This window comes from Nostoc sp. NMS2, from assembly GCF_017115105.1.
Classification (GTDB): domain Bacteria; phylum Cyanobacteriota; class Cyanobacteriia; order Cyanobacteriales; family Nostocaceae; genus Nostoc.
The window spans coordinates 1-82,424 of sequence record NZ_JABXKH010000173.1 but is presented as its reverse complement, the minus strand read 5'-3'; the positions used below and the strand labels follow the sequence as shown (position 1 = coordinate 82,424).

53 protein-coding genes are annotated in these 82,424 nt (G+C 40.8%); 16 read left to right on the top strand and 37 right to left on the bottom strand.

Translation table 11 applies throughout. The annotated features are described in order from the left end of the window. Window positions 1–115: 115 nt before the first annotated feature. Window positions 116–1,396 (bottom strand): type IV pilus twitching motility protein PilT, encoded by a 1,281-nt coding sequence (locus HWQ36_RS32150; protein ID WP_292710509.1) that lies wholly within the window; start codon window positions 1,394–1,396, stop codon window positions 116–118. Window positions 1,397–2,129: 733 nt separating this feature from the next. On the opposite strand from HWQ36_RS32150, the gene HWQ36_RS32145 reads away from it, so the two are divergent. Next, window positions 2,130–2,504: a hypothetical protein gene (locus HWQ36_RS32145; protein ID WP_292710506.1), complete on the top strand. Its 375-nt coding sequence runs from the start codon at window positions 2,130–2,132 to the stop codon at window positions 2,502–2,504. Between the two features lie 317 nt (window positions 2,505–2,821). Next, window positions 2,822–3,952 carry a UDP-N-acetylglucosamine 2-epimerase (non-hydrolyzing) gene (gene wecB / locus HWQ36_RS32140; protein WP_292710503.1) on the top strand — a complete coding sequence of 377 codons (1,131 nt, stop codon included), beginning with the start codon at window positions 2,822–2,824 and terminating at the stop codon, window positions 3,950–3,952. A gap of 267 nt (window positions 3,953–4,219) precedes the next feature. On the opposite strand, the gene HWQ36_RS32135 is transcribed toward wecB, so the two are convergent. Next, window positions 4,220–4,888 (bottom strand): peptidoglycan-binding protein, encoded by a 669-nt coding sequence (locus HWQ36_RS32135; protein WP_292710500.1) that lies wholly within the window; start codon window positions 4,886–4,888, stop codon window positions 4,220–4,222. Between the two features lie 827 nt (window positions 4,889–5,715). Here HWQ36_RS32135 and HWQ36_RS32130 point away from each other — a divergent pair. The 3 genes from HWQ36_RS32130 to HWQ36_RS32120 all read left to right on the top strand — a co-directional run bounded on the left by HWQ36_RS32130 (window position 5,716) and on the right by HWQ36_RS32120 (window position 8,812). Continuing rightward, entirely contained in the window at window positions 5,716–6,753 is a 1,038-nt protein-coding gene (locus HWQ36_RS32130) for an NADP(H)-dependent aldo-keto reductase (protein ID WP_292710497.1), read from the top strand. An 18-nt stretch (window positions 6,754–6,771) separates the two neighbouring features. After that, window positions 6,772–7,899, top strand: a complete 1,128-nt coding sequence (locus tag HWQ36_RS32125) for an aryl-sulfate sulfotransferase (protein WP_292710494.1) — start codon at window positions 6,772–6,774, stop codon at window positions 7,897–7,899. Between the two features lie 241 nt (window positions 7,900–8,140). Further along, on the top strand, window positions 8,141–8,812 hold the full coding sequence (locus HWQ36_RS32120; protein WP_292710492.1) for a glutathione S-transferase family protein: 672 nt from the start codon (window positions 8,141–8,143) through the stop codon (window positions 8,810–8,812). Between the two features lie 77 nt (window positions 8,813–8,889). On the opposite strand, the gene HWQ36_RS32115 is transcribed toward HWQ36_RS32120, so the two are convergent. Together HWQ36_RS32115 and nrdJ are read right to left on the bottom strand one after the other, a co-directional pair. Continuing rightward, window positions 8,890–9,903, bottom strand: coding sequence for an NAD(P)-dependent alcohol dehydrogenase (locus HWQ36_RS32115; RefSeq protein ID WP_292710489.1), 1,014 nt, complete (start codon window positions 9,901–9,903; stop codon window positions 8,890–8,892). Between the two features lie 147 nt (window positions 9,904–10,050). Next, window positions 10,051–13,320, bottom strand: a complete 3,270-nt coding sequence (nrdJ, locus tag HWQ36_RS32110) for a ribonucleoside-triphosphate reductase, adenosylcobalamin-dependent (protein WP_292710487.1) — start codon at window positions 13,318–13,320, stop codon at window positions 10,051–10,053. A 257-nt stretch (window positions 13,321–13,577) separates the two neighbouring features. On the opposite strand from nrdJ, the gene HWQ36_RS32105 reads away from it, so the two are divergent. Next, window positions 13,578–13,811, top strand: coding sequence for a hypothetical protein (locus HWQ36_RS32105; protein WP_292710484.1), 234 nt, complete (start codon window positions 13,578–13,580; stop codon window positions 13,809–13,811). Between the two features lie 542 nt (window positions 13,812–14,353). Here the strand turns inward: HWQ36_RS32105 and aroF are convergent. The 18 genes from aroF to scyA all read right to left on the bottom strand — a co-directional run bounded on the left by aroF (window position 14,354) and on the right by scyA (window position 37,389). Further along, window positions 14,354–15,454: a 3-deoxy-7-phosphoheptulonate synthase gene (gene aroF, locus HWQ36_RS32100; protein WP_292710481.1), complete on the bottom strand. Its 1,101-nt coding sequence runs from the start codon at window positions 15,452–15,454 to the stop codon at window positions 14,354–14,356. Between the two features lie 174 nt (window positions 15,455–15,628). Beyond that, window positions 15,629–16,720 carry an anthranilate phosphoribosyltransferase gene (gene trpD, locus HWQ36_RS32095; RefSeq protein WP_292710478.1) on the bottom strand — a complete coding sequence of 364 codons (1,092 nt, stop codon included), beginning with the start codon at window positions 16,718–16,720 and terminating at the stop codon, window positions 15,629–15,631. Between the two features lie 142 nt (window positions 16,721–16,862). After that, a complete protein-coding gene (trpB, locus tag HWQ36_RS32090; RefSeq protein WP_292710475.1) occupies window positions 16,863–18,092 on the bottom strand; it encodes a tryptophan synthase subunit beta in 1,230 nt (409 codons plus the stop codon). Between the two features lie 74 nt (window positions 18,093–18,166). Then, window positions 18,167–19,390, bottom strand: a complete 1,224-nt coding sequence (locus HWQ36_RS32085) for a tyrosinase family protein (RefSeq protein WP_292710472.1) — start codon at window positions 19,388–19,390, stop codon at window positions 18,167–18,169. A 208-nt stretch (window positions 19,391–19,598) separates the two neighbouring features. Further along, window positions 19,599–20,426 (bottom strand): tryptophan synthase subunit alpha, encoded by an 828-nt coding sequence (trpA, locus tag HWQ36_RS32080; RefSeq protein WP_292710469.1) that lies wholly within the window; start codon window positions 20,424–20,426, stop codon window positions 19,599–19,601. 206 nt (window positions 20,427–20,632) lie between these two features. Then, window positions 20,633–21,460, bottom strand: coding sequence for an indole-3-glycerol phosphate synthase TrpC (gene trpC / locus HWQ36_RS32075; RefSeq protein WP_292710466.1), 828 nt, complete (start codon window positions 21,458–21,460; stop codon window positions 20,633–20,635). Continuing rightward, window positions 21,457–21,603: a hypothetical protein gene (locus tag HWQ36_RS32070; RefSeq protein WP_292710463.1), complete on the bottom strand. Its 147-nt coding sequence runs from the start codon at window positions 21,601–21,603 to the stop codon at window positions 21,457–21,459. The genes trpC and HWQ36_RS32070 overlap by 4 nt, the downstream gene beginning before the upstream one ends. A 69-nt stretch (window positions 21,604–21,672) precedes the next feature. Next, window positions 21,673–23,883, bottom strand: coding sequence for an anthranilate synthase (locus HWQ36_RS32065; protein ID WP_292710461.1), 2,211 nt, complete (start codon window positions 23,881–23,883; stop codon window positions 21,673–21,675). 368 nt (window positions 23,884–24,251) lie between these two features. After that, window positions 24,252–25,436, bottom strand: coding sequence for a 3-dehydroquinate synthase (locus tag HWQ36_RS32060; RefSeq protein WP_292710459.1), 1,185 nt, complete (start codon window positions 25,434–25,436; stop codon window positions 24,252–24,254). After that, complete coding sequence (locus HWQ36_RS32055) at window positions 25,433–26,086, bottom strand: DsbA family oxidoreductase (protein ID WP_292710456.1); 654 nt, start codon at window positions 26,084–26,086, stop codon at window positions 25,433–25,435. The genes HWQ36_RS32060 and HWQ36_RS32055 overlap by 4 nt, the downstream gene beginning before the upstream one ends. A 107-nt stretch (window positions 26,087–26,193) precedes the next feature. Continuing rightward, the gene (tyrA, locus tag HWQ36_RS32050; RefSeq protein WP_292710455.1) at window positions 26,194–27,270 is read right to left on the bottom strand and encodes a bifunctional chorismate mutase/prephenate dehydrogenase; all 1,077 of its coding nucleotides are present in this window, start codon (window positions 27,268–27,270) and stop codon (window positions 26,194–26,196) included. Between the two features lie 18 nt (window positions 27,271–27,288). Further along, complete coding sequence (locus HWQ36_RS32045; RefSeq protein WP_292710452.1) at window positions 27,289–28,578, bottom strand: glycosyltransferase family 4 protein; 1,290 nt, start codon at window positions 28,576–28,578, stop codon at window positions 27,289–27,291. A gap of 341 nt (window positions 28,579–28,919) precedes the next feature. Next, on the bottom strand, window positions 28,920–30,116 hold the full coding sequence (scyF, locus tag HWQ36_RS32040; protein WP_292710450.1) for a scytonemin biosynthesis PEP-CTERM protein ScyF: 1,197 nt from the start codon (window positions 30,114–30,116) through the stop codon (window positions 28,920–28,922). A gap of 171 nt (window positions 30,117–30,287) precedes the next feature. Next, on the bottom strand, window positions 30,288–31,664 hold the full coding sequence (locus HWQ36_RS32035) for a ScyD/ScyE family protein (protein ID WP_292710447.1): 1,377 nt from the start codon (window positions 31,662–31,664) through the stop codon (window positions 30,288–30,290). 45 nt (window positions 31,665–31,709) lie between these two features. Continuing rightward, a complete protein-coding gene (locus HWQ36_RS32030; RefSeq protein ID WP_292710444.1) occupies window positions 31,710–33,032 on the bottom strand; it encodes a ScyD/ScyE family protein in 1,323 nt (440 codons plus the stop codon). Window positions 33,033–33,106: 74 nt separating this feature from the next. Continuing rightward, window positions 33,107–34,075: a scytonemin biosynthesis cyclase/decarboxylase ScyC gene (scyC, locus tag HWQ36_RS32025; protein WP_292710441.1), complete on the bottom strand. Its 969-nt coding sequence runs from the start codon at window positions 34,073–34,075 to the stop codon at window positions 33,107–33,109. Between the two features lie 25 nt (window positions 34,076–34,100). After that, window positions 34,101–35,162: a tryptophan dehydrogenase ScyB gene (scyB, locus tag HWQ36_RS32020; protein ID WP_292710438.1), complete on the bottom strand. Its 1,062-nt coding sequence runs from the start codon at window positions 35,160–35,162 to the stop codon at window positions 34,101–34,103. A gap of 358 nt (window positions 35,163–35,520) precedes the next feature. Further along, complete coding sequence (scyA, locus tag HWQ36_RS32015) at window positions 35,521–37,389, bottom strand: scytonemin biosynthesis protein ScyA (RefSeq protein ID WP_292710435.1); 1,869 nt, start codon at window positions 37,387–37,389, stop codon at window positions 35,521–35,523. A gap of 2,326 nt (window positions 37,390–39,715) precedes the next feature. On the opposite strand from scyA, the gene HWQ36_RS32010 reads away from it, so the two are divergent. Both HWQ36_RS32010 and HWQ36_RS32005 read left to right on the top strand, forming a co-directional pair. Next, complete coding sequence (locus tag HWQ36_RS32010) at window positions 39,716–41,674, top strand: scytonemin biosynthesis sensor histidine kinase (protein WP_292710432.1); 1,959 nt, start codon at window positions 39,716–39,718, stop codon at window positions 41,672–41,674. Window positions 41,675–42,173: 499 nt separating this feature from the next. Next, window positions 42,174–43,043 carry a response regulator gene (locus HWQ36_RS32005; RefSeq protein ID WP_292710429.1) on the top strand — a complete coding sequence of 290 codons (870 nt, stop codon included), beginning with the start codon at window positions 42,174–42,176 and terminating at the stop codon, window positions 43,041–43,043. A gap of 259 nt (window positions 43,044–43,302) precedes the next feature. Here the strand turns inward: HWQ36_RS32005 and HWQ36_RS32000 are convergent, their stop codons facing one another. From HWQ36_RS32000 to HWQ36_RS31950, 11 genes are all read right to left on the bottom strand, one after another. Beyond that, the gene (locus tag HWQ36_RS32000; RefSeq protein WP_292710426.1) at window positions 43,303–44,505 is read right to left on the bottom strand and encodes an AAA family ATPase; all 1,203 of its coding nucleotides are present in this window, start codon (window positions 44,503–44,505) and stop codon (window positions 43,303–43,305) included. Window positions 44,506–45,376: 871 nt separating this feature from the next. Beyond that, window positions 45,377–46,540, bottom strand: coding sequence for a bifunctional glutamate N-acetyltransferase/amino-acid acetyltransferase ArgJ (gene argJ, locus HWQ36_RS31995; RefSeq protein WP_292710423.1), 1,164 nt, complete (start codon window positions 46,538–46,540; stop codon window positions 45,377–45,379). Between the two features lie 1,054 nt (window positions 46,541–47,594). Further along, on the bottom strand, window positions 47,595–49,472 hold the full coding sequence (locus HWQ36_RS31990) for a hypothetical protein (RefSeq protein ID WP_292710420.1): 1,878 nt from the start codon (window positions 49,470–49,472) through the stop codon (window positions 47,595–47,597). A gap of 68 nt (window positions 49,473–49,540) precedes the next feature. Then, complete coding sequence (locus HWQ36_RS31985; protein WP_292710418.1) at window positions 49,541–50,875, bottom strand: condensation domain-containing protein; 1,335 nt, start codon at window positions 50,873–50,875, stop codon at window positions 49,541–49,543. Between the two features lie 167 nt (window positions 50,876–51,042). Then, on the bottom strand, window positions 51,043–51,348 hold the full coding sequence (locus HWQ36_RS31980) for an acyl carrier protein (RefSeq protein ID WP_292710415.1): 306 nt from the start codon (window positions 51,346–51,348) through the stop codon (window positions 51,043–51,045). A 299-nt stretch (window positions 51,349–51,647) separates the two neighbouring features. Then, a complete protein-coding gene (locus tag HWQ36_RS31975; RefSeq protein ID WP_292710411.1) occupies window positions 51,648–51,935 on the bottom strand; it encodes a 2Fe-2S iron-sulfur cluster-binding protein in 288 nt (95 codons plus the stop codon). A gap of 46 nt (window positions 51,936–51,981) precedes the next feature. Then, the gene (locus tag HWQ36_RS31970; protein WP_292710409.1) at window positions 51,982–53,283 is read right to left on the bottom strand and encodes a hypothetical protein; all 1,302 of its coding nucleotides are present in this window, start codon (window positions 53,281–53,283) and stop codon (window positions 51,982–51,984) included. A gap of 14 nt (window positions 53,284–53,297) precedes the next feature. Continuing rightward, the gene (locus HWQ36_RS31965; RefSeq protein ID WP_292710406.1) at window positions 53,298–54,959 is read right to left on the bottom strand and encodes a PfaD family polyunsaturated fatty acid/polyketide biosynthesis protein; all 1,662 of its coding nucleotides are present in this window, start codon (window positions 54,957–54,959) and stop codon (window positions 53,298–53,300) included. A gap of 284 nt (window positions 54,960–55,243) precedes the next feature. Further along, entirely contained in the window at window positions 55,244–58,525 is a 3,282-nt protein-coding gene (locus HWQ36_RS31960) for a type I polyketide synthase (RefSeq protein WP_292710403.1), read from the bottom strand. 509 nt (window positions 58,526–59,034) lie between these two features. Then, entirely contained in the window at window positions 59,035–66,165 is a 7,131-nt protein-coding gene (locus HWQ36_RS31955) for a type I polyketide synthase (RefSeq protein ID WP_292710400.1), read from the bottom strand. Between the two features lie 702 nt (window positions 66,166–66,867). Further along, window positions 66,868–67,134: a hypothetical protein gene (locus tag HWQ36_RS31950; RefSeq protein ID WP_292710518.1), complete on the bottom strand. Its 267-nt coding sequence runs from the start codon at window positions 67,132–67,134 to the stop codon at window positions 66,868–66,870. Between the two features lie 844 nt (window positions 67,135–67,978). Here HWQ36_RS31950 and HWQ36_RS31945 point away from each other — a divergent pair. The 5 genes from HWQ36_RS31945 (at window position 67,979) to HWQ36_RS31925 (ending at window position 74,082) form a co-directional block, all read left to right on the top strand. Beyond that, entirely contained in the window at window positions 67,979–68,302 is a 324-nt protein-coding gene (locus HWQ36_RS31945) for a hypothetical protein (protein WP_292710397.1), read from the top strand. 459 nt (window positions 68,303–68,761) lie between these two features. After that, window positions 68,762–69,967: an ABC exporter membrane fusion protein gene (locus HWQ36_RS31940; RefSeq protein ID WP_292710394.1), complete on the top strand. Its 1,206-nt coding sequence runs from the start codon at window positions 68,762–68,764 to the stop codon at window positions 69,965–69,967. Between the two features lie 139 nt (window positions 69,968–70,106). Continuing rightward, window positions 70,107–71,279, top strand: coding sequence for an ABC transporter permease DevC (gene devC / locus HWQ36_RS31935; protein ID WP_292710391.1), 1,173 nt, complete (start codon window positions 70,107–70,109; stop codon window positions 71,277–71,279). Between the two features lie 266 nt (window positions 71,280–71,545). Next, entirely contained in the window at window positions 71,546–72,238 is a 693-nt protein-coding gene (locus tag HWQ36_RS31930) for a DevA family ABC transporter ATP-binding protein (RefSeq protein WP_292710515.1), read from the top strand. Between the two features lie 1,121 nt (window positions 72,239–73,359). Then, window positions 73,360–74,082, top strand: coding sequence for a WGxxGxxG-CTERM domain-containing protein (locus tag HWQ36_RS31925; RefSeq protein WP_292710389.1), 723 nt, complete (start codon window positions 73,360–73,362; stop codon window positions 74,080–74,082). A gap of 316 nt (window positions 74,083–74,398) precedes the next feature. Here HWQ36_RS31925 and HWQ36_RS31920 read toward each other — a convergent pair whose 3' ends face one another. After that, a complete protein-coding gene (locus tag HWQ36_RS31920) occupies window positions 74,399–76,477 on the bottom strand; it encodes a TrkA family potassium uptake protein (RefSeq protein WP_292710387.1) in 2,079 nt (692 codons plus the stop codon). 469 nt (window positions 76,478–76,946) lie between these two features. Continuing rightward, complete coding sequence (locus tag HWQ36_RS31915) at window positions 76,947–77,720, bottom strand: glucosamine-6-phosphate deaminase (RefSeq protein ID WP_292710385.1); 774 nt, start codon at window positions 77,718–77,720, stop codon at window positions 76,947–76,949. Window positions 77,721–77,915: 195 nt separating this feature from the next. Between HWQ36_RS31915 and HWQ36_RS31910 the strand changes: the two genes are divergently transcribed. Further along, entirely contained in the window at window positions 77,916–78,602 is a 687-nt protein-coding gene (locus HWQ36_RS31910; RefSeq protein ID WP_292710382.1) for an HAD-IA family hydrolase, read from the top strand. 52 nt (window positions 78,603–78,654) lie between these two features. Here HWQ36_RS31910 and HWQ36_RS31905 read toward each other — a convergent pair whose 3' ends face one another. Both HWQ36_RS31905 and HWQ36_RS31900 read right to left on the bottom strand, forming a co-directional pair. After that, window positions 78,655–79,281: a PadR family transcriptional regulator gene (locus HWQ36_RS31905; RefSeq protein WP_292710379.1), complete on the bottom strand. Its 627-nt coding sequence runs from the start codon at window positions 79,279–79,281 to the stop codon at window positions 78,655–78,657. Between the two features lie 118 nt (window positions 79,282–79,399). Continuing rightward, a complete protein-coding gene (locus tag HWQ36_RS31900) occupies window positions 79,400–80,335 on the bottom strand; it encodes an AraC family transcriptional regulator (RefSeq protein ID WP_292710512.1) in 936 nt (311 codons plus the stop codon). 162 nt (window positions 80,336–80,497) lie between these two features. On the opposite strand from HWQ36_RS31900, the gene HWQ36_RS31895 reads away from it, so the two are divergent. Together HWQ36_RS31895 and HWQ36_RS31890 are read left to right on the top strand one after the other, a co-directional pair. Beyond that, on the top strand, window positions 80,498–81,232 hold the full coding sequence (locus HWQ36_RS31895; protein WP_292710376.1) for an SDR family oxidoreductase: 735 nt from the start codon (window positions 80,498–80,500) through the stop codon (window positions 81,230–81,232). Window positions 81,233–81,860: 628 nt separating this feature from the next. Continuing rightward, a complete protein-coding gene (locus HWQ36_RS31890; RefSeq protein ID WP_292710373.1) occupies window positions 81,861–82,319 on the top strand; it encodes a helix-turn-helix domain-containing protein in 459 nt (152 codons plus the stop codon). Window positions 82,320–82,424: the final 105 nt, after the last annotated feature.

Here is an 82,424-nt window from a genome sequence, read left to right as displayed (position 1 = left end):
TCTCCCTTGTCTCCCCCCTCTTCCTTGTCTCCCTTGTCTCTTTTCCATGCCCAATACTTCGGCTTCGCTCAGTACAAGTGCCCCATGCCCAATTCCCAATTCCCAATTCCCAATCTTAAACTCGACCTCGGAGAAACTGTGCCATTTCGTTAGGAGTTGGTGACATTTCCAAAGCCGTCTCTTCAGTGATGCGACCGTCTTGATAGAGATTGAGCAATGACTGATTCATCGTAATCATGCCGTCAAAGCCTGCTTGTTTCATCAACTCGCCAATTTCATCATATTTTCCGTCTTTGATCCATTCTTTAATAGCCTCAGTATTGATCAGCACATCGTGGAAAGCAGCCCGTTTCCCGTCAGTTGTGCGGCACAAACCTTGAGCAATTACCGCCACTAAAGACTCAGAAATTGCCACCCGCATTGCATCTTGTTCGTCACCAGAGTAGAGGTTGAGAATCCGTTCAATGGTTTTAACCGCGCTATTAGTGTGCAGAGTTCCCATAACTAAGTGACCAGTCTGAGCAGCTTTTAGGGCGGTGTTAACTGTTTCCTTATCTCGCATTTCCCCTACTAGAATCAAATCTGGATCTTCCCGCAAAGCTGCTTTCAAAGCGTTGTCAAATTTTCGGGTGTGCATTCCCACTTCTCTCTGTTTGACTAAAGACTTGCGGCTTTGATGGATAAATTCGATCGGGTCTTCAATGGTAATGATGTGCTTGGCCATTTCCTTATTGATGTAGTCTACCATCGCTGCCATTGTGGTGGACTTTCCAGAACCAGTGGGCCCAGTCACTAAAATTAAACCTTTGTGATTATGGCAAATATCCCGAAAAACTGGGGGTAATCTCAACTGTTCCATAGTTAAGATTTTCAGAGGAATCAACCGCAACACCATCGCAGGCCCTCTAAGGGTACCAAAAATATTAATCCGCACGCGAGCAAAGTCATATTGAGTTGCTCCGTCAAATTCTAAGTGTTCTTCAAAGCGCTGAATTTCCGCCTCACTCATCACCTCCCGCAACCAATTCATAAAAGCTTCTTTATCTGTTTCTGGATAATCCCATGATTGAATTTCCCCTCGGCTGCGGAAGCGGGGTACTTCACCTACACCCAAGTGCAAGTCAGAATATCCCTGATCGTAAGCTTCTTTGATTAACTTCTCTAAAGTGAGTCCCGTACTGCTGGTTTTAGAGGAAACTGAACTAGGTATTGGCGGTGGACTAACCGGACGATGACCTGCAACAGGCGTGTTGGTACTCCTATCCATTGACATATCCAATGTTTGTGTCATCTGCCTCTGCGTGCTAAAGGTTGGCGTTGGAGGTGGTGGTGGCATTGGAGGCAAGTTACGTTCGGTAACAGAGCTAGAATTTGATGGAGACTGTGATTCTGTCATATATATTCACATTTGGCAGTTAAAAAGTTGAATTAGTGAGAAGTTAAGTCACTTACTTCGATGACTTTTGGAGAATGCTGGCGTGCAAGCCCTAGTGGTGATGAGAGGTGATTGAAAATCTAGAACCACGGTCGATCCATTTCATCCACCTAAACTGGTATCTTTTTTTCCGAAAATTCCGCTAATCAGAATATTTAGAAAAATTATTTAACTTATCTATCATGGTTTAACACACCTAATAGCTCAGAACGCCTCAGCAAAAATCCATAGATTCTCTAGTGCTTTACAATACTATTGACGAAATATAAATATTCTCAGCCCTTAGATGAGAAATTTATCCCAGGTATGAATACAAATTGCCAGCAATTAACAGCACAAATACTAGCTATTCATTTATTCAGCCCATCTATCAATTATGAGAACAGCCATCAATTTTTATAAGAAATGTTAAGTTAAGTCGGAGCAATATCTGGGGATCAACGTTAAAAGCGCATACCTTTTAGGTTATATATCTGAAGATAGATGCGGAAAACAAGTTATTCTAATAGATAGAAACTTGATTTTATATCCACAATTACAAAAAACTAACTGTAAACTTTAGTAAATAAATGCTCATTTTCTCGATTAGTTTTTATATACTGAATTTCACTGAGAAACAAATTTCAGTTAACTCGCCAAAAGCGAGATATGACTGAGATTAAAATTTGCTGTTGTATTTTTGGGAGGAAAAGTCATGGTTTCTGCTCAAAGCTCTAATCTAGGAAAGACCTACTCCTTGTTGATGATTAAAAGCTTTTTAATATGGACTTTTACATTAGCAGTATGCTTGTTGGTTGTCGGTTTTCCATTAGTTGTCTTAATGGCTACGGTTGGATGTCTGTTATCGATCATCTTGCAATCTGTGATGCCTGTTAGTGCTGTTTTGCTTGTAGCAGGCGCTTTAATCATGTTTAATGTCATGGCAGTTGTATTGGCTGCGGGTGTGCTAACTATTAAAGGAGTTCATCCCAGTGAAGTTAAATGGTTAAGCTGGCTGCATGGAGAGGCAGACCAAATGCAGACTACTGTTTATGCTGCTTGCCCTTTAACTTGTGAGATTAAAATGTAGTCATCACAAGTAAATACGACAAACAGTGTGTCTGCCCGGTTAAGCCGGGTTTTTTCATGCTTTCTAACGATCGATTACAGTTGAATTCAATAAACAGTTCATCTACCCGATTAAGCCGGGTTTTTTCATGCTTTTTATATGGGCTAGGTAACGCAAGGAAGCTAGTTTAAGCGATATCGCTGAACCAAGAATCCCCGTCGATTTATGGCGGGGAGTGTCAAACTTATGATTTGTGTAATGATTGACTGTCAGCTATTGACTATTTGCCATAGACCATTGACTATAACCATTGGCAAATCACAGATGACTAATGACTAATGACTAATAAAAAACGGGTTTGCATTATCTTGGGTACTCGTCCCGAAGCGATTAAACTCGCTCCAGTGATTCAGGTTTTCCAGAAGTCTTCAGCTTTTGAGTCGCAAGTCATTTTAACTGGACAACATCGGGAGATGGTTGAGCAAGTTATGCGGCTGTTCAACATCAAGGCAGATTATGACTTGGAAATTATGCAGGTTCAGCAATCTTTAAGTGATATTACCTGCCGCAGTTTAAAAGGACTAGAAGCGTTATTTAAAGAGAGAAAGCCAGATTTAGTGGTGGTGCAGGGAGACACTACAACGGCTTTTGCCGCAGCTTTGGCAGCTTTTTATCAAAAAATCCCTATTGGTCATGTTGAAGCAGGTTTAAGAACTGATGATATCTTCAATCCTTACCCAGAAGAAGCTAATCGGCGGTTGATTTCTCAAATTAGTCAGTTGCACTTTGCGCCGACTCCTTGGGCTGTGGAAAATTTGCACCGTTCTGGTGTTTTGGGTGAAATTCACATGACGGGTAACACGGTAATTGATGCGCTGTTGAATGTAGCTGCGACCCAATCTGTTTGTCATGTACCAGGCTTAGACTGGGATTCATATCGCGTTCTGCTAGCAACAGTTCATCGGCGGGAGAATTGGGGAGAACCACTGCAAGCGATCGCAGAGGGGTTTTTACAAATCTTAGACAAGTTTCCTGATACAGCAATGCTCTTACCATTACACCGCAATCCCACAGTGCGAGTCCCGTTGCAAGAGCTTTTAGGGAATCATCCCCGAATTTTCTTGACTGAACCTCTAGATTATGGCGAACTAGTGGGAGCAATTGAGCGATCGCATCTTTTGCTCACTGACTCTGGTGGTTTGCAAGAAGAAGCCCCCAGTTTGGGGAAACCAGTACTAGTTTTGAGAGATACCACCGAAAGACCAGAGGCTATTGCAGCCGGTACGGCCAAACTTGTAGGCACGACGAGTGAGAATATTTTTGCAGATGCTGCTGAGTTACTGAGCAATCCAGATGCCTATGAAGCAATGGCAAATGCAATTAATCCCTTTGGAGATGGTCATGCAGCAGAGCGGATTTTGCAGATTGTGCAAAATTACTTGGGTGTTTCATCAGAAATATCAACTTAGATTAAACAAAATCCAAAATTTCTGTTTTTCAGGGTGTATAAAATCGACTTTTCTTATTTGCATTCAACACAGTTTCAATTTTGTGAGGTAAGCATCTCGCCCGCCTTAAGACGGGCGAGACGTTCCGTTCGCGCAGCGTCTCTGATAAGAGAAGTTTTAATCTAAGACTTCCTTAGTTTAGATTTCTCTCCATCCCACAAGAAAACAGATATAACCTGCAAATGATATTTTTCAAAAGTGGCTTGTTGATGAAATTGTCTCTAACTTTTAAATACCCAAAGCTGCTCTAGTTTCGGGCCCCACCGTACCATCTACAAGTAGACCTTTACTTGCCTGAAAGGTTCGCACTTGGTTAACAGTTTCTTGACCGTAAATTCCATCAACTCTGATATTACCTAAAGCTGTCTGAACGTCTCTTACAAGCTGACCTTTAGAACCACGGGAAAGAATAACTGAACCACCAACACCACCAGGTCTAGTCACTGAAGAATTGTTAGGTTTATCGCCAACCCATCGGGCAAAAACATATCTACCCGTAGAAAGCCGAGCAAAACCGTTTTCATACCTTTCAATCGCTGGAAGGGTTGCACCATTTGATACACAATCAATATAAGAGTAGTTGGTGCTTGGGCCTGTACGGATACGCAAACAACTGCCGTTAGTCTTTACATAAGCAGCCGAACTCATTTGAATTTGGGCAGCAGCAATAAGTAATACACCAACACCAGCTAAAGCTAACCAAGCTGAAGATTTAAGTAGTTTTTTCCAATTGAACTTAGATTTGCTGTTTGTAGATGCCTGTTTTTCAGCAATAACTATGTTGGAAGATTTAAGAGGTTCTTTGCCATTTAATTGAGATTTAGGAAGATTATGTTTGGTGTTTGCAGATGCCTCTTCTTGAGCAATAAACATGTGAGAATAAGCAAGATATTCCATAATGCACCTCTTTATATGAAAAAACGAGTATTCACAGAGAATTACTTTTTTCTCTGTATTTATTCTTAGTATATTTTATATCACTGACTTTTAAAAAGGTTTTTACTGGTAGTAGAATTAAGAAAAAATGAAGTTAGTCAAAAGATTCCTGAGAAAATGCGCTGTCTACGACGGTCTACACCTTGGCGCTGATTTAGTTAAAGCCTTCTTGCTTACTGGCTTCTCCCTTGTGCATCCAAATACATTGCTATAAATATGAGCATTGCTGGAAGCGATCGCAGTAAAAATATCCTAGTTATAGAAATCATTAAAATCCTAAGTTTTTGTAATTGCTACCAGGCTTATAAACTATTTCAGGTAAATTTGGTATATTTTGATTGCCATGAAGACAAGATACTTAGAGCTAGATACATTAATATTAAGATTTGTTAAGACTTAATTCTAGAATAATCTTAAGATTCTTAAATTTAGTACTGTAAATCTACCGTTTTACCGTAGTATATATTCAGGCTATTCTAGCCCACCTCACAAAAGCTCAAAAAAAGCAAGTATTTTCTACTACAATTTTAGATTTTTCTCTAAATTAGCTTACCGATCTGCTTCATCTATGAAATAATAAACAATTGCGCCCATAAAATACGGTTTGTCGATCCACTTTTAGTATTTTGGCAGAATACTAATTTTCTGATAACAAATTTATACTGGTTTTGCACCCAAGTAAGTGTTGTTTGAAGCTAATTTAATTAAAAATAATAGCGCCCTTGACAAAATGCAAAATATCCAACAAAAATATCACTGTTAAATCAACTGAATAACAACGCGGAAATATGAAGTATAACCAACTTGGTAAAAGTGACTTAAAAGTTTCCGAAATTTGTCTTGGCACTATGACTTATGGACAGCAAAATACTATTGAAGAAGCCCATGAACAGTTAGATTATTCTATTGCCCAAGGAGTCAACTTTATTGATGCGGCGGAGATGTACCCAGTACCAACAAGTGCCGAAACTTATGGATTAACTGAAACTTACATTGGCGAATGGTTAAAGCGTCAACAAAGAGAACAACTGATTCTAGCTACTAAAATTGCTGGCCCCGGTCGTGGCTTTAAATGGTTACGTGGTGGAGCCAAAGCAATTGACCGTGATAATATCAAACAAGCTGTAGATGATAGTTTGAAAAGATTACAAACAGATTATATTGATTTGTATCAAATCCACTGGCCCGATCGCTATGTACCACGGTTTGGGCAAACGGTATTCGATCCGACTCAGGTAGAAAAAACGGTTCCCATCGTTGAACAGCTAGCAGTTTTTGACGACGTAATTAAGGCAGGAAAAATTCGCTATATCGGTTTGAGTAATGAGACACCTTGGGGAGTTGCCCAATTTAGTAATGCTGCTAAACAATTAGGATTGCCCAAAGTTGTTTCAATTCAAAATGCCTATAACTTGCTGAATCGAGTATTTGATGGAGCCTTAGCAGAAGCAGTTTATCAGGAAGAAATTGGGTTACTAGCTTATAGTCCTTTGGCATTTGGTTTATTAACTGGTAAATACCTAAATGGCAAACCAGAAAAGGCAAGATTCAGTTTGTTTGAAAATTTTGGTCAGCGCTACTTAAAACCAAAAGTCACCGAAGCAGTAGCAGCTTATGTGGAAATTGCCAAGCGCTATCAACTGAGTCCAGCGCATTTGGCTTTGGCATTCGTGCGGAGTCGTTGGTTTGTGCCTAGCACAATTATTGGTGCTACGACACTAGAACAACTCAAAGAGAATTTGGAAAGTGTGGATGTAGTTCTCAATAAAGACATTTTGGAAGAGTTGGATATAGTTCATGCTCAGTCTCCAAACCCAGCACCATAAAAGTTTAGTAGGTGGAATATGACTTTTACAGCAACATCAGTTGACCAGAATACTGTTCGTCGTCGGGGTACTGGCTTAAAGGCTTACAATCCCGAAAAAGTATTCAAAGGATACACACTTTTCACGCCCCTGACAGGTCAAGGTGAAGTTTACCTCCTGAACTTAGAAGGAAAAGTCGTACACCAGTGGAATCTGCCATATCCACCAGGGTTATATGGTTATCTCTTGCCCAATGGCAACCTTTTTTATAACGGTAAGACTCCACCAGAAGAACCACTACGTTTTGCTTTGTGGGCTGCGTTTAAAAGTGGTGTTGTTTTAGAGGCAGATCCCAAAGGAAATATTATTTGGGAATATAAGCATCCAGATCATCATCACGATGGACGCAGACTAGCCAATGGCAACACAATTTTACTCGCCATTGAAAAAATACCTCAGTCGTTAGTACCTCGGATCAAAGGCGGCGTACCAGGTACAGAACCAGATGGGAATATCTATGCTGATGTGCTTTATGAAGTGACTCCACGAGGTGAAATTGTTTGGACTTGGCACGCCCACGAACACCTCGATCCAGATATATTTACCATTACACCCCAGGATCATCGACACGAATGGACTCATGGAAATACCGTTGGGGAACTCGCCGATGGCAATATTATAGTGAGCTTTCGCAATATCTCCACAGTTATCATTATCGATCGCAAAACGGGAGAAATAATTTGGACGTTGGGTGATGAAGTGCTAGCACAGCAGCACTTCCCGAACGAGCTAGCTAACGGTAATATCTTGATTTTCGACAATGGCGCACATCGTCGTAACATCGCTCTCAATTTCTCCCGTGTAATTGAGGTAAACCGTGAAACGAAAGAGATTGTTTGGGAATACACCGACAACCCGCCTCAAAATTTCTTCAGTGCATACATATCAGGAGCGCAACGTTTAGCGAATGGCAATACCTTGATTACAGAAGGTGCTTACGGCCGGATATTCGAGGTGACAGTTGCAGGAGAGATTGTTTGGGAATACATCAACCCCCACTTTGCATCTCGGAATATTCCAGGTGAGAAATCGCCGGTAACTCGTGGGGAGCAAAATACAGTTTTCCGCGCCTTCCGTTATGCACCTGAAGAAGTGCCCTGGCTTTAGAAGAAGGCAAGGGGAGCAGGGGGAGCAGGAGAAGAATAATAATACCCAATGCCCTTCAGGAGTTCTGAGTTCCGAGTTCCATTAGCGGATAGCTAAGGTTTAGCCCGTGCTGAGTGGAGAATAACTCTTAACTCCTAACTCAGCACTGTTTTGCCCCATGCCCATTTAAGATTTGGGATTTTTGATGAGAATTCAATTCCCAATGCCGATTAACAAGTCCTATTTACTAAGGAACTTAAACATGGCTGAAATCAAAGTATACAGTGCAGTTGTTTGTCCTTATGCTCACCGTACCCGTTTGGTACTCCAAGAGAAGGGCATAGACTTCGATTTGATTGAGATTGATTTGCAGAATAAGCCTGAAGGTTTTACCAAAGTTTCCCCTTATGGTAAAGTGCCTGCACTAACTCATGGCGATAACCGAGTTTGGGAGTCAGCAGTAATTAACGAGTATCTAGATGAGGTATTTCCTAATCCACCACTGTTACCCAGCAGTCTTGCTGCTAGGGCACAGGCTCGTATCTGGATCGATTTTGCTAACACTAGGTTCGTTCCCGCTTTTTCTACCCTACTGCGGAGTTCAGATCCTCAAAAACAAGAAGAAGCTAAACAAGAACTATACAAACACCTGGAATTCATTGAAAACGAAGGTTTGGCAAAGCTTTCTGGGGAAGGCCCTTACTGGTTTGGTGAATCCATCAGTTTGGTGGATTTCACCTATTTTCCGTGGTTTGAGCGCTGGGCTGCACTAAAGCAATATCGTGGTTTTGGGATACCAGAGGGATTTACCCGTATACGTCAATGGAAACGTGCTTTGAAAGAGCGTGAATCTGTGAAAGCGATCGCTCACTCTAAGGAATTCTACATTGAGCGATATGCTAAATTCGCTGCGCCTACTCTCGCTGCTGTTTAAATGTAATTAATTATATGTTTCAAGTGGAAATTTAAACCCCACTTGAAACATATAATTAAACTCTTTAGAATTACGAATTACGAATTATGAATTACGACTTTACCAAAGTGAGCCGCACTTTTGAGATAATGATAAGCTTCTCGCGCTTCAGTGAAGGGAAAAATTCGATCAATAATTGGTTTGATTTGATGCTGTTGCATCGCCAGATTCATCGCCTCAAACATTTCTCGACTACCAACATAAATGCCCTGAACTGTTAAACTTTTAAAAAGTATTGGCATGGGGTCAATTTCACTTCCTCTACCTGACAATACGCCAATCAAACTAATCCGTCCCCCAATGCGGACTGCTTGTAATGATTTTGGCAGAGTCCCTGCACCGCCTACCTCAACTACATGATCTACACCTATGCGATTAGTTAATTGATAAACTTGCTTTTCCCAATCTGGTGTTGTTTTGTAGTTAATCGCCTCGTCAGCACCAAGCTGTTTAGCTAGTGTCAATTTCTCATCACTGCTGGAAGTAATAATCACTCTAGCACCATGTATCTTGGCAAACTGGAGAGCAAAAATCGAAACTCCCCCAGTACCGAGTAATAAAATACTATCACCTGCGCCAATATTGCCTTTTGTCACCAGTCCATGCCAAGCGGTAACTGCTGCACAGGGTAAAGTCGCTCCTTCAATATAGGATAAGTGGTCAGGTAATATCACCAAACCATCTTCGTGTAATACGACATATTCAGCCAGCATTCCATTAATACCGCCTCCGAGATCGGATTTCATTTTCTCTTTGGTTAAAGAGGCATAAATCCAGTTTTGGAAGAAAATACCAGCGACGCGATCGCCTATTTTAACTCGTGTAACACCTTCCCCTACCGCCATAACCTCTCCTGCACCGTCAGACAGGGGAATTAACGGATACTTCTGTCCACCACCGTAAGCACCCTCAGCGACGAGCAAATCGCGGTAATTTAAGGATGTTGCTTTGACTTGAATGAGAACTTGTCCCGCAGTTGGTTTTGGTTCAGGGCGATCAACTAATGCGAGGGCATCAATCCCACCATTGCTTTGAATTTCGTAAGCTTTCATTGTGTTAACCGAACCGTATTGACTGAGGAAAGGATAAAAGGCAAATTTTATTTGATATAAAAAAGCAGTGGTTAAATGTTATATGAAACCACTGCTGTTTATTGTAATAGATAAATATTGCCTACCCTAAGTTGACGTTATTTCACCTTATGAGCTTGGTTGCTGGTCGGGAAACATACATTTATCAGAGTCACAACCACTAGGTCCAGCCTCTGACATTTCGCCTAAATCGTAGCGGCTTAAAACTGCACAGAAATCATCTGTTTTGCGCCGTGCTTTCACCTCTTGATTCAAGCGATCGTAGGTTGGTTTGTCTATTGGTTCAAATGGCAAACGTGGGAATGATTGCAGGTCATCAAAACGAGCTAAAAGGGCTGCTGAAATATATCCCCGATCGTTCTGAATAGTTTCGTAGATACGCTGTCCCAAAGGTTCGATTTCATCAGAACGCAGTTCCAAAGTAGCTGATGTATTGTGAGTCACATACCAACGTTGAACCTGGAGGACAAAATCAAATTGGGCTAAGACTGAAAACTTAGAAACATCAATTTCATCAGCCCCTGGTAAATCTGCCCAAGATACAGAAACAGGGATTTCTACTAACCACTCACTCACCCGTGAATCAAAGGGATCGTTAAGCAAATTGCCCTGTTCATCTTTGTCTGATTGAGAGGGAATGACATTGTAACCGTAGTCGATACAGGCTAAGGCTACTGGGTCATTTTTGCCGAAGGTGATACGGCGAATAAATCTTTGGGCTTTGGGGGGATGCCATCCTGAACTAGCATTAGTTAATAAAGCCTTAGTGCCACTGGGTTGGACTGTGGTACAGCGATTTGGACGTTTAAGATTATGGCGATCGCAATAATCCCAAACTACCCGATGTACAATATCTTTCCAGGAACTGAGATATTTTTCTTCCTCACGCTTAAAAGCTAATCCTTGTGGAGTTGCGGGTCTTCCAGCTTCCCACCAGCGCAGCCAATCAACACCAAAAGCATGGACAAAGAAATCAAATAAACCTGTAAAAGAAACTCCCACAATTGGGTCTAATTCACGGCTGTATTGATAGCGTGGTTCCAGGAATTTGTGATTTAAAAGTGCTGCTACAGATAGCGCCCCAGCAGTGAAAGCTTCCTCTTGTTCTTTGTAGTTACGTGGGTCGATTTGATTAAGGTGAACCTCAGACAAATTGCAGTTGCCAGTTAGGGTATTACCAAATACTCCTTTATGATGTTCCGGTTCATTAAAGCAATAAGTATCGTGTAAACCTGGTAATTCTTCCACACCTCTAACTATTTGCCATTTACCTTTGTATTTGGCATCACACCCTTTGCTCACATCCAAACGCTGGCAAGGAATTTGTCCACAGTCAGTAATTTGCAAGTAGTATAAATCTTGACTGCGAACACCATAGTTAGTGACTGACCCTTTATGAGCGCAGAGATTTAAAGAAGAACGGATAGCGCATTTAGTTAGCAATAACTGCACTCGATATGCACGTTCATAATCAGAGATGTAAATCCTAATGCCATTGCCATGTGTATTTGTGCCATCTGTATCTGCTAAACCAGCGATAAAGTGCAAAATTGCTGGGCGATTCCAACTAGCAATTACATTCAGTGACTCTGGATTTGTTTTTAAACTCTTTAAAAATTCTCCAGAAAAACCTAAGTCTGTTACATCTCTAAAAGTCGGCAAGTAGTCATACTTTCTTTCAGGAGACTTACTTCCGATTACAGATAAAGCTGCTTTCTGTTCATAAAGTCTAACTTTGGCATTACCATTTTTGTCTGTAGTTCCATCTCCTACAGCTACTCCCAAAGTATAGGCATAACTTGGATCGATGTTTAATCCATCTTCATACTGAATAGTAAAAGGCTCGGTATGAATGGCATATCTACTAACATCCATCAAATCTTTGGTTTGGACTTCTTTGTATTCTTTATCAAATCTATCTTTCACAAAGAAGCGATGATATTCGGTTGCATCCAAGTAACTACCATCTGCAAATTTGACTCGATACAGCTTGCGTTCGCTACCAGTTTTAAATGGTGTTACTTGGCTCCATTTTTGACCATTCCAAATCTCAATTTCATCTCTGACAACATCTTTGATTTTATGTATTCCATCTCTAGTAATGAGTAAGGTATCACCACTAACACAATGGAAGTTAGCGCCTACTATTTCACCGCATGGATTTAAAGCATACCGCTGCAAACGATGTCCTAGCTCATTAGCATCAAGATTTGGATAATGTTCTTCTAACCACTGTTTTGCTGTTCCTTGTTCATAAGCTTGCAAAAACTCAACTTTCAAAGCTTGTGTTGGTAGCAAATCAATGTTCGATCGCGCTACGGCTTCACCAGCCCATTGAATCGCTCCCTCGCCACTATAATATTGTTTGCGGACGGCATTAAGACATTCTTCTAAGGTTGGCTTGCGGTGAAAAACTCTGGTATGATTTGCCATCCTGAGTGCATCACGCTCTGGATCAATTCGCCAGTTGCCATTTTCATCTTGCTGCCATAAGTTATCTTTGGCGGTAGCTGCTAGACCATCGCCAGAATCAAACTGACGCATCCCCGCACTTCTTCGGATATTGCCTGCGACAATTGTGACAGCAGCTTGATCGATTAACAGACAGCATTCAACTGAATTTAATTGCCGTCCTCTAACTTTATTCAGAATAGATGCACAACGCTGATAAAGTCCGGGCAATTTCACCGGATTAGCAACTCCTCCAAAGCCATTGAGAGTTTCTCCTGCTTTTCTGACATCACTGATATCAACTAATACTTCAACTTCTGCTGAAAATTGTTCATCAGTGGAGAGTTCTAATAGGGCTTGATATGATTCAACCCAACCTTCACGACTATCTCCCACGTGAATAGTGACGTTATTGCCTTCTATATGAGTTTCGGTATATTCACGTCGCTGTTGCACAGGAGTGCTGCCGATTTCACCTTGTACGATGACATTCAGTTGATTGCGGATGGGGGGTAACTGGTTAATAAATTGTGGTTCTAGGACGGCTCCAGTTCCACAACCCATCATTGCTAGATCCATCATTAATCCGAAGGCACTCCAGTCTTCGAGATTGGTAGAGGTGCAATTATAAGCGCCGGAAAAGTTCTTTGGTTTGGTTATCCAGTCTGTGCCACCAACCCATAGCCAGCGTCCACTAGGCATAGCTTTCAAGTGGCGCTGCATCTTATCTAGGATGGCAGCTTCTTCTTGAGTTAGCTTTCCTAACTCGACTAAGCCGAGTAAAGTGCGATCGCACACCTCATCCCATGTTTCCCTTAATCCCGCCTTGGTGCGGCGGCTATAGGTTCTAAAAAATACGGGATTTGCAGCCGGTGCAGTTTCAGGAAACTTTGCACTCTGGCGTTTTCTTTCTAGCTCTCGAACCATATATTAAGTGTCTTGCGTTCTTGTTGCGTGCGGACAGATTATGACTATACGCCAAGTAGTTTTAGTATTAAAGATTGTCAAATTGTCCACTTTACGCTAGCTATAGACCGGACTATTTGCAACAAAAATTTATAATGTATAATGTTCCTCACCCTTGGGTAGGATCTTAATATTGAGTTTTAATTGGCACATATTAATTTATAAGTAAATTCTCTTTATACCGATTTTTGGGCAATTACTTAGCGGAGGTATAAACTTTGCTTAAAATTATACAAGTAGAGACTGACGAACATAAATATCATATACAGAAACTGTTTTGGGAATATTTTAATGAAACTAAGTTGATATTCAGCCATCAGTTCGGCATCAATTTAGATGCTAATACATTCTTTGAGCAATATATGACTCAGCTTCACGAATTTATACCCCCTTCAGGACGCTTACTTTTGGCACAATACGAGAAGTATTATTTACGCCTAACAATGAGGTGATTTTAGAACGGAAAAGATAGAACAATATCGCACATCTGACAATTCAGGTCATGTGGAAAAGCTAACGATTAACCTAACCCCCTAACCCCCTTCCCGACACGGGAAGGGGGAAAATTCAAAGTCTCTCTCCTTAAAGGAAGAGAGAAATAGAAGAGAGGTTTTCCACATACCGTGAAAAGTCAGTATCGCACATATATACAACACTTATTAACTGAATACCACAAAAGAAGTTCATCGGATGATGAAGTGGAAACAGAACTAATCTTTTGACACCGAATGGGATTATTATCAGGTTGTTTATATAGGTTGAAAAAATCGCACGCCAATGTATGGGTGCGTGTTACATCTCGACATTTTAACTTGGATCACTAATTATTTGGCATAATAAGTCCTGAAGAACCATAAATCGCAATTAACTAAAATCCCTATTAGGGATTGAAATCTAAAAGAATGAATTGCTGATAGACCAAAGGATTCTTTTGTCTAAAAAATCCTTTGGTCGGGTTTAGCCATTCACAAAAAATAGCTTAGATTACCTCTGTCTACTTTGATAGTTCTGGCGTGAAGAGAATACGGTTGTCGTTAATGCTATTAAATGCAGGTGTAGACCAGCGATCGACTACTTTGCCTAGAATTGACATTTCTTGAACTAAGCGGTCAAATTTATCAGGGGTGAGAGATTGGGGCCCATCGGATAAAGCTTTTGCGGGATTGGGGTGAACTTCAATCATCAAGGCATCTGTACCAGCTGCGATCGCAGCCATTGCCATTGATGGAACATATTCAGACCTACCAGTACCATGACTAGGATCAATCATAATCGGTAAATGGGTCAGCGATCGCAATACCGGAAGCACTGATAAATCTAAAGTATTACGGGCATATTTACCATCAAAGGTTCTAATTCCCCGCTCACAAAGAATTACATTTGGATTTCCAGATGCTAAAATATATTCTGCTGCCATCAGCCACTCGTCAATTGTGGCAGACATCCCCCGCTTCAGCAGCACAGGTTTATCTTGAGCGCCTACCTTTTTCAGCAGCGAGAAGTTGTGCATATTCCTAGCTCCGATTTGGATTATGTCAGCGATTCTCGCCACTGCTGATAAATCGGCAGCATCCATCAGTTCTGTGACGATACCCAAACCAGTAGCTTCCCGCGCTGCTGCTAATAAATCTAAAGCGCTTTCACCATAACCTTGAAAGGCATAAGGTGAAGTGCGAGGTTTGTAAGCTCCGCCACGCAAAAACTGCGCTCCTGCTGCCTTCACGCGCTTTGCTGTTTCGACAATCATCGCTTCATTTTCAACGGAACAAGGCCCAGCTACCACCACAATCGGATGATGTTCGCCAAAATAGACATCACCGTTGGGTGTAGGTACAACAACCTCGCTGGCTTCTCCATGTCGGAATTCTCGACTTACCCGCTTGAAAGGTTGTTGCACTCGTAATACTTGCTCAATCCAAGGGCTAAATTCTTGGATTTGTAATTTATCGATGCTAGAAGTATCACCAATTAGCCCCAGCACAACTTTATGGGTGCCAACGCTTTTTTCTACTGTGACTTTCCAAGTTTCACTCAGTTCTTGACTGATGCGAGTAATTTCCTCAACAGGTGTACCGCTTTTAAGTATGATAATCATCTGTTTTTCCTTGTGTATGGTTATTGAGTGTAATCAGGTTAAAAGGGCGGTTAGAAACCGCGTCTACACAGACAAAACCCACCTTCGTGGGTTTCAAACCCTCAATTTATTAGTCCACGAAGGTGGACTTTGTTTGTGTAGCCGCGAATTCTATTCGCCAGGGCTGTTTAGAAATTAGTGCAAAAATTCAGCCAATTGTTCTAATTTTGTCCAAGCTGCACCGCTTTGCAGAATTTCTTTAACAAGGGCAATACCTTTAACACAACCTGCTAAAACATCCGTTTCTCCATGAATGGCTTCACCAACTTGGAGTGCTAAGGCTGTATTTAAAGCGACTACATCTTGCTGCGCTTGCGTGCCTTTACCTTGGAGAACTGCCTTCAAGATTTCGGCATTTTCTTGGACATCTCCACCGTGCAACGCCGCAGTGGGTGCAAAATTCAAACCAAGTTCTTGAGGATTGAGCGTTAGAGAACGGACTTTTTTATCTTGGAGTACAGCCAAGTCAGTGACATCTGCCAAACCAGCTTCATCTAAGCGTTCGCGTCCATGAAGTGCGATCGCTTTTTGACATCCTAATTGCGATAAAGCTTGCACAATTTCCTCTAGTAAAAGCGGGTCATTTACACCAATAATTTGCCCCGTTGGTCGCATCGGATTTACTAGCGGGCCAAGTAAGTTAAAAACAGTCCGCACCTTCAAAGTTTTTCGCAAAGTGGCGATCGCTTTGAGTGCAGGATGCCAACCTGGAGCAAACAAAAAGGTGATTCCAACTTCATCTACTGCGGCTTGCACTTTTTCAGGAGTGGCGTTGAGATTTATCCCCAAAGCTTCCAGCACATCAGCTGAACCAGCCTTACTAGATGCCGAACGATTGCCATGTTTGGCAACCTTTACCCCGGCGGCGGCGGCAACAAAGGCGACAGCAGTGGAAATATTAAAGGTGGAAGCGCCATCTCCACCAGTTCCACAGGTGTCAATTAGGGGGGTTGGGAATTGAGTACTGGGTACTGGGGATTGGGATTGCAACACACTAGCCATACCAACTAATTCTTCGGCGGATACGCCTTTCGCTTGGATTGCGGCTAAAATCGCTCCTGATAAAACATGAGGGATGGAATCTGTGAGCCAACCTTGCATCAAATCCGTAGCTTGAGGAACCGTCAACGATTGCCGATTTAGCAACTGTTGTAATAAAGCTGGCCAGTTGTAGAACTCAGAAGGGATGGAGATATTATCAGGTGGAGTTTGAGTTACAGCTATCATTTTGATTATTTGTCATTGGACTAGTAGTTTGTCCCATTAGTTAAGACGAGAGGTGAATAAGTTCGTAGTAAGGACTTTAGTCCTGGATTTTTAAGCACTGAAGTGCTGACTACAAACCCATCAGAATTAATGACATAAACCACTAAGGAATCAGGACTTTGGCGACAGTTTGCACATCTTTGTCACCTCTGCCGGAGCAATTGATGACAATGCGGGGATTGCCTTCTAATTGAGGACAAAGGGTTTCGAGATATGCGATCGCATGAGCAGTTTCCAAAGCTGGGATAATCCCTTCTAGTTGCGATAGTCTTTGAAATGCTTCTAAGGCCTGTTTATCAGTCACACTGTAATATTCGGCGCGACCAAGATCCTTTAAATAACTATGCTCAGGGCCAACGCCAGGATAATCTAATCCGGCACTAATTGAATGGGCTTCGATGACTTGACCATCATCATCTTGTAGTAAATAGCTCATTGCACCATGCAATACACCTATTCTCCCTTTTGTCAAGGTAGCAGCGTGTTTTTCTGTATCTACACCTTCACCTGCCGCTTCCACTCCAATGAAACGCACCGAAGATTCATGGACAAATTCATTGAATAATCCAATCGCGTTAGAACCTCCACCCACACAAGCCAGTAAAATATCTGGTAATCCTCCCCATTTCTGTTGGGATTGAGCGCGAGTTTCCACACCAATTACCGCGTGAAAGTCACGGACAATCATTGGGTAGGGATGAGGCCCGGCAACAGAACCCAAGATGTAATGGGTTGTTTCCACATTCGTCACCCAATCTCGAATTGCTTCAGAAGTTGCATCTTTGAGAGTTCCTGTACCTGCTTCCACAGGACGAACTTCTGCCCCCATTAACTTCATGCGGAACACATTCAGCGATTGGCGTTCCATATCGTGGATGCCCATGTAAATCACACATTTCAAACCGAACCTAGCACATACAGTTGCAGTCGCTACGCCGTGTTGGCCTGCACCTGTCTCGGCAATAATCCGTTGCTTACCCATGCGTTTAGCGAGCAATACCTGAGCTAAAGCATTATTAATTTTGTGAGCGCCTGTATGATTTAAATCCTCACGCTTTAAATAAATTTGTGGCCCCGTGCCATCTGGTCTAGCGTAGTTTGTTGTCAGGCGTTCAGCAAAATATAATGGGCTGGGTCGTCCTACATAGTCACGCAATAAGTTTTGCAGTTCGGCTTGGAAACTCGGCTCGTTGCGATATTGATGAAATGCTGCTTCTAACTCACTTAATGCAGGCATTAAAGTTTCAGGAACGTACTTACCGCCGAATCTTCCAAATCTGCCCAAAGAATCTGGTTGAACAGTTGTAGTCTTGATGTCTTGTATGCTTACCACTGGTTAAAATCCTCTTATGTTCAAGTATTTTTTATTTTCGTTCTAACTTTTTAGAACTTATGCCACAGATGAAATCATCTTTGCGTTTTCCTTTCCCAGGTTTCGTAGGTATAGCCGAGTTTCCTGTGATTCAAAACGTCTATAGGGCGTACCAAATCGTTAGGATTAAATTTTGGTAATAGAGATAGTAAATCTCCTAATGCCGTAGCTTTTGGGGTAGACATACCGCCATCCCAAGGCCACATTAGGTCTTTAAGATTGTGTCCATAAGGTTGACCATCGGCAGGATAAAAATCGCTACCTTTATGACCGTTTTCTTGCCATTCAGCCCAAAGGCGGTCTACGTTGGCATGATGCAACCAAAACACGGGGTCATAAGGCGAACTTGGTATATTGCTCATAGTCCCCAAACCCTTAAACGTTATGGGTGTCGTACTTGCGTCTATCTGTACCCCACCAACTAAGCCATGAATGTAATTGTGGATGAATCCTCCAGGGGTAACTTTACCCTTCTCATCTACAGAGATAAATCCTTCCAAAGCAGGGCGAAATAGAGAATAGTTATTAAGACTCAGGGCACGCTCAATATCTTTTTTGGGCACTGGGTAATCACTGGCAGGAGGTACTTTTAGAAAGCGTACAAGTGATGTCCCTAATGATGTTCCGGTATCTAGGTCAACGTTTAATGCTGGATTCATAACCCAGCCATTTGCAGCAGCAAAAGCCCCAGTTTGTACAGGCCCGCCTGTAAAATTTCCCTGATTTGGAATTTTGATGGTTACTCCTTGGCCGTTAGAACCAAGAAAGTCATCGTTAAAAATTACATCAAGTGATTTGGGGTCTGTCCAATCCCAATATGGCAGAGTAACAGTTCGGTCTACTGCTTGTAAAGCTTGTTCAAATCTGCGGATATATTCTCGATGCCAAGGGAAAAATGCGGCATTTTCATGAGCAAGTTCTTGGACGGAACCATCGGAATGTCCTTTATGGTTATGAATCAAGCGTGTTGCCCCTAGATGGATGGCAACGAATTGGTCGTAAATACTAAGCTTGCTACCTGCGGGAATTATAGTTTTTAAGGTTTTAATAGCCTTGACAAAAGCTGTTTTTTCTGATGGTGTCAGGTCAGTTACATTCTTTCTTACAGCTAGGTGATATTGTCCTGGAAAGTTATAATTCCAATGATATTCGTATTGTCTGTGGTCAATGCGATCGTGGGCGAAGACTGTAATAGCACAGGTGCTAACTATAAGTAAGCTATAAATTAATATTCTGACAGATTTCAGCAGGAGTTTCATGGTCTTAATGGAACAGGGAGCGGGGGTAGGTTGGGTTGAGGAACGAAATCCAACATTTTCAGGGCTTTGTTGGGTAACACTAAAGTTCAACCCAACCTACAAATCTTTGTATTTCCTTCTTCCTTCGCGTCCTTGGCTTCTTGGCGGTTCGATAAAGAAGTAACGAACCGCCAAGACGCCAAGGACGCAGAGAGAAGAAAGAGCTTTTTTACTTTGCGGAACCAACTTGTTGCAGGGATACTGGGGTAATGGCTGCTTTGAGTTCTTGACAAAGTTTTTCTACGGCTTGTAGTCTTTCTGTTGGGCTACCTTCAGCTAAACGTTTGACGAAGGCACTACCAACAATCACCGCATCTGCTCCCCATTCCATTACTTGATGCGCTTGTTCTGGCCCTGAAATACCAAAACCAACGCCAATGGGTTTATCGGTGACGCTTCGCAAGTCGGTAATTAAATCTTTTACACGGTCTTGGATTTGAGCGCGGATACCTGTAACTCCTGTGACACTTACCAGGTAGATAAAACCTTGAGATTGACGAGCGATCGCTAAAATCCTATCTTTAGAACTAGTAGGAGCTACAAGTAAAATTACCTCAATCCCAAAAGATGCAGCCGTTTGGATTAATTCTTCTGCTTCTTCTAAGGGCAAGTCTGGCACTACTAAGCCTCGCGCCCCAGCAGCAGCTATTTGCGCCAAAAATGTCTTAATACCCCGGTGCAAAATGGGATTGTAATAAGTAAAGAGAATGATTGGCGCTTTTAGGGTAGGAGTTACAGCTTCCAACATCTTTAATACTTGCTCTAATTTCGTGCCTTTTTGCAAAGCGCGGGTTGCTGCTGCTTGAATTACAGGCCCATCTGCGAGAGGATCGGAGTAGGGAATACCCAACTCGATAAAGTCAGCACCATTGCGATCTAAGATGCGTAAAGCTTGGGCAGTGGTTTCTAAATTAGGATCGCCTGCTGTGATAAAGGGGATTAAAGCACACTGTTGGCGATCGCGTAAAGTTTGAAAATCAGCAGAGATAGAAGTCATTCTGAAAAATAGTTAATGATTAGTTAATAATTCTGGAAAAATCAACATTTAGCAATTAGCGATACCCACGCTAAATTTTTTTGTCGAATGGAAGCAATAGACTTTGACCTCTCTCCAAACCTCTCTCCTAAAAGGAGAGAGGCTTTGAATCTTACTCCCCTTCCCTTGCAGGGAAGGGGCTGGGGGTTAGGTCTGAAGTAATAGATTTAAGAAAGGCTTAAAAGACTCCGCACAGCTTGTTCTACATTGCTTTGTTTGACTAAAGACTCTCCAACCAAAACCGCACGCACACCAGCTTCAGCGACAAAAGATAAATCAGCAGGTGTATAGAGTCCAGATTCACTAACAACAGTGATATCTAAACTTTGCAAATATTGCTGGCGCTGTGCTAAAAGTTGCTTTGTTATTCCTAAATCAACCGTAAAATCTTCTAGATTGCGATTGTTGATTCCCACTAAACGTAAGTCGTCAAGCTTAAGCACCCTATCCAGTTCAGCCAAAGTATGGACTTCTACCAGTGCATTCATGCCTAAATCATGAATTACTCGCAGAAAGTCTTGGAGTTCTTGGTCTGATAAAATAGCGGCAATCAACAAAACTGCATCTGCGCCTGCTGTCCGTGCTAAATAAATTTGATAGGGGTCAATGATGAACTCCTTGCACAGTAGGGGTAATGCTACTTGCTGACGGACATTACGCAGATTGTCAAAACTGCCCTGAAAAAACTTATAATCGGTGAGGACAGATAGACAAGCTGCACCACCTCGTTCATAAGCTTGAGCGATCACTACTGGGTCAAAATCTGCCCGAATAATCCCACGGCTGGGTGATGCCTTTTTTACCTCGGCAATTAAGCTAGGTTGGTTAGTATTTTTTTGTAAAGCAGCTAAGAAATTTCGGACAGTTGGAGCGGTAATTAACTGCTGTTGCAAAGAAGCTAAAGGAAGTTGTTGCTGCATTTGTGCAACTTCTTGCCTTTTATGCAACACAATCTCTTCAAGAATATGGCGGGAAGTGGTAACTTGTTTAATCATAAAATTCTTGGGAGAGTGGGGAGTGGGGGATGAGGTAATATGGTTCGATTAAGCCAAGAGACGCGATAAATCGCCGTCAAGACAAAGGATTGATTATTGTAGAGACGGCGATTTATCGCGTCTTCTTGATTTAGAATTTTCATCAAAAAACCCTAACCGAACCGTATTGGGAGATGAGGGGGATGAGGAAGAAATAATCAATGCCCCATGCCCTATGCCCCATACCCAATGCCCAATGGCTTTTTCGTTTGCGTATATGCCTGCACCACATTTTTAATGATTTCCAGACCGACTTCTCCCGCTAAAGTCATGATTGATTCTGGATGAAACTGAACGGCGGCGATGGGAAGTGTCTGATGTTCGATGCCCATAATTACGTCGTCATCAGAAATCGCTGTCACTTTCAGTTCTTTCGGCAAATGTTGCGGTAGAGCAAACAATGAGTGATATCTACCCACCGTAAAGGATTCTGGTAAATTGTTGAAGGTAACAGAATCGGAATCAGTAACGAAAATCCGTGAAGATTTACCGTGCTGAGGATAGTTGAGGACTCCCAATTCTCCACCAAAAGCTTCAACGATGCCTTGCAATCCTAGACAAACTCCGAAAATGGGAATTTGACGATAAACAAGAGCGTCGATAGTTTCCGAAACTCCAAAATCACTTGGTCTACCAGGGCCGGGAGATAATACAACTAAGTCAGGGCGTTCTTTGTCGAATACTGAATCGGAAAAACCATGACGGAGTGTAGTTACACTTGCACCAGTTTGGCGAATGTAATTAGCTAACGTATGAACAAATGAGTCTTCATAGTCTATTAGTAAGATACGTTTGCCAGTTGCCGCCCTTGGAAGGATTTTAGTTAATTTTATGGAACTGGATTCATCAATTTTTTGACTGCTTTGTTTAACACGGCGAATCGTTTCAAATAAAGCAGCAGCTTTGGTAATTGTTTCTTGTTCTTCTGCTTGGGGTATGGAGTCATAAAGGACAGTCGCACCAACTCGGACTTCGGCGATGCAGTCTTTTAATCGAATTGTCCGCAGAATTAAGCCAGTATTTAAATTCCCATTGAAATTTAAATAACCCACTGCTCCACCATACCAACGGCGGGCGCTACGTTCATGCTGTTCAATAAAATCTATGGCGGCTTTTTTGGGTGCGCCGGTGACTGTAACTGCCCAAGTATGGGATAGAAAGGCATCTAAAGCATCAAATTGCGATCGCAGTGTCCCTTCAACATGATCCACTGTATGTATCAGGTGGCTGTATAATTCAATTTGGCGACGACCAATGACTTGGACTGAACCAGGTTCGCAGATTCGGGATTTGTCATTGCGATCGACATCAGTACACATGGTCAACTCAGCTTCATCTTTGTGGGAGTTGAGTAAATGACGAATTTGCACCGCATCATCAAGAGCATCTAGTCCCCGGCTAATAGTACCACTAATAGGACAAGTTTCTACCCGCTTCCCTTCAACTCTTACAAACATTTCTGGAGATGCGCCAATCAGATATTCTCCACCTAAATTAAAAATAAACCCATAAGGACTAGGATTTATATCCTTTAAAGTTTCAAATAATTTGCTGGGTTCATCTTCATAGCCTTCAAGAAAGTTTTGACTAGGAACAACTTCAAATAAATCACCTCGGCGGAAATAATCGAGTGCAGACTCAACTTTTTTCGCATATTCACCTACTTTATGATCAGCCGTTTGATTAGGAATAAGATGTTTTCCGCGATAATCTACAGACTCACCTGTTCGAGGAAGATTCTTTGTGCTGCCGTGCGCTGTTTCAAAATCATATTGGAGACGAAATGCCCGTTGCTGATAGTAGTCAACAACTATCAATTCATCAGGTAGATAAAGCACCAAATCGCGCTGATCTGTAGGACGTTCCAGACGTTGGGTAATTGGTTCAAACTGAAAAACTAAGTCATAACCAAAAGCCCCATACAATCCTAAATGCTCGTCTTCTTGGCTAGAGAAAGTATGCAGAATTTCGCGGACAACTGTAAATGCCGAAGGTTGTTTACTGCGTTCTTCTTCAGTGAATAATTTTTTGGTATATTTAACAAAGCCGACAATATTGTTATTATCTAGGGTAAATTTCTCAAGTTGTTTTGAGTTAGATAAACACTCTAATAGTAATGGTAAAAGTACCTTACCACGTTCATTTAACGCTATCAAAGTAAAAGTATTTTCCTGTGTAGTCAATTCCAATGGTGGATTGACAAATCCGATCGCCCATCTCTTGTATCTGCCTGGATATTCGTAGCTGCTTCTGAGCAAGCCTCCACGCTGAGAATTTAAGTGAAACAGAATATCTTCGAGGGCAGTGTCCATCTTAACTTCGGTGATGGAGCGAGAAACATTTACACCGCCAAGGGTTTTATAAGAACGGGAATCAAAAATCATGTGTAATTTCTCTAGAAAAGTTATTAGTCAAAAGCTATTAATAATTATTAGTAATTATTTATGGCTTAAAAAGGAACTTAGATAATTTGCTATCCATCCAAATTAGCCTATTCTAATCCGCGTATTTTTTGTGAAAAATGTAATTAAAAACTTTTTGCTTCTTACTTAATAGTACTAGATATCAAGCAGATAATGTATTGAATAATTTTTCGATCGAGTGTCAAATTATTCGCTTTTTACACTACTTATCTAGTACTTTTCTTAAAAACATTATTTAAAAATATCCGCCTCCATCATAAGTAGTAAATTGCCTCCCTCTGCGTTTCTCCGCGCTTCCCTTAGCGTTCCTTTGCGTTTAAAATTCCCTCCTAAAACTCCCGCAACAGTGATATCGCTTGCCGATACAACAACAAATTCACCTCATGAACCTCAATTCCTTTCCCAATCCTTTGTAACAACATTAAAGTCAACTCTCCCCCCAAATGTTCACGGAACTCAGTCAAACCTCGAAATAAACAATCAGGATCTTCCAATTGTGATAACTTCTCACCCAGTTCTGGCACATACAACGTGAAACCCAACGCCGACAAAGTATTTAATATTCGTTGCCAATCTGAACAATCAAGCAATCCTGCTAAATAAGAATAAGTACTATCCAAAGCAATACCGATCGCAACAGCTTCGCCATGACGCAAGCGATAATTAGTCAAATGCTCCAGTTTATGAGCCGCCCAATGTCCAAAATCTAGGGGACGAGACGAACCCATTTCAAAAGGATCGCCACTATTGGCAATATGTTCTAAATGCAACTGGGCGCAACGATAGATAACTTGTTGCATAGTATCCATGTCTCGCTGCTCAAGGGCTGCGCTGTGCAAATGGATAAAATAAAAAAAGCTAGCATCCTTAATCAGCGCCACTTTGACGGCTTCTGCAATCCCAGAACGCCAATCGCGATCGTCTAGGCTTGTCAAGAACGCAGAGTCATTTACAACTGCATAAGGTGGCGCAAATGTGCCGAGAAAGTTCTTTTTACCAAAGGCATTGATGCCGTTTTTTACCCCAACCCCAGAATCATTTTGCGCTAACACCGTTGTCGGAACCCGAATTAGACGAATTCCCCGATGAGCGGTTGCGGCAGCGTATCCTACCAAATCCAACACCGCCCCGCCCCCGATCGCTAACACATAAGAATGGCGGCATAACCCAGCTGCTTCAATCAGTTGCTGGATTTGCTCTACTAAATTGCGATCGTTTTTGGCAGCTTCTCCTCCTGAAATTATCATGGGTTCGGCTGCGATCGCTAGTACCTCTCCATAAAACTTGGTATACGCGATTAATTGCTTCACCAATTCCGGTTGATGCTTTAATATTCCTGCGTCTATCACTGCAACTAATTTCTTCGGCTTTTTCTCCCCATCAGCCGAAATTACTTGCGCTAGCGTCGGGTTTTTCAACTCAAATAAATTTTGGGTGAAATAAACCTCATAGTTAAAAGTAACTGAAACACGTTGATGAATTAATCTACTTTTTTGCTTGATGTCAACTATCATATTTTTGCAGTTATATCTAAAAGTGCAGCACGATTCAAAGTTTCAAGGAACACCTCTACCGAGTGAGAACCATTTACCTTGACTTGATTATTCATGATGAAAAACGGCACGCTATTGATGCCATTTAACCGAGCAAATGTAGATTCAGCAACAACTGCATCAACCACATCGCGATCGTTTAATTGCAACTTTAATTCGGTAGCATCCATCTGGTATGCTGTCCCGATGGCAACAATAACGTTAATATCTCCGATGTTCAAACCATCTTCAAAGTAAGCTTGATAAATAGCTTCTACCACATCATTTTTGACGTTTGCGGGTGCTAGTGTAATCAATTGGTGAGAAAGCTTAGTATTGACAGCCAAACGGATTTTGTCAAAATCTAGCTTAACTCCAGCCGCCTCCCCTGCGCGTTGCGTATAATCAAACATCTGTTGCAATTCTTCCGCTTTAATGCCTTTTCTATTTTGCATAAAGCTGCGAAATTCGTACCCGTCAGCAGAAACAGTATTATCCAGAAGAAATGGATGCCATCGGATATATACTTCTTGTTCTTGCCATTGTGCCAGTGCATCAAACAGATGCTTTTTCCCAATTCTGCACCAGGGGCAAACAGTATCATGAAAGATGTCTATCAGCATAGTTTTCATTATTCATCTCATTTCTTTATAAGGCTGCGCCAAATTTTCTAGGCTTCCTCTTTCTTTCTTTGCGCCCTTTGCGTCCTTGGCGGTTCGTCCCTCATACAGAATTGGTATCAAATGCTAATATTCTGTGGCTTAAAATCTCGTTGGAGAGCCGTTGTATTTAAAGGCTGGATAAAAGTATTAATTTTCTCTTCAAAAAAGCTTTGAGCATTTTCAAATTCTTTAATTAATCCGTCTCTATCTTTCCTAGCCACCAATCTGGCCAAACGACTATAAGTATTAGCTAAAAAGCTAATTGCATTCCGCCTTTCTTCTGTAGCCAGCATAATATCAACACATAAATTAGGATTTTGGGAAAACAAACGTTTCACAATATCAATTTCTTGACGATAGTTAGGAGTTGACATTGTTAAACTCTGCTCTATATCCACCCTTGCTTGTGCTAAGAAAACACCAAGACTAAATCTACAAAAATGTTGCGTTGCTTGAATAATCACCATCATTTGGTCGTGTTCTTCAGGCGTGCAAACAATTAACTCGCCACCTTGACTTTTAAGAAAATCTAATAACCATTGAAATGACTCATCGTTTCGACCTGGACACACTACCACTTTTTGTCCCAAAAACGATTTTATATTTGGCCCAAACATTGGATGTAAACCCATCACAGGGCCACAATGGTGTTCGAGCATTGCTTGAGTAGGCTGAGTCTTAATACTTGTGATATCACACAAAGCGGTAGTTGGCGCAAGATATTTTGCTGCCCGCTTGATAACATCAACTGTATATTCAATAGGAACACTTACTAATACTAATTCTGCCTGACTTAACAATTGCTCTGCATAAGCCCAATCATCATGTTCGAGAACGCTAACATTGTGACCTACTAACGAAAGCTGCTCTTTAAATAATCTTCCCATTCTGCCATGTCCACCGATGATAGTAATTTGTCGGGGAATGACATGATTTGTGGCAGATTTAGGGATATTGGCATGACAACTCTTTACTACACCTGCCCAAACAGACACAGGAATACCAGCTTGAGCGAGTAGGGGAGCAACATCAGCCAGTTGTTCATCTAAAGAAGGTTGTTCTGATGCTAATAATGATATGCGATCGCGCAACAAGGCGATCAAGCTCTGGTCAGTTTTTTTAAGCTCATCTGAATAAGAGGATTTCAGAGGCATTTTTCCCGTCCTCAATTTTCAAATATCAACAAGTGATTGCTTAGAACTCATTTCTGGCAAGATATCCACAGTTGTTGCTCTTTTGGCAATCATATCTGCAAATAACTCTTCATATCGGTCTAGCGCTTGCTCAAAGGAATAGTTTTCTACCGCAAACCTTCTTCCTTTACGTCCTAATTGCGCTGCGAATTCCGGCTGATTATATAAATTCACCACCGCCGCAGCCAAAGCATCTGCTGACTCAGGTTCAACGATAACGCCGCCGCCACTTTCTCGGATGGCTTTGGCAGCAGTCCCGGCGGCGGGAACTGAACCCACAATCGGGCGACCACTAGCTAACAACAGTGGTATTTTAGAAGGCATATTGAAGGAAATCACATTGCACTTTTGCACAATCAACCCGACATCTGCGGCTGCTAACATTTGCGGTAGTTTTTCTCGCGGTTGCAATGGTAAAAGTAAAACGTTATCTGCACCACAAGCAAGACAATGTTTTTGCAACCTTTTGAGTGCTTGAGATTCGCCTGCTACGACAAAGACAATTTCTTTTAGATGACGCAAACGGGCTGCTGCTTCTATTACTGTTTCCAAACCTTGTGTGAGAGCAATATTACCTGAATAAAGTACTACAAATTTATCATCTAGTTGATGGGTAGCTCTCCAGGAATTTTTCTCCTTTGGTAAAGGGCGGATAAAATTTAGATTTACCCAATTGGGAATACAGGCAATTTTATTAGCAGGTACACCTTTATTTATGAGATTATCTACAAAGCCATCGGCAATGACGCTAATGGTATGTGCAGTTCGGTAAGCAAACTTTTCTAAAGCTTCCAGAGCTTTAATCATCAACTTATTTTTAATTAGCCCAACCCGCACAGCAGCTTCCGGGAGGATATCTTGCACATTCAGCACTACTGGGCAATTGTATAACCAACCGATCAAAGTTGCAGGTAAACAAACTAATAACGGTGGTACTGTTAAGAGAATTACATCAGGTCGCTTACCCTTGAGGGCTTGTGGCAAACTTGTAAAGACAAAGCTCAACTCTAGCAGTAGCCGGTCTACAAGGTTGGGTTTAGATTTAATCCGCAGGTAACTACGTTGAATGGTGACACCATTTTTCTGTTCAGTAACGTATAACTTACCCCGATAGCGATCGTAAATCTGACGCTGGGGATAGTTAGGCATACCTGTGATTACCCGCACTTGATGCCCTCGCTTCACCAGCCCTTCTGCTAGTTCAGTCATCAAAGGTGCGATACCAATAGGTTCTGGATGATAGTTGTATGAATAAATCAGAATTTGCATTAACCGTTAATGTCCTGAAGATTTGTAGTAAGCACTTTAGTGCTTAGAAAATAAGGACTAAAGTCCTTACTACGAACTTGCTTACCTATCAAGTCTGTCAATTCAACTTTGATGAGTAGATAAATTCTTCAATTTCTCTTCTTTCCTTCTTCCTTCTCTGCGAGACGCTACGCGAACGTGTACTTCGCGTCTTCGTGGTTCGTTCCTTTACCCTTCAAACTTTGCTTGACAGACTATTAGTAGTCTGTCCCATTAATTCTACGGGGCTGTGAGATCCCCGACTTCTTCAAGAAGTCGGGGATCTGATCACCCTGATCGATCGCAATTAATGACATGAACTACTAGCACTGTTTTTGCAGTTCTTTCTCTAAATTGAAGACTGGCTTTTGTTGCCCGCGTTTTTGCAATGTGACGGTAGCAGCCCCAAGTCCAAGCAATACTAAACCCAATGCTGAACTAGGTTCCGGTACTTGCCTTCTGCCTTCTACGTTTAGCACTTGGACGCGACCTTGGAAGAAATCGCCCACATAAAGCTTGCCATCTTTGTAGCTTGTGCCACCCGTCCAGTTAAATCTGCCTGGAGTCAGGTCAAGGGGATTGCCAAAGGGACCGTCAGTTAATGCTGGAGGCGGAACTGGCTTGCCTGATGCATCTAAGGCTGGTTGACCGTAGGAAGTCAAGAAGTTACCGTTTTTATCAAATACCTGAACGCGGCTGTTGATAGAATCAGCTACATAAACATTCTCTTGGTCGTCCACTTCGATGCCAATTGGCTGAAGAAGCTGTCCAGGTCCGCTACCTGCTGAACCAAATGCCAATAGAGAATTACCATTTGGATCGAGTACTTGAACGCGGTTGTTATACTGGTCAGCTACAAAGATATTTCCACTAACTGGGGAAATTCTTACACCTGCTACACCTTGGAACTGCCCAGGTGCAGTGCCCACAGTGCCACCAATGACACCAATTTGCTGTCCGTCTGATGTGAATTTAAGAATCCTTTCGCCGTTAAAATCACCTACGTAAACGTTGCCAGTTTTGTCAAATGTCACACCAGATGGTCCAAAGAAAATCCTACCTGGTATGACAGGGGTAAATTCTCCATTTGCAAAGGATCTAATAAAGTTACCCTCAGAATCGAATTGATTGATGCGGTTGTTGTAAACATCACCTGCATACAAATCCCCTGTTACGGGATTAAAGTCTACAGTTGTTGGCTCGTCAAACTGTCCGGGTCCTGTGCCGCCGGAGCCAATTGCTCCAATATACTGACCGCTTGGACTAAATTTTTCAATTTTGTCACCGAGGTTGTAGTTAGGAGTACCATCCGGGTTAACACCGCGTCCGTTAGCTATGTAGGTATTCCCGGAGTCATCTACCGTTATGCCTTGGGGAACAAAGAGTTCTCCAGGGCCGAAGCCAGGACTACCAATACTTCTGTCGTAAGTTAATGTTACAGCCTTGGCTTGGGCTGCTGCTGCCAACACTATAAATCCAGTACCAAGAATGCCGATTGATAAATTTTTGACTAATCCCATGAGTTTTAAGTCCTGGTTGTATGAGGTATACTCGTTCCTAGACTAATTTCGTTCCCCGTCCTAGTTTGGGAACCTTGAAATTTGGGCTGCTGCCTCTTGTTGGAAATGCAACTTTCTGTGTGAGGCAGCAGCCTATTCTGTAAGCTTTACCTGACACCAGGTAAAGAGGAATTAGACAGTCTCTGCTTTGGTTAGCAACTCTTCACCCAACTTTTCTTGGCGTTTGCGCTTGGCGTGAGCAGCAGTTGCGCCTACACTAGCAAGTGCTAATAAGCCGACTACTGAACCAGGTTCGGGGACTTTTTCGACAACGATACCATCCACCCGAACAACCTCTCCTAGTCTTGGGCCGACACCACGATTGGTAATATAAATCTTGCCATCAGGGCCAATATCAATTCCATCAGCCGAATCTAGCCCTTGACCTGCTGCAACGAGTGTTGTGCGAGTGCCGTCAGGAGCAACTTGGATGAGAGAACCAGGTAGATTTGTGATGTCACCCCCTAACTGGGAGGTGTCGCTGAACTGTAAAACCAGCAAATCGCCTTTCTCATCAAAGGTTAGGTCGGTGATGTGCGTAAACCCATCTAGAAAAACTTCTGGTTTTTGATCTTCGCCAATGCGGAAGATCCGCGATTTACCTTCTGGATAAGGAAAACCCGTATATTCACCAACGTATAAAGCTCCATCCGGGCCAATTGCGCCACCTGTGGGTACTGCTTGAATTGCTATTTTTCCTCCTGGAAGCTCCTCTAATAGCCCAGGAGGTAATTGTAAGTCTGGTGGCAAATCTGACTTACTAATGATGTTTTTCGGAATTGCGATCGCTTGTGACTCACTTCCGTCAAGTTTAATTTGGTAAGCAGTGTTCCCGCCCCCGTCAACCACATAAGCACTATCACCATTAACAGTCAGGTCATAGGGATTGGTAACTACATCCCCTTTATCTGGATTTTTAGTGATTTCATACTTGGCAAAGTCAAAAATACTGGTGAGAGCTCCCGTGTTCAAGTCAACTTTGGACAGTTGTGCTAGAAGCGGTGTATTCAAAACTTTATCGGGTGTTGATGGCGGAAAAGTCGCAAGTTGCAGTGGTGGGATAGGGAATTGCGAACCAAGGTTAAGTGTTGCTAGATCGCGGTTTCCTGGATAACCAGCAAAACCAGTCAGCAGATAAGCATTCCCTTTAGAGTCGAATTGTATGTCTTGAATGCCAGCACCTTGGTTGCCAGTGGGTTGCTCTGCTAAAGACTGAAAGTTATTAAGTAGACGCTGTTTTGTGCCGTCTGGTGCAACTTTGACCAGTGAACCGCTATTACCAGCACAGATAGGCTGAAACAACGTACTCGGAGATGGTTGACAATTTCCGTTACCGCCGATACCTGGCTCTGCTACGTAAAGACTGCCGTCAGGGCCAAAGCTAACACCCCGTGCATTACTGATTCCATCAACAACTGTCGTTAGCGTTACAGCTTGTGCAGATGGTGTTCCACAAATAGCAGCAAAACAAAATGTAAGAGATGTAAGAGCAAATGACTTGAATTTCATACCTTTAGAGATTGAGAGTTAAATTAAGTGGGAACTTTTACGGTTTTAAAGAGAACGAATCGCAGTCTTTGAGGAACGCGCAATTGATTTGAAACTCTTTAGTTGAGATTTATAAGAGATTTGGGTAGCTCTCTTCTTGTGCAACCAACCAACGCCCAAAACTGCGATCGCTAATACGCCTAAAGTAGAACTAGGTTCAGGGATAGATTTGGGATTCTCAATTCTGAGAACTTGTCCAAATCCAGGGCGATCGCCTCGGTTGGTGACGTATACTGCACCATCAGCACCAATCGTCAAGGCGCTAGGCGACTCTAATCCATTGCCACTCAGCAGAGTTGTGCGAGTGCCATCAGCAGCTATTTTGATGACAGAACCATCAAAATTCCCCTTCCAGGCTGACTGATTGGCGTACTGCAAAGCATATAAGTTGCCTTCAGGATCAAATTCCAAGTCTGTAAGTTGGGTAAAACCATCTGCATATACTGTTGGCTTGCCATCAGCACCGACTCGATAGATTTTTGCCCCATCTTCAGGGAAGGGAAAACCAGTAAACTGGCTGACATAATAAGCACCATCAGGGCCTTTTGCTACACTTGAAGGTACTGCTTGGGTTGCAAATTGCGATCGCACTTCTTCACCTTGAGATGGCACCTGCGCCGGTTCATTGGATGGAGTACCGGAGGGTGGAAAGACGGGATTAGCTAATACGTCTTCAGGGAATGTGGTGATAGCTTGCAAATTTTTACTAACAGTATTAACACTGAGTAAGTCGTTTGCACCTGCATCAACTGCAACTAACTTATTGCCATCGATTACGAAACCCAAAGGATTGCTACCGACATCAGCACCATCGGGATTGTTAGCGAGTTCATAGTTAGCTAAATCGGCAACACTTGTCCAGGAGTTGGTTTTAAAATCGGGAGCGATGATTTTACCGAGGTCAGTGTCACCTAAATTGCGATCGCGAAAAGTCGGATTAGCCGCATATCCAATCAAAACATAAGGTTTACCTTTAGTATCAAATTTGATGTCACGAGGGCCAGCCGCTCCAGTCCCATCTGGTAATGCTAAGGAAGGAAGTCCTGTAAGTATGCGTTCGGTCTTACCATTCTCAATTTTGGTAACTGCTCCACTTGTTCCATAGCATAAGGAATCTCCTTGACCGCTTGCTGGTGGAACACAAGCCCCACTTCCCCCTATTCCCGCCTCTGTAACATAGAGATTACCATCAGGGCTAAAGCTCAGTCCGCCGGCATTATCTAGACCGTCGGCAATTACTGAAAAGGATGCGGCTGAGGCAGCTTTCATTCCAGAAAAGGCGGCAACACAAAAAGTTAGGATGGTAATAGTAAGTTGTTTGAGTTTCATGTGTTGCAGGGAATTGAGGTAGGAATTTTAAACGCAAAGGAACGCTGAGGGAAGCGCAGAGGAACGCTGAGGTTTTAGTTAGTAACTAGGGATTCTGGAATTTTTGGGAGGTAGCTCATTCCTCGGTCAAATGATTTGAGGTTGCCTGCTTTGGCTTCGAGTAAACGTTTGATGTTCATGCTCTCAGCGCCAAAGTCTTCTATTTGAAGTTTGCCGTGGCTAACAGTTCCATCTGTTTTCCAAAATGTGATTCGATGCAGAATGAAACCTGAAGCTTCGGGGTCAGCGAATGCATAAGCGGTTGGGATAAGTAAGGCTACAGAACGCTGATAATATTCGTAGTCTGGATAAAAGTTTTCTTGTTCAAGTAAGTAGTATTTGCTCAAAGAGTGGACTCGCACAGACACTTTGACTTTTTGGTCATACTCATCTTTGAATTCACCTGATTTAGAAGTGATATCACCATTTGGTCGCAGCAAATGTGCCCACTCATCTACATTTTTTAAGTCTTTTAAGTATTCGATGCCGATTTCAATTGGGGCATCAACATAAATGGTGTCTGTATCGATAAAGTGGCTTCCTTTGGCTGCTGAGGTCAGACCAGCTTTGCGTTCCAAATTACCTTTGAGGGAACGACATTCGGAAGTGTGGACTGTATGAATTCCCTGCATAATCATCTGAGTCTGGCGTTTAGGATCGACAAAACTCAACCAGTGAAAGTACACACCTTTTTCATCTGTTCCCGGCTCGATGTAGTCGGTGGGAAACAGCAAAACAGGATAAACTTGAAAATATTTTTGGTACTCTAATCCACAGTGCCATTCAATGCCGTAAAAAAGCGGATTTTGCAGTTTTTTAACGTGATAATAGAGATTTTTGTGATAACCAGATGCAGTTCCGAGCCAAGTATCTTCGTCAATTTGCTCTTGCATCCGGCTATAAAGTGTCCATTCATCCAAGTTCTTTAAACTACAAAGATACTCAAAGGCACTCTCTGGTGAAGTAGCAATGTAAGCTGATGTTGCAAAAGTATTTTTTTCCACTTCTCACTCCTTAAGATAATAATAATTAAGCTGCGATCGCTTGAGACTTGCTTCGCTTACTATTGTTGATGCGGTCTTCGGCTAATCGTTTAGCAGCATCGTTGGTAGTAACTCCCTGAACTTTGGCAATATCAAAAATTGCTAACAGCGTGTCATAAATGTTATGCACTTGTTTGAAAGCTTTTTCTTCGTCATAACCAATCATCTCGTTGTAAACGTTGATTAGTCCTCCAGCATTAATTACATAATCTGGGCTGTAAAGAATCCCTTTTTTAGTGAGCATTTGACTATGTAATTGCTCATTCTCCAATTGATTATTAGCTGCACCAGCAATAATAGAAGCTCGCAAAAAAGGAATTGTATGACTATTAAGAATTCCTCCTAAAGCGCAAGGAGCAAATATATCGACATCAAGAGAGTAAATTTCAGTTGGTTCTACAACAGTTGCCCCAAAAAGCCGTTTTGCTTCTTCCGCTTTTGCTGGGTCTACATCGCTAACAAAAAGCTTGACATCATGCTCATGTAAGTGCCGACAAAGATTTTTACCGACATTTCCTAAGCCTTGAACTGCAACTTTCATGCCATCAAGTCTTTGACTCTGCCAACGAGACTCTACAGCAGCTTTCATTCCCAGAAAAACTCCCAATGATGTTATGGGAGCAGGCCCACCAGATTTTTCTGATACTCCAACAACATGTTTAGTTTCTTGGCTGATTGTTCGGACATCATCGGGGGTAATATTGACATCTTGCCCGGTAATAAAACGTCCATTGAGGCTGTTAACAAAACGCCCGTAAGCTCTCAACAAATCATCTGTTTTATTTTCAGGGTTAGCGATGATGACTGCTTTGCCACCACCAGCCGGAATGTTGGCACAGGCTGCTTTATATGTCATCCCGCGACTGAGACGAAGGGCATCTTTTAAAGCAGCTTCTTCGCTGACATAAGGCATGAGTCTTGTAGCTCCCATTGCTGGGCCCAAGGTTGTGTCATGGATGGCAATAATTGCCTTAATTTCGGGGTTTTTACCATGACAAAAGAGAACTTGTTCGTGACCCATTTCTCTAACAGTTTCAAATAGCAGCATTTTGACCTCTCGATATTGTTTGGGATTGGTTAGAGAAAGTAATGAACATTACAAATTGTAAAGATATAGACACAAAAGCACTCGCGAATATTAAGATTGGATGAAGTTAGAAAGTAAATATTTGAAGTTCCAGTTTGGTGAATGTAGTTGCTGGAATTTAAGAGAATGAGGGAACGAACCGCCAAGGACGCAAAGAGCGCAAAGGTAAGAGAGTTTTAAAGGGTTTTGCATCTAGTGTCGTGAATTTTTGAAAGATTGAGATGTTTCTGTGTTTTACTCTCTTCCGGCGATAAGATTACCTAACCTCTTACTTTGCGTCCTTGGCGTGCTTGGCGGTTCGTTAAAAAAATCTTCGAGATCAAACCATTGGAAATGAAACTTGCTTGGCTGCACTTTTCGCCGGACTTGATTTAATTCCTTGTGCTGCCAAACTCTTATTCCGTGCGCCAGAAGGTGCTGGTCGGTCAGCGTCAATTACGACATCAATGAGAAAAGGAACTGCTGATGCGATCGCTTGTTCTAATGCCGCTTCAATATCCGACTCTCTGACAACTACGATCGCTTCTGCTCCCATGCCACGAGCAATCATGGCGAAGTTTGTCGGTGGAAGTGTTGCATCTGCGCCCTTTAATCCCAAGATTTTCATCCCTTGATGGCACATGTTGTAACGCGCATCGTTGAGGACAATCCAAATCGCCGGAATTTTGTATTTCACGGCGGTGCTGATTTCGTTATTCATCAGCATTGCCCCATCGCCAACAATCCCTACAGCCTTGCTATTGTTCGCCAGTGCTGCACCCAACACTCCTGTAACGGCGTGACCCATTGCACCAACTCCGGTGCTGACTCGGTAACGATTGGCTTGGGCAAATTGTAGTAGGTGTGTTGACCAAGTAAAGGAGTTACCGCACTCCGCCATTACTATCGCATCGCTACCTTCAACAACGATCTTTTGAATCGCTGCCATCAATACTTCTGGCCGCACTGGATAGTCTACATCTAGTGCAGGTTCAATTGCTTTGCGTTCTGGACGAGGTAGTGACAAAGTTGTGGAATGAGGAGCATCTGGCAATTGCTGCAATAACTCTTCCACAAAAGCTTTGATATCAGACCGAACTCCGAAAGTTTCAACGTGTGGATAGGCTACACCTGGCACTTCGGGATCAATATCTACATGGACAAAGCCTCCTTTGGGAACTAGTGCCGAACTCCAAAAGGAAGTCGGTTCACCAAGGCGGGTTCCTAATACGAGTGTGCGTAGTGGAGGTTGTTCTTCCATATAAGTTAAGACGGAAGTATGACCGCCTAAACCTGTGACACCCACAAATTGGGGATGATCTTCGGGGAAGATACCTTTACCACGGGGTGAGCAGATAACGGCTGCTCCAGTTTTTTCAGCTAGTTGGAGGATTTCGGCTGCTGCATCACGCGCACCGAAACCAACCCAGATAGCAAAGGGGCCAGATGATAATAACTCTACCGATTTAGCGATCGCTTCTTTGGAAGCAGTCATCGGAAACTGAGTAACATCTAGTTGAGGTAAGGCTATATCTTCAACTAAACTTGTCTGCACAGCCGTGGGAATACTCAAATGGGCAACAAATCCGCCTGGTTGCGCCATCGCTAAAGCCAATTTGCGAAAAATCTGGGGGAGTTGAGCCGCAGATTCGATGGTGATTGCATAGTTAAATAGCGCTCCTGATGTAAAAATTCCCCCACTAGGCAATGTATAAGTGCTGGTTTCTTGAATAGCCCAACGTCCACGTTGCGGTGCTGAGGTACAAGCCGATAGCAAAATTACCTTTGCACCTTCCCCACGAGCCGCAAATAATCCGGTAAGGGCGTTGGTGATCCCCGGCCCGGCTGTCGTAAAAACTACGCTGGGGCGATTATTGGCAAAGTATGCTTCGGTGGCTGCAAATGCTGCTCCGGCTTCATGGCGGAAGTTCAACACTTCTATGCTGCTATTTGATAGCGCCCCCCAAAGGCTGGCCATTGCACCACCTGCGACACCAAAAGCGTAGCCTACTCCCAAATTTTCTAACATTTGAGCGATCGCATCGGCAACTGAAATTGGCGGTGTTTCGTCGTTTAAAAAAGGCTGAACTCCCCCGTTGTTCTCTGATTCATCATGACGAGAAGATTCTAGATATATATTTGCTGGCAATTCTTTGTATGGCTCAGTGGTGATGAGAGGAGAGTTTGAACCAGTATAGTTTTGACTCATGGTTTCACTTAATTACATAAAGTTACACAAAGGCTTTTTAGTTTACAATCACAGCGCTAGCAATATTTAATACGAACAACTCTGTTGTTTATCACAGCCATGACCGAGTTTGATCGATAGTAGAAACGGTTGATTGCTGCTGATTGATGGTTGTGATAGCACTACCAAAAAATTGTTGTAAAGCATACAGCAAGTAAGGCTGTGCTTATAGAAAACAGAATAGAGGGGATGATAACTGATGTGCAATCAAAAATCTTTTGATGGAGGTGTCAAATTTTTCGCTTCTACAGTACTTAAGTAGGTTGGCGGGAAAAAACTAAATGATGTAAAGGTATGCAAAGAAGCAATTAAGCTTAACTCAAGCACGTCTCAGAATATTTACAAAGCTTTACATAGTTGTGTTTAATCGCACCAACTTATTGATTAAAATGCTTGGAGAGGTTATTAACTTCTGATGACCGCTACAATCGAAGCATATCTGCAATGATAAATCTTTTGATAAAAGTGTCAATTCTTTTGCTTTTACCGCGATCGCGACATTTGCAACTTAGTGATTCTGAAAAATTGATATTCTGCGATCGCTATTGCAATAAATCGCCAAACTTACAATAGAAAATCTTTTGATAAAGATGTCAATTCTTTTGCTTTTCTTGTCTTAGGCTATTCTTAATGGGCAACTGCCTCTCTTGCCTATTAACTTTTGAATTTGCCTTGTAGCATGAGCCGAATTACAAGTCTAGCGGTCTTTATATTGCCACCAAAAACTCATTGAGTCAATTATTTGTAACGATAAAGACATAGTTACTTCCCTTTTTATATATCCTTTGAGAGATGACTAAGTGCTGAATACGTATTTTTTGAGAAAAGGGATTAAGGATTTAAGCCCAAACCTCTTTAAAATTCCGTTTCTAGCCTCTGACGATTTATCAACACTTACATAAGTAATTTGGAGAAATAAACCAAATTATGTTAATAAACGTAAGTAGGTAAGAATAAATCAACGTAGATTAAGTAATGTAAAAAATATTGAAATTAGTTTGTAGTGAGGGCTTCAGCCCTCAAATGAGGACTAGAGTCCTCACTACAAACCTTTAATTATTTATGCCACTCTACTTAGACTTAAAATTCTATGACCAATACAACTCTTGGAGAGGCTGCGCCAACGGCAACTCTTAGAGACGCACTTGCGTTCGCGGTTCCTGAGCGTAGTCGTACCACTTCGGGGATCTTGCTACGCGCAGCGTCTTGTAGAGAAGGACAGCACAAGTGACATAGACGCGCCAGCGTCTTCCCGCAGGGTAGGACAAATGACAAGCGCTTGCCAGTTAGCTTTAATTGCGCTAACCTACTTATGTTTTCAGTACAATGTTGCTTTATGACAAAATAAACACAAACTTATACGCACCTTTATACGTGTTTTTTAGTATTGTTGTATTGATTGAGAAAAAGAACGTTTCTTTATGAAAAAGTAAACATGAAATTATACGCAAATTTATACGTATTTTTACAAGAATAGATGTATTCCTAACGACGGATGACTAAGCATATTTTTCTATAGTTAAATTCATGAGAGAGTAAGTTAAGATAAATCAAGAAAATTAACTAGTGAGTCAAAAATTGTTGATTCAAGCCAAGCCAAGTCCGGTAAATTCATTTATGTTGATAATCAAACGACTCTACACGAGTAGTTGGTTTAAGTGCTTAGGTAGGGGAAAGGTAAGGGAAAAAATTTTTTCTCATTTAACCTTTTCCCAATGGAAACCGAGCAACTTTGGTTTGATGAACCATTTCTTAGCTATGGTGCAGGGCTACCATCTCAATTAAGACAAAGGACAAAATCCCCTTATTAAAGGTACGCAAATTTTCGCCAAAGTGTAATACTACAGTTCGGCGTAAATAAGCCAACCATTTTAAATGTCTAAAACCTTTACGTAACGGTAATTAGGAATTACGAATCACGAGAAGCGGTACTAATTTAAATTTAAAATATCTTTTCTACTTATAGATTGAGAATTTTGAACTCTTATCTAATAAGGCATGTTGACTAATCTTGATTTGATTTGTCTATTTTTTGTATTCATAAAAAACTGTTTAAGTCAATAATAAAATCCAGATTAAATATTGCATTTTTTTAGGAAAAGCTGGTTCAATTATTCTCTTTTTATTGGTATGATAAGTTTTGTTAAGTTAATTAGTAAAAATTTTTAATTTACTAACTAATTTTATTTTTTAACTGCCTAACACTGCACCAAGGATTTTAGTCAATTATGACTATCAACTCATTAATGGTTATGATGCTGATTAATTACCAGGAGCAAGTAGGGATATGAATTCTGGCGATTATAGATTAGCTAGATCAAACACTCAATGGCCACTACAGCCAGAAGTGGAGATGAAGTTTGCTCACTTTCTAATAAATCAAGCTGTAGATGCTGCCTTCTGTTTAGGAGAAAATGCACAGTTTCTCTACGTCAACGATGCCACTTGCCGGATGACTGAGTATTCCCGCGAGGAATTACTTTCCATGAGGCTGCATGATATAGATGTAGACTTTTCTCTACACAACTGGTCAAATATTAACTCAGAAGGTTCTCTTACCTTTAAATCTCGCTACCGCAAAAAAGGAGGTCGGATTTTTCTGGTAGAAATATCTATTAGCTATGTAAAACAACAAGATATAGAATTTGGCTGTGCTTTCGTTCGCGAAATAAGTGATGAAATAGTAGAACTGAGCGTGCAAAAGTGGACTGATGAATTAAGGGATGCCAAAGACAATTTACAACAAGAATTTTCTCAACTCAAGGCAAAAGAAGTAGAACTAGAAACATCTCTTTCTTTACTTCGTTCTACTCTCGAATCTACTGCCATTGGTATTGTTGCAGTTAATTTTGAGGGAGATATTCTGAGCTTGAATCAAAAATTTATGGATATGTGGCAGATCCCGGAGTCTCTAATATTATCTAAGAAATGTCCTAGATGCAAAGCCTTTTTTGAGAATCTCCTTAAAGATCCACAAGCCTTTAGTCGGCTGATTTGGGAAGTGTCTAGCCAATCTGATTTCGAGAGCTACGATATTCTGGAATTGAAAGATGGGAGAGTTTTTGCACACTACTCTAAGCCTCACTTGTTGGAGGACAAAATTATTGGTAGAGTCTGGAGTATTTGGGATATTACTGAATCAAAACAGACTGAAGAAGCATTGCGCCTAAACGCAGTTAGATTTAGGACAATGGCCGAAACGACAGATACCAGTACTTTTCTGATTCAAGGCACGCGGCTTTGCTACATAAATCCAGCAGTAGAGCAACTCACTGGTTATACAAAAGAGGAACTGTTAACGGGTTTTGATCTTCGCCGACTGATTAAGAGCAAAAGACGCAGGGAAGTACGTAAGCAGAGTGAAGCAACTAACTTTGAATATCAAGAGATGAATATTCTGACAAAAAGTGGTACAGAGCGCTGGCTAGCTTGTGCGGTTGTAATGCTAGATGGAGTGCTAGATTTTGGTGGAAAACCAGTAGAAATGATTGCAGGCATTGATATTACCGATTACAAATATGCAGAATTAGGTCTAAACCAAGCTTTAGAACAAGCAAAACAACTTAGCGAACTTAGAGCGCGTTTTCTTTCTATGGTTTGCCATCAATTCCGTACACCGTTGAATATTGTTTCATTTTCTAATAGTTTACTCAAGGAAGAAGTAGACAAACGTACACAGAAGAAAATCCAACCATTACTGGATCACATTCAAAAAGCTACCGAACAACTCGGTCAGATGTTGGATGATATTTTATTCTTCTCTAAGGCAGAAGCCGCAAAAATAAATTATGAACCAAAACCCCTTGAGTTAGTTGAGTTTTCTAATGATTTAGTAGCACAAATGCAGATGAATGTTAGGCAAATTACGATTAATTTTGTCAGCCAACAAAATTCTCTAAGAGCCTGCATAGACAAAAAACTTTTAGAGCCAATTTTAAAGAATTTGCTCGATAATGCAATCAAGTATTCTCTCTCAGGTATGACAGTTGAATTACAACTATCTTGTGAAAATGAGCAAGTAATTTTCCAGGTCAAAGATAGAGGTCTCGGTATTTCAGCACTAGATCAACAACGAATATTTGAACCATTTTACCGTGGTAGTAATATCGATCATATACCTGGCACTGGACTAGGACTATCTATTCTTAAAACCCTTGTAGATTTACATCACGGTCAAGTTTCTGTAGAAAGTCAAGTTGGAATGGGCACTACTTTTACTGTAATGTTGCCATTAATCAAATCATAATTTACTAGTTCCGAGTTATGAATGTTTAAATCAAGATTAGTTATTAATTAACGATTTAACAATCACAACTCTCGGAATGAAGTAATTAAGCTTATGCCTATTTAAATACTCAGGAAAAATTTGAGTAAAATCCGGCGTAAATCCAACTAATCCCAATACGCTTGGGTTAAGGCTAAAACTCTGGTTCCAAAGTCAATTTTTTAACGAACCGCCAAGACGCAGAGAAGCCAGTGCGCCCTTGCGGTTCCCCGACTTGAAGCAACTGGCGCAACGCAGAGAGAAGAAAGAGAGGCTTAACTGAACTGTATTGCAACTAATCCAGACTAAAAGTAGGCAAACTTACGCCACATTGTAATATAGGACTCCGATTTGATTTTTGAACAAATTAAGTACCAATCGAAAAGGCTTATTCCCTACTCCCAGCCTACATAAGTCAGTTCAATAATCAAAGCGGATCGCTATAATAACCAGCTTCTGCTAAAATTTATGGTAATAAAAAATGATGTACGAATCGTCAAATAAAATTCTTGTCATTGAAGATGATAATGTTACCCGCGATCTTTATTTAAAAGGTCTTAAGGCTAAAGGTTTTGATACAATCAGTGCTGAAAACGGTCTTGCTGGTATCCAACAAGCACAAGAGTGTATACCCGACTTAGTGATTTGCGATATCACGATGCCCGATATGGATGGTTATAGCGTTTTAAGTACGCTACGCCAAGATCCTCTAACAGCAATTATTCCCTTCATTTTTCTGACTGGGAGTAGTAGCAAAGCGGATGTTCGCAAAGCTATGGAATTGGGAGCAGATGATTATCTTACCAAACCCTCTACACTAGACGAATTGCTCAGAGCGATCGCTATTCGACTACAAAAGCAAGCTACTCTGCAATACTGGTGCGCTATGAAATTTGAGAAAGCTCCAAAATCAGTATTTGCAGATAATACTACAGTTGCGATCGCACCTGAAGAAACCCCTGATGAAAAAACCACGATCCCTTTTAAGTCAATCTTTCCGTCCATTCCCCAATTAAAAGAAGTTTTCGACTTTATCGAAGCTCATTATCATCAAGGAATTACTTTGTGTGATGTGGCTGTTGCAGTTGGTTACTCACCTGCTTACCTAACTAACCGAGTCGCAAGACAAACGGGAGAGACTGTAAACTGCTGGATTGTCAAACGCCGAATGGCAGGCGCTCGTTTTTTACTCCAAAATAATAATCAGACAATCGAGAAAATAGCGAAAGCATTAGGTTATCAAGATGTGTCTCATTTCTCTCGCCAGTTTCGCCAGCATCATGGTTTACCTCCCCAAGCTTGGCGCAAACAGCATCAGCTTGTATCCCAAAAACAGGTGACACTTTGGTGAAACTAGAAATACAGCAATTTTCATTTAGACTACAACTGAGATGGGGAATGGGGAGTAGTGTCAATACAGTTAGGTTAAGGTTTTTTTGATGAAAATTTTAGATCGCAAAGACGCGATAAATCGCCGTCAAGACGAAAGACCGATTATTGTAGAGACGGCGATTCATCGCGTCTCTTGCCTTAACCGAATAGTATTGGGAGTAATATAGTTTGTAGTTTACAGTATTCCTCCTGCCCCCTGCCCCCTGTGCCCCCTGCCTTCAAATAAATAGTTGCGTAAACTCATACATTAAATCCACCCTGCCCTTACGTAACATGGCTGGATCTAATCTTTCAGTAGTGTTACAAGTCATCAAGACAACTAAGCGTTGCTGCATCTGAATACCAGACTCATCAATGACACTTTGATACAAAGTGCCATCCAGCAAACTGAGAATGTGTTCGGTTTTGTTATTGTATTGCGCTACCTCAGAAGCGCGATTTTGCGCTAGATTATCAGCTTCGTTAATAACGATACAAATACGCTCTATGTAAGTTGGGGGGACAAAATTAGCGATCGCATCATGATCTAAAATAAAAATTACATACCCTAAAGGTACAAGAATTTCTTTGGCTACTGCCTGTGTCCAGACTGTTTTACCAGTACCTGGTTTGCCATGTACAACAACCGCTAACTGGTTTTGATTCAAAATCGCTTGCTGTACAGAATCAGTAAAATTTTGGATATCTGCGGGAAATGTGCGAATGGGAAATTGGCTGTGAACTTTACCTACACGACTTTGATATCCACTCAGCATCACTGCCAAGTCATAAGTCGCCTTGTTAATTAGTGGCGCAAGATTTCTCGCCATTAAACTATATTGCCGCCGCCCGCGATCGTAGGGATCAATTTGTAACCAAACGTCATGCTTTGCCCAGTAAGCGTAAACAGTATTGATAACGTCTAAGCGTTCCCAGCTAACAAATCTATCTATAGGAAAATAAAAATCTCTTTCTGAATAATACTGAGTAATAATGTCAGGATTCCCCAACACACCTAAAACTCGCAGTACAGTAATTTCTTGCAGTCGGTTAAGAACATAATCAATAGGAATACTACTACGACTAACAAATTGGACGATAGGCGTTTCAGTACTCAAAACATCTTTGTAGCGATGATCTGGTGATTGAGGATCTGGTGTAATGTAATTCCAAAATTTTTCCACTTCGTAGCGGGTATTATCAGATACAATATTTAATAAATTAGCCCACCAAGCATAATTATTTCGTCCCAAAATATCCGCAACATTACTTGCTAAATTCAAACTTTTTTGAGTTAATTCGCGGGAGTCACTATACAAAAGCTGCCATAAAAACCCCCAATCTAACTCTCGGTTAAATGGTCGCCAACCGCTAGCAAGCAAGCTTTGACGGGTATTATTTGTAGGCGTGCCTTCATTGCTTCTAAAATAGTCAAAATCCATATTTGTTTAGTTATGCATTAATACAGTTATTTTGTGTTAGATATGAAATTTTAAAATTTTTCTTGTAATATCGAATACTGGCGTACAAATGGTAATTTTATTTTCACCGTGCTGTACTGGCTAGGAAGTCTTTTTAATCTAACTCATTACTTATGTAATATACTATATTACAAAACAACTACCTGCGTCAACTTTTTTGACAAAACAATTAGCTCTTGATGTACCTCCGCCATTTATGCATCTCTACATTTCTGACTCATATCATGTCCGAAAGCACATAATCCCACTTTTGGCTGATGCCAAAATTCCTCTCCCTGATAGCCTACGGTGTAAACACATCTTTCTAGAAAACCAAAATGTTGTAGATCCTCCTAAATCCTCCGATAAATTGGAGGACTTTGAAAGGACTTTGAGAGGTTTTTGCCCCCTTTTTTAAGGGGAGCCAGCGCGGTCTTCTCACATTGGGAGAGGCTAGCGCCAAGGGGTCTCCCCCCCCGCAGGATGCGCGTAAAGCCAACTCTTAGAGACGCTCTTGCTAGCTCGCTTCCACGAAGTAGTACGGCATAGCTTCGCTTAACGCAAAGCGGACGCACCAGAAGCGCTGTAGTGGAGCGACTGGCGTGGGTTGGGGGGATCAAAAGCTTATGGGGCAACTCTCAAAGACTTGTGTGTACACCGTAGCCCTGATATCAGGGTGAGGTTCCGAATATTACCGATGAACAAGGCAGCTATGCTGTGTTGCTGAGGCTTCAACCCCAGCTATTGCAAATTTGTTTAGTATCTATCCAACCTATGTAGAGACGCATTAGCGCAACAAGGCATTAGCGTAGCGGTTTGAAGCCCAGTGCAATTTCGCGTCTCTTCTTGTTAATCAAGTTGAGTATTTGCCATTAATTTCTATATAACCCTCTGAAAGATCGCAACCCCATACAGTTGCAGAAGCTTCGCCAATATTGAGGCTAACATGAATATCTACTTTATCCTTAGACATAATTTGCCGTAACTGTTCCAGATTTTCATTAGTTAGGCTACTAGGATAAACTTTCACGTCATCAAAACTAATAACAACTCGTTCTGGATTTATCTGCTGTTCGTTTTCACATTTGCCTATAGCCATAGCAACTCGTCCCCAATTCGGATCTGCTCCATAGACGGCAGTTTTTACTAATGGTGAATTAACAATTGCTTTAGCTACTTTTTTAGCTTGTGCATAGTTAATAGCTGAATCTACAGTCACCTCAATAATTTTGGTAGCACCTTCTGCATCTCTGGCAATTTTCAGCACCAATTCTTGTGCAACTTCTTGCAATGCGCTAGCAAAATCTACTTCTGAAACTTCACCGGCTAAACCATTAGCTAGAATCACAGCAGAGTCACTAGTAGAAGTGTCAGTGTCTACACTCAGGCAGTTAAAGGTTTTATCTATAGTAGAGCGAAAAATAGAACGAAGACTATTTGCAGAAATTGCAGCGTCGGTAAAAAAGAAAGTTAAGAGAGTAGCCATATTAGGCTCAATCATGCCAACACCTTTGGCAATTCCTACCAGCTTGGCATTGCCTATTTGTCTTGTAGCTAGTTTTGGTACTGTATCGGTGGTCATAATACCACGGGCTGCGGCATTAAAATCAGCAGGAGTCAATTTTTTCCCCAATCCTAATAAACCTGTTCGGATTTTTTCAATCGGGTAACGTCTACCAATTACGCCTGTAGAAGCTATCACAATGTTATGTGCAGCAATTCCAGTTTCAGTTGCAACTAATTGTAGAACCTCTTGGGCATCAGCGATGCCAACAGAACCATTAGCAACATTGGCATTCTTAGATATAACGACAATTCCTTGTGCTTGTGAATCTTTTAAGTTCTCGCGGCTAATAGTAACACTTGGCCCGGCGAAAAGACTTTGAGTGAAGACTCCATCAGCAACACAAGGAACTGATGATTTAATAAATACAAAATCATCAGTTGTATCGCGTATTCCTAAATTAGTAATAAATGCACTAAAACCTTGAGGTGCGGAAGATATAGTTAATGGCATTTTTATAGATTTAATAATTTGCTTTAATTATCTCATACCATTTGCAAAAATATTTCTGACATCAGTTATTAGAGGCGTATATGTAGGAATCCGGTTTGATTTCTAAAAAGATACGTAGGGGAGTCAGTCGTGTGGTGAGGCAGTCCGCAGAAAGGGGGTTCCCCCCAAGAGGAATTGCCGTGCATGGTTTGCCGACTTGAGCGAGCTGGCGTTGTGTATCTCCGAGAGTACGGCACCCAACCCTTGATAATGGCGCGTTACGAACTACGTTTTAACACACCCTACTGGTAGGTTAGGTCTATTTGCATACCTGTACCTCACCAGATTGAAAATGGCTATAAGCTTTTAAAGCTGGTAATTCATCTAATCCTTTGCCAATTGTTAATTGTTTTGATGTACTTAATAGCACTTTTTTTCTAATACAAATAAATCTGGTTTGAATTTATCTATTGCGAGAGCGATCGCCATTACAAATTGAGGTAGTTTAAAAGCTGCTAGGGATTTTAAATACTGTCATAATTTATTAAACAAACTTAACTATTTGTGTGACTTATTCCACAATTATCAACTGGCATATTAATATTATCTGTGGCTATATTTTTCGCATTGACACGTCTTCGATTCAGCTTAAATACATTCAAATAATGATAAACTTCATCTACAAATTCTGGAAAAAATTGTCCAATAAAAAACTTTAATATAATATTTGAGCAATTTTTTCTAAAACCAATAAGTCGTCTGCGTAAAAATGCTATATAGCGGTTCCCAGTTGAGTGAGGTACAAAAACCCCACCCCCAACCCCCTCCCCGCAAGCGATGAGAGGGGGCTATAAAGTACCTCATTTGATTAGGAAAAGCTATAAACAACGCTTTTGCATTTTTATGCGAATGATCCAAGCTTATACCGCTTATCTGTTTCAATTTGTGAAAATCTCAAGGCTAAAATTCCCGACTTTCTAGAGAAGTCGGGGATCTTAGTGTTCATGAATGATTTAGGATTGCCATAGTAATTATCACTGTTAAACATTGATAATTAAGAGCCTATTTTATAAATTTAGATTCTGTATTCTTCTACCTTCGATTTCAGAGAAGCAAAATGTTTTCCACCTAATTCAATTTGCCCGTCTGCACACCCAGTTTTCAATCTTTCGACTAGATAATCCAAATCATGAGCTATAAAATTTGTTCCATGATCTGGTTCTACTAAACTAACTAAAGATATATTTCTAGCTTGTTGTTCGACCAAGCTAGAAATACCCAGAAAGTTGAATACACCAGATTCATAGGTTCCACAAGGTACCGAAGGATTATTTACTCCAACACAGTATTCATTTGGTTTAAACCAATCAAATGCTGGGTAGCCGTGGAAATGAACAATTGGCGCACCATTTTTAATTAACTCTGGTGTATACAAAGCCGCAGAAAGACTAATCGCAAGCATGACATAAATATCATAAGAAGGTTTCATATCTGCTAATTCCGAACGAATCACTTTAGGTAATTGGAGATATAGCTTTTCTTTCAAACCAATTCTGATAATATCGTCAGCGATATTCAAGTCTGTTTTATTTGACCCAGAACGAGAACTGACAAGCCAAATATCGGGGATTTGCCTAAATACGTATTTTTCTAGTAATTTAATTTTTACATAGCGTCTGCCATTTTCATTTTGACGAAGTTCGTTACTACTAAATCCCTTAACAGGTAGTAGATTTTCCCACTCGTTTTGAGTTACTTCTACATCTCCAAAATATTGTGGAGGTTCAGCATAAGCAACAAAGCCATAAGAAACACCTGTTCTACCATTTATAATGATGCTGACAATATCTCTATGGGATTTTCTTTTAATAACTTCGTCCAACTTAAAACCAGGAGGGAATAAGCCTGTTGATGCCAATTCCTGGCCCAATTTAACTAATTTTGCAGCATAGCTAGATTCTTGGGGATTATACTGTCCTAGCTCAAATCGACTCAGTAAAAGTGGGGCAATCGGTACAAAAACTTTAGGGATTAGTGATTTTAAGACAAACCCTTCTATCTCGTTTTTGGAAAATATGGAGTCGGAAAGATTCATGTTCAATATAGAAATTTTCTCAGAGGAAACTCCAATAACAATCTCTGAAAATGTTCTAATTAAAGTGTTTAAGCCAATATTTATTTTTTGTTTATACGCAATAAGAGGATTAATGAAATCATTGTCTATTTCTGTAATAACAATTACTTGTGTTTTGCTAGGATTATCAACATACTTAGCTGCATGATCTTCAGCCCAACTGCTCAATCTGGCTATTTTTATAACAGGCATTTTTCGATCGTTTAAAACAAAGCTAGAATAAAATTGATAGAGTAGCTCTGCTGCAAATATACCAATTTTTCTGATAATTGAAGGAGCTATTTCTACATCAATGATTGCATTAACTTCTGATTTAACCCCTTTGAATTTGAAGTTTTTCTTTTTGTTAATGATCGGAAGTGTTAGGTCATAGTTAAATTCTGCGATCGCTTCGTTCCAAGATAAAACTTTGACACCATAATCTCTCAGTTTAACTTCCAATTCTTGGCGAAATTTACGAATTTCTTGATTATTGTAGCTATCAGGTAAAGGTTTAAATGTAACTATCAATTTTTGAGCCATAGCTTTAGGATCAATAATTGGCGGCTGATACTCTACAGTTGATTGCTCTGAAAATCCTCCAATTAGACGACCAATAGTTTGTAAATTTAATCCTTGACTTAAAGGGACAGAACTTAAATCAGCAGCTACATCCATCTCGTGCAGAAATGCCACAATCTCTGCTTTGCTAGCAACTATTTCTGCTTGCATTTCTAATGTGATTACTCCCTTTGGTGAGCGAATCTTTAATTTGTCGTTATCAACCCACAAATGAACACCCTGTTGAGTAAGTTTTGCTACAATATCTGATGCGTTCATAGTTGCAGAATCTCCTAATTTTTTCAAAGTATTAGTTTGTGAGCTTCTAAAATTATTAACAAATACGCCTAATCAAATGTTAATAAACAATCTCTGTTTAAATTGCAAATATCAAATATGTATGACATAATATTATTCACAATAATTTCCATATCATTTTGATCGATTGAAGGCTGAGAAAATACAAAATTTAGCAGCATTTTTCCTTTAAAAGTTGAAGCATGAATAACAAAAACACCCGCATACAAAGCATGAGAACCAGCAAAACTGATTTCTTCTAGTTCAAATTCACCGTAAATTGCGGGCACATTTACCTTGCCAACATTAGAAACAGACACTGTGGCAGCTACTTGCTTGGGGAAGATAAAACAAAAATCTATGAGGTGCTTGGCAATCAAAATCATTTTAAAAAGATCGCCAGACTTTTTACTAAATTCAAGCTTTTGTTTCACCTCACGGGCTAATTCCCAGATGGACATATTTCTACGTATGGTATGAAATCCCATAATAGAGGAGGCTAATACAGCCATGTGATTATCACTGATTGCTGGTTCCAAATATCTCCTCAAGTCAAAATATGATAAGCAGTTTACTCGGACATTTTTTCTATTACCTTTAATTCTTTTTCTCACTACTGTAAACATAAGTACAGCACACAAAGCACTATGTATTGTTGTATTCTCTTGCCGACAATGATTTACAAATTTTTGGGTTAAGTCTTGATTAAGTTGTCTGTGGATAATATTGCAATTACGCTTTGCAACGGATACATACTTGTGAAAACCTAATGTTTTTGGTTGATTCCAGACTTTTTGGAACCCAAGCTGCAACAAAAAGATAATGCTGTTTATCTTACCTGTGAACCCCTTAGTCCATTCGGGCATTAGTTCTTCGATGGGTGGAAGTGGAGTTAAGCTAGTAAGTGGGTGAATTGGTTCGCCGGACACAATTTTCTGACAAAAAGTCAAAATTTCTGAGTGAAGTCGGATGGATGATAAACCATCTGCGATCGCATGGTGTATTGTTGTAATTAGGTAACTTATATGCTCATCACCCACCAGATGAACAAGAACCACTCGCAACAGACCTTGGCTACTATCAATTCCCTTGTTCATCTCTTCATAAACAACTTCTTGCCACTGCTCATTATTTGACTGCCTTACAACCCGTAAAGTTATTTTTGCTGTTCCTTGATTTTGAAAGCTAAAACTATTCTTAGAACGAATAATTTGAGAATTTAGACGTGGGTGAAGACACTGAATCACGTCTAACGCTTGTGCCAGAGTTTCTTCGCAGATATAGCCCTTGATACGACTAATAGTGACTATGTTCCAGGTTTTAGCGTGGCTATTTAAGATTTCCATAGCTTGCTCAAGACATCCCAGTTTTCTGTTGTAAATCATATTTACTTTTGATTTCCTCTAAGGACTGATTGCTTGCAAGCTTAGTTATTGATTGAGCTTGTTTTTATTGACTGACAAGCTGAATAAGCTTTGCTAAAGACCTGTAAAACATAGTTTGAAACGATCAAAATTTTGTTATTTAAACTTTTTACAAACAGCTTTATTTTTCAAATCTCAAAAGTTTCTGATTGTGAGGCTTTAGATTCTTCGGCTAATCGCTGGGATAGGGTTTCAATAGTAGGGTAACGCCACAATAAGATTGGAGATAGTTCAAAACCAAACAACTTCTCCGCTTTGCTAACCAAAAACATTGCCTGCGCTGACTCTAAACCGTAGCTGTCTAAAGGCTGACGGACATCTATATCCTTGGCTTCAACTCCTAGCTGCTCTGCAATATGAGACACTAACCAAGCTTGAATTTCTTCTGCGGTATAAGACTGCTTTTTAGTTGTCTCAGGAATAGACTGACTCATTTACATACCTCTGAAGTAAAAGGAATTGGATATATAGCATTCCTAAATAGGATTGCTATACTGGCTAAAGTTTTTGAAAAGTCTAAGAGGATGTTTGAAAAACTTTTCAAACAACCTCTAAGATAAGAGATATTAGAAAAACCATTGAGCTTTCCAACTGCTTCATGTTTCCTAATAACAATCTTTTGTGAAACTGCACAAAATGAAGCTTGCTAAGACTTGATATTTTGCCCTAAATTATCGAGCAACCTTATAGCTAATCGATATAAACCCATATCGAGCTACATAAAATTTGTCAGTTAATCAGCCATCCGAATGCAAATATCACCCTGCACTACGCATTGACAAGCTAGGCGAACATTGGGATTCTCTGGAGCTAACACATCAAGTAAAATCCGCTCTTCATCCATTACAGGAATTAGATTTTCTATCCCACTGACAACTTCTATGAGGCAGGTTCCGCAAGCAACACTACGACAACCAAATAAAATTGAACTAGGATAGCGATCGCAAATCTTAGTTAAGCGTTGATTTGCTTCGACTTTAACTGTTCTTTGATCGTCTTGAAAATGAATGGATACTACCATTTTTTTAACTTATTGGAATTGGTAAAAGAGTTAATAGATTTTCCACTTATTGGGCAACTTCAACAAGTTTTTGAATATCCTTAGTTTCCAGAGCATCCTGATAGCGCTCATAGCGATTACCTAGTCGGTCTTTATCTAATTCAAGTTCCAGTGATTGAATTAGACGAGATAGCTGCTGCGCTCTATAATGCCAACTTTTTTGTTCTAAGGGACCAATTATTTTTCGCCAACTTAAGCTCATATCTCTCCAAGAATCAACTAGTTCATCCACATCTATTTGCTTATCGGCAAATTCAGGATGATTCAAAGACATACGTAGTGTATCTAGCCCAATTCTAACCTCAGTAAATAGCAATCCTTGCTTAATTAGGTCTATCTTCTCAAGATAAGTTCTAAAAGCACCATTAATGTTATCTTCCACAACTTTTTGGAGAAAATGTCTAATGAACTCTTGAGCTTCTGGAGAAGCTTTTTTATACAGTTCTAAGCCTAAATCGAAAGATGTTGTGTAGTGACGGGCTTCATCTGCTAAGTGACCCTGATTGAGTTCAAAAGCTAATGGCTCATAATCAAAATTTTCAGGTTCATCAAATAAAAAGCTTTCAGCTTGTTTTAATTCTACATTGGCAACATATCGGAAAAGTAACCACAAACCACCCAACCCATTCTCTTGAACTTTTTGAGCGGGTAGCATCCTCACGGCATCCCCAACTATAAAGCGTAAAGTTCGATATAACCAACTTCTATCTTGACATTGTAGCTGATCTACTAAATTTTTGAGAAAAGTTTTACCATTGGCTAGATGAAACAGAGTTTTTTCAAGTTCTACATCAAAAATAAAATGAGTAGTCAGTTTTTCTATATCTAATTGAGATATAGCACCAACATTTCCATAAAAGAAACCAGGCTCATCAAATGAGTCTTTAACTCTTGTTTCTCTAACAACCATACTATGTATAGTTCGGAAAGACCAAATATGATCTAACTCTTCATTAGTTTCCTGATGAAGAATCATATATTCATCTGAGTAGGGAGCAAAAACTTTTTCAGAAACACTTATGTTAGATACAATAGCTTGCGATTCACTATTGGCAACAAATTTGTAGAAATTAGCTAGAAACGCTGCCGATAAAATTGCTTTTTGACGTTTACTCAAAGAACGTAAATATCCGCAAAATGGCATAGGTAAAGGAATTATTCCAGGATGAGAGTACAATTTCTCTCCATTAATTCCCTGTTTATTAATAGCTATGGCAAGAGTTTTTAATTCTAATGGCTGAGTATGTGCCTGCTCAAAAAGCCTATTTTGAATCTTAGGAATTCGGTCATCAATTTTAATAGTATCCATGTATTTTTCCTCCTTTAGTTAAAAGTATCTGGGCGATATTCACTATAATAATCTGGCATTTGCAAGCCTTGAATTTTCAAACTTTGTATTCGGTATAAAAATGCTGCACCAGTCATGATATGGTTTGCGACATCAACTACCTGGCGATTATTTGGTTCAGATAAATAAGAGCCTCTAACCCAGTCATTAAAGCTGCCCATAGCAGGGCCACACCAAATTTGATAATCCATTTCTCTGCCTTTTTCTCCAAAGTTAGACCAACGGGATGATAATCCGAGATACCATCGGAAAATTAGAGCCATCTTCAGCTTGGGATTATTAATAGCTTTGGTTAATTTATCGGGATTACGTTGAGATAAATAATTAACTGTCTCTTCCCAAACTGCTCCCAAGCTATTTTTGAAGACTTGTTTTTCTAATTTATCTCTTTCTACCAGTGGAATATCTTCGATTGAGTCATAGTTTTTATATAATTCAAACAGTTTTTGCGCTCGTAAAGGAAAGAGGGTTCCTCTTTTGAGAACTTGGAGTTTTACCCCCATTTCAAACATATCTGCTGCTGGAGCCATCATCACATCAGCCATATCAGCTTGAGCCAGCAATTGTTTAGTATGTTGAGAAGTCCCAGCTTCAATACAAGACTGATTAATTGAGCCGGTTACAACATAAGCTGCTCCCATCATAAAGGCAGCTAATGCTGATTGTGGCGTAGCAATTCCTCCTGCTACTCCGACTCTAACAGGTTTTTCATAAGAAAACTTTCTTTGAATTTCATCTCTCAATTCCAAGATGGAAGGTAAGAGACAAACCAAAGGACGATTATCTGTATGACCTCCAGAATCTGCTTCGACAGTAATATCGTCAGCTACAGGAATTTTTTCAGCGAGGGTTGCTTGTAATTCACTAATAAAACCTTGCTCAACTAATTGGTTCAAAATTTTTGTGGGAGCAGGTTGTAGAAATTTAGTTGCAACTTCTCTCCTGGAAATTTTGGCAATGATTTTATTTTTGATTTCGATTTGATTGGCTGCATTCAAAGCAAGTCCAGCAGTTCGGTAGTAAACAATGTTGTCAGTCAAATCGAGGAAGGCGGAAGCTTCTATTGTTCTCACCTGATATTTAAGATACAAATCGACAACACCGCGTTCAATAGCAGGTTCGCTGGGACTATGGAGCAAGTTAAATGCGTAAGGGCCTTGGGGTAAAGCTTGTTGAATACGGTTAATGGCTGCTTCGACGCGATTAGGAGATAAACCACCAGCACCAAATGAACTTAATATTCTCTCTTTGCCAAGGGTAATTACTAAGTCTTCAGAAGCAATTCCTTGAGCCATTGCGCCCGTGGCATAAGCGTATTTTACACCATGAGATTTGATAAAATTTGGATCGCCTAGTTGTCGGATTGAGAGGGGCAGAACAGCTATTAATATTTCTATTTGCCCAGTTTTTTCTGGATTATAAGGATATAAATGACCTTCGTTAGTTGCGCCAATTTTTCCTTCCACTTTAATAATATAACAAGGCTTATCTAAATTTAGCAACTTAGATTTTATCCCTTTTCCATTAAAAGATATAGAATCTAAAGCACCTTGCCAAACTTGATTTTGTTGATAAATAAAGTCTGAAATTTTCAGGTAGCTACCATTATTATTTAGTATATTATCTGCGCCAATCATTTTTTTGAATCTCCAGTTTAAGAAAATTGTTTACCAGATAATTGATACTCATTATTTGTGAGTTATAAGTCTTGATTTCTTGTTTTGTAGCATGGCTTTTTACCCCTCTCCAAACCTCTCCCCGAAACGGAGAGAGGCTTTAAAACCCAGTTTTAGTTTTTCTCTGGTTGTATGAAACCATCCTGCTCCCCGCTCTTCGATAGGGGGCTATGATATATGTACCTCATTTGATTAGGAAAAGCTATATTCAAGTAATCTGGGTACTTTACTGCTTTAAATGATTATCATTCAAATAACTTTTGATAACAAGCTATTTGCAACTGAATTATGGCGCTAATTTGCTTTAGTGACTCTTGTCGCGCTTGCAGAAAAATAGCATGGGCTTTGGTCATCCGAGAAGCATTTTCACTCAAGTTTTGATAATAAGGACTACGTAAATTGAGTAAATGGGGTTCGTCAACAACACCGTAATTTGTTAAATTAGGAGTTTCCTGTTCTGTTGCCCAACTTTCGTTAATTTCTGATTTTTCTACAGTTTCATGGCGATCTTGTAGCAATACATTAGCAGGCTTGCTGCTATTTTTTAAGCTAGCTTGCTCTTGGAGAGTTTCTAAATTTGTAGAGGCATTTTCAAGACTTTTGGTTGGATTTGTGAGCAAAGAAGAATTCATTTGTGTAACTTCCTTTAATTCTAATAGTTGAAATTGCTGCTGATTACCATTTTCGATGGTTATATCTTGAAGTATTTTTTGATTTCTCTTCTTCAAAGACGTGTAACTAATCTTGCTATTGTCCAAAGTTATAGTTTTCACTCTAGACTGGCTTTGGTTAAAATTTTCCGATTCTTGAGAATATAGTGGTGATAAATCTAGATCAACCCTATGACTTAGGAGTTTTGCTAAGGCTTTGACAATAGAAGTATGATCGTCTACACCTCTTTTATTAAGAGACACTGTGACGTATTCTTTTTGATTGAGGATTTTACCAATCCATCTCGAACAGTTACTACCGGCACCTACTTCGATGAAAATTTTGAAGCCATCCTCATAGACGCGGTTAATTAATTGAGGAAAATTAAGCTGTTTACAAACATTTTGAGCAATATTGTGAGCAATAGAATCACTGTCGAGGTTAATGGGTTTATACTCGGCTGTGGAATAAAAAATAGTCTCTGATACGTTTTGGATAGGTAATGTATTTAATCTCACAAGTTCATCGTACTCAGAGCGCATTGCCTCGCAATGGATGACATGGGTGAAGGGAGCAGATAAAGCATCACAATTTAGGTTAGCAATTACTCGCTTACAGGCTTGGGTTTCGCCAGCAATCACAACTTCTTCTGTAGTATTAATTAAAGGTAAATAGACGCGATTTTCATGTTTGATAGCTTCCTGAACACGAGATACTGGACACATGACGATATAGTTGCGCCAAAAATCTTCGCCTTGTTCATTCTGCTCTTGTGGTAATCCCCAATACTCGCGCACAGCATTTTTGGGGCCAGATAGCCTTGTCTTAAACAGAGAAGATGAGTTAAAGCTCTGACTACCATCTAGAAAGTTACCCCAGATACCTTGAGCCAACATCATGCTAATTTCGCCCAAGCTATAACCAAAAACACTTTGAGGCTTTATCTGGAAATAATTGTTCAGAGTTGCTGTCAAGAGTGTGGCAAAGAACATTTCTAATTCGAGTATTCCTACCGGATCGTTAATTAATATCTGTTCAAGGTTTTCCAGTTGTCTATTTGATAATTTTTCTAAGCTTCGGGGATAGACAAGTTTCTCTACGTTTGCTAGACGATTGTGGCTATTTTTGAGGAGTGGTTCATCGTAAAGTTGAGGAAACAAGCGAAACAGATTTTGACCGACACCGATATAGGCGCTAAAAGCACCTGGATAAACGAAAGAAATTTTACCTCTTTGACCCAGTGGTTTTGCTGTAAAATAACTGCCTAGAGGACTTTGCCAGTCTTTCCCTGTCTCAAAGGCATTGACAATACCCTTGAGGGAGTGCTGAATTTCTCGCTGCAATTCATCTTGATTGTGTCCGAGAATTGCTACAGCATAAGTTGCCTGTTGATGCTGCTGAAAAGCTTTAAAAGTCAACTTAGCAGCAGCAGATATAGAGCAATCTGTGATAGTTTGTTGAAGAGTGCGGATTTGGTCTAATAGGGTTGATTGATCGTCAGCTGCGATCGCAAACACATAGTAAGGCATTTGCTCTAAATATCTGCTGCTACGATGTTGCTGAGATAGTTCCTCTGACAAAATTAAATGTGCATAACTCCCATCTATCTCCATCCCGTTAATTGCAGCTATTCTTCTAGTGGCCCCTTTTTCTAAAAACCAGGGTTTTGATTCAGAAGCAACATAAAAGGGACTATCTCGCCAAATCTCTGGCATTTTGGGGCCAGACCACTGGGGAACTGCGGGGATGTAGCGGTGATATAAACAAAGTGCTGTTTTAACCAGACTAACTATCCCTGATGCGGCATAGGTATGACCGATATTGGCTTTAACACTACCGATCGCACAAGTTAAATTTGCTTCAAATGTGCGATAAGCTGTAAGCAAACCTTGAATTTCTAACTCATCTTGCTGAGGAATTCCACTACCAACAACTTCTAAATAGTTGATATCTGTTGGTTGGATATCTGCTAAATGAAAAGCCTGTTGACAAGCCTGGGTTATCACTTCAGAATTTGGCACAGAGGAAGAGTTAATTTTAGATTTGGAATTTTCCACGAGACTAAGAGCGTCAATCGTTGCATATATGCGATTGTTCTCTTGTTTTGCTGTGTCGTGAAGCTTCAATACTACAGCCGCCGCACCCTCACCTACTATCCAGCCGTTAGCATTCTGGTCGTAACTAAGAGTATTTACGCCTGTGTTAACTTTTGTTATTTGATTTCGTTGTAAAACACTAGCGCCATCCCCAGCAAGCTCGATTGCACCGACCAAAACAGCGTCTACTTCTCTGATTGCAAGTAGCTTTTGGGCAAGTTCTAAGGCTTTGAAAACAGAATTTTCTTCGGCAATTAATGTGAACGTCGGGCCAGCAAAATTCCACAGCTTGGAAATATAATTAGCCACACTATTTTCGATGTAGCTGGGATATTCATTGTATTTGTCAATGACTTCCAGTTGCTCTTTTTGTTGATGCAGAGTTAGTTCTTTAGTAGTAGCAATGATTATTGCTATTCTCGTGCCTTGACGAAGTGCTGCATCTTTCAAAGCATTATTAGCTACCTGAAGCATCAACAGTTCTTCGGGGTTAAAATTGTCTACTTCTTCTGGTGGTATTTCCAAACGAAAAGTATCAATTTTAAAATCTTTAATGTATGCACCTAATGGTAACACACCATCGGTAAAACCATAGTTTTTCAACAACTGTTGTTGTGCTTCTATTGCTTGCCATCGCTGAGGAGGTATGGAAATAAAATGCTGAATTCCCTCATAAATACTGCGTTCAAAGGTATCTAATCCCTTGCAGCCACCACCCAAATAACAATCCATCCCCACAATAGCTATTTTAGGAATTTTATTTTGTGAAAATCCTTCCATCACCTACTTCCTCAAGCTGATGTATACATTTTTAAGTTGCTGATTCTCTGACTGTTCATGGTATCTGGAAAACCTCTCTCTAAATCTCTCTCCTTCTAGGAGAGAGACTTTAAATTTTCTGCCTTAGAGTTTGAATAGGGGTTAAATTTTTCGTGGGTTTTTCCAAATGACATGAAAAGTCAGGCTGATGTCAATACTGTTCGGTTAGGGAGCATCCCAAATGTGCAAGTGTATTTTTATAGGGTATTTGGAATTAGACTAGGAATGAAATAACGAACCGCCAAGGACGCAAAGAACGCAAAGGAAAGATGTTTGTACAGGGTTTTTGTGCCAGTCCTGTGCCTTTTAGCAAAATTGGGATGCTCCCTTCTGTTAAGCCTAAAAAATAACTCCAATGTAGGTTGGGTTGAAGAACGAAACCCAACATTTTCAGGATTTGTTGGGTAACACTAAAGTTTTACCCAACCGACAAATCTTCTTAACCGAGCAGTATTGAGGCTGATGTCTATTTAGATTTCATCTAATTGCTTGGGTAAAATAGTTCCCTTTGCTCCCAGCATCCGGTTATATATTTGTCCTTGCTCATTATGAGCGATTAGATCAACTACTAAACCCGATTCTGTCTTTGATTTTATTTCACAAGAAACGTAAAATATTTCATCAAATGGGATAGCTATAAACTGCTCAAAACTCTTGATTTCTGAAGGTAAACAAGCTACCTGATAAAAATGCTGTGCCCAAATCCAAAATGCGTGAATCTCCACATCTGCAATGTAAGGATTAAATGTTTGGACTGGGAATTGTCCTTGTTGTCTTTCTTCAGTTTTCGGCAAATAGCATTCTATAGTGATCTTTTGCAGAGTAGCATTTAAGACAGATTTTACGCCTTGAAAAGTAAGTCCGTGAAACAAGCTAGCTGACCCATTCTGATAAATTGATGAAGTCGTAGCGGTGATTTTACGATCCTGGTTTAAGTTCAGGGATTCGTGTGTAGGGGCATTAGGAATTTCCCGCTTCAGTTTTATCTGGCTACTAAAATGATAACGGATTTTACCTTCTGGAGTTTTACTCCAAATCTTGGCATCAAAATCTATTTCATTGATATCATGTTTAGCAATTTCTTGCAATTCTAAAGTGTATTCAGTTCCTAAATTTTCATCAAAGATTAGTCCCTTCAAAACTTTATAATTTGTATAAAGGAAGGCTTTGTAACCAGGATAGATTTGTTCGCAGGCGTTAGCAATCCATAATAGTCCACAAGTTGCTGGCAGAACTGGATAACCAGCAATTACATGGTCTTGTAAAAAGGGATTAGCTGGTAATGTTAGCTGTCGATGGATACGAAAAGTTTTCAACTCGCTTGGTAACTTTTCTGGGATATATACTAGGGGACTCCCAATTACAACTTGCACAGTTTGTTGATTTATGCTAGCTAATTCATTAACTAACATTTCTGTGCCAATATCAACAGGAATAGTCTGAATATTCCGTTCAGCAAAAGCTTGCTTTAATTCAGGAGAAACCATACCACTATCCCAAGGGCCCCAATTAATCGCTACTACATGAGAATGGGGATGGTTGCGTTTGATAAGGTGGGCTGATTTGTTGAGAATTTCATTAGCGATCGCATAATCCGACTGTCCCACGTTTCCGTAGAAGCCAACTACAGAAGAAAACAGGACTAAATAATTCAATTGACCGGGTGTTACGCACCGCAACAGGTTTTCTAGACCTTTAACTTTGGCAGTGTAAACTGTTTCAAAATCTTGGACTGATTTTTTCTCAATCCGCTTATCAGCTAGATTTCCAGCCCCGTGAATAATTCCTGTTACCGGGCCAAAACGCTTGACAGCATTAGCAACTTCTTCCTGAAGGGCGATCGCATCAGTCACATCAACATGCAAATATTCAGCCTTTCCACCCGCCTGCTTGATAGCTTGTAAAGTTGTAGCAATTTCCCGACTAGATGAAATAGCGTTAAACTTTTTCTGCACCATTGCAGGTGTGGGTTTTTCACCTCTAGCGAAGAAATCATCCATAATCCGCTTTTTCAAATCTGCTTCACCCAAATAACCTTCAGTCCATACGGGTTCTGGATCGGCGGCGGAACGACCCACCAAGATAAATTTGCATTTATAACGCTGCGCTAGTTTAATCACACACTGAGCCGTTATCCCTTTCGCACCGCCACTTACGAGAAATACTTGGGATTGGGCATTAGGGATGGGGAAAAGGTTGGAAGAGAAGGTGCTGGGTGCAAAGGGGATTCCTCCGATTTCCTGCTTTGGGTTTTTTTGTTCTTCCTGTTCACACACGAGGGTTACTCGCCCTTGTGAGTTATATCCCACTTCCACGACTAATAGATTTGGGTCGTGAAGTTCGGCGAAGATATACTGTGCTGATGTTTCGGCATCTAAATCAGGGCTGAGGTCGATCGCTCGGCAAAATACAGATTCCCATTCCTGATTCAAACTTTTGGTGAGTCCAAATAGTCCAGCGCCAATTGCACCGAAGTTAGTTTTTTGGCCTAGTCCAAATTCGCCATCCAGACGAGCCACAGTTATAAAACTACTACGTCCTTGAAGTGCTGCTTGATTGAGTGGTTCTTTGAGATATTTGGCGATGAGAAAGACATGGCGAAGAATGGCTTTTTCTGATTCCAGATAGCGCACATGATTGCTTGTATCGTCGTGAGTGCAAGGATTCAGATGGATAAACGTAGCTATTTGTCCATAGTTAGTAGCGATCGCTCCTAACTGTTCTTGCAAATGCTCCTCACTCAAATCTGTAAGCAGCACACGCCTAATCCCTTCAGGTAACGGAGATTGTTTAGCAATCACGGTTGGAGGAAAAGTTAAGACAACGGTTTTGCAGCCGTGCTTGAGGAGAGTCTCAGCTAGTTTCGCCGTAGTCAGAGAACCATCATCAGTAAGCAAGGCGATATGGTTATCGGGTAAGGTGAAATCTAAAACATCAGGTTCGGGAAGATATTTGAGTCTGATAGGACTACGAAGAATTTGGGATGGGGCATTGGGTGAAGAGGCAGAGGAGCGGGGTGAAAACTCTTCTCCCCTGCTCCCTGCTCCCTGCTCCCCTGCTTGCATGTATGCAACAATTTGTCCAAGGGTACGTAATTCAGCCAATGCTTCTGAATTCAGCTTCGGTAAATCAGGGTATAGTTCTAGCAACGCTCCCAAAATTTCCGCAAGTTTGACAGCATCAATTCCCAAATCTGTCTCAATATCCATCGACAAATCTAACATCGTCATCGAATAGCCTGTCTTTTCACTAACAACATTGAACACAATGTTAGTAATCTCTGGAGATGACAGGGATAGAGGAGATGACGAAGGTATTACTGTTACTCCCCCATCTCCCCCATCTCCCTCATCTCCCCCATCTCCCCCTGCTCCCTGCTCCCTGCTCCCTGCCTCATTCACCAGAGCGCCAGAAATCTCAGATGCAATTTTCCCCATATACTCAGCTATTTGAGCCAGTGTGCGTAGTTGTCCTACTTCTTCAGGATTCGGCTTGGGCAAATTGGGATATAGTTCTAACAACGCTCCGAGAATTTCTACACGTTTGATCGAATCAATCCCCAAATCTGCCTCGATATCCATCGTTAGCTCTAACATCTCCGTTGGATAGCCTGTTTTATCACTAACGATGTTAATTAGAGTTTCACTCAGAGTAGCTTGATCGATGATTACTGGTGGTTCGGGTGTAAATGCTACAGGTGCAGTATTCTCCTTTAATGGAGTAATATCCAGAACTGCTGTTGCTTGATGATGTGCGCCATTACCATTACCATTTGTGCCGTTACCATTAGTTGAAACTGGCTCAGATTTAGCGGCAAATCCGTTACTCGGTAAAGCAACCGGTGCAGTCTCCAGAACAGGGTTATCCTCTTCAACTGGTGGAGCTACTGGACTTGGTTGATAATTGACTGGCGGTATCAGATGTTGATTGGTATTGCTGGGCGACGGTTGATAATGTCGCTGAAGCAATTGGAAAAAGTTGTTAGTGTATTCTTGCTGATAGTTCAGATATTGCTCATGGATGCGGAGGCTATCAGTTTGATGATCGTGAAACCGCATGATGCTGCGCTCTGAACTGGAAACTACGAGTTGCTGTGTTTCTGTATATGGTTCGCTGAATTTACCATTTCCCCATAACTCATGTTGTTGCTCCATGAGTTGGAAGAAAATTTTAGTATATTCTGTCTGATGGTTCAAAGATTGTTCATGAACCTGCAAGACATCATGTTGATGGCGATTGACCTCTATTAATGTGTACTCTAAGTTGTCTATAGCTCTTAAATAACTTAGAGGAAGTTCTGGACTAGATTGCAAAGATTTGATATCTAGTTGGTCTGATTGCCCATTCTGCACAGATTTCACTCCACCGTTAACTGCTACTTTCTCTGCTGGATGAGAGGGGTTAGATTTATTGCCGTTGCCAAAGGTAGATTGACCGTTAACTACAACCTTTTCAGTGGCTTGAGAGAAGTTAGATTTATTGCCATTGCCAACGGTGGATTGACCGTTAACTGCAACCTTCTCTGTGGCTTGAGAGAAGTTGGGTTTATTACCGATCACAACAGTGGATTTCACTTCATGCCCATTTTGCGTAGCTTTTTCAAAGGACTGCTTAGTTTTATCCGATACATAGTTAGTGCTATTTAAACGCACATTCAAGGACTGATTTGGAGAAGCTTCTGGGATTTTGTATTCCAATTGATAGGGGTCTAAGTTTTGCAAAGGTAAGCCAGCAACGCGCAACTGTAGAACAGCTTGCCGCAAAGTGCGATCGCTATCTTTGAGATGACTAGCATTTAAAGCTACAGCTAAATGAGAGCGATCGCCCAGGATATCTTTTACCAAGTTGGTGAGAACACTTCGCGGCCCAAATTCAATAAAGCAGTAACCGCCTTCAGCATAAATATTTTCAATTTCTTGCTTAAACAGCACTTGATTCTTCAGGTGGTCTTTGAGGACTTTTTGAATGACTTGCGGCTCATTCGGATAACGCTTCCCGGTGACATTTGTATAAACCGGGATTTGTGGCGCATTAAAAGTAACTTTCTCAATTGCTCTGGCAAAAGGTTGCTGTGCATAAGCCACTAATGGAGTGTGAAAGGCTGCGGAAACTCCCAACAAAATGCTAGAGAACCCTTGAGTTTTCAGAGCCTCCTGGACATTAGCAATTTCAGCTTTCGTCCCTGCTAACACCATCTGATTTGGAGAATTCAGGTTAGCAACGGTGACTTGCGGGAAATTCTGAATTAGTTCTGTAACCTGATTTACATCCCCTTTCACCGCCAGCATCACTCCCGCATCCAACAGAGGATCTTTTGGTGCAGCCATCGCTTGACCTCTAGCTTTGACTAAGAAAAGGTAATCTTTCTCACTCAAAACTCCCGCAGCCCACAAAGCAGTCAGTTCTCCAAAACTATGTCCAGCCACGAAATCTGGCTTAAACCCAGCTTGTTGCAATATCTTGTACAAACCAGCACTAAAAGCTCCAATCGCCGGCTGTGCGTATTCTGTTTGCTGCAACACCTTCATCTGGGCGGTCTTTTGATCTAGATCAAACACAGGGTTCGGGAAAACAACCTCTGAAAGGGGCTGCAAACCGTCTTCCCGTAAAAGGCTATCAATTTGAGCATAAGTCTGTCCCAAGTCAGGGAAGTTAATTAAGAGTTCCCGACCCATCTCTAAATATTGCGAACCTTGCCCAGAAAATAGGGCAACCACCTTCCCTTGTGTAACTATGCCAGTTTTGCGATAGTAAATTCCTTGGGGATATTCCCATGATTCTGCTTGCAGCTTGCTTTTGAGCAAGTCAATACTTGTTTGCAGCAAGTCACAAGCTTGAGTGAGAGAATCAGCAACAAACCCAAGTCTGGCATTTGTAACCGGAATTTCTAAAGATTGAGAAGCCGCAATCAATTCTGTATAAAGCTGTTCTCCCGTATCAGATTGCAATTGTTGTCTAATTTCTTGAATGCGCGACAACAATTCTTCAGGTGTTGACGCAAATAGCAACACCGACTGAGAAGGTTTGTGTAAACGATAGGGTTGCTGATGTTGACTTGTGTATTCTTCCAAAACGACGTGATAATTTGTGCCACCAAAGCCAAAAGAACTTACCCCTGCACGTCTTGGTTGGTCATCGCCGCTAATCCAAGGTCTGGTTTCGGTATTTAGATAAAATGGGGAACTATCAATATCTAACTTAGGATGCGGTTTGGTGACATTAATCGTGGCTGGTAATACTTTGTGGTGTAAAGCCAAAGCCGTTTTGATCAGACTTGCCGCACCCGCAGCAGCTTTTGTATGTCCAATCTGCGATTTGACAGTTCCCAGGGCAATATGTTGTTTTTTGGGATTGTTTTCGCCAAAAACTTCTTTTATAGATGAGAATTCGGCGGGATCTCCAGCCATAGTACCAGTGCCGTGTGCTTCAATCAAACCAACACTTGCAGGCGAAAATCCGGCATCTTCGTAAGCACGATGCAAAGCTCTCATTTGACCTTCTGGACGTGGCGCATAGATACTTTTATAGCGACCATCGCTAGAAGTTCCAATGCCTTTAATAACTGCATAGATTCGGTCATTATCTCGCTGGGCATCCTCAAGGCGCTTTAGGACTAACATTCCCACACCTTCACCTAGCATCATCCCATCTGATTCTGCATCGAAAGGTTTGACATTTTCACCTTGGGAAACAGCAGGAGTTTTGCTAAAGCACATGTAGGCCAGAATTGAGTTGTCGGTGTCAACGCCACCAGCGATCATCATATCGGCTCGATGCTCAATTAGCTCGCTCATTGCCATTTTGAGCGCACCTAATGAACTGGCACAAGCGGCATCTACTACACAGTTAGTTCCACCCAAATCTAGGCGGTTGGCAATTCTTCCTGTAACTACGTTTGCCAGCATACCGGGGAAGGCGTTCTCATCCCACTGTACATAAGCACTTTTGATTTTCTCAATGATTTTTTGTGTATCCTCGTCAGATAAGCCACTGCCTTTGAGGACTTTTTCCCAAACCGGGTACTGCATTCTCGAAGTCAGAGGAACCGCTAATTGTCTGCCTAGTGCCACACCTAAGATTACACCAGTGCGTTGGCGAAGGCGATCGTAGCGATCGCTGTTAAACTGTCGAGATTCGCCGTAACCTGCATCTTCCATCGCTGCTTTTGCAACAACCAGACCTAGCAATTGTGATATATCTGTGACTTCTAGGCTGTTGGGTGGCAGCCCAAATTCCATCGGATTGAAATTGACATCCGGGATAAATCCGCCTCTTTTACAATAGGTTTTATCAGGCGTTCTGGGATTAGGATCGTAATAATCCTCTACACTCCAACGCGAAGGGGGAACATCAGTAATACAATCAACTTTGTGAATTATTTTTTCCCAATATTCCTGTAAATTTTTTGATTGGGGAAAGATAGAAGCCATCCCAATAATCGCAATATCGACTTTTTGCTGATGTGTATTTACTGAGTTGGTTAATGGTACATTCTCAACCATAACTTTTTTCACCTGTATGAGCTTGAGTAGAGCCTGTTCACAATTGCTAACTTCTTCTTGCAACTGTGCTAAAACAGCTTCAATTCTAGAAGCAGTCATGACTTTTTCTTCACTATTGGATCTTGGAAATGTAAAGATGATAATAAAATTACGATCTCTACAAATAGAGAAAGACTCGATTACTTTTTAGGTAAGGCTAGGGGCTATTGATGGTAAGCGATATGCTTTTACTTGAGGTTCAGAAGCCATAAACAAGACTTCAAGAGATTTTAGTGAGGATATTCTGAAATCTAAATGTAAAATTCAGATTTCTTTTTTTGCTAAGGAATTGCTCTAAATTAGAAATGGCTTCAACGTGACAACATAAGTTGTTTATCAGATATAAATTGGATGTTTTCATCCAGATAACATCTCAACTTATCACTTGTAGTTAATATTAAACTATTTAAGTCTCCATTACAATTGATATGCAACTTATATACAACGGTATAGCTCTTGAGACGTAAAATGTTGTTGGGCATAATTTATTAGTCCATCTCAATAACGGTACTAGTAGCCTATCAGCCCGATCTCTTTTTTCTCTGACTCTGTGTTTTTCGTGCGGCAGTTGCTCATGGGGGAAACCCCCAAGACCGCGCTGCCTTGCCTCTGCGGTTCATTTCATTAAAATTGCTGAGTAAATAAGCTTGTACTTATAATTTTCTAACAACTTTAATGATTAGTACAAACTCTCAGAATCAGCTTAGGAAAGCACATTTACTGATTGTAATTGAGTAAGTGAATCAGAACCTACATATAAACTTACACAGAATCGTTTTCGGAATTCAAATTGTCGTCTCCTTTATTACTTATCGCCTGATTTTGAGCAGCAGCTAATAGATTTTCCTCAAGCCTACTAATACTAATTCCAAGCTCAGAAGCTTTTTTTGTTTTCCACTCTTCTAGCTCACAATCATGTTGATTGAGCCATTCACGCACCGCAACACGGGCCATCTCAGCTTTGCGAAGAGTCTGGCGAGCTGCATGAAAAATCAGTCGCTGGTTATCAAAGCTTGGCAATGAGAGCATGAATCGCTGTAGTTTCATTTTATCTAGGGTCTTTGGGGGGCGATCGCTGTCATTCACATAACTATTAAAACTCTTTTCAATTAGTATGTCACATAACAAAAACACATTACTCGAATTGCATATAAATTGCATATATCTTCATTTTAGTAATTACAGCCTACTCTAAAAATGCTGATCAAAAGTATTAAAATATCAACAATATTAGGCTCTTATTAATTTATTTACTTATTGAGAAATAGAGAGAATCGTTAATTAAACAAGATAAAGGTTTATGAGTTAATACTATAGCTTTTACATCTATCCAAAAGTTGATTTATTTTTTTTAAACATTATGTATCAATCAATAAGATATTTTTTTAAGGATTTTTATTCCCAAAGAAGTAATTTTGTTTGCAATGTAACAATAACCACTAGCAACTATATCTAAAGAATGAAAAACCCTAGTGAACAACAGACCCATCATCAGGCAAAGAGTTATTTTGATATGCTGAGTAACAGCGAGGACATAAAAGTGTTAGAAAGTGGTCAAAAATCGCAACTATTTTTTATAAGTTGTATCGATTATATTACTAGCTATTTCTCTTTACAAATGTTGCATATAGGTTGCAATTGAGTATCAATCAGTTTATCGTAAGTGATTAAATAATGTAGTTCAATACTGTTTGTTGAAGAAGGCGGAGAGATACATAGATAGGGAGAATAAAAAGATAAATTCACCTGATTACCTGGTCACTCCATACATTCATAAACGCGCAGTATGACAATGTGATTTAATGCAATGATCCGTATTGTATGAAGCGTTCTGCATAATTAGACTGTCACGAAAATATAAGGGTTTGCTGGCATGAGACTATCTGAGCTAGATCCACTCATCCCGCTAATTGAGTTAAGAGAAGAACTCCTGAAGCTACCAAAAGGCTACTCGTTTTATGAAGAGGAACTGGTAGATTTTTTATCTCGAAGAAGATGGCCTGAAATTAATCGCCGCATTGATCGGACAACTTTCTGGCGGTGGAGAAATGACAACGGCATTGAGCATCAAAAAGTATTTAGTCGATTGGATATCTTGAAACTCTGCCAAATTTGCGATCACTATCGGATAGATGGAACTCGCAATGAATATCTGGCGATCGTTAAAAGTAAAAAAGAGGCAGTCCTTAATAAATAAAGCTACCTTTGGCTAGATACATAAAGTACCAAACGGCTTCATCAAAAGTTGATTTACTAACAGATTTATAAATCAATATGATTGATGTTAGTAATATCTAGCTTTGGGATATCCCCCCAACCCCTCTTCAAAAGCTACGGTGTATACATAAGTCTGAAATAGCTGATTAACCAAGGTTTTACCCCACCCTAACCCTCCCCTTATAAAGGGGAGGGAACTAGATTTCCTGTTTCCCCCCAATGCATCGGGGGGATTAAGGGGGGTAATTCTACTTGTGTGTACACCCTAACTTCAAAAGCGGGGCTTAATCCCCTAATTCAAAATAGTTACTTTTACCCGCTTTAAGCTGAATTAGAGTGTTCATCTTGACATGATATAAGGTCTAATTTCATCTCTGTTGTTTCTAAATAATTCGGAAAGACCTTGTTCTCAAACATCGCTAATTTGGAATAGGTAATTATGGTACAAAAACAAAAACAGTCATTCATCAAACTATTCATTAAACCTGTAGTTTGGTGGCCAGTTATATTAGCAACTACTATGACTGTAGCTACTGGTGCAGTCTCTTTCTATACCTTTTCACGATTTCAGTTGTCCTCAAAAGTGCAGCCTCTCGCTATCCCACGTAGTTCTCCTAAAATGACTACTATTGCAGCATTAGGACGTTTAGAACCTCAAGGAGAGGTTATTCGTCTATCAGCCCCAGAGTCTCAAGGGGGTGTTAGGGTAACAAAACTTATGGTAAACAAAGGAGACAGAGTGCGACAGGGGCAAGTAGTTGCACTTCTTGACAATTACTTTCCTCGTCTTGCAGCTTTAGAAAAAGCCCAACAACAAGTCCTAGTTGCCCAAGCTAGTCTTAACCAGGTAAAAGCTGGCGCAAAAGCTGGAGATATCTCTGCACAAAAAGCAACCATTGCTCGTTTAGAAGCTGAGTTGCGGGGAGAAACTTCTGCTCAAGAAGCAACGATCGCTCGCTTAGAGGCTGATTGGCAAAATGCTGAAAGCGAAAATCAGCGATATCAGCAGTTATATAAAGATGGTGCGATTTCAGCCTCAGACGCAGATACTAAACGTTTGCGAGTCGATACAGTTCAACAACAACTCAATGAAGCTAAAGCTTCTCTCAAGCGCACTATGGAAACTCTTCAAAAGCAGTTAATCGAGGCCAAAGCCAGACTCAAGAGTATTGCTGAGATTCGTCCTACCGATATAGCAGCAGCACAAGCTGATGTCGAAAGTGCATTAGCCTCAGTTAACCAGGCTAAAGCAGAGTGGGATTTAAGTATTGTGCGATCGCCCATAACCGGGCAAATCATGAAAATTAATACTTGGCCTGGAGAAATTATCGGCACTACAGGAATAGCTGATTTAGGTCGCACACAACAGATGTATGTGGTAGCAGAAGTCTATGAAACTGATGTTAAAAAAGTACGTATAGGTCAGTCGGCGATTATTACTAGCGATGCTTTACCAGGTAAATTACGAGGAAAAGTTACAGATATTGGTTTACAAGTTGGCAAACAAAATATCTTTAATAACAATCCTCAAGCAGACACAGATAACAAAATAGTTGATGTAAAAATTCGTATTGATAATCTTCAAGATAACCAGCGAGTTGCTGGTCTGACTGATTTACAGGTGGAGGTAATGATTGATATTTAAAACTTCTAAAGAAAGCTTTGTTAACTCATTGAACGTCCCTACCTTGCCTAATAATAATTCGTAATTTTCTAGAAACTATTGATTTTAACCAAGCATTATTTCTTAATTTAGTCTAATTTCCATCCTTGAGGTTTACTAAATGATTCTCAATATCCCCTTGGCTTGGCTACAACTAGCCAGACAAAAAATTCGCTTTATTGTAGCTTTGGCTGGGATTGCTTTTGTTGCAGTTCTCATGTTTATGCAAATTGGTTTTCAAGCTGCTCTTTATGACAGTGCTACGCAATTGCATAAGAATCTAGAAGGAGACTTATTTTTAATCAGTGCCCAATATAAATCTTTAACATCAAATCAGAGCTTTCCTCGTTCGCATTTATATCAAGTATTAGGTTTTGATAGTGTGGAATCAGTTAGCCCTTTATATGTGCAATTCGCCAAATTCAAAAACCCCAACAATGGTCTAAAGTTTCCATTGTATGTCCTGGGATTTGATCCAGTTAAATCAATTTTTAAGTTTCCGCATATCGAAGAAAAACTTGATTTGATTAGAATTCCTAATATCGTTTTATTTGACCGCGATTCTCGTCCAGAATTTGGAGCGATCGCTAAAGATTTTGAACAAGGTAAACTTATAAAAGTTGAAATATTTAGCTACAGTGGATTAGTTGGTTACAAAGTTAAAGTTGGTGGCTTATTTAGTCTAGGTCCTTCCTTTGGGGTTGATGGAAATTTAATCGTTAGTTCTTCAACTTTCCTCCGAATCTTTCAAGATCGTCCAGTACAAAAGATCGATATAGGATTAATTAAACTCAAACCTGATGCCAATCCCCAAAAAGTTTTGGCAGATTTATCAGCCAAGCTACCCAAAGACGTAAAAGTAATTACTCGCAAAGACTTTATTGCTTTGGAAAAAGCCTATTGGTCTCTTAGGACACCCATTGGATTTGTGTTTAATTTGATGGTATTAATGGGCTTTGTTGTTGGTGTAATCGTTGTTTATCAAATTCTTTATAGTAATATTTCTAGTCATTTAACTGAATATGCAACCTTAAAGGCAATGGGATTCAAAAACAAATATCTATTAAGTGTCGTCTTTCAACAAGCTTTAATCTTAGCATCTCTAGGTTATGTTCCTGGTTTGGCTATATCTATAGCCCTATATGATATTTCTAAAAATGCTACTAAATTACCAGTTATTATGAGTACAGATAAAGCCATTCTAGTATTGATATCAGCAACATTAATGTGCTTAACTTCTGGATTCTTATCTACAAACAAACTCCGAAATGTAGATCCGGCAGATATTTTTTAATTTGACACAAGTAGGTTGGCGCAATTAAAGCTAACTGGCAAGGGCTGTCATTGGTCATTTTTCATTTGTAAGGGCTTTAAGCCTATTTATGTTTCGTAACATACTTGGGTTTTTCACGCCAACTTACTTAGCAGTCCGCTTTGATTTCTGTTCGCGTAGCGTGGCATGTGAAGCGCAAGTGCGATAGATAGGCAATAGACAATAAAGCTCTTTGAGTTATACCTAGCTTCGCAAAAATCAAATATCAGTCATATATATCTGAGAAAATCATGAAAACAAAGTTTATTGTGAGTATTAATGATCTGAATCACTACTTCGGCGAGAAAAAAGTACGAAGTCAAATATTGTTCGATATTAATTTTAATATCAAATTTGGAGAAATTGTGATTATGACTGGGCCATCAGGTTCAGGAAAAACAACTTTATTGACTTTAATTGGTGGGTTACGGTCTGTCCAAGAGGGAAGCCTTAAATTTTTAGGTCAAGAGCTTTCTGGAGCTAGTAATGAGCAATTAGTTAAAATACGCCGTCACATTGGGTATATTTTTCAAGCTCATAACTTATTAGATTTCTTAACAGCCAGACAAAATGTTCAAATGTCGCTAGAATTACACAAAAATATTCCTGAATCGGAAGCTCGCAGCAAATCAGAAGCTATACTAAATGCCGTTAGATTGGAGAATAGAGTTAATTATTACCCATCTGATCTCTCAGGGGGACAAAAACAACGGGTAGCAATTGCTCGTGCTTTAGTAAGTCATCCAAAATTAGTTTTAGCTGATGAGCCTACAGCTGCTTTAGACAGTAAAACAGGCCGAGATGTTGTCACCCTAATGCAGAAACTAGCTAAAGAACAGAATTGTGCTATCTTAATGGTCACTCACGACAACAGAATTTTAGATATTGCCGATCGCATAATTCAGATGGAAGATGGTTATCTGGTAAAAGAGGTTTCGTGATCTACCAAATGGATGATAACTAAATGCCTGTAAAACCTGAATATGTCTTTAGGAATACTATTTTAGTTTAATTTTAGTACAAATATTCAGTAGAGAAGTACAGGGTAAAGAATTTGTATTAGTCATTATAGTGAAACAATATTCCTTAAGTCTAGAGTAAGACACATCTGGAGTATGAAGTTATAAGTTCTCAGGTGAAATAATATTATAGGGTATTTGAAAATTTAGTCTTAAACCTTTTTGCCAGCATTTAGTTGCTTAATTTTATCAATATCCATCTCAATAACGAAAAACAGATAAACTCATCGAAAAAAAAAAAAATCGTTGTATTCATTACGATTAGTACGAAAGTTTATGGTTAAAGATTTAATTTTTTGTTTACAAGAAGCAGCTTTATACCTTATATTTAAAAAATCTCTGACACCTCAAGATCCTTCTGAATGTTTTGTGAACTCCCCCTGTGGATGTGCTAATCCAGGGCAAGATATCCAGTGTGAAGATTGTGCTTATCTTGAGTGCTGCTTATCTAATTGTAAGCTGCAAAACGTTTCGTTACTTTCACGCTCATAGACTAAAATTAATTGATGTAAAATTCATGCCTGCGATAGAATTAGTTTTACTCCTATGGTAGAAGCACGACAAAAAGCTAGCTGTTATCTTAATTAAGAATGAAAAAACAATTCGTAATAAGTAATTAAAAGGTAGAATGCGAGTGAATAGAGATAGTTTTACATGAGTAAGTATTAATCGTTATTCCTAGCTCGTTTGTGAACAAGCGGCTTTGGTCGTAACTTCTCAATCATAAATAACTAATTACTTATTATGAATTAGTTTGAATATGACAAATATTCATGTGTTAGGGGAGCTTCAAATTTCAATTTTTCCAACACAAACTAAGTAAAAGACTCTGAATCTATCTTGGTTGTCAAAATTTACCTAACTTATAGCGGTTCCCAATTGAGTGAGGTACAAAAACCTCACCCCCAACTCCCTCATCGCTTGCGGGGAGGGGGCCATGAAGTACCTCATTTGATTAGGAAAAGCCATAGCACGTGGATTGAGTAGAAAACATCAATTTTGAACATCAATCAATCACAGAAATCTAAAACATAAAAGAAACCATGACCATGAAGCCTTTTGATTTATCTAAAACTGTTTTGGCTACTGTCTTTGCCATCAGTTTCGCTTCTGTATCCTTACCTCCTTCTGTTTTTGCCCAAAGCGGAGGTTCAGGCAGTGGAGGTTCCAGTAGTGGCAGTAGCTCAGGGACTGGAACTACAGGCTCAGGCTCAGGAACTGGCTCAGGGATTGGAACTACAGGTACTGGCTCAGGAACTGGCTCTGGGACTGGCTCAGGTACTGGCTCAGGGACTGGAACCACAGGTACTGGCTCTGGGACTGGAACCACAGGTACTGGCTCTGGGACTGGAACTACAGGTACTGATCTGAATGGTACTGGAACCACAGGTACTGGCTCAGGAACTGGAACCACAGGTACTGATCTGAATGGTACTGGAACTACAGGAACTGGCTCTGGGACTGGAACCACAGGAACTGGCTCTGGGACTGGAACTACAGGTACTGGCTCTGGGACTGGAACCACAGGTACTGATCTGAATGGTACTGGAACCACAGGTACTGGCTCAGGGACTGGAACTACAGGGACTGACACAACAGGTACTAACAGGAATATTACAACTTCTGAAAGAACTAGCGATCGCGGTTTCAATTGGGGTTGGCTAGGTTTATTTGGTCTACTAGGTTTAGCAGGTTTGACTCGTAATCGTGATAAAGTCCGGGCTTATAGCGATCCTAATGAAGTAACAGGTACTCGTCCTAGATAGTATTCACCACACTGTAGGAAGCGTACAGCCTTCATTTTTGTCAACTTCAGGTTAGACCAATAGGGGCACAATATATTAGACATCTGGTGAAAAAGAATGTAGAGACGTAGCACTGCTACGTCTCTACAAGGGTTCTGGATAACGCATATTTTATTTCTGGAGATGTCTATTGATATTGCACCCCTATAATTACATCCCAGTTCGCTCAGGGAGTTCCAAGAAATAAATTATCCAATCTTGTGGGGTGGACATCTTGTCCGCCCATAGCCAAGAGCGGACAAGATGTCCACTCCACAAGAAGTAGTTGAGTATTTTTTTATTTGTCAGTCCCTGAAGTCGAACTACTGCCTTGCCCAATGAAGATTACATTTGCCAAAACTTGTATTTTTGTTAGCGCCCGCACCAGACGTTGAGCTTGATGTTTATAAAGTGGTATTGGCAATACTCCAGGCAAATTATTCATCCATTGCCTAGCATTAGCCAAACTACATCCTGTAATCAAAACGATTTCTTCAACACCATAGATAATAGCATTTGTAGTCAGAGCTTTTTCGATCTGCACGCTCCATTGGCGAGGCAGCATTTCACCCCATTCGATTCGCTGCAAACTACTGCTTGTGGCTAAAACAATCAAGCGATCGCCAGCATAAAGCTTAACATCATCCCAGGGCATCAACGAGTAATTGTCTCGCCGATATTTATGGTAGAGAATCGGCACAACACTGTAGCCAGATGCTATTTCAGATAGAAGCAACCCATTCAGGGTATCACCCTCTTCAATCTTGTATTCCGTCACCATAACTATTTGCTCACTCAAGTGAAACAAGCTCAAAACATTTTCCCCAAAGGCAGCACAAGCAAAGACTTCCGCAGATAAAGCTGCGCCACATAGAACTTGGGCATAGGGAAACAAAGGGGCGATATTATCACTAAAATGGCGATCTTGAGAGCGGAGAATCAAGCTAGTGGCGGGATTCATTGCATGAGCCATTAAACCAATTTCTAGATTTTCCATATTATCGTCCCCAACTAAAATGATACTTTTAGCACGGGAGAGATTCACCTTAGTTAGTGCTTCGGTAGCATTGCCAATAATCAGGGGCATATCTGGTAAAGTATCTTGGTCGAGAGTGGTAGTATGAATTCCCACTAACGGCTGATTGAGTTCTTGCAAAAGAGCAGCTACTCTCTGTCCCAAGCGATTTAAGCCAATAATCACTACATGGTTGCGTTGTGGTATGGGAGGACGAGAATTGAAAAACTGGAATCTTGAAGTAACAAGAGCATCAGTCACCAGTGCATATAATACTCCCACGAAAGCTTGACCTGTCAACGTCATTCCCAGGCTAAAGAACCGCAACCACCAAGGGATATGATCTGAGGGTTCAGATTGCGATCTAAACTCAACACCGCCAAATAAATCTCCGTATCCTCCCAAGAGCAAGATTGCTGTTGCATAGAAGGCTTCTTGCAGGGTAATGTCAGGATAATATAAGCGGTAAAGAATTATTCCAACGAACCACAGGATAAGTACGGTAATCGCATAGATTGTTGCAATTCGCCGGACTTGATTTTGGCTTTGGTAGTAAGATTGCCAAAATTGTCCTATTTTCTGCTTAAGATTCTTCGCTGTGATGCCTTGAAGAAACTCTTGCCACTGCCACCTTTGGCGATGAGATTTATTTGTATATTGCTCAGAGAAAGCCAGTTCGTATGCAACATCAATGTAAACAAGTGTGTCTCCTACTTGCACTTCTGCTTCTGGGTTCCATCCAAACAATTCTTTGAGTGGATCGGATGAAACAGTTGTGTGACTCAAAATGCGGCGAGTTGTGAGATTGAGTCTATGTACTGGCTTGCCATTGCACCAACTATCCTTCGCTTGTACTTGGTGCTTGATTACTTGCAATAGTTGCCCTTCTAAGGTAAAATACCCAATGGCTTCAGAGCCGAGAGATGCTAAAGCGAAGGCATGAGCGGAAAGATGGGTAGGCTCAAAGGCAACAAAATTGCCTAAGTTTTCGTACAAAAGTTTGTTGAAATTTTGTTTGTCAGAACGTACAATCAGGCGAACGTGCGAATTAAGTCGCCGTGCTGCAAAGGCGGCTTCTATATTTATCCGCTCATTTCTTGTGACTAAAAGTATTGAACGACATTCCCTTATACCTGCCTGCTCTAAAACACTTGGCTGGCGGCAGTCTCCGATGATTAACTTTTCTAGTAAGCTTGGTACTTCTGGGACTTCCCAATGTTCGGGTTGTACATCGTCAATGGCATTGACTTTAACATCGTATTCCTTTAGGACTGCAACACAATGTTGCCCTAAACTTTGGAGTCCGCATACTAAGAAAAGGTCTTGGGGTTTTTTGGGATTGGTGCTAGGAGGGGGATGCACTTTCTGTTGATAGCAGCAGTCAATACTGCTAACAGTACGTGTTTGGTAGGATTATATAGCGGTTCTCGAATGGAAGCAATACAGTCTGACCTCACTTCCATTCCTCTCTCCTAAAAGGAGAGAGGAATGGAATCTTACTCGCCAACGCTAGTAGGGAAGGCAGGGTGGTTTCATACAACCAGAGAAAAACTAAAACTGGGTTTCAAAGCCTCTTGACCTTTCGGGGAGAGGTTTGGAGAGGGATCAAAATCTATGGTTTTACATGAGAAATCAAGACTTATGTATTTTTCTTTTTTCGTATGAAACCACCCTGCCCAACGCTAGTAGGGAAGGGGCTGTTCTTGTTAGGTCTGTATTGCACTCAACTGAGAAGCGCTATATCTCACCATTTACGTAATTGCTGGAATTGGGCATTAGGCATTGTGGATTAAAACAGTTATTTCCCAAATACTTAGTCCCCAATCCGTCTTCACGACAGCAAACTAGCAGAATTGACATCCAAAAATAACGTCGCTTGTGATTGTTGACGGAGAATAGAAGCCGGACAGTCTGTACTTATTGCTCCTTGCAACATCTCTTTTACTACATTCGCTTTACGTTTTTCTGGAGCCAGACAGATAATTTTTTTAGCTGAACAAATTGCCGAGATGGTGACAGTAAAAGCATATTGTGGAACAGCTTCTAGATTTGGAAAGTGACCTGTGCTTACTTGTTGCTGGCGGTTCACTGTATCCAGTTTCACTAGTTTCACGCTGTAAGGATCTTGAAAATTTGCTACTGCTGGATCGTTAAAAGCTAAATGTCCATTTTCGCCAACACCAAGACAGCATAGGTCTATTGGTTGTGCTTGCAATAGTTTAGTGTAGCGATCGCACTCTGCGACTGGTTGCAATGTATCACCTTCTATGTAATGAAATTGCTTAGGAGCAACCCGCTTCTCTACATGTTCTCGCATATAGCGCCGGAAACTTGCAGAATGATCAGCAGTAATTCCCAAATATTCATCTAGATGGAACAGAATAATCCGTGACCAATCTACACCACCCAATGCAATCAAAGCATCGAGAAATTTGAGTTGGGAGTTACCTGTTGCTAACAATACAGCAGCTATATCCTGTTGTTTGAGAACTTGCTGTAAATGCTTTTGGGCGATTTCGGCAACATCTTCGGCCATTTCGACTTCAGAGTTGTAAATCTGCACCAATAAATCATCAACGCGAAAAAAATTTGTAGCGGCTAGCATTTGCTTACACAGAAGGTTATCAATTATACGGTAGTTTTTTGAGAAGCTCTACCTGTCTACCTTGACATTGCTTATCCAGTATAGATTTTAGGATTTAGCAGATTAATTTATAGCTTTTTGCGCTGTATAAGGGCAAAAAAACCATGTAAACTATGTAAATTAAGTTAACAATTATTTACATTCTACCAAAAAACTATGCTGGCTGCAATTCTGTTTGACCTCGACGGCACTATTGTCAACACTGACCCTATACACTACCGAGCTTGGCAGGAAATGCTGTTAAATTACAGCATAGAAATTGACGAAACATTTTATAAATCCCGAATTAGTGGGCGGCTAAATCCAGAAATTGTTAAGGACATTTTGCCACAATTATCAATAGCAGAAGGGCAGAAATTTGCAGACGAAAAAGAGGCGCTTTTCCGCAAACTCGCCTCGAATCTTAAACCACTAAATGGATTTTCTGAACTACTAGCATGGACGGAGACACATCAATTAAAGCGGGCATTAGTAACTAATGCCCCTAGATTAAATGCAGAATTTATGCTAGAGGTATTGGGAATAAAAGAAGCTTTCCATACGGTTGTTTTAGCAGATGATTGTATTGCAGGTAAACCTGACCCTGCACCCTACCTAGCCGCCCTGAATAAATTGGCGATTTCAGCAGAAGAAGCGATCGCTTTAGAAGACTCTCCCTCTGGGATTCGGGCGGCGGTGAGCGCAGATATCCGCACTATTGGCATCGCCTCAACCCACGATCCCCAAGTTTTGCAGTCAGTCGGCGCATTTATGGCAATTCCAGATTTTACTGATTTGCAGTTGTGGACATTTCTCAACTCACTCATCGAGCAAGATTTAAGTGCGATCGCTTCTAACCCATAAGCGCAAAATCTGAGAATATTGAGAGTAGAGACACAAAAATTTGCGTCTCTACTTATTTTTCCGCCAGAATCGCGTAAATTTCCCGTTTAACTTGCTCTAAAAGCTCACGCACCCGATTTATTCGCTCCATATTGCCACTACGAGCAACCTGCACTACAGCAGCAGCTAATTCTGTTGCAGCATTCCGCAACTCAATAAACTCTTGGGGCTTACCTTTCACGAAACTTTTGACGGTATCCCAAGGAGTATCTGAAGTTTCTTGTTGGGCACGTTCTGCTAATAATTGTCTACCTTCATCGGTAATCGTATAAATCCGCTTGCCACCTTCCTGGGCGCTCTTGAGATAACCCCCTTCCTCCAGCAATTGAAGTGTTGGATACACTGAGCCAGGACTGAGGCGACGGAAACCACCATAACGAGTTTCCATCTCTTTAATCAGGTCGTAACCATGACTAGGATGCTCGGATAACAATTCCAGCAGGATGAACTTGATGTCACCCCGACGAGTGCGATGTTCATCTCCCCAAGCACGACCAAACATTTCATTACCAAAGTGTTTGCCATGCTCTCTACCATGATGCCTGCCATGCCCAAACCAAGACCTGACAAGCAAGAAATCGTCTTCGTTAACTCCTGCCCATGCAGGTGTACCAAAGCGTGAACGAAAGTGTCTAAACATAAATCAATCTCAAATCAACTTTCTCTAATATACGATATATCGGAATATATCACGATATATCGGAATAAAATTTTGATGAAGATTTTTGAAGTAAGGGACTATGATGTACCTTGTATGATTAGGCTGTACGTAAACGTTCAATATCCCTCATCGGCGGCGCACCGAACATACGGGAATATTCGCGGCTGAACTGTGATTGGCTCTCATAACCAACTTTATAGGCAGCATTGGCTGCATAGGAGTTTTCGGCAAGCATCAGGCGACGTGCTTCTAATAGTCTTAATTGCTTTTGATATTGAAGAGGACTCATCGATGTCACTTTCTTGAAATGGTGATGGAAAGATGAAAGAGACATACTTGCCTGTTCAGCTAGCTCCTCAACCCGTATCGGCTTTGTAAAATCAGCCTTGATGAGTTTTATCACCTCGGCGATGCGCTGCATATTGCTGCCAGATGTCGCAATCTGGCGGACAGCTTCGCCCTGTTCACCGATTAAAAGGCGATAATAGATTTCGCGGATAATCATCGGTGCAAGGATCGGGATATCCTGTGGCGTATCCAAAAGCCGTGTCAGTCTCATAGCACAATCGAGTAACGGTGCATCAACGGTGCTGACAAATAAGCCTCTGACAGAGTTCTTCTTATCCTCAATCACACTGGCTTGAGCAGTAATAATATCGCAGAGTTGACGTGGATCTAGATTCAGCTTGAATCCTAAATAGGGTTGCTCTGGGGTTGCCTCAACGATAAACGCGCTCAATGGCAAATCAACCGAGACTACCAGATATTGAGCCGCGCCATAACGATAGGTTTCCTCACCCAGCAACGCTTCCTTTTTGCCCTGAACAAGGATAGCGAGGATAGGTTCGCAGACACCCTGTAGTGTGGTGGAAACAGAAGATTCTCGCTGAAATTCCAGCTGCTCAATAGCTGTTTTATGAAAACCGTTCCCTTTGCCATCGGTGTGACGAGTGACTAGTGCTGCCAATTTTTGACATTGATGAGCGATCGCACTTTGGTTTATGACTTGGTTGATGGTTTTGATCGTCACAATGTTCTTTGATTAATTTAATCATCCTCTTCTAGGCATTGTAGAACATCGATTTGGAGAATTAGGCAATAAAGCGCGAGGTCTGTGTATTTTAAACTTTTGTCCTTACTCATACGATGAACACATCCAAAATTTAAATTAACCTCAACAGAGGGAAAAATAACCATGTTAAACGTAGAAAATAAAGTCATTGCTATCACTGGAGCTAGTAGCGGCATCGGTGAAGCCACCGCTAAGTTACTCGCTAAAAATGGTGCAAAAGTTGTTCTAGGGGCACGGCGCACCCAAAAGCTAGAAAAGATTGTTGAGGAGATCCGCAAGCAAGGCGGCACAGCAGAATTCAAAGCGGTGGATGTTGCGAATCGTGAGGATATGAAAGCGTTCATTCACTTCGCTAAAGATAAGTTTGATCGTGTCGATGTCATCTTTAACAATGCAGGTGTAATGCCCCTATCACCGATGAATGCTCTGAAAGTCGAGGAGTGGGACAACATGATTAATGTGAACATCAACGGCGTTTTGAATGGTATTGCTGCTGGTTTACCAATCATGGAAGCGCAAGGCGGTGGACAGTTTATCAATACCGCGTCCATCGCCGCGCACATGGTGGGGCCTACCAGCGCGGTCTATTCCGCGACAAAATATGCTGTTTGGGCCATATCCGATGGATTACGTCAAGAATCGAAAAATATTCGCGTGACAATAATATCCCCTGGCGTGGTTGAGACTGAACTCGGCTCTGATATCACGGACGAACCAGCAAAAGGCTTCTTGAAAGAACTCCGCAAAACCGCACTGACCCCAAATGCGATCGCTAGAGCCGTCTTATATGCCATATCCCAGCCGGATGATGTCGATATCAATGAAATAATTGTCCGCCCGACGGCAAGCACATTCTAATGCTGGGAGGGCATTGGGCATTGGGCATGGAGAAGAAGCAGGGGAGCAGGGGAGCAGGGGGCAAGGGAGAGAATACAAAATTACATCTTTCTCCTCTGCACCCTTCCCCCTGCCCCTCTGCCTCTCCCTCATCCCCCGGTTGGTGAGCGAAGTCGAACCACATCTCCCGGTTGGTGAGCGAAGTCGAACCACATCTCCTACTCTCTGCCCCCTGCTCCCTCTTTTGGTGATAGCGATCGCTACAACTATCCCAGCCCAGAGTAGCAGTTATAAAACAATACGCTTGGGTTAAGGCTAAAACTCTGGTTCCAAAGTCAATTTTTTAACGAACCGCCAAGACGCAGAGAACGCAGAGAGAAGAAAGAGAGGCTTAACTGAACTGTATTGAGTTATAAAATACTTGTATTATAAATTGCAGCTTATTAACTTTCATGCCCTAATTTTTTAATAAAAAGTATATATTATAACAGTGAATATACTGTATTTTTGCAGCATTAGCATTTTTAAGTCTGGACTTCAACTCTTCTCAAAATAATTTACGAAAATCAAATATTCAGTAAAAATACGTGTGCTGTTTTAAGTCTTCTCAATATATGAATAGTAGAATTAGCCCATAGAGGAGAAGACAGTGACGCTCTTAAACCAAGCTCAAGTAGAGCAGCTAAAGGAAATAACCACACATTTGCGACAAGTAAGACAAGAAAAATCCATACGCATAGAAGAAATTGCCGCTCAAACACTGATTCGAGCAGGTGTTTTGCAAGCTTTAGAAGAAGAAAGATTTGAAGAATTACCTGAGCCTATTTTTCTTCAAGGATTCATCCGTCGCTATGGAGATGCTTTAGGACTGGATGGAAATGCTTTATCACATACTCTTATAAGCAATGTAGTCCGCCAAGACCCCAAGAACGATCATAATAATTCTGACAACAAACCAAATACATACATACCTCTTATCGTTACCTACATTCTACTATTAGTAGCTGCATCTTCTGGTCTTTTATATATACTTAATCCACGACAAATTACATCTGAATCCCTGACTCCAGAAGTCAATAATCAACAGTCAATGGTAACAAACCAGTGAAGAGTAATGAGGGAGTGGGGGGAGATGTGGTTCGACTTCGCTCACCAACCGGGAGATGTGGTTCGACTTCGCTCACCAACCGGGAGATGTGGTTCGACTTCGCTC

Excerpts from the sequence above, each read along its gene's own strand:
- HWQ36_RS32150 (WP_292710509.1), bottom strand. The coding sequence starts at position 1,396 with ATGACAGAATCACAGTCTCCATCAAATTCTAGCTCTGTTACCGAACGT.
- HWQ36_RS32145 (WP_292710506.1), top strand. The coding sequence starts at position 2,130 with ATGGTTTCTGCTCAAAGCTCTAATCTAGGAAAGACCTACTCCTTGTTG.
- wecB (WP_292710503.1), top strand. The coding sequence starts at position 2,822 with ATGACTAATAAAAAACGGGTTTGCATTATCTTGGGTACTCGTCCCGAA.
- HWQ36_RS32135 (WP_292710500.1), bottom strand. The coding sequence starts at position 4,888 with ATGGAATATCTTGCTTATTCTCACATGTTTATTGCTCAAGAAGAGGCA.
- HWQ36_RS32130 (WP_292710497.1), top strand. The coding sequence starts at position 5,716 with ATGAAGTATAACCAACTTGGTAAAAGTGACTTAAAAGTTTCCGAAATT.
- HWQ36_RS32125 (WP_292710494.1), top strand. The coding sequence starts at position 6,772 with ATGACTTTTACAGCAACATCAGTTGACCAGAATACTGTTCGTCGTCGG.
- HWQ36_RS32120 (WP_292710492.1), top strand. The coding sequence starts at position 8,141 with ATGGCTGAAATCAAAGTATACAGTGCAGTTGTTTGTCCTTATGCTCAC.
- HWQ36_RS32115 (WP_292710489.1), bottom strand. The coding sequence starts at position 9,903 with ATGAAAGCTTACGAAATTCAAAGCAATGGTGGGATTGATGCCCTCGCA.
- nrdJ (WP_292710487.1), bottom strand. The coding sequence starts at position 13,320 with ATGGTTCGAGAGCTAGAAAGAAAACGCCAGAGTGCAAAGTTTCCTGAA.
- aroF (WP_292710481.1), bottom strand. The coding sequence starts at position 15,454 with ATGATTATCATACTTAAAAGCGGTACACCTGTTGAGGAAATTACTCGC.
- trpD (WP_292710478.1), bottom strand. The coding sequence starts at position 16,720 with ATGATAGCTGTAACTCAAACTCCACCTGATAATATCTCCATCCCTTCT.
- HWQ36_RS32085 (WP_292710472.1), bottom strand. The coding sequence starts at position 19,390 with ATGAAACTCCTGCTGAAATCTGTCAGAATATTAATTTATAGCTTACTT.
- trpA (WP_292710469.1), bottom strand. The coding sequence starts at position 20,426 with ATGACTTCTATCTCTGCTGATTTTCAAACTTTACGCGATCGCCAACAG.
- trpC (WP_292710466.1), bottom strand. The coding sequence starts at position 21,460 with ATGATTAAACAAGTTACCACTTCCCGCCATATTCTTGAAGAGATTGTG.
- HWQ36_RS32070 (WP_292710463.1), bottom strand. The coding sequence starts at position 21,603 with ATGAAAATTCTAAATCAAGAAGACGCGATAAATCGCCGTCTCTACAAT.
- HWQ36_RS32065 (WP_292710461.1), bottom strand. The coding sequence starts at position 23,883 with ATGATTTTTGATTCCCGTTCTTATAAAACCCTTGGCGGTGTAAATGTT.
- HWQ36_RS32060 (WP_292710459.1), bottom strand. The coding sequence starts at position 25,436 with ATGATAGTTGACATCAAGCAAAAAAGTAGATTAATTCATCAACGTGTT.
- HWQ36_RS32055 (WP_292710456.1), bottom strand. The coding sequence starts at position 26,086 with ATGAAAACTATGCTGATAGACATCTTTCATGATACTGTTTGCCCCTGG.
- tyrA (WP_292710455.1), bottom strand. The coding sequence starts at position 27,270 with ATGCCTCTGAAATCCTCTTATTCAGATGAGCTTAAAAAAACTGACCAG.
- HWQ36_RS32045 (WP_292710452.1), bottom strand. The coding sequence starts at position 28,578 with ATGCAAATTCTGATTTATTCATACAACTATCATCCAGAACCTATTGGT.
- scyF (WP_292710450.1), bottom strand. The coding sequence starts at position 30,116 with ATGGGATTAGTCAAAAATTTATCAATCGGCATTCTTGGTACTGGATTT.
- HWQ36_RS32035 (WP_292710447.1), bottom strand. The coding sequence starts at position 31,664 with ATGAAATTCAAGTCATTTGCTCTTACATCTCTTACATTTTGTTTTGCT.
- HWQ36_RS32030 (WP_292710444.1), bottom strand. The coding sequence starts at position 33,032 with ATGAAACTCAAACAACTTACTATTACCATCCTAACTTTTTGTGTTGCC.
- scyB (WP_292710438.1), bottom strand. The coding sequence starts at position 35,162 with ATGCTGCTATTTGAAACTGTTAGAGAAATGGGTCACGAACAAGTTCTC.
- scyA (WP_292710435.1), bottom strand. The coding sequence starts at position 37,389 with ATGAGTCAAAACTATACTGGTTCAAACTCTCCTCTCATCACCACTGAG.
- HWQ36_RS32010 (WP_292710432.1), top strand. The coding sequence starts at position 39,716 with ATGAATTCTGGCGATTATAGATTAGCTAGATCAAACACTCAATGGCCA.
- HWQ36_RS32005 (WP_292710429.1), top strand. The coding sequence starts at position 42,174 with ATGATGTACGAATCGTCAAATAAAATTCTTGTCATTGAAGATGATAAT.
- HWQ36_RS32000 (WP_292710426.1), bottom strand. The coding sequence starts at position 44,505 with ATGGATTTTGACTATTTTAGAAGCAATGAAGGCACGCCTACAAATAAT.
- argJ (WP_292710423.1), bottom strand. The coding sequence starts at position 46,540 with ATGCCATTAACTATATCTTCCGCACCTCAAGGTTTTAGTGCATTTATT.
- HWQ36_RS31990 (WP_292710420.1), bottom strand. The coding sequence starts at position 49,472 with ATGAACGCATCAGATATTGTAGCAAAACTTACTCAACAGGGTGTTCAT.
- HWQ36_RS31985 (WP_292710418.1), bottom strand. The coding sequence starts at position 50,875 with ATGATTTACAACAGAAAACTGGGATGTCTTGAGCAAGCTATGGAAATC.
- HWQ36_RS31980 (WP_292710415.1), bottom strand. The coding sequence starts at position 51,348 with ATGAGTCAGTCTATTCCTGAGACAACTAAAAAGCAGTCTTATACCGCA.
- HWQ36_RS31975 (WP_292710411.1), bottom strand. The coding sequence starts at position 51,935 with ATGGTAGTATCCATTCATTTTCAAGACGATCAAAGAACAGTTAAAGTC.
- HWQ36_RS31970 (WP_292710409.1), bottom strand. The coding sequence starts at position 53,283 with ATGGATACTATTAAAATTGATGACCGAATTCCTAAGATTCAAAATAGG.
- HWQ36_RS31965 (WP_292710406.1), bottom strand. The coding sequence starts at position 54,959 with ATGATTGGCGCAGATAATATACTAAATAATAATGGTAGCTACCTGAAA.
- HWQ36_RS31960 (WP_292710403.1), bottom strand. The coding sequence starts at position 58,525 with ATGGAAGGATTTTCACAAAATAAAATTCCTAAAATAGCTATTGTGGGG.
- HWQ36_RS31955 (WP_292710400.1), bottom strand. The coding sequence starts at position 66,165 with ATGACTGCTTCTAGAATTGAAGCTGTTTTAGCACAGTTGCAAGAAGAA.
- HWQ36_RS31950 (WP_292710518.1), bottom strand. The coding sequence starts at position 67,134 with ATGCTCTCATTGCCAAGCTTTGATAACCAGCGACTGATTTTTCATGCA.
- HWQ36_RS31945 (WP_292710397.1), top strand. The coding sequence starts at position 67,979 with ATGAGACTATCTGAGCTAGATCCACTCATCCCGCTAATTGAGTTAAGA.
- HWQ36_RS31940 (WP_292710394.1), top strand. The coding sequence starts at position 68,762 with ATGGTACAAAAACAAAAACAGTCATTCATCAAACTATTCATTAAACCT.
- devC (WP_292710391.1), top strand. The coding sequence starts at position 70,107 with ATGATTCTCAATATCCCCTTGGCTTGGCTACAACTAGCCAGACAAAAA.
- HWQ36_RS31925 (WP_292710389.1), top strand. The coding sequence starts at position 73,360 with ATGACCATGAAGCCTTTTGATTTATCTAAAACTGTTTTGGCTACTGTC.
- HWQ36_RS31915 (WP_292710385.1), bottom strand. The coding sequence starts at position 77,720 with ATGCTAGCCGCTACAAATTTTTTTCGCGTTGATGATTTATTGGTGCAG.
- HWQ36_RS31910 (WP_292710382.1), top strand. The coding sequence starts at position 77,916 with ATGCTGGCTGCAATTCTGTTTGACCTCGACGGCACTATTGTCAACACT.
- HWQ36_RS31905 (WP_292710379.1), bottom strand. The coding sequence starts at position 79,281 with ATGTTTAGACACTTTCGTTCACGCTTTGGTACACCTGCATGGGCAGGA.
- HWQ36_RS31895 (WP_292710376.1), top strand. The coding sequence starts at position 80,498 with ATGTTAAACGTAGAAAATAAAGTCATTGCTATCACTGGAGCTAGTAGC.